This window comes from Candidatus Palauibacter sp. (assembly GCF_965197445.1).
GTDB lineage: Bacteria > Gemmatimonadota > Gemmatimonadetes > Palauibacterales > Palauibacteraceae > Palauibacter.
In genome coordinates this window covers 1,666,557-1,775,781 of record NZ_CBDANE010000005.1, presented here as the reverse complement: position 1 = coordinate 1,775,781, position 109,225 = coordinate 1,666,557, and the positions used below count along the sequence as shown (strand labels likewise).

Genomic DNA, 109,225 nt, shown 5'->3' with positions numbered 1-109,225 from the left:
TCATGTACCAGTCGAACTACGTCAGCGGGCTGCGCGTGCTCGACATCAGCGACCGCGAGAACCCGCGCGAGGTCGGCTTCTTCGACACCGTGCCGTGGGACGAGTCGGTCACGTTCGATGGCTCGTGGTCCAACTACCCCTTCTTCGCGAGCGGGACGATCGTCGTCTCAAGCGGCAAGGAGGGGGTCTTCTTCCTCAAGTACCGCCGGCCGGAACTCGTGCCCTGAGAAACCGTTGGACGGGGGCCTCGGCGAGACCGTCGCTGGCGGCGCGAGATCTCGCCGTTCTGGCGGGCATCGCGGGCATCGTGTGGGGTGGGTGCTCGGACGGCACGGGTCCGGGTCCCTCTCCTGCCCCGCCTCCACCGCCGCCCCCACCCCCCGAGCCCGTTAGCTTCGAGCTCGCGGCGAATACGGTTCTCAGCGGACTCGAGCAGCCGGTCTTCCTCGCCGCCCTCCCCGGTGACGCGCGCCTCTTCCTGGTCGAGAAGACCGGCCGCATCCGCATCGCGGACGCCGGAGGGCAGCTGCTCGGCACGCCCTTCCTCGACCTGACCGGGCGGGTGGGTACGGCGTCGGAGGGCGGTCTCCTGACCATGGTCTTTCACCCTCGGTACGCGGACAACGGCTACGTCTACGTCTACTACACGGATACGGGTGACGACACGGTCGTGGAGCGCTACACGGTGTCGAGCGATCCCGGCCGGCTCGACCCCGGTTCGGCGAAGCAGATCCTCGCGCTCACCCAGCGTCGCACGAACCACAACGGGGGGATGCTCCAGTTCGGGCCCGACGGGATGCTGTACATCTTCCTCGGCGACGAAGGCGGAGGCGGTGATCCGTTCGGGAACGGGCAGAACCCCGAGACGCTGCACGGTTCGATCCTCCGCATCGACGTGGATGGAGGCGATCCGTACGCGATCCCCGATGACAACCCGTTCGCGGGACAGGAGGGCGCGCGCGGCGAGATCTGGGCCATCGGAGTCCGGAATCCGTGGAGATCCACCTTCGACCCCGAGGGAGACGTTCTGTACGTGGCGGACGTCGGCCAGAACGAGATCGAGGAAATCAACGCCGTGCCCGCGGGCGAGGCGGGGGTCAACTACGGTTGGAACACGATGGAGGGCTCGACGTGCTTCCAGAGTTCGGGATGTGATATGTCCGGTCTCACGCTCCCGGTGGTGGAGTACACCCATGCGGGCGGGGCCTGCTCGGTGACCGGAGGCTACGTCTACCGCGGGTCACGACTCCCCGAGATCGTCGGCCACTACTTCTACTCGGACTTCTGCTCGGGCTTCCTGCGCAGCTTCCGGCTCGACGGAGGAGAGGCCGCCGACGAACGAAGCTGGGACGTGCGGAATCTGGGCGCGGTGTCCTCGTTCGGCGTCGACGGCTCCGGGGAACTCTACGTGGTGGACATCGCCGGTTCCGTGGCCCGGCTGGAGCGGCGCACACCCTGACGTCCGTCAGAGACCGACGGCCACCCCCACCTGAAAGAGCATGAAATCGGCATCCGAGTAGATCGGTGTGAACGAGGTGCCGCCGACCCCGTCTTCCACGATGCTGCCGGGTAGGAGGTACTTCGTCCGGCCGTGCCTCCGGTACTGCACCTCTAGCTTCAACGAGAGCGGGGTGTTCGACTGGTTGAGCCGGATCGCGAGGCCGCCGCCGGCCCCGTACGCGAGACGGACATCGTCGAAGTTGACGGTGGTCCCGTAGTCATAGGACTCGAAGGGATCCCATCGGTCGACGGAACTCACGGTGAAGAAGTAGCCGACGCCGACGAAGCCGTTCACATAGGGCTGGATCGGACCGTACGGAAGCCGAATTTCGGGCCCCAGGCCGACGTAGCCGATGTTGTTACGGGTGACGAGATCGGCCACGATCCGGTCCGTGACCGCGAGCACGGGAATGCCGAAGCGCTCCGAGCCGTAGTTCACGTATCCGGCATCGAACCGCAGCCGGAAGGCGCGGGCGTCATCGAATCCGAGCGAGGCGATGAATCCCGCGCCGAAGCCCTCGTCGATGAGCGAGCCGAACTGGCCCTGCGGCGACATGACGGTGAAGACTCCGCCAAGCTCCCAGCGCGCGGCGTTCCCGCGAGGGCTCTGTGCGGCGAACGGTCCGCCGGGTGCCTGTGCCTCTACCGCGGGCGCCAGGGCCGCCAGCGCAATCAGTCCCGCCCCCATGCGGCGTGCGTGCCGCCACGGTGTCCGAGTGTGCATGTTCTCCTCCGCTGCGTCCTGTGCGTACAGGTGCCCGTGAACCAATGTACGACATCCCTTGGACGGCCGACCCGTCCAAGGGGTCACGGCGTTCCGGGCGTCCGCGTTCACAGGCTGATCTCACCGCACAGGTAGAGGGCGGCGCGACCGGCGATCGTCACGCGTTCCCCGAGGTGGCGACAGACAAGCGTCCCGCCGCGGGCGCTGATCTGCCGGGCCTCGAGAGAGGCATCCCCGCGTCCGAGCCGCGCGGCCCAGTAGGGCACGAGCGTGCAGTGCGCCGATCCGGTCACCGGATCCTCCCGCACCCCCACGCTGGGCGCGAAGAACCTCGACACGAAGTCCGCGCTCACCCCCGGAGCGCTCGCGATGATCCCGAGCCGGTCCAGACCGCGCAGGCGCGCGAAATGCGGTTTCAGCTTGCGAACATCGTCTTCGGCCGCAAACAGCACCAGGTAGTCACGGTCCGATGCCAGTACTTCGATGGGCTCGGCGCCCAGGCCCTCGATCAGCGCCCGGGGGGCGGCCCGGGGCACCGCCGGTTTCGCGGGAAAGTCCATCACGAGTCGTCCGTCCTCGCCCTGCCGCACGATCAACTCCCCGCTCCTCGTCGCGAAACGGACATCCTCTCGTTCCGGCCCCATCTGGTTGAGAATCACCCACGCCGAAGCCAGCGTCGCGTGGCCGCACAGATCGACCTCCGAGACCGGCGTGAACCAGCGCAGACCGAACCCCGCGCCTTCGGGCACGAAGAACGCCGTCTCGGAGAGATTGTTCTCGGCGGCAATCTTCTGGAGGGTGGCGTCGTCCAGCCACGCGTCGAGCGGACAGACAGCGGCCGGGTTCCCCTCGAAAGGCCGGTCCGCGAATGCGTCGAGTTGATAGAGCGGGATCTTCATGCTCTCTCCGTAGGCGGTTTCCTTTCGCAGACGCCCGACAGGCTCGCCTTCCAGCGCGCCTCGAAATCGGCGGGCAGCGGGGTCGGGCGTCCGTCCCCGTCAAGCCAAACTAGCACGGCGAGCGCTTCCGCCACGATCTCCCGCTCGGGCAGGCGGAGAATCTCGCTCGCCAGCGAGAAACTGGTCCTGCCGACGCGCGCGAGCGCGGTCGTGACGATCAGCCGATCTCCGTAGAGGGTGGGACTCCGGAAGTCCACCTCGGCCCGGACGATGTTCGTGAGCCAGTCCCGGGCCAGCGAGCGCACGGAGTACCCGCAGCGCTCCATCGCCGACAGCCTCCCCTGTTCCAGCCAGTTCAGGTACACGGCGTTGTTCACGTGACCGAGCATGTCGAGTTCGTAGGTGCGTACCGCGATCTCGATCTCGAAAGCGTCCACTTGGCTCCCCGTTGCGGATTCGTCCATCCGTTCGTCGGCCGGTAGATTCGTCCTATCTGGGCGGCCGGCCCGGGCAACGTCAAGAGACGGGCTGGAGGAGGGCCTGACATGCCGATTGAGATCACGGGGTACTGGCTGGCGAAGACCGAGCCGCATGTGTATTCGATCGACGATCTCGCGCGGGACGGCGAGACCGAATGGGACGGGGTGCGCAACTACCAGGTCCGGAACTTCATGCGCGACCGCATGAACCCCGGCGAGAAGATCCTCATCTATCACTCCAACACCAAGGTGCTCGGCGTCTACGGCGTGGCGGAGGTGGCCGGCCCGGCGCACGCGGACTCGACGCAGTTCGATCCCGACAGCCGGTACTTCGACGCCAGGTCGAGCCGGGACAATCCACGCTGGTGGTGTCCCGATTTCCGGTATGTCGAGACGTTTGCCACGCCGGTGACACGGCAGACGATGAAAGAGACCGGCGGCCTCGAGAGTATCAACGTGATGAAGCGCGGCATGCGACTGTCGGTCATGCCGGTGACGGAGGAGGAGTTCGAGATCATCCTCCGTCTGGGCCGCGGGGAGTAGGCGCGAAGCAGGAGGAAATCATGTTGTGGTTCCTTATCATACTGGGAGTGATCACGTTCGTCGTGATCGGCATGTACAACAGTCTCGTGCGCCTGAGGGTGCGCGCGGACAGCGCCTGGGCCGACATCGACGTCCAGCTCAAGAGGCGCTGGGACCTGATCCCCAACCTCGTGGAGACGGTGAAGGGGTCCGCCGGACACGAGCGGGAGACGCTGGAGGCGGTGGTCGAGGCGCGAAACCGGGCCATGAGCGCGCAGGGACCGGCCGAGGCGGCCGAGGCGGAGGGGGTGCTGGCCGGAGCACTCGGGAAGCTGTTCGCCCTCTCGGAGGCTTATCCGCAGCTCAGGGCCGTGGAGGGGTTCACCGACCTTCAGGGGTCTCTCGATGACCTCGAGGAGGGGGTCCAGAACGCCAGGCGGTATTACAACGCGGTCGTCCGGGACTACAACACGAAGACCCAGCTCTTCCCGACGAACGTTCTGGCCCGGCTGTTCGGCCACACCGGCCGGCAGTTCTTCGCCCTCGACGATGAGCGACAGCGTGAGGGCCCGAGCGTGAACTTCTCATGATGGGCCGAAGCCTGAGGCCCGCCGCGCGGGTGAGGGCCGCGGGAACGATCGCGGCGACGCTGACCGCGTTTCTCGGCGGCTCCTGCGCGTCCCCTGCCCCGGTGGCCGCGCAGGACGGGCGTTCCTGGCGGATCGAGAGCTTCCACGCCGACATCCGGGTGCTCGAGGACCGCACCATCGAGGTAACCGAGACGATCCGGCCCAGGTTCGAGGGACGGTACAACGGGATCTACCGCACCATCCCCGTCGAATACCGGTCCGGAGGCCTCCGGTACCGACTCCGGCTGTCGGTGGAGTCTGTGACGGACGAGGCGGGGAACGGCCTCCGCTACGAGACCGACCGTGAGGGCGACAACCTCGAGATCAAGGTCTGGGTGCCCGGAGCGGTCGACGCCACCCGCACGGTTCGAGTCACCTATGAGGTGACGAATGCCCTTCGGTTCTCGGACGCGGATGAAGGGGAAGACGGGATCGTCGAAGCGTACGACGAACTGTACTGGAACGTGACGGGAACCGAGTGGCCGGTGCCGATCGATGCGGCAAGCGCCACGGTACGCCTCCCGCCCGCGGTGGGGGGCATCCGCGCGCAGGCCTTCACGGGCGGGTACGGTTCGACGGGAGAGGAAGCGACGGTCGAGATCGCGGGCTCGCAGATCGACGTGCGGACCGACCGGCCGCTCGGCTTCCGGGAAGGGCTGACCGTCGGAGTCGCCTGGGACGCCGGCATCGTTCAACGCCCCACGGCCGTCGGGCTCGCCGCCATGTACCTGTTCGCGAACTGGCCGCTCTTCCTCCCCTTCCTGGCCTTCGGCTTCATGTACCGCAGGTGGAACGAGCGGGGACGCGATCCGGAGATCGGGTCCATCGAGCCGCGCTACGAGCCGCCCGCGGATCTGACCCCGGCCGAGGTCGGCGTCATCGTCGACAACCGGGCCGACCTGCGGGACATCACCTCAACGCTGGTGGATCTCGCCGTGCGCGGTCATCTGACGATAGAGGAGGAGGGGAAGGGGGATTACACATTCCGCCGTACCCGGTCCGGCGGCGACACGCTCGCCCCGCACGAGAGCGCGCTGGTGACGGCGGTCTTCGACGGCCGCCGCAGCCGTCGGCTGTCGGAGTTGAAGGACCGGTTCTACCGCCAACTTCCCGGCCTCAAGTCCCAGCTCCTGCGGACGCTCATCGAGCACGGCGTCTACTCGGAGTCTCCCACCCAGGTCGCGGGGAAGTATGTGGGGCTCGGGTTCTTCGTCGGGATCGCGATCTTCTTCGGAGGCCTGGTGGCCCGAGCGGCACTTCCCCTGGCGCCGCTCGCCATCGGACTGGCGGCGATCTTCTCCACCCTCGTCATCGTCGGGTTCGGCTGCTTCATGCCGGCGCGCACGAAACACGGGATCGAGTTGCTCCGCCACGTGAAGGGGTTCGAGGAGTTTCTCACGCGCGTCGAAGCGGACCGCTACAAGCGCGTGATCACGGGGCCGGAGGTGTTCGAGAAGTATCTGCCCTATGCGATGGCGCTCGGGGTCGAGAGCCAGTGGGCGGGTGCGTTCGCCGATATGTACCGCGAGCCGCCGGATTGGTATCGCGGGCATGCGCTGTCCACGTTCAACTCCCACATCCTCGTCAATAGCCTGAGCAGCATGTCGAGCGAGGCGCACAGCACCATGCTGTCCGCCCCGCGAAGCGCCGGCCCGCGCAACGTCGGGGGCTCGAGTTTTGCCGGCGGCGGGTTCTCTGGCGGCGGCTTCGGCGGCGGCGGCGGCGGTGCGTTCTAGCTATGATGAAACCCATGAAGATGTCTGTAGGCGACCGCGTGGAGCCCTTCACGCTCCCGTACGAGGCCGGCCAGACGATCGATCTCGCGGACCACCTGGGACGCGAGCGGATCGTCCTCCTCTTCTTTCCCTTCGCCTTCACCTCGGTCTGTACGGCGGAGTTCTGCCGGATCCGGGACGACTGGAGCGCGTTCGACGCCCTCCACGCCGTCGTACTGGGCATCTCGGTGGACAGTCCGTTCGTGACATCGCGGTTCCGGGCGGCGGAGAACATCCCCTTCCCCATCCTCTCGGACTTCAACCGCACGGTGACGGGCGAGTGGGGCGTGCTGTACGACGACTTCCACGGCTTTCACGGCGTCGCGAAGAGAGCGGCTTTCGTGATCGGCACCGATGGGAAGGTCGCGTACACCTGGGTCACGGAGGACGCGGGCGTCGAGCCGGACTACGCCGAACTTCTGAACGCGGTCGAGAACGCATGCTAGCGCAGCCCGTGGCAAAGAGTTGCGCCGGCCCGAACACGCGGCGATTCTTTCCCGTCTCCCCGCTCGTCTGTCACGTCGCCGGGCCGCAGCCATGAGAGGAACCCATGTCGAACTCGCTCGCTCAGCAGCAGTGCGTCCCCTGCCGGGGCGGCGTCCCGCCCCTGGAAGGAACCGCCCTCGCCGAACTGGCGGAGGAACTCGGGGGTGACTGGAGCGTCGTCGATGGTCATCACCTCGAGAAGGAGTACCGCTTCCCCAATTTCGTCACCGCTCTGGGGTTCGTGAACCGGGTGGGTGAACTGGCGGAGGAGCAGAACCATCACCCGGACATGTTCCTCGCCTGGGGGCGCGTCATCGTTCGCATCTGGACACACAAGATCGACGGTCTCACCGAGAGCGACTTCGTGTTCGCGGCGAAGACGGAAACGCTTCAGCGACCGCAGGCGTGAAGCACACCACGTCCTCGGCCGCCACAGATGAGGGAGCAGACCCCGCGCGGCGGATCGGTTCGGTTCGCGGCGGCGAACCGGGTCCACTCATCCTCTGCATCGCCTCCCTCCACGGGAATGAACCGGCCGGCACGGTGGCGCTGAAACGCGTGCTGGACGAGCTGTCCGGGAGCGGGCTCCCCATGCGCGGCGACCTTGTGGGCCTTCGCGGCAACCTTCCGGCGCTCGAAGCTGGGACGCGCTTCATCGATGAGGACCTGAACCGCATCTGGCAGCGCGAGCGGGTGGCGACCGTTCTGGAGTCGCTGCGCCCCGGGGGGGCGGCTCGGGAGGGCGCCGGACTGCCGATGGTGGGGAGCGCCGAACTGGCGGAACAGCGGGATCTGCTCGCAGCCATCCAGGAAGAGAGCCGGCGAGCCCGCGGGCCGATCTACGTGCTGGACCTCCACACGACATCGTCGGACAGCGCGCCCTTCACGACGCTGGGGGACACGCTTCAGAACCGTGAGCTGGCACTCCTGCTTCCGGTCCCCATGGTCCTCGGACTGGAGGAACAGATCGACGGCGCCATGCACCAGTACTTCGACCGCCTGGGTTGGCGTAGCATCGGGATCGAGGGAGGGCAACACACGGCCGCCTCGTCGATCGAGGCGCACGAGGACGCGGTGTGGATCCTGCTGGAGGCGATTGGACTCATCGAGGCGGGTAGCAGGTCGGGTCCGGAGGATCGGAGGGCTCGCCTGGCCCGCCGCGCGGAGGGTCTCCCGCGCGTCCTGGACGTTCGCTACCGGCATGTCGTATCCGAGGACGACGATTTCCGGATGCGTTCGGGGTTCAGGAACTTCGACCGGGTTCGGGCCGGCGACGAAATCGGCGCGGATCGGAACGGCGCGGTTCGAACGGAACGTGCGGGTCGTGTCTTCCTGCCGCTCTACCAGCGGCAGGGCGACGACGGGTTCTTCATCGTCCGGCGGCGGGCTCCCGCGTGGCTGACCGTCTCCCGGATCCTGCGCGGCGTGGGCGCGGACCGCGTGGCTGTCTGGCTGCCGGGGATCCATCCACACCCGGACCGCGAAGATGCCGTCCTCGTGGGCCGGTGGGCGCGCAACCGGTACGTGATCGGGCTTCTCCACCTCCTCGGGTTCAGGGCCAGGAACGAGAGCGGCGGAGGTGTGATGGTGCGGCGCGTGGAGGAGCCCGGCTAGCCCGATGTCCCGCCCCAGATCCCGCTCCGGAAGCCGCGCGTCGCTCATCGCGCTCGCGGCCGTGGCCGGATGGCTGGGAGCCTGCGGCACCGGGACCACATCGCCGGAGCCCGACCGCAACCGGAGCCCCCTCGTGGTGGACGCCATCCCGGCGACCGATGTGCCCATCGGGCAACTCGCGAACGTGGACGTGACTCCCTACTTCCGCGATCCGGACGGCGACGCGCTGACCTTCACGGCCGTTTCGGGAGATCCCCTCGTGGCCAGGGTGTCGGTGTCGGGGAGCGTCGTAACCCTGGAAGGCAGATCGCGCGGCACGGCAGCGGTGGCGGTCACGGCGAACGACGGGGACGGGCTCTCGGCGACCCAGCGCTTCGAGGTGACGGCGGGTGCGGCACTTACATTCGCGTTGGGAGTGGCCCAGGCGATCGAGGGAGTGGACGCGCGACTCGAGGTGGTACTGGCGGAGGCCGCAACCGCTCCTCTCACGCTGAGCTACACGCTGGGCCTGGACGCCTCCCACCTGACTGATGATGCGGAAGCGGCCGACTACTTCGCGAACGGCTCGGTTGAAGTGCCGGCGGGAGCGAGCGGGACGACGATCGCCATCACCGTCGTTGATGACGACGAGATCGAACCGCCGATCGAAGTCTTCACCGTCTCCCTTGACCGACCCGACAACGAGACGGGCTACGTGCTCGCCTCGCCCTCCAGCGCCGTGGTCGTGATCCGCGAAGGGGTGTGCGACCGGACACCGCAGGTGCGCGATGGGATCGTCGAGAGGCTCCGGGTCGACCTGTGCAGCGATCCCGATCAGCAGGACCTGGCCCGGCTCAAGGCGCTCCCGCTCAAGTGGGACGAAGACGGCGACGGCATCGATTACGACGAGATCATCACCGAGTTGAACGAGGACGACTTCCGTAACCTCCCGGGCCTGGAATGGCTCTCTCTGCAGGGCAACCGTCTGACCGAGCTCCCGGAGAACATATTCTCCGATCTTTCCAGTCTCGAGGTTGTGGATCTCTCGGGCAACGAACTCACCAGGCTTCCGCCGGGCCTGTTTTCCGGCCTCCGGAGACTGGGATGGATCTCGCTGTTCGACAATCGGCTGGCGGAACTGCCCCCCACCCTGTTTCAGGGGCTCACCGCCCTGCGGGAGCTGTATCTCGGAGACAACGAACTGACATCGTTGCCTCCGGGAGTGTTCTCGCGCCTGTTCAGGCTGGAAACGCTGGGTCTGGCGGGGAACCGGGTGGCGTTCGCGTTCCAGGTGCGGCTGGCGCGCGGCGACGGCGAGGATTCCACGGCCCCGGGGTCCGCCGAGCTGGAAGCGCGCATGCTTGAGGGAGCGCCGTTCACCATGATGCTTCCGCTCTCGGCGCGAGGCGGGACCCTCTCGGTCGACTCGATCCTGCTCCGGGCCGGGAGCACGGCGAGCGCACGCGTGCGGCTGACGCCCGACGACGGCTCGGACGCCCCGATTTCCGTGACCATCGGCACGGGGGATGCCCTGTCGGACATCTGCGTGGACCGCTGCGACGGCTTCGACATCGTCGCGGGCGATCCGCTGGTGGTGGCGAACCCCGAATCGGTGGCGCTATCGGTGCCCACCGCCTACGTGACGCAGGCGACGCAGAGTCGGGAGGGCGAGGTTCCCCTCGTCGCGGGCCGGCGTTCACTGCTCCGGGTCTTCGCGACGGCCGACGAAGTCAACAGCTTCAGAGCGTCGGCGAGGGCCACTTTCTTCCGGGGTGAGGTGGAGACGCACCGGGTCGCGCTCGAACCTCCCACCGGAGGGATTCCGCTGGAGGTCGACGAGAGCCGCCTGGGCCGGTCCTTCAACGCGATCATCCCGGGCCACGTCCTCGAACCCGGCCTGAGCTTGGTCGTGGAGATGGATCCTGACGGGACGGTCCCTCTCACCTCCGAGAGCCAGCCGCGCTTCCCTGCCCAGGGCCGTTACGATCTCGGCGTGCGGGACGTGCCCCCGCTTCACATGACGCTCGTCCCCGTGCAGTACCACACGGAGGCCAACCGCGACGTCAATCCGGGCGTAGCGGACTTCGCGGCCGAACTGGTCGCCGCCGCTTCCGGTGCCGGCTCGGCGCTGGCTCGGAGCGTCCTGCGGTATACCCGCACCGTGCTCCCCATCGGCGATCTGAGCCTGGCGCTGCGGGAGCCGTACTTCACGTGGGCGGATACGACGGAGGCGGGCGTCGCCGGCCTCCTGGGAGAGATCGAACTGCTGCGGACCATGGAAGCGAAAGACGACAATGAATATTACAGTGGAATATTCGGGGTGCCGGCGCCACGATCGCGACACCCGGACGCGTTCTGGATCGACGGTTTGGGGCTGCTCCGGGGCCGGACCACTCTGACGGCTTCCCACGGGGCCGATGGCCGGCTCCAGAAGGCCGGGCGTCTCGAGCTGGTCTTCGCGCACGAACTTGGCCACAATCTCGGACGGCCGCATACCCCCTGCGACGATCCCTTGACGGACCCGGGCAGAGTGGACGACGACTATCCCTGGGCGAACGGAACTATAGGGACCTGGGGGCACGACTTTGGCGACGAAGAAGGTTTGGGACTGGGCCATCTGTTCGATCCCGAAGGATACAAGGATTTGATGTCCTATTGTTATCCTCAGTGGATCAGCGACTACAGCTTCACGGAGATGTTCGAGTTCCGCCTCGCCAGGGCCTCGCGCGTCGCGACGGGCGCTGTGCCACCGGCGCGGGCCGCCCGCCCCGAGGCGGTACTGCTTCTGTGGGGAGGAGTGCGGGACGACGGGCTACGGCTCGAACCGACCTTCGTCCACACCGCGCGCCCCAAACTCCCCGAGGCGCCGGGCCCCTACCGGCTGGCGGGCATGGACGCGGAGGGCCGGAACCTGTTCTCACTCGGATTCGCGCCGGATGAGGTCGACGGGCGCGGCCGGACGTTCACGTTCGCCATTCCCTTCGACCCGGCCTGGGTGGCCGCGCTGGATCGCGTCACGCTTTCGGGACCCGAAGGCTTCACCGCCGTGGACCGCAGCCGGGGCGGGCGGGGGGCGCTGATCGTGGACCGCGCGACGGGGCGTGTGCGGAGCGTCGCCCGGGACTGGTCCGGCCGGCTGCCCCCGCCGCTGGCGACGGAGGACGCGGCCCTGGATATCATCCGCGGCCTCCCGCGACACCCGGACTGAGCCATCGGAGAGCCGGCGGCGGCGGCGGCGGGCGCGCCGGGAACCCTCTCTATGCGAAGGTCCTGAGGACCTGCCGGAGAGTTTCGATGTCGCGAGGCTCGTTGTAGACGTTCGGTGAAACGCGCAGGGCGTCGCCGCGGAGAGAGGCGTAGACCCGGGCCGCCGTAAGGCGCGCCTCGAGTTCCGCCAACTCGAAACCTGCCGGAAGGCGGACGCCGAGCATGTGTCCGGCGCGCCAGACATCGTCCTCGATCGCCCAGCCCCAACCCCGAAGTTCCTCCGCGAGTCCGGCGAGCAAGCCCTTGCAGTAGTCGAGGATGTGAGCGGGGTCCCATGAGAGGATCAGGTCGAGCGCCTCGATGAGCATGGGGATCAGGATGAAGTTGGAGGTCTGCCCCACGTCGTATCGCGCGGCCCCCTCCCGGTACTCGTCCGTGTAGTCGACGAGTCCCTGGAAGTCCTCGGCCCCGCGGCGAGAGATCCACGTCTCCTCGAGCGGGACGCCGTCGTCGAAGCGGGGGCCGAAGTAACCGAGCGACATCGAATAGGGGCCCATGATCCACTTGTATCCGACCGTGATGAGCGCGTCGGGCCGGATACGCTGCACGTCGAAGGGGACGGCGCCGATGGACTGGGAAGCGTCGATGACGAGCGCGGCGCCGACTTCGCGGGCCCCCCGGCCGGCGGCTTCAAGGTCGATCCGCGTGCCATCGGTCCAGTGGCAGTGCGGGAGGGCCACGACAGCGGTGTCCGGGCCGATCGCATCGAGCAGCCGTTCGTTCCACAGTGCCGCGGAGGGGGGCGGGCCGGGGCGCTCGACGGTTCTCAGTTCGCAGCCGAGGGCGGCCGCCCGGCGCCGCCACACATAGACGTTGCTCGGGAACTGCTCTCCGAGGACCACGATGTTCTGCCCCGGTTCCAGGGGCAGATTCCGGGCGGCGACCGCGATGCCGTAGGAAGCGGAGGGGAGGAGCGCGATCCGCTCCGGGGCGGCGTTCACGAGGCGCCCGAACCGGTCCCGGGCGCGGTCGCAGTCCGTGAAGAATTCCGAGCTTGCGAACGGGGTCGGCGAGAGCTTGCGCCGGATACCCGCCACGCCGGCCTCGGCGACGGAACGCGGCAGGGGCCCGAGATAGGCGCAGTTGAGGAAGTGGGCGCCTTCGTCGAGCTGAAACCGGCTTTTCTGGCAGGCGAGCGCGACGGCGGCGACGGTGCTCATCGGCCCCCCGCCATTCGAGAGCCGATCATCCGGGAGGCTCGGACACCGCGGGCTTTCTGAACCCCGCCGTGCGGCGCGGGACATCGAGTTCGGCGATCAGATGCTCGATGGCGCCCACCCGCACCTCCAAGCGGTCGAACCGTGCCTCGACTCGTTCGCGGTCTCGTTCGCGGTCCTTCGCGAGCTTCTCGCGCAGCGCAATGATTTCATTTCGAACGTCGGCGAAACCGTGGCGCGCGTCGGCGAAACCGTGGCGGGCGTCGGCGAACTCCTGGCGAAGACCAACAAACTGATGCCGGAGGACGACGAACCCGTCCCCGAGCGCGACGAACCTGTCCCCGAGCGCGACGAACCTCTCGCGCAAGCCGACAAACTCCTCGTGCATGCCGGCGAATCTTGCTTCGAACCTGGCATCCACCGCGTGTACGATGGCGTCGACAAGCTCGGCGTCGCGACCGTTGAGTGTCATCATGGTTAGACCGCTGCTGCCGGGAGATCGGAACGCAAGATCTTCGACATCACCCGCGATTGTCAAAGATCCTTCCTCCGCAGGATGTCGCCCGCTCATCAATCACATCTCAGCCCGGCCATCCGCGATCTCAGGCGAGCGCGGTCCACTTTCCCCGTCGCGGTGCGGGGCAGGCAGTCCACCATTTCCCAGCGGCGGGGCGCTCGCGCGCCCGAGAGGCGTTCGCGGCACCACCTGTCCACACGGGACGCGAGTTGCGGATCGCCCCCGACGATCACGGCGGTAACGATCTGGCCCCACGTCTGGTCGGGCAAGCCGATGACGGCCGCCTCGCGGACTTCGGGGTGGGCGGTGAGGACCGCCTCGACCTCGACCGGGTCGATATTCGCGCCTCCGCTCACGATCCGGTCGCGCAGCCGCCCCGTCACCTCGAGGCGACCGTGCGCGTCGAGGCGCCCGAGATCGCCGGTCGCGAACCAGGCGCCTCGCTGCCGCGGCGGCTCTCCGGCGTACCCGTGGAACAGGGTGGGGCCGCGGACTTCGATCTCGCCGCCCGCCGACTCGCCGCCGGGGGCCTCGTCGCCCTTCGCCTCCGCCACGGGACAGATGCGCACCTGCACCCCGGGCAGGGGGCGGCCGGACGACCGCTCGCCCGCACGGACTTCACGGGGAGTGGCCGTGGCGACCTGCGACCCCGCTTCGGTGAGTCCGTAGGTGAGGGCGACGGGCCAGCCGGCCGAGAGGGCACGATCCACCAGATCCGGCGGGGTCGCCGCGCCGCCCAGCAGGACCGCGCGCAGAGAGCCCGGCGGCCGGGCGCCGACGTCCAGCAGCCCGTGCAGCATGGCCGGTACAAGCGAGACGTGAGTGATGGCCAGGTCGCCGAGCGCCCGGACGACGGCCTCGGCGTCGAACCTCGGAGAGGCCAGCCCGACCGCGGCGCCGGCGGCAGCGGCCCTCAGCGGCACGGCCAGCCCGCCGACGTGCGCCCAGGGCAGGGTCGCGAGCCACCGGTCGCCAGGGCCGAACCCGAGGCGCTCGTTCGCCGCGGCGGCATTCGCGTCCAGCGATCGCCATTCATGGGCGACGAGGCGCGGGACGCCGTCGCTGCCCGAGGTGGCCAGGACGGCGCCGGCCTCAATGCCCGCCCCGAGCCGGGCCCCGAGCCCGGCGGCAGGGGGACCCGGGGAGGTGGGCTCCCGGCGGTGGAGCGTAAGCTCCCCGAACGCGGGCACCTCGAGAGAGCGTGAGCTCCATCCCGAGGCCGGCCACTCGATCCCGCGGCCGGTCAGCGCGGCCACCGGCCGAACCGTGGCGAGGAAAGTGTCGCGTTCGTACTCGGTCCACGCGGCGTGGAGGGGCGCCAGCACTCCCCCGGCCTTCGCGATGGCCCCAAGGGCAACGGCGCCGCCGGGGTCGAGCCGGCACTGGTGCGCGACCACGGCACCTCTTGGCACGCCCTCCGCGGACAGGGCGGCGGCGACCGTGTCGCTGGCAGCGCTGACTTCAGCGGCGGACCAGCTGCCTTCTCGCGACAGAAGGGCGAAGCCGGACGCCACAGACGGCACGCTCCGGCCGCTCACCACAGGCAGCCGGCCGCGAACAGGAGACCGTACGCGCCCGTCGCCCGCGCCGTGGCCGCGAGCGCCGGGTTGAGCACCCGCGGGTCCTCATGGCGCCAGACGGCGCCGAGCGGAGCCGCGGTGAGAAGCACCGCGCCGGAAGCCAGCAACGCCCCGGCCGGCCACAGGCCCGCCAGGAACCCCGCAGGGGGGATCGCGACCGCCACGACCAGCAGGAACGTGTACTGCGCGCACGTCGCGGTGCGGCCGATCCGCACGGCCAGCGTGCGCTTGCCGGCCGCCTCATCCGTCTCGCGGTCGCGCAGGTTGTTCACGACGAGAATCGCCGTCGCGAGCGCCCCGGCGCCGATTCCGGCGAGCAGCGCGGCGGGCGCCCAGCGCCCCAGTTGTACGTAGTAGGTGCCGGCCACGGCGACGGGGCCGAAGAAGACGAGCACGAACAGGTCGCCGAGGCCGTGATAGCCGAACGGCCAGGGCCCGCCCGTATAGCAGATTCCGGCCAGAATCCCGGCCACCCCGATCCACACGATCGGCCAGCCCCCCACGCTCACCAGATAGACGCCTGCCGCAACGGCCAGCGCGAAGGAGACCACCGCTCCGAGCCGGACGGCACGCGGATCGAGCAGGCCGGCCTGCGTCACCCGCGGGGTGCCCAGCCGCTCGGCGGTGTCGGCTCCCCGGACGAAGTCGGAATAGTCGTTCGAGAAGTTCGTGCCGACCTGGATCAGGAGGGCCCCGGCGAGAGCCGCCAGAAACGGGGTGACGGCGAACCCGCCGTCGCTCCAGGCCAGCCCCCCGCCGGCGAGTACGGGTCCCGCCGCCGCCGGCAGCGTGCGAAGCCGGGCTCCGGCGAGCCACGCGCCCGGACTCCCCGGTTTCACGGGCGCCAGGGATACCGCCGGAAGTTCGGGGGCCGTTTCTCGAGGAAAGCGTTCTTCCCTTCCTGTCCTTCCTCTGTCATGTAGAACAGCATCGTGGCGTGGCCCGCCAGTTCCTGAAGTCCGGCCTGTCCGTCGCAATCCGCGTTCATGGCGGCCTTCAGACATCTTATCGCGAGCGGACTCTTGCCCAGGATCTCCTGCGCCCAGTCCACTCCCTCCGCCTCCAGCGAGTCCAGCGGTACCACCTTGTTGACGAGCCCCATCCGCTCGGCTTCGTCCGGCCCATACTGCCGGCAGAGATACCAGATCTCTCTCGCCTTCTTCTGGCCCACCGACCGGGCCAGGTAAGAGGAACCGAATCCGCCGTCGAAGCTTCCCACCTTGGGTCCCGTCTGTCCCAACACCGCGTTGTCCGCAGCGATGGTGAGGTCACACACGACGTGGAGCACATGTCCGCCGCCGATCGCGTACCCGGCGACGAGCGCGATCACAGGCTTCGGCATCGAGCGGATCAGGCGCTGGAGTTCGAGGACGTTGAGACGGGCGACGCCGTCCTTCCCCACATACCCGGCGGTCCCCCGTACGCGCTGATCCCCGCCCGAACAGAAGGCCCACTTGCCATCGGCGGAGGGTCCGTTTCCGGTGAGGAGAACGACGCCGATCTCCTCATCGTCCCGCGCGTCCTGAAACGCTTCGTACATCTCGAACAGGGTGTCGGGGCGGAAGGCGTTCCTCACCTCCGGACGGTTGAACGCGATGCGCGCGATGCCGTCCGACTTGTGGAAGGTGATGTCCTGATACTCTCCAGCCGGCTGCCAGACGACGCCACTCTCGGGTGGCGTGAAGGTCGTTGCCATGGTGGGCTCTCCGTCAGATTCCGCGGGCCTTCAGATCGCGCTGCACGCCGCCTGTCTCGCGCTCTCGATGGCGGCGGTGCGCTGCTCCCAGTTGTGTTCGCGGTCCACCCGCGCTTCGGTGAGGCGCAGGCCCCGGCTCCCCGGTTCCGCGCTCAACTGCTCCCGAAGCTCGGCGACCGACGCGACGGGACGGTGCGGGATTCCGGCGGCGGCGGCAACCGCTTCCAGTTCGATGCCCTGCGGCATGACGACGAAAGGCGTGAACGGCGGATCGTATCCGCGGATCGGGAGCATGTGGAAGATCCCCCCGCCCCGGTTCTGGATGACGACGATGTGGAGTGCCACGTCGGCGGGCGGGTCCGCCACCAGCGCCCCTACATCGTGCAGCAGCGTGAGGTCACCGATCAGGGCGGCCGCGGGCCGTCCCGAAGCGGCGGCGGCCCCCAGTGCCCCGCTCACGTTTCCGTCGATTCCGCTCGCGCCCCGAAAGCCCAGGGTGTGGAGCGGGCGGTCCGACGAGCGGGCGAACGCGTCGACGTCGCGGATGGGCATCGAGTTGCCGATGAACCACGGCGCCCCCTCGGGCAGCGTTTCCGCCACGGCGGCCGCAATGGCGCCCTCGAACCAGCCGTGCGCCAGGGCGGGTTCCACCGCCGCGCAGGCCGCCCGGTCCGCGGCGCGCCAGCGGTCGGCCCAGTCCGTCTCCGCCGGGCTCGAGACGGCTACCGCGGAGTACTCGAGCGTGGCGACGGGATCTCCGGTCAGCGGCTCCGGGGTCGTGGCGAGATGATCCCGCCAGCGGTGCGCCGGATCGAGGACGACCTGGCGTACGTCTCGATGGTGCTCCAGGTAGCGGCAGACGGCCGCTGAAGTCGGAGCCCGTCCCACCCGCACGACGAGGTCGGGGCGTAGCGCTCCGGTGACCTCGGCAGCTCGGAGGAAGAGGTCCGCGCGCCCCATCGTCCAGCGGCGGGCGCCGAGCCCGAAACGGGCGCCGGAGAGCGGATCGGCCAGCACCGGCGCGCGCACCCGGGCCGCCAGCGACAGCGCGGCATCCCCGATGGCGGGGCGATGATTGGGACCGCACACGATCAGGGGACGCCGCGCGCCCCGGAGCAGCGTCACGAGTTCGGCGCCGGCGTGCGGCCGGGGTGGCGCCGTGTCGCCGTCCGGCGCCCCGCGACCCGGAGCGTACGCCTCGAGGTCGGCGGGAACGTCGCCCGGCACCCGCACCGGCTCGAGCGGCTTCTCGAACTGCACATTCAGGTGAACCGGCCCGGAGGGCGGCCCCAGTGCTGCTTGCCACGCCTCCTCCACCGCAGCACCAAGGCGCGCGAGCCCGGTCCGGGTCGGCTCGGGGAGGGCGACATCGATCGACGCGCGTGGATAGCGGCCGAAGAGGTCTACCTGGTCGATCGTCTGGTTCGCGTCCGTCCCCCGGAGGCTCGCGGGCCGGTCCGCGGTCAGAGCGATCAGGGGAATCTCGCTCTGGCTCGCCTCCACGATCGCCGGATAGAGGTTGGCGGCCGCGGTGCCCGAGGTGGTGACCACCACGGCCGGGCGGCCGCTCTCCGCGCCCACGCCGAGGGCGAAGAACGCGGCGCACCGCTCGTCCACGTGCGGGTGAACGAGAAACCGTCCGTCCGCGGCCAGCGCTTCGACAAGCGGGGCCGAGCGGGAGCCCGAACCGATGCAGGCACGGGTGGCTCCTCGCCGGGCCAGTCCGTCGACCAGCGCGTGCGCCCACAGCGTGTTCCGGTTGGGAACGGCGGAGCGTCCCGCGCTCACGGGACCCGCGCCACTCCGAGCGCCGCGAGCATCGTCTGCAGCTTGACCTGAGTCTCGCCCCATTCGGCGGGCGCCCAGGAACCCTTCACGATGCCGGCACCGGCATAGAGTCGGAGCAGCGGTCCGCGCGCCACGCCGCACCGAAGCGCCGGCGCGAACTCCCCGTCGCCGCGGTCATCGAACCATCCGACGGGGCCTGCATACCACCCGCGGCCCAGCGGCTCTCCGGCCCGCAGGAGGCGCAGAGCCTCGGGACGCGGGTGGCCGCACACGGCCGCGGTCGGGTGGAGCGCTTCCACCAGGGAGAGAACGTGCGTGCCGGACGGCGTCTCGGCTTCGAGATCCGTGCGCAGGTGCTGGATACGCGGGAGGCGCAGCAAGGCCGGATCCGGGATCTCCCCGGCATCGACTCCGAGCTCGCGGAGGCGCTCGACGATGTCCTCGACGACGATGAGGTGTTCCTCCCGGTTCTTGCGGCTGTCCAGCAACTGTCGTCCGAGCCAGGTGTCCGATGCCGGATCCGCGCCACGCGGCGTCGACCCGCCTACCGCCATGGTCCGGAAACGTCGGCCCCGCAGCGATCCGATCAGTTCAGGGGCGGCGCCTACGAAGAAGCGGTCGCGCGCGAACTGCATCAGATACAGGTGCGCGAGCGGGTTCGCGGTACGCAGGGCGCAGAGCACACCGGCCGAATCGGGTGGTTCGGCGAACGTGATGTCCAGCGGGCGGGCGAGCGCGGTCTTGCGGACCTGGCCCGCCCGGATCCCCGCGAGGATGCGGTCGACCCCGCGCCGCCAGCGCTCCCGGTCCACGAGTTCCTCGAACGCGGTCGCCTGCGGGACGGGCCCGGGGACCGCCCCCCGGCGCTCCAGTTCGACCAACTGCTCCCTGGTGCGCGTCGCGCGCCTGCGCAGGCGGTCGATCGCCTGGTCCCCGGGGATGTCCGCCGCGAAGCGGCGCGTGACGGTCAGCCAGGCGCCCCGGCCGTCCGCTTCCACCTCGTACGCGGGGAGTACGAAGCGGGCGCCGGGGAAGGCCTCCCAGAACCCGGGTTCACGGTCGGCGCAGGGGCGCGGGTCGAAGGCGAAGCCCCCGTGCAGGCGAGGGCGCCGTGATTCGCCATCGAGGTCGAGAACCCACGGCTCCGCGAACAACCGCTCGGCCCGCTTCCGCACCCAGGCGTTGACGTGGCTCCGCGGCAGCCCCGAGCCGCCCTCGCGGCTGTCGATCTCGGCCGCCGCCCCCGCGTGAGCGATCCAGTGCGGGCCGCTCTGCCAGAAGCCGCGCATGCCGACCGGCGTCGTCACCAGCACCGCCTCGGGCTCGAGGCTCGGCAGGCGCAGCGTCACGCTGGCGAAGTAGCCGCCCGCCCGCTCGGCCTGGGCCGCGTCGGACCTCCGCTCCCCGCGCGAGGGCTCCACGGTCTTCACGCGGCGCTCTCCACTTCGCGCGCCGTCCGGTGCGCGATCGCGTGTAACTCCGCCGTCAGCTCGGGGGTGGCCGCGTACCCGCCCGACAGCAGGAGCGTGAGCGGCAGCCCTTCGCCGCGTACCATGCCGATCACGCTGCGATCCCTCTGCTCGAGCCCCGCGCGCGTGAGTGCGAGGCGTCCGAAACGGTCTGCCTCGAGGACGTCGACCCCTCCCAGGTAGAACACGAGGTCCGGCCGCGCTCGCGACAGCGCTTCGGAAAGATACTTCAGCAGGGCCGCCTCGTAGCCCTCGTCTCCCGTGCCGTCGGGGAGCCCGACATCGAGGTCCGACGGCGTCTCCCGGAAGGGGTAGTTCCCTTCCCCGTGCATCGAGAAGGTGAAGGTGTCGGGGTCGTCGGCGAACACGGCGGCCGTGCCGTTCCCCTGATGGACGTCGAGGTCGATGACGAGCGCCCGCCGGATCCAGCCGCCGCGCCGCAGCAGCCGCACAGCCACGCCGACATCGTTCAGCACGCAGAAGCCCTCTCCGTGATCGGGGAACGCATGGTGCGTACCCCCCGCCAGATTCGCGGCCACTCCGTCCTCGAGCGCCATCCAGGCCGCGTTGACCGTACCGCGCACCGCGAGCCGCGACCGCCGCACCAGAGCCGGCGACCACGGGAGCCCGAGGCGGCGAACCTCCGCGGGTTCCAGCGCGCCGTGCCGGAGCTTGTGCAGGTACGCGGGCGTATGGACGAGAGCCAGATCCTCCCACGCGGCCTCGCCCGGCTCCACCACGTCCTCCGGCGAGATGATCCCGTCTCGTTCCAGGATGTGCCGGAGGGCGGCGAACTTCCCCATGGGGAAAGCATGCCCCTCGGGCAGCGGCACCGTGTACCCCGGGCTGTAGTTGACCCTCATGCGGGCGATCCCCCGTCGCGAAGACCGGTCAAAACAGCCGAAACTGTAGCCGGAGAAGGCGCCCGGGCTGGGGCAGCCCGCACTGATCGAACACCGCCGCGTCCGCCAGATTGTCCAGCGACAGCGAGGTCTGAAGCGTCCGGAACGGTCCTCCGACAGTGAATTCGCGGCTCACGACAAGATCGAGGCGCGTCGTCGGGTCGAGCGAGACATCCGTCTCCAGATCGGGATGGACGCAGAACTGGCGGCCTACCGCTTCCACTGCGGCGCGCACCCTCAGGCCCCCGGGCAGCGGTCCGCCGATGTGGCCCCCGACCGTGAGCTCGGGCTGATACTCGGCACGCGGCCGAAGGGCCGGAAACCGCTCGTCCGTCACGCTCACGTCCTGCCACGTGAGGTCGCCGCCGACCGAGAACTCCCCCCACCGCGCGTCGCCGAGGAGTTCCAGCCCCGCGGCGTCGATCCGACGGCGGTTCTCCCTCCGGAACCGTCCGTCTCCCAACCCCGTGCGCACGATCGCGTTCGAGAAGCTCTGAATGAAAAGGACGCCCTGCACCTCGATTTCGGCGCCCAGCGCATCGATCGTGCCGGTGACGCCGGTCTCCACGGCGCGCAACGCCTCGGGTGCGAGGCGTGGGTTGGGGACGAAGCGGCCGAGCGCGCCCGAGTACAGCTCCCGCAGCGAGGGGAAACGGACGCGGCGGCTCGCCCCCATGTGGAGGCGGACCCGGTCGCCGAGCTGGGCCGAGCCCCCGATTCGCGCACCCCAGTCGTCGATCGCCTCCCGGGGCTCCCGATCTCCGGTTTCCGGGGTGGACCCGCGGTCGAAGCTCGCCCCGAGGCTGATTCTGGCACCGGACCAGAACCCGGCGCCCGGTCGCGCGAGCGGAAACTCGAATTCGCCCCCGAGGCTCATCAGGCGCTGGCGATAGGTGGACTTCCCGCCGGGTACGATCCGTTCCACATGACGCGTCTCGGCCCAGGTCAGCGCGCTCCGCAGGACGCCTTCCCCGACTTCGTGATCCGACAGGGCCCGCAGCGTGAGCGTGCGGTCGTCCGCGAATTCCTGTTCGACGACATCCTCGTAATCCAGCGTCGCGAACTCATCGATCTCAGCGTCGCCCGCATCGACTCCGATGCTGACCTCGAAATCTCCCGTGCCCAGGGGCGTCCGCCCCCACGCGGTCCCCGCGGAGACCGTGCCTACGAGCCGCTTTGTCTCCGGAATCCTCCATCGGCGCGGATCCCTCACGTGGAGTTCCGGAGGGACCCCCTTCGCGGCGCGATACCCGAAGGCCGACATGGACACCCAGGCGCCGGCCTCCGATTCGTACCTGCCCGTGAAGAACCCGCTCGCATGGTCGAGGTCGCTGTTGAGGCGTCGGTCGGGGTCCACCCCCGCAAGCTGATCCACGCCGCCCGGCAGTGGCACCCCATCGCGTGAGCGGTACGCACCCCCGGCCTGGACGGAGAGGCCGCCCTCGCCGGAACTCCAGGTGCGGCCCAGGCGCACACCGCCGACCGCCGCTCCCGTTGCGTCCACGCCGCCCTGGACCCCGTTGAGTCGACGCTCGGGGTCCACACTGCCATGGCCGAGCTGGATCGACACCACGCCGCCGAGGACGTTCGGCCCGTGGAGGACGGACGAGGTGCCGCGGAACAGTTCCACCTCGCGCGCGGCCTCGATCGGGATGAGCGACAGATCCGTGCGCGCGTCCCAGCCCAGCGTCAGCGGCACCCCGTCCACGAGCACCGCAAGCTGGCGGGATTCCGTCCCCCGCAGGGTCAGCTGGGTTTCCCCGCGCGAATTCTCGCGCACATGGACGAAGGGGACTTCGCGCAGCGCCTCCCCCAGCAGCGGTACTGCGGCGACGCGCGGTGACTGGAGACTGAGGCGCACTGCGCTCGCCCCGGAGACGCTTGCGATCGGCCGCGTCGCCTCGATGCGAAGTTCCCTCAACCGGACGACGGTGGTGTCCCGGGCCACCGAGTCCGGCACCTGAGCGGCGACCTCGCCCGCCCCGGGGGCGCACAGGACCCCAATCAGGAGCCACTTCGCGCGCCGCCATCCCATTCCCCGTTCCAGCCTCGGTGTCATCTGCCCTCGTCCGCCGGTCTCACCGGGGTTCTGCCCTTCCAGATGGACGCGCAGAGGGCGAGAATCGCTGCCAGCGCGGACGCGGTCCCCACCACATCTCCGAACCGGACATACGCCGTGAGCCCGTCCGTCGTCGAGACATCCGCCACGAAGGCCGCCGGCTCGAACAGTTCGGTCCGGTGCGACACGCGCCCCCGCGGATCCACGATCAGCGACAGCCCCGTGTTCGCCGACCGGGCCGCCCCCATCCGCGTTTCGATCGAACGCATGACGAGGTGCGCCGGGTGCTGCCACAGCGCGCTCGAACGACTCCACCACGCGTCACGGCCGAACCACGAGTCGTTGGAGATGTTGACGAGAAAATCGGCGCCGTTCCGGCGGTAGTGTCGCGCCAGCGGCGAGAAGATCGACTCATAGCAGATCATCGTCCCGTAGGCGGCGCCACCCTCCTCCGTCGAAATCTCGATCGGCGGCTGCAGTTCGCCAACACCGAAATCCCCCATATAGGGAATCCGTTGGAACCACCGGGGCGGAACGAACGGGACCCTCTCCACCAGCGGCACGAGAAAGCGTTTGTCGTACCGGTTGACGATGCCCTCGCCAGCACGGAAGTGGAACGCCGAGTTGAACAATTGGTAGCGCTCGTCTCCGAGATCGCGCGCCCCGATGCCGCCCACCGCGACCTCCGCGTCGAGCGCGTCGCCGATCCCTTCCACCCAGGCGTGAGCCTCCAGCCAGCCGGCGTAGGGGAAAGAAGGCATTGGATTGAAGATGGTGCCCCGGAACATTGTCTCGGGAAAAAGCGCGAGGTCGATGTTCTCACGACCCGGCCAGGGAGAGATCAGGGTCCCCGTCGCACGGAGGGCGCTGTCCGTCGCGGCGGCGGCATCGGCTTCCCGAAGGTGCTGGGGTACGTTCGGCTGAACCACGCCGACCCGGGCCACAGGCCTCGTCTCGAGCGTCTCCCACCGCACCACCGAGTAGCCGATCGGTCCCGCGAGCGTGATCAGGAGCCCGAGCGCCGGCCCCCGGACGGCCCGCCACCCGCGCGCCCGGAACGCCAGGAACCCAAGCGCGATAAGAGTATTCGCCGCCGCGAGCCAGAAGGAGAGGCCGCGGGAGCCCACGAGATCCGCGGCGCCCACGAGCATGGGATATCCGGAAAGGCTGTCTCCGAACTGCATCCACGGGAAAGAGATATCCAGCAGATTGGCTCGCAGTACCTCGACCACCGTCCAGAAGACGGGAAAGGCCAGGTAGAGCGGCCATCCGAGGCGATGGCGGGCCATGTGTATCCCCGCGGACGCCCACGACAGGATCACCATCATGATGAGGATGGGCGCGAGGAACGCGAGCAGCGCCAGCCAGGTGTAGAAGACGAGCGCGACGAAGAGCCAGTAGAGGACGAGCGTGTAGTAGATCAGCCCGAAGAAGAAGCCGCCGACGCGCGCCTGCCTCCGCCCCTCCGCTCCCGGGGGCAGCCCCTCGAGCCAGACGATGAAGGGGACGAGCGCGACGAACGACGTCACCAGCAGGTGGAAGGGGGGATGCGCGAGCCCCATCAGCGCCCCGCCCGCGAGCAGGAGGCCGGCCCGCTCGGGGACCACCCGGGCCCGCCAGTTCACGTCGCGCCGTCCATCGCCGCGTCCAGCGCCGCGTCCATCGACTCACCTACCACGTCCAGGGTCTCGTTCACGTCCGCATCCGTATGCGCGGTTGAGAGGAAGCCGACTTCGAAGGCCGAAGGGGCGAAGAACACGCCGCGTTCGAAACACGCCCGGTAGTAGCGGGCGAAGAACTCGGCGTCTGCGCGCCGGGCGCCGTCGAAGTCGAACACAGGGCCTTCCGTGAAGAAGACACCCCACATGGAGCCCACGGCCGTCCCGCAGGCCGGGATGCCGCGGGAGCGCGCGGCCGCGAGGATCCCGTCCACGAGAGTCGAGGCCCGTCGCGCGAGGGCGTCGAAGGGGTCGGTCCGGTCGAGTTCCCGGAGTTGAGCCAGACCCGCCGCCATGCCGAGGGGGTTCCCGGACAGGGTTCCGGCCTGGTACATGGGACCCGCCGGGGCGACCCTCCGCATCAGCTCGCCGGGGCCGGCGTACGCCGCGACCGGAAGGCCGGCGCCGACGACCTTGCCGAGCGTCGTGAGATCCGGGATGACGCCGTAGCGCTCCTGCGCGCCGCCACGCGCCACGCGGAACCCGGTCATCACTTCGTCGAAGATGAGGAGCGCTCCCGCGCGGTCGCAGCGGTGGCGCAGGCCTTCCAGAAAACCGTCGCGGGGAGGGATGAGGCCGGCGTTCCCCGCCACGGGCTCGACGATGATGGCGGCGAGCCGGGGGCCATGTTCCGCGACGGCCGCGTCCACCGCCTCGATGTCGTTGTACGGGACCGTCAGCGTGAGTCGCGACGCGGCGGCCGGGACTCCGGGCGAATCGGGGAGTGACAGGGTGGCTACGCCCGATCCGGCCATGACGAGAAACGCGTCCGCGTGTCCGTGATAGCACCCCTGGAACTTGAGGATCAGGTCGCGCCCGGTCGCGGCGCGGGCCAGCCGCACGGCCGACATCGTCGCCTCGGTCCCACTGTTGACGAAGCGCACCATCTCCACGCCGGGCACGCAGTCGGCGAGGCGTTCGGCCAACTCGACCTCGCGCCGGTGGCACGCGCCGAAGCTCATGCCGTCGCGGGCCGCACGCGTCACCGCCTCGACGACGGCCGGGGCCGCGTGGCCCAGGATGAGCGGACCCCAGGAGAGGACGTAATCGAGATAGCCGCGCCCGGCGTCATCGAAGATCCGCGCGCCTGCGCCTCTCGCCGCGAAGAACGGCTCCATGCCGACCGGGCCGAACGCCCGAACGGGCGAACTGACGCCACCCGGCATCACGGCGCGGGCCCGCCGCACCCAGTCGGACGGGCCGGCCGGCTGATGCGGGCCGCGGCTCACCGGCCCCAAGCGCTGTCCAGCCCCAGAACGGGGAGCCCCCGCCCCGGCGTGGCTGCCGGCGACATCGTGGCGGCCAGGGCCGACGCCGGCCGCACCACCTCCCGCACGCTCCCGGCGAGGTCGAAATCGGCGGCGCGCTCGATCTCGACGCGCACCAGCGAGCCGGGCGCGAGGCCCTCCGCGCCGAAGAGTACCGTGGCACCGTCCACATCGTCCGCCTGGCTCTCGATCCGGCCCAACTGCGCGGCGCCCGGCGGCTCGTCATAGAGGAGCCCGAGAACGGGATCCTCCGCGCCGGCCGGGGCATCGACGACGGCGACGCGCTCCCGGCCGATCTCGGCGGCAAGCCGTTCGCCGCTGACCGCGCGCTGTACTTCCATCACTTCCTCGAGACGGTCCTGCGCCACGGCGGCGGGCACGAAGCTGTCCTCCATCCCCGCCGCCCGCGTCCCGTCCTGAGGCGAGAACGCGAACGCCCCCAGCCGGTCGAACGGCACCTCGTCCAGAAAGTCCACCAGTTCGCGGAATTCCTCGTCCGTCTCGCCGGGGAACCCGACGAGGACGGTCGTCCTGAGCGTGAGGTCGGGGATGGCATCCCGCAGCCAGGCCACTTTCGTCCGGAGCGTCGCGGAGCGCTCGGGCCGCCGCATGCGATGGAGCACGGTGTCGCTGGCGTGCTGAATCGGCATGTCGATGTAGGAAAGGAGCCGCGGCTCGGCCGCCATCAATTCCACCAGAGGCTGGCGCAGCCCCGCCGAATAGATGTACAGCAGGCGGAACCAGGGGATCGACGTGTCGCGGAGGAGTGCCTCGAGGAGCGTCGCGATGTCCGTGCCGTCGCGGCGTTCACGTGCCCAGTGGGCGAGGTCCTGGGCGACGAGGTTCACCTCGACCGCTCCCTGAGCCTCCAGGCGCTGGGCCTCGGCGACAATCCGCTCCAACTCGAACGACCGGTGCTTTCCGCGCCACAGGGGAATCGCGCAGAAGGCGCATCCGTGATCGCAGCCCTCGCTCACCTTGAGGTAGCGGACGTGTCGGGCCTCCAGGGGGATCCGCTCCCCCGGGTGGACGCCCCCCGCCGGAGCAGGTCCGGTCAGCAGCCCCCGCGCCTGCAACTCGGGCACGAGCCGGTCGAGATCCCGCAGGCCGAGCATGAGGTCGACCTCGGGCAGTGAATCCGTGAGTTCGTCCCGGTAACGCTCGACCATGCACCCGACCGCCACCACGCTGCGGCACGCCCCGTCACGCTTCATCCGGCCCGCCTCTATGATCGTCTCGATCGACTCTTCCTTGGCGGCGTCGATGAACCCGCAGGTGTTCACGAGGATGACTTCCGCGTCCGCCACCGGGGTGCGTTCGGCCCCGTGCCCGACCAACTCTGCGAGCATTCGCTCGGAGTCGACCGTGTTCTTGTCGCAGCCGAGGCTGATGAGTCCTAGTCGCATCGCACGTCAGTGGGGAAGATCGGCACGCCGGCCGGGGGCGTATACTCGAACACCGCAAGATCGATGGGAACCTGCGGCTCGAGCCTCGTGAGCGTCACCGTACGGACGGTCTCGTTCTCCTCCTTGATCCGGAAACGACGCACATACCGGTCGGAGATCCCGATCCACAGGCGAACCTCGACGTATCTCGCCGGAAGATCTCGCGGCGTCAGCAACACGACGCGCGTCTCCACACCGTCGATCTCCTCGGCCCCTGCGTCGACGGCGGAGTAGCGGGTTCGCGCCTCGGAGAGCAGCCGCCCCAGGATATCGATGGTGCCCAGTTCTACGCCCTCCTCGAGCCGCGACACCATGATCTGGTCGTGGAGCGACGGCTCGTAGAGCCAGAGACAGGATCCGTCGGCGATGTAGATGTCATCGGGCGGATCGTCGAAGTCCATCCGGAACCGGTTGCGTCCAGCCTGGTGCCACGTCCCGGTGCCCTCGCGCGTGCGGCCGAGGAGCGGGTTCTCGATTCGCTGAGAGAACGCGGCCCGTAGCCGTTCCAGGCGGGCGTAGGCCGCGTCGGCCAGTGCGAGCAGTGAGTCGACCTCCACCACGGCGGACCCGGACGGGGGCGATGTCGCCGGGAGACCGGCATCTCCTTCCGAAGAGGACGGATCCTCGCGCACCGCCTCCTCACCCCGCGCGTCTTCGGGCTCGGTCGCACCGGGGGTCGCCGCAGGCGGGTCGGCCGGGGCGCGGCCCTCGGACGGAGCTTCTCGGTCGCCTGGCGCATCCGCGGCGTCCGGGGCCGGCGCCTCATCACGGCGCCCGAACTCGGCCTCCAGCCGGGCCCGTGCCGCCTCCGCCTCGCCCGAGTCGCCATCCGCGCAGGCGAAAAACCCTCCGGCCACGAGCGCCCATGCCGCGAGGAGGCGGGCGGCAGGTGCCACGGCGGGCACGGACCGGGCTGGATGCGAGCGGCGACGCCTCATCCCTCGTCGACCGTTCCTTCGTCCAGGTCCGTCAACGTGGCGAACACCTCGCGGGGTTTGGACCCTTCCGCCGGCCCCACGATGCCCGCCGCGTGCAGCTGATCGATGATCCGGGCAGCCCGTCCGTAGCCGATCCTGAGACGTCGCTGCAGCAGGCTCGTGGAGCCGGCCGAGTGCGAGATCACGATCTCGGCGGCCTGCCGGAACAGCTTGTCACGATCCTCGGCGCCCTCGTCCGACACCCCCGCGCCCCCCTCGTCCTCTTCGAGCTCCTTCAGCATGTCGAGGATGTCGCGCTCGGCGGCCGCCTCTTCCTCGGCGCGCGCCTTCGCCTGGGCCCGGTACCAGTCGAGCATGCGCTCCGTCTCCTCCGAGGAGATGAAGGCGCCCTGAATGCGAACCGGATCCGACTCGCCCGGGGGCAGGAAGAGCATATCCCCGTTTCCCAGCAGGCTGTCCGCCCCGTTCTGGTCGAGGATCGTGCGGCTGTCGATCTTCGACGCGACCCGGAAGGCGATCCGGCTAGGGATGTTGGCCTTGATGAGCCCCGTGAGGACGTTGACCGAGGGGCGCTGGGTCGCGAGCACAAGGTGAATCCCCACCGCGCGGGCCTTCTGGGCCAGCATCGCGAGCGGGGTCTCGACCTCGGACTGTACGGTCATCATGAGGTCCGCCAGTTCGTCGATGACGAGCACCACGTAGGGGAGCGGACCTTCGTCGTAGAGCGCCGGTTCGTCGGTCACGGCGCGCTTCGGGAGAAAGACCTCGCGCCCCCCGGCGATCCGGCCGTTGAACTCCTTGACGTTCCGGCACCCGTTGGAGGAGAGCAGTCCGAAACGCCGCTTCATCTCGTACACCGCCCACTTGAGGACGGACGCGGCTTCGTCGTTGTCGGTGATGACGGGGTGGCGGAGATGCGGAAGGTCTCCGTAGACGGACAGCTCCACCATCTTCGGGTCCACCATCAGGAGGCGCAGTTCGGCCGGCGTGTACCGGCAGACCAGGCTCGTGATGATGGTGTTGATGCACACCGATTTCCCCGATCCCGTCTGGCCGGCGATGAGCAGGTGCGGCATGCGGGTGAGGTCCGCGCAGACCGGCTTTCCGGACAGGTCGCGTCCCAGCGCGAGCGGAAGGGTCTGGCGGCCCCGGCGGTACGCCGGGCTCTCGAGCACTTCGCGCACGAGCACCATCTCCGATGAGGGATTGGGGACCTCGACGCCGACGGCGCCCTTGCCCGGAATCGGCGCCACGATCCGCACGGAGGGCGCCTTGAGCGCCAGCGCGATGTCGTCCGCGCGGGCCGAGATCTGCCCCACCTTCACACCCGGGGCCGGCACGACCTCGAACTGCGTCACGACGGGACCGGTGGTCCAGCCGCCGATCTCACCCGCCACGCGGAAGGTGGCCAGCTTCTCGATCAGGATTTCGCCGAGCCGGTCGAGATCGCGAACACCGAGACCGCTCCCCTGGCCGACCGGCGCATCGAACAGATGGAGCGGCGGGAGCACCAGGGAGTCGGGGTCGCCGGGATCGTCGAGTTCGGGGACGGCAGGTACTTCCTCCTTGGGCTCGCCGGTCGGCTTCGCCGCCTTCCGTTTCGCCGGCTTGCGCGCCCCCTTCTTCGCGGCTCCGCGGCGTGACCCGGTCGCCGCGGACCGCTTCGCCTTCGCCTCGCCGGGCGGATCCGGCCGGACGGGGGGGGCGGGGCGCCGCGACGGGCGCTCCGCACGGACCGGCTTCGCGATGGAGCGGCCGAGCCCGCGGGCACCTCGCACACTCGCGACCCATCCGCGCCGGGCCGCGCGCCCTCCCGCGGCCACGCCGCCGGTCAGCGACCAGCGCATCGTGACGACGAGCGTGAGCACGAGCACGCCCACCGCGATCAGTCCGCCGCCGAGCCGACCGAACACGGATTGGAGGCCCGCCCCCGCCTGGTCTCCCAGCCAACCGACGCCCGACGCCACCTCGGCGCTGGACCCCGCCATGAGCCAGTACAGGGCGGGCAGCACGACGAGCATCGCCACCGGAAGGATGGACCATCGGATCGCCCGACCCCGCCTGCCCCAGCCGAGGAAGTACGCGCCCCAGACGAAGGCGGGGATGGCCAGAAGCGGCGAAAGGGGTCCGACCGCGAAATCGAGTCTGAAGTGGAGCTGTTCGCCGGCCGGTCCGATCCAGTTTCGGTCTCCGGTCAGCACCGGGGACACGAGCGCGAACGCCGCCAGCAGGCCGAGCACGATGAGCCCGACGCCCAGCACCTCGCGCCGTTGCCGTTGATCCACCATCACACGTCCTCCTCCCCACCCTTCACGAGGGCGCCGGCACGCCAGACCGGCACGACCTCGAGATCGTCCAACGCCGCGCAGGCCGAAAGGTCGTCAGCCCGGCCGATGCCGTGTAGCGCCCGTCCGGCCGCGGTACGGGCGAGGGCCGCGGCGGTCGGCGGTCCCAGTTCGGCGGAGAGCGCCTGCGCGGCCCGCGCGCCGTCGGTCAATCCGACCCCCGCGACCGCGTGGACGAGCCGTCCTGCAAGATGGCCCGCGCACCACGCGTCGTCCATGCTCACGCGACCTCGCCGCCCGGCGCACACGATGGCCAGCCCACGCCCGCCCGGGGCCGCATCGGCCGCGACCCTGCGCGCGACCGCCCGGACGTTCCGGAAACAGCCGAGGCGCAGGGGACCCTCTCCGCCCTCTCCACGCGCACGCTCGATCGCGGCGGTCCCGTTCGTGGTCGTGAATACGAGGGTCCGGCCCGCGACGGTCGCAGGGTCGAAGTCACCGGGCGCGTTCCCGAGGTCGAACCCCTCGGGCGGCAGACCCTGACGTTCCCCGCACAGGAGCGATCCCTCCGTGCGCGTGGCGGCTTCTCTCGCCTCGCTGACTGTGAGGGCGGGAATCACGCGGTCGGCTCCGGCCGCGAGCGCGGTCGTGATGCTCGTCGTGGCCCGGATCACGTCGATCACGACCGTCGCGCGTCCGCGGGGAGCGTCGGACTCGATTTCCGCCGGGAGCCAGAGAACATCGATCGCGCTCACGGGCGACCACCGCTCACGAGCGTGTCAGGAACCGCTCGACGAATCCCGTGTCGATGTTCCCCGAGATGAAATCGGGGTGTGCGAGCACCTTGCGGAGGAAAGGCACGGTCGAATGGACGCCTTCCAGGATGAACTCCTCCAGCGCGTGGTACGCGCGCACCCGGGCCTCTTCGCGGGTCTTCCCCCAGACGACGAGCTTTGCGAGCAACGAATCGTAATACGGCGGCACGACGTAGCCGGCGTAGATGTGCGTATCGACCCGCACACCGGGGCCGCCGGGCGCGTGGAATGCCGTGATCGTACCGGGCGAGGGCCGGAACCCGTGCTCGGGGTCCTCGGCGTTGATCCGGCACTCGATCGCGTGGCCGTGGAACTCGACGGGCTGCCGGAGCGACAGCTTCTCTCCCGCCGCGATCCGGATCTGCTCCTGGATGAGGTCGACCGAGGTCACGAGTTCCGTCACCGGGTGCTCGACCTGGATTCGCGTGTTCATCTCCATGAAGTAGAACTGCCCGTCGGGGGCCAGCAGGAACTCCACCGTGCCGGTGCTCTGATACCCGATGGCCTCCGCTCCCAGAATCGCCGCCGCCCCCATGGCCTCGCGGATCTCCGGCGTCACCGCGGGGCTGGGGGCTTCCTCGACGAGCTTCTGGTGGCGGCGCTGACTCGAGCAGTCGCGCTCCCCCAGGTGGACGACCTGCCCGTGCCGATCGCCGACGATCTGGACCTCCACGTGACGCGGGCGCTCGATCAGTTTCTCGAGGTAGACCGTGGGATCTCCGAAGTTGGCTTCCGCCTCGTTCCGGGCCACCCTGAAATGGCGCCGGAACTCCCCCTCCTCGAACGCGGCCCGCATGCCCTTCCCCCCGCCGCCCGCGGCTGCCTTGATCATGACGGGGAAACCGATCCGCCGGGCCTCCTCCAGCGCCTCGGACTCGTCTTCGATGGGTTCCGGAGAGCCCGGCACCACGGGCACGCCCGCGGCCATCATCGTCTTCCGAGCTTCGGCCTTGTCCCCCATGCGCCGGATCTGCTCGGGGGTGGGCCCGATGAACACCAGACCACTGCGCTCGCAGATCTCCGCAAACTCGGCGTTCTCAGCCAGAAAGCCGTAGCCCGGATGGATGGCCTCCGCCCCGGTGATCTCGGCGGCCGCAAGGATCCGGGGCATGTTGAGATAGCTCTCGCGCCCCACCGGAGGTCCGATGCAGATGTCCTCGTCGGAGAAGCGCACGTGGAGCGAATCGTGGTCGGCCTCCGAGTACACGGCGACCGTGCGGATGTCGAGTTCGCGGCACGCGCGCAGGATACGGAGCGCGATCTCGCCCCGGTTGGCGATCAGGATCTTGCGAAACATGGGGCCCGCCGGGGCTAAAGTGTATCGGCGCTCGAATGCAGCCGGGGCTTTGCCACGGGCTGCCTAGTTCGGCTCGATGCGGAAGAGCAACTCGCCGAACTCCACCGGTTCGGCGTTCTCGACCGCGACCTCCCGCACGACGCCGGCGATGTCCGACTGCAGCTCGTTCATGAGCTTCATCGCCTCCAGAATACAGAGCGTCTGGCCGGCTTCAACGCGATCGCCGACGGAGACGAAGGGATCTGCGTCGACGGCGGACGCGCGGTAGAAGGTGCCTACCATGGGGGAGAACACCTCGAACAGCAGTTCGGAGGATGCCGTGTCGGACGCGGCGGGCGCCGACGGGGATGCACCCGCCTGCGGTCCGGGAGCGCTGCCGACGATGGGTGCCGCAACTCCGGCCGCCGCCGTCGCACGCGGGGACTTCCGGATCCTGACTCTGGTGGGATCCCCCAACTCCGAGCCGACCAGCTCGATGTCCAGTGCGTCCACGCCGGACTCCTCGACCAGCTTGATGAGTCCTCTCAGCCAGTCCATATCCATAATCAAGTCACCCGCGTGATGTACTTGCCTTCGGTCCGGTCGACGCGCACGACGTCGCCGACTTCGAGAAAGAGCGGAACCTGCACGACGGCGCCCGTCGCGAGCCGGGCGCGCTTCGCGCCTCCCTGCGCCGTGTCCCCGCGCACTCCGGGTTCCGTTTCCACGATCTCCAGTTCCACGAATTGCGGCAGTTCCACGGAGAGTACGACGCCATCACGGTTCAAGCCCTGGCACTCCATGTTCTCCTGAAGATACTGGAGCTGGTCCTCGCCGATCTGCTCTCCCGAGAGCGGGATCTGCTCGTAGGTCTCCATACTCATGAAGTAGTACAGCTGGCCATCGGTGTAGGTGTACTGGATCGGACGGCGCTCCAGCCGGACCTCCTTCACCTTCTCGCCGGCGCGAAACGTCCTGTCGATGACCCCGCTTTCCATCACGTCCTTGAGCTTGGTGCGCACGAAGGCTCCACCCTTCCCCGGTTTCACGTGCTGGAAGTAGGTGATCGAGTAGAGGGTGCCGTCGAGTTCGATCACCATCCCTCTCCGAAAATCCGAAGTGTCTGCCATGGTCTCCGATCACGTTGTGAAGCTGCCAGGGGCTTGCCGGCGGCCCGTGGCGGAGCTGCACTAGAGCTCGACGAGGGCGCGTGGAAGGTGGGTCAGCGTGCGTGAACCGTCCTCCTCGACCAGCACATCGTCCTCGATGCGCACGCCGCCGCGCCCGGGAAGATACACGCCCGGTTCGACTGTCACCACGTTTCCGGCCAGCAGGATGTCTTCGGATCGCGAGGACAGACTCGGCCCCTCGTGCACGTCGAGTCCGATCCCGTGACCGGTGCTGTGGCCGAAGAAGGTGTCGAGATCGTGTCGGGTCAGAGAATCCCTGGCGGCCGCGTCGACGGCACGGGCCGCGGCCCCGGGGCGGATGGCCTCCCGTGCCCGCTGCCGGGCTCCGAGCACCCGTGCGTGAATGTTCGTCTGCCACGGCTCGGGCGTGCCCCGCACGCAGGTGCGCGTGATGTCGCTGCAGTAGCCGTCCACACGGGCCCCGAAATCGATGAGCAGCAGGTCGCCCGGTTCGACGCGCCGGTCTGAAGGGGTCGCATGGGGCAGCGCGGACCGCTCTCCCGCCGCCACGATGGGATCGAACGGAAGGGGCTCCGAACCGCCCCGGCGCAGCTCGGTTTCCAGCGCCGTCGCGACCTGGCGCTCACTCGGGGCCCCCGCCCAGTCGATCCCGGCCAGCACCCGGTCGAACGCGGACTCGGCCACGGCGACCGCCCGTTCGATGGCGTCGAGCTCCTGTCGATCCTTGACCTGCCTCAACGCCCGGATGAGGTCCCGCCGGGAGACGAACACCATGCCGGGCAGTGTCTCACGGAGCGCATCGTAGTCCGCCACGGTGAGGTCCTCGGCCTCGAAGACCGTGGGGCCCGGCGCGTCGCCGGTGACGTCGGCCACTCCGCGGATCCACCCTTCGCGGCCGATGTGCGTGAGGATGTGGTCGCCCACCTCGAGGCGAACCTGCTCCTCATAGCGGGAGTCGGTGACGAGCGTCGGTGATCCGGCGACCGGGATCCACAGCGCGCCCGCGGATCCGGTGAACCCGCTGAGATAGCGGACGCTGGTCCGGGCGGTGACCAGAACGGAACGGTGCTCCGCGGCCCGTCTGGCCGCTGCGAGCCGGAGCCGACGGGCTCCGCGGGCGCTCACTCCGCTTTGCCGGCCCCCGCTTCTCCACGTCCCTGGAGAACCCGGACAAGAGCCTCGAGGCCGAACAGGTAGCTGGATGCGCGAAACCCCGCGATGACCCCGATGGCCAGGTCGGAGAGGAGCGACGTGTGCCGGAACGGCTCGCGGGCAAAGATGTTCGAGAGGTGCACTTCCACGAACGGCCGGTCCGAGCCGGCCAGGGCGTCGCGCAGTGCCACGCTGGTATGGGTCAGAGCCGCGGCGTTGACGAGCCATCCGTCCACGAGGTCGGCGTTCGCCTGGACCCAGTCGACGATGTCACCCTCGTCGTTGGACTGGAAGAAGGTGAGTTCCGCTGCGCTGGCCTCCGCGCGCTCCACGAGGAGCGCTTCGATCTCGGCCAGTGTCTGCGTCCCGTAGTGGTCGGGCTCGCGGCGGCCCAGAAGGTTGAGGTTCGGTCCGTTCAGGACTCCGATGCGCATGAGACTCATTCGGGGTGGTCCAGACGGGCAAGCCAGGCCCGCCAGGACCCTTCGGCCGGAGAGCCCGCCGGAGCCTCGGCGTCGAGCGTCTGCCGCAGCTGCACCCGAATGGACACCACGTCGCTGGCGGGGACCGCGGGAGCCGGGGCGATGGGTGCCGCACGCGGCGGCGGACCATCTGCATCGCTCGCCCGGCGGCGAGTCTCCGCCAGTGCGCTTGCAAGACGGGTGTTGCCCGGGTCGCGAGCCAGCATCCGCTCATAGACGCCGATCGCCCGGTCGAACAGGCCCTGCTGGGCGTAGAGAGTCGCCAGCGTGGCCGTATCGAGACCGCGCGGACCCTGACCTGCGACACCGCCCGGTGCGGAGGTACCTCGTCGCCCGGCGCGCCATGCTGCGTCCAGCCGCGCCAGCCAGCGCGTCACGGCCACGCGGCGGGCCGGGGCGGAGTCTGCGGGCGGGTCGGCCGGCAGATCGAGCGCGGCACGCGCCGCAGGATTCTGCGCATCGAGCGTCAGGACGTGCTGGTACTCGGTCCGTGCGGCCGAAGCTCGCCCCAGGTCGCGCAGCACCCGGGCGTGGACCAGGCGGGCGGCCAGGTAGTGCGGATGGGACGCCAGCCCGCGCCGGACCACGCTCAAAGCGCGCTCGAGGGCGCCGTCCTCCCGGTAGAGTTCGGCCAGACGCGCGAACGTGTGGGTTCTCGGCTCCACCTCGCCGCGGTGCAGGAGCTGCCGGATTTCCTCGGTGTGATCTTCGGTGTGATCTTCGGTTGCCACAGGCGTCGCCGGGGGAGAAGCGGCTGGGTCGGGCTTTCCGACCCGGGTCTGGAAGCCCGTGGCGATGCCGACCCGAGGTCTTGCTACGGGCTTTCAGAGAACATACCGACCGATTTTTTTCGTTGTCAACGAAGACGCCGGCCCGATCGCGGCGCCGTTGCTGTTCGTTGCCCGAAACGCGGGCCCGGAGTACGTTTTTGCCCGATTGCGGCAGCCGATGGCGGCGGGAGAATGGTCGTTCCGGCTTCCGATTCCGGCGCGTCCCCGTTCGGGCGACTCGATTCAAGACCACAAGCAGGGTTCGGCGTCTCATGTTCATGCGGAAGATGCGCGGCAGCGCAGCCCTTGTGATGGGCATCATGGCCGCGGCCTTCGTCGGCTGGCTGGTGTTCGACGGCATCAACGCCATGCAGGGCGGCAACCTCGGAGGACAGATCAACCCCGTGGTCGGCCAGGTCGGCGGGCGCGACATCCGCTACAACGAGTGGAACATCTTCCTCCAGAATCAGCTCGCGGTGAGCCGCGCGGGTGACCGCGGCATGACCGACGAGGATGTGCGCGTCGTGACCGAGCGGGCCTGGGAGAGCCTGATCAGCGCGACCCTGATCCAGGCGGAACTGGACCGGCTCGGAGTAAGCGTAACCGACGCCGAAGTCCGCCAGGCCTTCTTCACACAGCCTCCGCAGGAAATGCTCGGCTACCCTGCGTTCCAGACGGACGGACAGTTCGATATCGAGAAGTACCGCCGCTTCTTCACGGATCCCGCCACCGACGAGACCCAGCTGCTTCAGATCGAGAGCTACTACCGGTCGATCCTGCCCCGGCGGAAGCTGCAGACGCTGGTGGAGAGCGGCATCTATGTGTCAGACGAGGAGGCGTGGCAGTTCTACCGGGACACGAACGAGCGAGCCAGCGTCCGCTTCGTCCGGGTGAACCCGGCGCAGCTCGTGCCGGACTCCGCTGTCTCGGTTTCCGACGACGAGATCCGCGACGTCTATGACGAGCGGGTGGACGAACTGGTCAGGCCGGCAAGCGCCCGCGTGAACATGGTCAGCGTCTCGCTCCGCCCCTCCCCCGCCGACTCTCTCGAGGCACGGGAGCGGGCGGCGGCTCTCTCTGAACGGGTGCGCGCAGGTGAAGACTTCGCGACCGTTGCGATGGCCGAGTCCGCGGATTCCATCTCGGGCGCCCAAGGTGGATTCATGGGCAAGCGGCCGGCGACCGCCTTCGACCCCAGGCTGGCCGATGCCGCCGCTGCGGTGCCGGATGGTGAGGTCACGGACCCTGTCGAGACGCCGTTCGGCCTCCATGTCCTGCAGGTCGATGAGCGAACCGCCGACTCGCTGGCGCTGCGGCAGATCTACATCCCCTTCGAGGCTTCGGGCGCCACCGAGGACTCGGTGTTCACGCTTCTCGACGCTCTGGAAGACGTCGCGTTACGGACGGATCTGACGACGGCCGCCGATTCGCTGGGGGTGACATTGCGCACCGACGTGCAGTTGCTCGACGGCGTGGACTTCATTCCGGGCGCGGGCCAGCTGGGCATCGCGAGGGAGTGGGCGCTCGGCCCGGAGGCCGAGATCGGCGAGCTCTCCGAGTCGTTCGAGAATCCGACGGGTTTCCATCTCTTCGAACTGCTCGGGCGAAGAGATGAGAGCGTGATTCCGCTCGATGAGGCCGGGATCGGCATCCGCGCCGAACTGATTGTCGAGAAGAAGAAGGAACGGGCGGCCGAGATGGCCGGGAACCTGCTCGACGCGGTGGAGGGCGGCGCCTCCCTGGATGAGGCGGCCGAGGGGCTCGGATGGACGGCTGAGGAAGCCGAGTCGTTCCGGCGCGGGGATTTCGTCCCGGGGCTCGGTCAGGGCACCGAAGCGATCGGGTACGCGTTCGGGGGCGGAGTCGGTGAACTGAGTAGTGTCCTCGACGCCGGTGATGCCGTGGCCGTAGTGGAAGTACTCGAACGTGAGGACGCCACGCGCGAGGGATTCGACGAGGTGAGGGATGCCCTGCTGGCTCAGCTACGCTTCGAGCGGTCCCAGCAGTACGTCCAGAAGTGGCTGGCCTCGCTGCGCGAAGAAGCTGTCGTCGAGGATCACCGCGCCAGACTGCTCGCCCCCGAGAATCCGCTCCTGGCTCCCACCCCCTGATCCCCCGGGCTGCTGACAGCCCCGGGCGAAACGCCGCGTCTTTTCCTCGGGCTTCTAGGCTTCCGTCTTCGAGGGCTGGCGCTGTGCGGTTTCCTGGGTCGCCGACGAAGCCGTCGTGTCCCCGGTGATCTCCGCCCGCACATCCCCCTCCACTTCCTTGATGGAGCCTTTGAACTCGCGGATCCCCCTGCCCAGGGAACTCCCGATCTCGGGTAGTCTCTTGGCACCGAACAGAAGCAGGATCGCGAGGAATATCAGCAGCAATTCCCACGGGCTCAATCCGAACATCTCAGACTCCTTCGTTGTGGCTCGTCTCTCGCGCCCCGATCAGATGAGCGAGCGGGCGAACCAGGCAACCAGAACGACCCCGACGACGCTGAGGAAGTTCACGCGCAGGACGATGGGCCCCACCGTAAGCGCGAGTACCCTCAGATCGAACGCGAGGGGCTCCAGCGAAGCGGCAACAGTCGTGATGAAGAACTGCCTTGCCGCGGACGGAGGCAACGCAACCGCCACGAGTTCCGTGAGGAGTCCTCCGAGAACGAGGCCGCCCGCGATGATGAGCGCCACCCGAACCGGGGACTGACTGTGTCTCCGCCCAATGTTCACCGTCTACCGTACTCTCTCCACAACATAGTCGACCGCAGACCCCAATGAGTCGAGGCATGGACCCGGCGGCAAGCCCTCGAGCTGGTCGCGGGCCCGGCTCGCCCGCGAGCGCGCCTCGTCGCGGGCCGATTCCACGCCGCCGTGAGCCTCCACGAGATCGACGATCTCCCTGACGGCCGCGCTGGAAGGCGCGGCATCCTCGAACAGCGCCGCGACGGCACGCCGTTCGACCCACCCCATCTTGGGCAGCGCGGCGATCAGGGGCAACGTCACCTTGTGCTCCTGCAGGTCCTGCCCGGGAGGCTTGCCCATAATCTCGGTCGACGACGTGTAGTCGAGCAGGTCGTCGACGATCTGGAACGCCATGCCCAGGTGGTGTCCGTACGCGCGCAGCGCGCCCCGGTATTCGGGAGCCCCCTGGAGCGTCCCCAGCTCGCAGGCCGCAGACATGAGAGACGCCGTCTTGTACTCGCAGAGTTTCTCGTAGTCCGCCCGCGAAAAATCGAGGCCGTCGTGGAGCACGAGTTGCCGCATCTCGCCGATCGTCATGCGGTTCGCCGTGTGCGCCAGGATCGAGACAGGCTCGAGCTTGCCGAGCGCGGTGACCTCGATGACGGCGCGGGAATACAGATAGTCCCCGGCGATGATGGCGACTTGATGGGTCCAGCGATGGTTGACGGTAGGCCGGCCCCGGCGCCGGGCGGAGTGGTCGACCGCGTCATCGTGAACGAGCGTCGCCACATGCAGCAACTCGACGATCGCACCCAGTTTCACCGCGTCCGTGGGCGGACGGCCCGCGACCCCATCGGCGAGGAGGAGCAGGGTTGGCCGCAGCAGCTTTCCCGACCTCGCGAAGAGGTACTCGCCCACCTCGTCGAGCGCTCCGAACCCCGACGGGACCATCCCGCGCAGTTCCTGCTCTACGGCATCGAGCCGATCCCTGACGGGAAGGCGGACCTGTTCCAGACCGATGGTGGTGATTGGGAGCATGACCTCCTCGGCGCGCGAGATGCGCGTGAAATGCCCGCTGAATCTCGGGAGCGCCGCGACGAAAGTCAAAATCGCCGGGCGCGAGCGGCCGGCGGCTAGCGGTCCTGTGTCTGCTGGTCGTAGTCGAACTTGAGGTCGGGCGCGTCGCGGAGGTTGACGCTCATCTGGAAGATGAAATTCCCGTTCGGCGAACGGGCGAACATGAACGTGGCCATCCAGCGGTGGAGGGCCCGGTCGAGGGTGATGAGGTGCTCGCCGAACTCCCCCTCGGTGAGGTTGTAGGTCGTCCGCCAGGCCAGCCGCCAGTTCGGCGTGGGGTTCAGCGACAGGACCGCGTTCAGAGACTGGCGATCCCGCGCACTCTCGCTCTCACGGCCCCGCTGCATCGAGTAGGTCAGCGAGAGATTCCAGGGGCCGCCGGCCCGCATTCCGGGGTCCTGCGCGTCCGGATTCTCGTCGAAACTCTGGAGACGATACCGGGAATCGGCTGCGTTCCGAAGTCGGGTCCGAGGGTCCGACTGGCCACCGCCGCCCCCGCCTCCGAGGCCGAGTAGTCCGCCGAGCCCGGAGGCCGAACTGAACGTGAAGCTGCCGGTCAGGCTCGACAGGATGGGCGCGAAGGTCCGCTCCTCCCCGACGCCTTCGAACAGGTCGAGAGACATGTTGAGGGAAAGGCCCCGCAAGAGGTCCGAGTTGACGCGGTGCGACCATCGGTCCGTCGTCAGGGCCGACTCGTTCTCGCGCGAGAAATCGAATGTGAGCGGGCTCGAGTTGATCCCCAGGAGCACCACGTTTCGGCGTGGCTGCGCGCGTTGTGGCGCATCCGGGTCCCCCGTCCCTGCTCCGGTATCGGTGTCCCCGATTCCGGAGCGGGCGGACAGGTCGCCGGCGGGCAGCTCCTCGCCCGCGAGGCCGGCTGGATCCGCCGCCGCAGTGGTTGAATCGGTCGCGGCCGCGAGCGCGTCCGTTCCGGCCGCCAACGAGTCGGCTTCTTCGCCGGGGGTGTCGCTATCGAGCGAACGACCCTCCAGCAGCGCCTGCGCTTCGGCGTCCAGTTCGACCTCCTCGCGCAGCTTGGCCTCGAACGTCTGGTTGAGCGTGATTCTGAGCCGGTTCTCTTCCTTTGAATTGGATATCGGGAAACCGGGAATCGCGAGCAGGGAATCGGACGCTTCTACGGCCGGCGAATAGTCGTAGTGGAAGCGCGGCGAGACCTTGTGGCGAATGCGTTCGAATGGACCCACGCCGGGAAGGAACCCGTACAGGTCGGTGGAAACGGCCGCTCCGAAGCGCAGGCGGGTCGGGGCCGTCACGAACTCTTCCTGGGTATCCCCGGACTGAAACCTGCTCGCGCTCAGGGTGATGGTGGGCCTGAGCGTCGTGCTGCCGATCAGGTCGACCTGGTAGTCGGCCGACGCCCCGTAGTCCAGTTTCGTCACGCTCGCCGGGGGTTCCTCGGGCTCCGAGTCGTCAGTCCCGTCGTCGGACATCGGCGTGAAGGGAAGTCTCGTACTCCGATTGAAGTTCGCGTTCCCGCTCACCCCGAAGGAGCCGATCCGGACCGCACTGTTCGCGGCTGCCCGTTCGGTCCTCGCGCCGTCCCGCTCCTCCTGGGTCCGGTCAAGGCGGGAAGCGGAGAAACCGCCGTTGACGACGACGTTGTTGAACGGTCCGCTGCGGTTGCGGGGAGCCTTGAACAGGGTCACGGGCGAGAAGGTCATCTGCAGCTTGGGCAGGGTAAGGTCGGTTCGCCCTTTCTGGGCCCCCAGATCCTGCCGCCGACTGCCGCTCAGGTTGACGGACGCGAAGGGAAAGCGGTGCTGAATCCCGACGTCCGACGCGATGCGCTGTGTCTGCACCGTGGGATCGAAGGTCTGACGCTCGAAGACTGTGGTATTCGAGATGAAGTTTGCGTTCACGCGAATATCGGTGACCGGCGTCAACTCGTGCCGGTGCCGCATCTGGAACTGCAAAGTTTTTTCGTTCCCGAAGCTGTAGCTCGCGAGAAGATTGCCGCGGAAGAACTTCTTGATCGACCTGTATCGGACGGCTCCGTTGAGGCGCGTGAAGCGCCCGCTGAACCAGTCGGCCGTCGCCTGCGCGTCCATGAAATCGTTCAGCGCGAAGTAGTACCCGAAGTCCGTGACGCTGCGCCGTGTGTTGCTGGACGAAGCGACCACGTCGTTGAATCCGAAGCGCGGCGGAAGGAACCCGCTCCTCCGGTCTTCGCGAATGTCCTGGGCGAAGAAAGGAAGCCAGGCGACGGGAACATCCTGGATGTAGAGCGTCACCGGCCACGCGACGACGATGTCGTTCGACACGACCTTGATCTTGCCGGCCCGGAAGTAGTAGTGGGGCTGCTCGACCTCGCAGGACGTGAAGTTCCCGGTCTCGACGAAAATGGTGCCGGATCCCCGCGGCGTGGTGTTTCCTCGTACGAACCATTCCGCGCCGCGCTCCGCGAAGGAAGACCGCGCGTCCATGATCGTGCCCATCGTCTGGGAAAGATCGTAGTTCAGACAATCATCCGATACCGCGTCCTGTCCCTGCCCGGTAAGGGAAATGGCGCCGCAGGCACGAACGAACTGGAGACCTGCCAGGTAGGTGATCGTGTCCGCGTCTATCACGGCCTGGTCGTAGGTGGCTTGCGCTTCGCGTGCGAGACGCACCCGTTCTTCCTCTACCTCCAGATCGACGCGGCGCCCACGATACTGGATTACCTGGTAGCCCAATGTTCCCAGCAGCTGGCCGAAGATGTCATCGGGCTGGGGGAACGGCGGATCCGGGGGTCCGGCATCCAGCGTATCGGAAACGGCCGAGTCCGCCACCGCGCCCGAGTCTGCCCCGGGCAGATCCAGCGTATCGCGAGCCGTGGAATCCGCCGGCAGCGAGTCTGGCCCCGCGACGGCGACCGAGTCGGTGTCGGCGGGGAACGCGAGCTGCATCGGACGTGGACCCGCGGGGGCGGCACGTGCCGTCTCGGCGGCTCCGAGACCGCCGAACAGGACCGCCAGCCCCAGAAGCGCCCGCAGCCCGTGAGCGGTCAGTCGGGGCTTCCTTCCCCGTCGGCCTGCTCTCTCTCCTGCCGACGACGCCGCAGGACTCGGGTCGCGAACACCGAGATCTCGTACAGCAGCATCATCGGCAGCATCATCGCGAGCATCGTGTAGGGGTCGGCGGGAGTGAGAAAGGCGGCAACCACAGCCATGGCCACGATCGCGTGGCGGCGATACTTCGCCAGTCCCTCCGGGGTCACGATCCCGAGCAGGGACAGGAAGACGAGTACCACCGGGAGCTCGAAGATGAAACCGAACGCCAGGATCAGCTTCGTCGCAAAGTTCAGGTACTCCCGGATCATGATGAGCGGGGTGAGGTCCTCGACGTAAAACGTCAGCAGGATCCTGAGCCCCAGCGGGAGAACCACGAAATACGCCATCGAGATCCCGGCCACGAACAACAGCGTCCCCGCGGCGATCGCCGGAACCGCGAACTTGCGCTCGTTCTCGTACAGCGCGGGCGCGAGGAACTTCCAACCCTGAAGCGCCATGTAGGGCGAGGCGACGAGCAACCCCACGATGAAGCCCAGTTGGAGGGTGATGACGAACGGCGTGGTCGGGCTCGAGAAGTTCAGGTTCTCGCCCGGAAGGAGGCTGGCGATCGGGCGTTCGACGATGCCGAGTACGTCCCACTGGGTCACCGCCACGAGCCCCAGCACGAGACCGACGATCAGCGCCAGAAGCGCGCGGATCAGGCGCGCGCGAAGCTCGTCGAGGTGATCGAGGAAGGGCATCTCGGCCTGACCGAGGCTGCCCGCGATCTGCCGCCGGGGCTCCATTAGCCTAGTACCCTCCCGTTGAGAACAAGTCTGCCTGCCCGGACGCACTGGTTCCCGCGCGCTTAAGCAACTCGCGCACTTCCTCCATGAACTCCGTCGTATCCTGGAAGTTCCGGTAGACGCTGGCGAAGCGCACGTACGCGACCTGATCCCTGGCGCGAAGCCGTTCCATCACGAGCTCGCCGAGCCGCAGGCTGGCCACATCGCGCGGGTCCTCGGCCGCCAGCTGTTCCTCCACTTCATCCACCAGGGATTCGATGTCGGCGTTCGACACGGGTCGCTTGGCGCAGGCGATACGGATCGATGCGAGGAGTTTGCTCCGATCGTAGGTCTCCGAGCCGCCGTCCCGCTTCCTGACGATGAGGGGCTCTTCCTCGACCTGCTCGTAGGTGGTGAATCGCTCGCCACAGGAAAGACACTCGCGCCGACGGCGGATCGCACGGCCGCCGCGACTCGTACGAGAGTCTACGACGCGGTCTTCCGGGTGGTCACACCGAGGGCACTGCACGGCCGTCTGCCGTCACGGATTCGCTAGCCGCCGAGCCTGGCGAGTTCCCGGCGGGCCTCCGGCGCCTCGGGGCTGTTGGGATACCCGTTCTCGATCTGCGTCAACAACCGTCGCGCCAGGGCCGTGTTCCCCCGGTCCGCCTCGATCATGGCACGCTGATAGAGCGCCGCGGGAGCCCGATTCGAATCGGGGTAGAGTTCGGCCACACGGCGGTACTGATCGAGGGCGTTTCCCGGATCACCGGCCTCCTCATACGTCCGGGCCAGCCAGTACTGGGCATCCGGCGCCAGCTCGTGGCTGCCGTACACGGCGAGAAAGTTCCCGAACGCGTCACGAGCGGTTTCGAGGTTGCCCCGATTGAACTGCTCGAGGGCCATGGCGTAGAACTGCGAGCCGGTATCGGTCCCCGGCGAGGTGGCCGGACCCGCGTCGGCGGGCACGGGACCGCCCATCGTGGTGGGGCCGCCCATTGTGGTGGAGCCGCCCATCGCGGGCGGGCCCGTCCGGCGCTGATTCTCGTAGATGTCGGCGAGGAGGTGGTTGTTCTGCGCTGAACTCTCCAGCAACTGCTCAAGGAGGTCCTCCAGCCGCATCGTCCGCCGCTCCAAGTCGCTCTGTCCGGTGGTCTCCCGGCGCAAGCTCGATGTTTCGAGGCTGTCGAGCCCCTCGCCCATCCGGGCGAACATCTGACTCTGTCCCTCCGCGAGGGAGTCGATCTCGGCCCGGAGAGCGTCCCCCATCGTTTCGACATCGGCCCGCGACGCGCAGGCGGCGACCGCAACGCCCAACAGCACGGCGACCGCCGCCTTCTTCACCCTAGATGCCTCCGTCCGTGATCACGAACTCGCCCCGGCGATTCTGCCGCCACGCAGACTCGTTGCTCCCCCTGGCGAGCGGCATCTCTTCCCCGAAAGTCACGACATCGAACCGGCTGGCGTCGACCCCGAGACTGGTCAGGTGCTCGACCGCGGCCTGAGCCCTCCTCATGCCGAGCGCCTGGTTGTACTCGAGCGAACCCCGCTCGTCGCAATGACCTTCAATCCGCAGGCGGACGCCCGAGTGCGCCTGCAGCGCATCCGCTTTGCGCTGAAGGACACCGGCGGCCGCATCGGTGATGGCGGCCTCGTTGTAGTCGAAGTGGATGCGGGCGGTGATCGCCTCGCCCGCCATCGCACGCGCGATCTGGGCGGGCGCGGACTCGGCGCAGGTCGTGCCCGGATAGTCGTTCACGACCTGCTCGAGCAACTCCCGCGCCTGCGTGTAGTCGCGCGCTTCCAGGGCCGCCATCGCACGATCGCAGATGCGCTGCGCGGCCGCTTCGAGACGTTGGCTGTCATCGACGGCCGGCGGCGGAGGCGGCGGCGGAGGCGGCGGAACCGGCTCCGGTTCCGGATTCCCGCTGCAAGCCGTTGCCAGCAGCGCAATGAGAAGAACGGGAGCGAATCGGTGGCTCAGCCGCATCGAGGTCTCCTTTTTAACCGGTCGCAGGACAGGAAAATTGGCGAGGGTATCGAAACACAAGCCTGGAAAAAGGCACGTCCTGATCCTGATTCACCACGGAATTGTAACCTATCGAAGCCCCGCCAAGTCGCAACCCGCAGATCGCCCTTTCGTCACGAGCCCGGCGGGAGCGGCGGCGACCAGTCGGGCAGGCCGTCGCGCTGGCCCGCAGTCAGGATGCGCGCTCGTCCCGTCATCGTGTCGAGGATCCAGATGGTCGACCCCTGCGAGTCCACCGACGAAAAGACGAGATGCCGTCCGTCCGGGGCCCAGCTCGGGTCCTCGCTTTCGCCGCGCCGCGTCAGCAAACGCCGATCCGTGCCGTCCGGGTTCACGGTGAAAATCTGCCACCGGCGGTTGCTGAGAGCCGAATAGGCGATCCGGTCGCCGTTCGGGGACCAGACCGGCCCGGCCGCGTTGGTGTCCTCCCGGCGGTCGTAGATGCTGATCCGGCGAGCGCGTTCGCCCTCGACGCGCCGAACATAGACCTGAGGCTCACCCTGAGGGTCGGCCTCGTACGCAAACCACACGCCGTCCGGAGAAAAGCTGGGGTTCAGTGACGAGCCCCTTCCTTCGACGAGTGGTCCGGTCCCTTCAACGACGATCCGGCTGTTCCCCCCCACTCCTTCGGCGTACGCCAGTCGCCCGTCCGGTGTCCAGGTCGGCGACATGAGCAACCGTCCCGACGCAACGGTGCGTCGGCTGCCGGTGATGAGGTTGGCCTCGACAAGCGAGAAGTGCCCGGATTCGTCCTGCGTGGTATAGGCGAGACGGGAGGCGTCCGGCGAGAACGCGGGCGAGAAAACGTTGCGCGCGCCGGTTGAGAAGCGCTGTCGATTCTGGCCATCGCTGTCGATCAGGAGCAGATGGGACGATCCATCCCCATCCCTCCGTCGAAGGGCGATCCGCGTCGCGGCGATCCCCAGGTCTCCGGTCACCCAGAATACCACTTGATCGGACGCGCGGTGGACGGACATCCGGAAATCGCCCTCGTCCAGCGGCGGCAGGCTGAACGCCTGCACGTTCTCGAGGTTGCCGAACACGACATCGTGCAGACTGACCCTCAGCAGGGGTGTCTGCGTCCCCGGCGCGACCGAGATGTCGGAGGTCAGCAGCCAGACCGCCCCGAGCTGGTCCCAAAGCGCGTAGTTGGGGGAGCCGTCCAGCGTGACGCTGTCCGGAATCGCGAGAATGTCGAAGCGATCCGAGAAGTCGAGATCGGTGCGGAGAATCTCGCCGACCGCCGCCGCGGCCTCCCCGAACCCGTCCGCGTAGGTCACGGGCGCGACCACCATGGCGGGCAGGTAGCCCGGTTCGTAGGTGAGTCCGAGTCGCACGGCTCCGGCTCCCGCCTCCTGCGCGGCGACCGGCACGGCGAGCCCGGCGAGCGCCAGGGTCAATCGCGCCGCGGCGCGCAAAGTTCGGGTCGAAAGGACCGTGCTCACGTCAGCGCCGGCTCGGATCGAAGAAGAACGAGACAGCGAGAGCGTCGGCCGGGAAGTCGTCCGGCAACGGCCCGAAGGCCCCGCTGAGGCCGGCGGATTCCACGGCGCTCATGGCCCTTGTATCGAAGGTCGGGTTTCCGGACCTCGCTACCCAGTCGAACCCGGTCACCCGGCCGTCGCGGTGGATGAGGAAGTAAATTTCCGCCCGGAGGTCGCGAGCGCCGGGGGGCGGGCGCCAGTAGCGCTGGATCTGGCGGATGATGTTCTGTTGATAGTCCGGGAAGGCCGAGGCCTCGCCGGCAATCCGGATGCTGGCGACCTCTTCGCCGACCTCCTCCGCCCGGGCCGGCTCCGGTTCGGGCTCGCGCTCGACGGGAGTCTCGGCCTCTACGGTGGGTGTCTCGACCTGCGGAACCGGATCGGGCGTCGGCTCCGGCGGCGGGGGCCGGTTCTCCTCCTCCGCGACCTCCGGCGGCGTCGGATCGAGCCGGATCGGCGCATCCTCCGGCGCGGCCGCCACCATGTTCACGCGCACGGTCGGCGGCATCTGCGCCGGGCGGATCACGGCGTCGCCGAACACCGCGAGCACGAGGAGGGCGCCGTGCACGCCGAGCGAGGCGTACACCGCCTGCTGCGGGGGCTGTCCCCGGCGGCGCGAGCCCCCGCGTCGCCGCGCTCCCCGACCGCGCACGCTCACGGCCGTCGCCGCTCGGGTACGGTGACCACGCTCAACTCTCCGCCGGCCTCGCCGATCCTCCCCATCACGCGAACGCACACCCGCCACGGAGAATCTCCGTCCGCCTTGAAGAACACGATCCGCGAGTCGGATCCCTCGATCGCCGGCTGGATCGCGGCGTCGAACTCCTCGTACGTCACCGGGGCATCATCGAGGTAGATCTGCCCGTCCCCGTCGATCGAGATGATGAGTGGATCGGAAGCGCTCAGAGGTCCGGAAGCGGCCTCCGGCAGGTCGATCTCGATCCCGCCCTGGAGGATGGGCGCCGTGATCATGAAAATGATGAGGAGAGTGAAAGCGACATCGACGAGGCTCGTGACGTTGATCTCCGCCACGACGCCGATCCCGTCCGCCTGCTCGGTGAACCGCCTTCTCATTTCCTGATCCTCCGACCGCCGGGCTCCCGGCTCACAGGCGGCCTTCGCGCGCCAGCGTCCCTATGAACTCGCTCGCGTATCCCTCCAGTTCTCCTACGAAGAGACGCAGGCGGGACGCGTAGTGGTTGTACGCGATGACCGCGGGAATCGCGACGGCCAGGCCCGTGACCGTGGTCGTCAGCGCCTCCGCGATGCCCGGCGCCACGGCCGCAATGTTCGCGGAACCCTGCGACGTAATACCGATGAAGGAGTTCATCACACCCACGACCGTACCCATGAGACCCAGGAGCGGGCTCACGGATCCGATGATCGCGAGCCAGGGCAACCCGTGTGCGAGCTCATCCTTCTCCTCGGAGAGACTCTTCTCGAGCACCAGCCACAGCGCCTCGAGATGGGTCGGGCTCAAACCTTCTCCCACGTGCGGGTTGACCAGTGCCCCTGGGCGCAGCTCCGAGAAGAAGGCGATTCCTTCCCGAAACACTCTTCTGAACGGGGAGTCCTCGAGTTCGCGCAGCGCGTTGTCCAGATCCGCGAGGCCGTTGGCGCCCGCCACCGCGAACACGAAATCGTCGGCCCGTGCGTTCACTGCACGCAACTCACGGAACTTCCAGATGATCAGGATCCACGACAGGAGCGAGAAGGCGCCGAGCACGGTAAGGATGACCTTCGTCGGGAGCGTGGCGCCCAGCACCATGTCGAGCGGCGACTCGATCACCCGCCCGGGCAGCTGTTGGGCGAACGCCATGACCCCCGACGCGATGTCGGCCGTCGCGGTCACGCTGCCTCCTCGGCGATGAACTCCCAGGTCTCTCGCAGGCCGGCTTCCAGCGAATGGACCGGCGCCCAGCCCAGGGCTCGGGTTTCGCTGCAGTCGAGACAGTTGTGCATGGGGTCTCCGGGGCGCGCGGGTTCACGGACGATCTCGACGGCGCGGCCCGCAATGTCGATCATCGCCGCGGCCAGCGTGTTGATGCTCGTCTGGTCCCCCGAACCCACGTTGAAGGCGACCTCGTCGAGACGCCTCGAGTCGGGCAGGTCGGCGTCCGTCATGAGGAGGTTGGCGGCGGCCACATCTCTCACGAACACGAAGTCGCGCGTCTGCTCCCCGTCACCGAAGACGACGAGGCGGTCACCATCCAGAATCGTGCGGGCGAAGATGGCGACGACGCCGGCTTCGCCGTGCGGGTCCTGACGGGGACCGTACACGTTGGCGTAGCGCAGGGCCACGTACTCGAGGCCGCTCAGCTCGCGGAACGCCCGCAGGTAGTACTCCGAGGCGAGTTTGCTGACGCCATAGGGCGACACGGGTCGCTTCGAGGCGGAACGAGGGATCGGCAGGCCGGCGGATTCCCCGTAGATGGCGCCTCCGGAAGAGACGAAGACGAAACGCTCGAGCCCGAACTCGAGCGCGCACTCGAGCAGGTTCAGGAGACCGTCGATGTTCACCGCCGCGTCGTGACGCGGGCGGGTCACGGAGGCGCGAACGTCCACCTGGGCGGCATGATGGCTGACGACATCGAACCTCCCGTCGCGGAAGACGCGGCGGAGGTTCTCATCGCGGATGTCCATCTCGAGGAAGCGCACGTCCCGAGGGACGTTACCGACCCGTCCGGTGACGAGGTTGTCGAGCGCGGTCACGTCCCAACCCTGCACCAGATAGGCTTCGCAAACGTGAGATCCGACAAAACCGGCGCCGCCCGTCACGAGCACCTTGCCAGGGCTCATCCACTCTCTCCTGACTTCCCCACCCGTTCCACCGCCTCAGCCCCGATCCGGGCCTGGCGGCGCCCGCCGCGCGGCGGGCGCCCGGGCCGTAACGGCGTCTACACTAGCAGCCCGTGGCGGCACATCGCTACCGGCTGCGATCCACGGTCCCAGCGCGCGCAGGCAGGCATCGCCATCGGGCCGCTCGGCGAGCCACCGAATCGCCCGGGTCGGCCCGTGCAGAACCTTGTTGAGCGCCGCCCGGCCAGCCAGCCGCAGCGCTTCGTCCGCGTCCACATCACGGGGCGCCGGCGGCCGCGTGGCCAATGCTTCCGCCACGAGCCGTCGGGTGGTGTCCCGCAGGGCCCGCACCGCCGGATCGGCCCGCCGGCTGCGATACCAGGTCCAGTACCTGCCTACATGCCGCTCGATGATCGCCTCGGCGCGGTCGCGTTCGAATTCGCGTTCCGCGCGCGCGCGATTCACCACGCGGCGCATGTCGTCGATATTGTACAGAAAGACACCCTTCACGTCGGCGACGCGAGGATCGACGTTGCGGGGTACGGCGATGTCGAGAATCAGGAGCGGCGCGGGTCCCGACCCCCGCCTTGTGACGTGTTTCGCCCGAAGGAACGCAGCCTCCGATTCCGTGCACGTCACCACGAGATCCACGCGAGGCAACGCCTCGATCGCCGCGTCGCGCCGCATCGGGAGCGCGCCGAGCGGCCGGCCCACGCGCTCGGCCCGAGCCGGGTTGCGGCTCGCGAGGAAGACGCGGCGCGCTCCTTCGCTTCTCAAACACCTCACGGTGAGCCGCCCCATCTCTCCCGTTCCGAGTACGAGCACGGTACGGTCGTCGAGAGACCCGAAGACCTTGCGGGCGAGGCGCACGGAGGCGCCCGGGATGGAGGTGACGCCGCTCGCGATCGACGTGCTGGCCCGCACGCGCCCTCCGACACCGAGAGCGGACTGGAAGAGTCGATGGAGCACGGGGCCCACGGCCATCGGGTGTCCCTCGCGGTACGCGCTGCGCACCTGCCCCTGGATTTGAGGTTCACCCACGATGAGCGATTCCAGCCCGCTCGTGACGCGGAACAGATGCCGGATCGCGCGATCCCCCCGGAGCGTCCTCAGGTAGGGTGCACCCGCGGCTCCGAGTCCGGCGGCACGGCAGAGTGCGTCGCGCGCGAGGAGATCCAGTTCGTCGCGGCCGCTCCCGGACAGATAGCACTCGGTCCGGTTGCAGGTCGACAGCACCACGCATTCGGAGACGCCCGGCTGGGCGGCGAACCCCTCGATCCACTCCGCGAGCCGCTCGCCCGAGAGTGCAAAGCGCTCCCGGATATCGATCGGCGCCGTCCGGTGGCTCAGGCCGACCACGAGGAGCGCGTCGGAGAGCGCGGAGGGGGGGACCTGCGTCAAAGGAACAACTCCGTCGCGGGACCGAACGTTCGGAAGGCGATGAACCCCAGACCGCTGACCAGCAACGCCGACACGGAGATGCGGGCCTGCCGCGGACCGAATCCGTCCCTGCCGCGGCGGGCGCCCAGCGCGACGGCATACGCGGCCCAGGTAAGGAGGCCGAAGGCCACGTCGGCGTCCCCGAGAGCCAGGCCTCGCTCGAACGTCAGGGAGAGGCTCCACCCCATCAGCAGCCCGACCGCCAGCGCGGAGAGCCCGCCGGCGAGCCCGATTCCGTTCATGCGGTCGAGGCTTTCGAGCGAGGGGAAGAACCGGAACACGTTGCCGAACTCCTTTCGCTTGAGGGCGCGAAACTGGAACAAATACATGACGGCGGCCACCGAGGCGAGCAGGAGGCTGGCGTACCCGCCGAGCACCAGCACCACATGCGTGACCAGCCACGGCCCTTGCAACCGCGGGTCGACCGGCGCCGGCACAGCGCCCACGACGAGGCTCGTCGCAAGTAGCGCGATGACCAGCGGCAGGGCCAGCAGGCCCGCCGACCAGCGCTCGCCCGTACGGCTCGCCAGCAGGACCCCCGCAGCGAGGGCGAACGCGAGAAACGCGGCGGCGGGGCCGAAGCCCGCCAGCGGCGGGGTGCGATGCGTGCGCCAGAAGACGAGGAGCGCCACGAGGTGGAGGCACATCGCGCCCATGGCGAGGACGAGGGAGCGGGGGCGGCCGCTGGCTCGGCCTTCGCGGAATTCCGCGATTTGAAACAGCCAGGCGGCCGCGTAGGACACGAGCGCCGCGGTCAGGAGTACCGGGGTCGACATACGCTCAGAGTGAGAGGGCCCCGCGACTCCCGTCCAATCCGCCTAGAACGGGAGATCGTCCTCACCGGCGACCGACCGGTTCGAGAATTCGGAGAAATCGGACTTGGCCGGTTCGGACTGGGGACTCGAGTAGCTCTCCCGGCCGCCGCCGCTCCCGAGCATGATCATCTCCATGGCACGGATCTCCGTCGTGTACCGGGTCTGGCCGTCCTGCCCTTCCCATTGCCGATACTCGATCCGGCCTTCGACGTAGACACGATCTCCCTTGCTCATATAGCGCTCGCAGATCTCGGCGAGCTTGTCCCAGCAGACCACGCGATGCCACTCCGTCTTCTCCTGCTGGTCACCCGCGCGAGTCGTCCACCGACGGCTCGTGGCGATGGAGAGCGTCGCGACCCGCGTCCCCGAGTTCGTGGACCTTACCTCGGGATCCGCGCCGAGGTTGCCGATGAGTGTGGCCTTATTGAGACTGCGCGCCATCTTCCCGCCTCCCGGATGATCGATCGATTCTGCCGAAGAATAGGTAACTTCCCTGAACATTACGATAGAGGGTCAACGGATCAGCAACCGGCGCATGATGAGCGCGTCCTCGGTCGGGCCCGCGTAGTACCTCGGGCGACGTCCGACGACGTCGAAGCCGTGGCCCCGATAGAGACTCTGCGCGCTCCGGTTCCCTTCGCGCACGTCGAGAATAATCTGGCGCGCGCCACGCAACCTCGCCTCGGAAAGAACCGCTTCCACGAGCCGAGTGCCGATGCCGCGGCGCCGTGCCGCCGACGCGACCGCCAGATCGCCCAGTTCCCCTGCTCTGCCGGCGAACCACACCGCGGCGTATCCGACGACACGCTCGTTTTCGTCCAGCGCCGACAGGAGACAGGCGTTGGGGCGACGGAGGAGGTTCCTGAACGTCTGTTCGGACCACGGCGCCGCGAAGCAGGCCTCTTCGATCGTCGTAACCTCCGGAAGGTCGGCTTTGACTAGCGGCCGGATCCGGAGGGCCGAAGGGGAGCTACCGGGATCCGCCACGCCGCTCGGCCTCACGTTCGGCCCCGGAGCTCCGGACGTAGCGGGGCTCCCAGAGTTCGATGTCGGCGACCCGCCCATCGGGGAGCCGCTCGGCCAGCCAAAGCAGAGCCGCGGCGCGCGGCACGCCGAGGAAGGGCGGGAGAACCGTGCCGCCGCGGGCCTCGATGCGCGCACGCTGCCTCGTCGCTCCCTCGCCGGCGAAGCGCCAGGCCGCCGGGTCATCGAGACCGTCGATCCACGCATCGACGCTGCACGCCCTCGGCCCGACGACCGGATCGTCCAGGCCCCCCGCCGCGTAGGCCGCCCCGTAGACTTCCCCCCGCCGGGCGTCGAACAAGGCACAGACCCGGTCGCCTCCGGCGGAGGCTGCAACGGCCCGAAGGCTGGAGTAGGCGTACAGCGGCAGATCCCGCGCGTGACACCAGCCCTTCGCCAGGGCCCCCGCGATCCGCACGCCGGTGAAGGAGCCGGGACCCGCGCCCACCACGACCCGCTCGATTTCATCAGCATCGATGCGCGCCCGGGACAGCAGCCGTGCGACCTCGTCGAGGACGGTCTCCGAGTGCATGGCGCGAACCGCGAGCGCGCATTCCGCGATCAACTCGTCGCCGCGGCCGAGGGCGACGCTCCCCAGCGGCGTACTCGTCTCCAGCGCGAGGGTCAGCACGATGGCGCCTCCGGAGCCGCGCTGTAGACAGCCGGGTCGGGGATGGGAGGAGCGCAGCCCCGGACACACGCCCTCACGCGCCGCAGGGCACCGCCCCCCGCAAACTCGAATCGGATCTCCCAACGGTCGGGCGGGAGTTCATCACCCGCCCGCTCCGCCCACTCCACGAAGACCGCGCCCGGACGGGCTTCGAGTTCCTCCCAGCCCAGCCCGGGGAGTTCGGACGCGTCGCGAATCCGGTACAGATCCGCGTGCGCGACCGGGCCCCGATCTCCGGTGTACCAGTGCACGAGCGTGTACGTCGGGCTCGTCACCGCTTCGGACACTCCCGCCCCCGCGCACGCCGCCTGCGTAAGCCGTGTCTTCCCGGCCCCCAGCGGGCCGCTGAGCGCGACGAATACCGCCTCGCGGGCGGCCACCTCGCCGAGCGACCGGCCCCAGCGGACGAGCCCGGCCTCGTCGAGGAGCACCGCCGTCACGCCGGATCCGCCGCGGCGGCCGGCTGTCCGGCCGGTCGCGACCGCTTCTTTCCGCCGATCCGGGCGCGGATCTCGAACAACTCGTCTCTGAGACGCGCCGCAGTCTCGAACTCGAGTGCGGCGGCCGCCGCACGCATGTCCTTCTCGATCACCTCGGCCAGTTCCTCCGCCGACAACTCCTGATGAGAGCCCCCCCGCTCGAACACCGCCGGCTGCGCCTCGCGCACATCGGCGACCGCGGTGGAAAACCGGATCTCCCTCACCGACTTGACGATCGAGCGGGGTTCGATTCCGTGCTCGAGGTTGTACGCCGCCTGTACCTCCCGCCGCCGTCCGGTCTCGTCGATCGCCCGGCGCATCGAGTCCGTCACGCGGTCGGCATAGAGGATGGCCTTGCCCGCGACGTTGCGGGCCGCCCGCCCGATCGTCTGCACAAGCGAGCGATCCGACCGCAGGAACCCCTCCTTGTCCGCGTCGAGGATCGCTACGAGCGAGACCTCCGGGAGATCGAGACCTTCCCGCAGCAGATTGATCCCGACCAGGACATCGAAGGTCCCGAGCCTCAGGTCTCGCAGGATCTTCACACGATCGATCACGGCGATGTCGGAATGCATGTAGCGCACCCGCACCCCTCGCATGGCCAGAAACTCCGACAGGTCTTCCGCCATCCGCTTCGTGAGCGTGGTCACGAGTACGCGCTCGCGCCGTTCGGTCCGGCGGCGGATCTCACCCAGCAGGTCGTCCACCTGTCCACGTACCGGTCGCACCTCCACCTCGGGATCGAGCAGACCCGTTGGCCGGATCAGCTGTTCGACCACGACGCCGTCACTCCGCCGAAGCTCGTACTCGCCCGGTGTCGCGCTCACGAAGATCGTGCTGGGGACGAGTTCCTCCCATTCCACAAACGAGAGCGGCCGGTTGTCGAGCGCCGATGGGAGCCGGAAGCCGAAATCGACCAGCGTCAGCTTTCGGCTGCGGTCCCCCTGGTACATCGCACCGATCTGCGGAATCGACACGTGGGATTCGTCCACGACCACGATATAGTCGTCGGGGAAATAGTCGAGAAGACAGAACGGCCGCTCACCCGGCGCCCGGCCGTCCAGATGCCGGCTATAGTTCTCGATGCCGGGACAGAATCCGACCTCGGTCAGCAACTCCAGGTCGAAGCGCGTCCGCTGCTCCAGACGCTGCGCCTCCAGAAGCCTGCCCTCCTGCCGGAGATGTAGCAGTCGCTCCTCCAGTTCCACATAGATGGCGTGACGGGCCTCCTCCAGTCGGTGCCCGAGCGTGGCATAGTGCGTGGCCGGGAAGATCGACGTCTCGGGCAATCGGGTAATCGTGGCGCCGGTCATGGGGTCGATCTTCGAGATGCGCTCGATCACGTCGCCCCACATTTCAATGCGCACGCCCTGTTCCTCGTACGCGGGCAGTATTTCGATCACATCGCCCCGTACGCGGAAGGTGCCCCGTACGAAATCGAGGTCGTTGCGCGAATACTGGACCTGAACGAGCGCCGACAGGATCTCGCGGCGCGTGATCTCCTGCCCTTCGCTCAGGGTGAGCATCAATTCCCGATAGCCCCTCGGATCGCCCAGTCCGTAGATCGCGGAGACGGACGCGACAACAATCACATCGCGTCGCTCCATAAGCGCCGAGGTCGCGCGGAGCCGCAGTCGGTCGATGTCCTCGTTTATGGAGGCATCTTTCTCTATGAATGTGTCAGTCGCGGGGACATAGGCCTCGGGCTGATAATAGTCGTAATATGAGATGAAATATTCGACGGCGTTGCGGGGAAAGAACTGTCGCAACTCCCCATACAGCTGCGCGGCGAGCGTTTTGTTGTGGCTCATGACGAGTGTGGGTCGGTTGACCTCGGCGACCATCGCCGCCAGGGTCACCGTCTTGCCGCTGCCGGTCACGCCGAGCAGCGTCTGCCACTTGTCGCCGCGCCGCACTCCGTCGGCAAGCTCACGGATCGCCGTGGGCTGGTCGCCCATCGGCTTGAACGGGAGATGGAGATCGAAACTGGGCATATCGTCTATTCGAGCGTCAGGCCGCTCTCGCCGAAGGATTCCTTGCGCTCGACCGACAGCACGCCTTTCACCCCCTGCACCTGACGCACGACTTTCTGCAGGTGGCTGAGGTTCTCGACTTCGACGACGAACTGTCCGCGCATCCCGCCTTCGATTCCCTTGATATCCGCCGACTGAATATTTGTGCCGGTATCGCTGACGGCGCGCGCGATGTCCGCGAACAAACCGTGACGGTCCGTGCCTTCCATGACGATCCTCACGAGGAACCGGCGGGTGCCGTGCGTCTGCCACTCGATCTCGACGCGGCGCTCGGGAGCGTTCGACAGGTTGAGGACGTTCGGACAGTCCTGTCTGTGGATCGAAACGCCCCGCCCCCGGGTGATGTACCCGATCACATGGTCACCGGGCACGGGCTGGCAGCACTGCGAGTAGCGGACCATCAGGTTGTCCATCCCCTGGATCCGGATCCCCTTCCCGCCGTCGCCCCAGACCTTGTCCACGAGTTTGTGGAGGGGACTCGGAGTCCTCTCCGGCATCTCGGGTATCACCTCGGGCAGGATGGTCCGCATCACTCGAGTGAGCCCGATGTCCCCGCGTCCGGTGGCCGCGTACAGGGCGTCGGCATTGTCGTAACCGAGCGTCTCGCAGGCGGTACGGAGCGCGGACTCGTCGACTTTGCCCCGGCGGCGGCGCTTCCACTCGCGCTGAACGATTTCCTTGCCCAGCTGGCAGGCGGAATCGTGCTCCTCATCTCGGATCCACTGCCGGATCTCGTGTCGGGCCTTGCTGCTGCGCACGAAACTCAGCCAGTCGCGGCTTGGCGTCTGCGACTCCGAGGTGAGGATCTGAACGGTGTCGCCGTTGCGAAGCGGCCGGCTGAGCGGGGCGATACGCTCGTTCACCTTCGCCCCGCCGCAGCGGAGCCCGACCTCCGTATGGACCGCGAACGCGAAGTCGATCGGTGTCGCGCCCTTCGGCAGCTGCTTTACGTCGCCGGCCGGCGTGAAGACGAAAATCTCGTCCTGGAACAGGTCGATGCGGAGGAACTCCATGAACTCCTCCGGCTCGCGCGTCTCCTGTTGCCATTCCAGTACCTGCCGGAACCACGCGAGTTCGTCATCGACCTCGTCTCCCGACCGGCCCTCCTTGTAGCGCCAGTGGGCGGCGATCCCGTATTCGGACCGGCGGTGCATCTCGTCGGTACGGATCTGGATCTCGTACAGGGCGCCGCCGGGGCCGAAGATCGTCGTGTGCAGACTCTGGTACATGTTCGACTTCGGCGTGGCGATGAAGTCGTGGAAGCGCTCGGTGAGCGGCGTCCACTTGTTGTGCACGATCCCGAGCGCGTGGTAGCAGTCGCGGACGGACTTCACGATCAGGCGCATGGCCAGGGTGTCGTAGACCTCGTCGTACGGCTTGTCGCGCTTGACCATCTTGCCGTAGATGGACCACAGGTGCTTGGGACGGCCCGTCACCTTGCACGCGATGCCGACGGCGTCCAGCTCGGCCCGCAGCGGCTCCTCCATGCGCCGGATAAGCTCCTCGCGCTCCCGCCGGGTGGCGTTGACTTCGCTCACGAGCTGCCGGTACGCCTCGGGCTCCAGGAACTTGAACGCGAGGTCCTCGAGCTCCCACTTCAGCCGCGCGACCCCGAGACGGTGGGCGAGGGGCGCGTAGATCTCGCGCGTCTCCAGGGCGATCCGCTTGCGCGCGCCGGCCGGCATGTGCTCGAGCGTCCGCATGTTGTGGAGGCGGTCCGCGAGTTTGACCATGATCACGCGCGCGTCGCGTGCCATGGAGAGGAGGAGCTTGCGGTAGGTCTCGACCTGCCGCTCGGCCATCGAGCCGAGCGCGAACAGCGAGATCTTGGTGAGACCGTCCACGATCACGGCGATCTCGTCGCCGAATTCTGTCCGGATCTCGTCTACGGTGGTGTCCGTGTCCTCGACGACATCGTGAAGCAGCGAGGCGGCGAGGCTCACGGTGTCGAGCCGGATCTCGATGAGGATCTTGGCGACCTCGACGCAGTGGCGGATGTAGTCCTCGCCGGAGCGGCGCTTCTGCCCCTCGTGTTTCTCGAGACTGTACTGGAACGCGAGCGCGAGGAGGTCGAGGTCGAGCCGCTCCTCGTAGCCCTCGATCGCCTTCATGAAGTCTTTGGGCAACAGCGAGCGCGGACCCGCTCCCGGCGCGGCCCGGCCGGCTGCCTGTTTGACGCTGGTCTCCACGCTGCGCGCTCCGATCGTGCGACATCACCGGCGGTTCAAACCCGGACAACCCCTTAAGGTAGCAGCAGAGAGTCGTTTCGGCGCGGTTGAGCCGCAGCCGCTCAGCAGACGCCGCGTTCGCGCAGGCTGACGTATCCGCGGTCTCCGAGGATGATGTGGTCGCGGACGGGGATGCCCAGCAGTCGTCCGCTCTCGACGAGTTGGCAGGTAACGGCGATGTCTTCGGGCGAGGGCTCGGGGTCGCCGCTCGGGTGGTTGTGCGCGAGGATCACCGAGGCGGAGGCCGCCGCGATCGCCGGCGCGAAGACCTCCCGCGGATGGACGAGGGAGCTGTTCAGAAGCCCCACGGTCAGGCGTCGCTCGAGTAGAACCTGGCTCTGCGTATCAAGGTAGATGACCCAGAACTCCTCCTGCCGGCGGTCACGCAGCAGAGGACCGAGACGACCGAACACGTCGGCCGGGCTGCGGATGCGAGCGCTCGCGCGGGCGGGCTCCGCGGCCAGACGCCGGCCCAGCGCCAGCGAGGCGGCGACCGCGGCTGACCGGGCGGGACCGATCCCCGCGGTCTTCTCCAGTTCGGTCGGCTCCGCCCTTCCCATCTCCCGCAGCGAGCCGGCGAAGGCCGCCAGCAGCCCGCCCGCCACGTCGACCGCCGAGCGCCCGGTGGCGCCGGCCCCGAGCACGACGGCCAGGAGCTCGGTCGTCGAGAGCGCGTCGGCGCTGAAGCGGTGCAGCCGCTCCCGTGGACGTTCGCTGGCCGGGAGTTCCAGAATTTTCGGAGGCATGCGTAAGGTATCCCGACGTGTATGAATGCCGTCTCAATTGATGGGTAACACGAGGCGTATCGCCCGCTCGAGGTGGCATGCCCGTGGTTCGACATGCAGGTTGCGGGCGCCCGACCGCCGACGCCCCGGAGTTCCGTAGTTCTGGAGAAACCGATGAAGTCAGGAATTCGCAGTGCAGCCGCCTTCGCGACGCTCGCCCTCACCGCCGCTCTCCCGCTGAGCGGGCAGGCGACGCTCCTCCGCATCGTCCCGCCCGAGGGCCAGGTATCCCGCTACGCCTTCTCCATGGAGTCGAGGGTGGAGAGCCCGATGATGCCCTCCAGTGATCCCCTATTGACGCTTCGAGCGCATGAGACGCAAACGATCCTGAGCGTAGCGGGCGAAGTGATTCGGATGCGGACGACGATGGACTCCGTCGCGATGACGGCGGCCATGCCGGGGGCCGACATGATGCCGGATCTTTCCGGCACAACCTACACGGCGGAGATGGACACCCGCGGTCGAATGCTGGGTCTCGTCGACGGCGAAGAGTTGCCGGATGATATCGAGATGATGATGGAAGGGATGCTGGAGAACTCGGATTATTTCCTGTTGCCCGAGAACGAAGTCGGCCCGGGCGATTCGTGGACGGGGATCGCGTCGGTGGGTCTGCCCATGGGGGACGCATCGATGGCCGCCGAAACGGAACTCACACATACGTTCGTCAGCCTGGATGGCAACCTCGCGACGATTTCGTTCGAGGGATCGGTGGAGATGAATCTCGACATGGGAGGAATGGCCATGGAGGCGACGGGAGATCTGACGGGTGAAAGCGTCATCGACCTGGCGGAGGGCCGATACGTGAGCCAGGAGACGCGCATGAACCTCGACATGGTCGCAGCCGGGATGGCGATGGCCTCGGAGACGACCACGACCATGGCGCTTGTTCCCGATCCCTAGACGTGCAATCACGAGATGACCGAAAGATCCGGACATGAAGGAGATGCAATGAGAGCGACAACCCGAAGCGCGACCGTGGCCGCCCTCACGCTGGTCTTTGCGGCACCGCTCCTTGGGCAGGCGACCCTGCTTCGCGTGGCGCCGGCCGAAGGTTCGGTCTCGCAGTACGTCATCGAGTCGGAAACGTCCATGGCCGGAGCGGTGATGTCGACAACGCAGATCTACCGGACGGAGACGATCGCGAGCGCTGCCGGCGACGTCATCGAGATCCAGGCGGTGATCGATTCGTCTACGGCGACCGCGGCCATACCCGGGGCGGCGACGCCGGATTTGTCGGGAATGAGTTACACGTTCGGGATGGATGTGCGCGGGCGAGCGAGAGGATTGACGGATGTCGGGACGCTGTCGCCCGAAGCGGAGACCGCGATGAGGGTGATGCTGGCCGCGAGCTTCTTCGAGTTGCCCGAAGGCGAGGCAAGCCCGGGTGACTCCTGGTCGGGGCAGGCGACGACCGAGATGCCGACCGCCATGGGCGGCACGATGACCATGGAAACGGACATCACCTACACACTGGTGGGTCTCGAGGGGGATCTTGCGGAGATATCGCTCGAGGGTACCGTCACGATGTCGGGAAACGCCGGCGGCATGATGATCGACGGGACGGGCGGGGTCAGCGGGACCGCGATCTTCGATCCCGACAGAAGCCGCCTCCAGAGCCACGACAGTGTCATGGACGTGGACATCAACGCGGGCGGCATGGCGACGACGATGCAGACGAGCACCGCTATCCGGCTCTTGAGGGCAGGATGATCCTGGAGGGGTAGGCGGCGCGGCGCTGCACGGTCCACTCAGGGACCGCACCGTCGCGCGGATAGCGCAGGAACGTGTCGGCGTCCGCGCCCGCGAGCGCGACCCGGATCCGATGTCCGGCCCGGATCAGGACCGAAGTCGTCCACAGGTCAAGGCTCAGTTCCGTGACTTCTCCCGGCACCAGTGGAAGGGCCTCGGCACGTGACTCGCTGCGGTGCGGCCCGTACTTGCGGTACAGCGGCCGATCCTCCGTGACCGCGCGCATGACGCCGCGCAGTTGTCCCTCGGTGATGTACCTGACCGTTCCGTCCGGAGCGACGTCCTCGAGATAGACGATGAAAGCGCCATCTGTCTCGGTAGAAGCCAGCTGCAGCGTCACCACAGGGTGCCCGGTGATCTCCAGGTCGGTGGCCAGAGGGGCGCTGGTATAGGTCAACAGCTTCTCGTCCTCGACCCGCCGATCGCCGTACACGACATCGCCGCCTCCGCCGTTCGTGTACCAGCGGTTCCGGGTTCCCGTCGTCGCCGTGAAGTCGACGGCATAGCGGTCGTCTCCCGCTTCCGTGGCGGGTGCTTCGGTCGAGAGGGTGCCTTCCTCGTGGAAGTACCATGTCACGTCGTCAAAGCCCGCGGGAGGCCACTGCTCCGTCCGCGTCCATCTGTCGGCGCCCAGCGTGTAGTAGTGGATCTCGGTGGGCGTCTCGCCCGATCCACCCTCCTTGAGGTGAGCATCGAAGAACGCCACCAGTTCCACGAACTGCGCGTTCTCATCGGGGGCGACGGGGGTATCGTCCGCCTTGAAGGGGTCGGTGTCGTTGCGGGCCCCGTGGTCCCACGGGCCGATGAAGACCTGCTGCGGGTTGGAGATCGTGTTGTAGCGGCCGAGGGTGCCGTTCACCGTCGCAGCGTCCTGCCAGCCAACGCGGATGAACATGGCCACCCCGGAGGCCTCGATCTGGGGAAGGTGGCCGGAGGGGCTGCGGCGGTGGCCGACGTTCGTCTCGCCGTAGCGCCCGAACGGATCGTCCCTGAACTCGTACTCCAGCGCGGCCTCGAAGGGCACCGTATTCGCCTGATGGTCGGCCACCGCGGCCGCTAGCAGCGAACCGTCATGATCGGCGTCGACCGGCTTCACACCGGTGACGCGGCGTGTGACCTCGTCGCAGGCGGGCCCGGTCGCGTCGGAGAGTCCGCAGATGTCGTTGAGGTCCTGCATGCGGGTGCGGTCCGACCAGCTCTCGAGGAAGCCGACCGTGAGCACCCCGCCGGGAAAGATGAGGTGGCCGAAGTTGTCGAAGTCGTTGAAGAGCGGCGCGATGGCCTTCACGGCGGGACTTCCGTTCACGGCCAGCATCTCCGCCGTGTTCCCGGCGTAGGAGACGCCATAGGCGCCCACGCGCCCGTTGGACCACGGCTGTTCGGCGATCCAGTCCGCGACCTCCCCATAGTCCCGCACCTCGTCCTCGGCCAGTTCGAAACGGCGGATCCCGAACGAAGCCCCGCTCCCCCGCCCGTCCACGAGGACGAGCGCGTACCCGGCCCGGTTCCAGCGCTCCGCCTCGGCGAAGTTCGACGTCTCTTCGAGGGGAACACCGACCTCGTCCCGGGCCCGCCAGTAGCGGGTCGCCCGCATCATCGTCGGCAGGCGATCCCCCGGCTGGATGCCGTCCGGCAGCCACACGTCGACGGCGATGCGTACGCCGTCTCGCATCGGGACGTGGAGCGCCTGGTTCCGGGTCGGTTCGCTCACCGGGCGCGCGTTCGACGCGTCATCCCCGGACGCGGGCTCTCCGCTCCCACAGGCCAGGCACGCCAGACCGGTGCCAGCGGCCAGCCACGGCGTCTTGAGGCGGCCCCGCCGACGCTTCACCACGCGATAGCGTGACCGTCGCGGCGCGGGTCCGAGCCGCCGGCGAGGGCACCCGTCTCGGCATCGCGGTACACGCCCTGCACGCCGCCCGGGTTGCCGGGCTCGACCAGGTAGTGGCCGCGATCCGCCAGCTCCCCGTACACCTCGGGCGGGAACCCCGCCTCCAGATACGAGACCGAGTCCTCCGGAATCGGAGTCAGACCCCCGCCCCGGTTGATGCACATGCGCGGCGAGGCGATCGCGAGCTGCATGTCCATCCCGCCGACCGTGAGCTTGGTGATCACCTGCCCCACCGTCTGCGGGATCGTGTAGCCTCCCGCGGCGCCGACGGCTGCGACGAGGTTGCCGTCCTTCATGACGACGCACGGCGTCATCACGCCCTTCGCCTTCTGGCCGCCCTCGAGATGGTTGACGTGGCCTTCCTCGAGTACGAAGCCGAACATGTGGCCGTTGTTCAGGAAGATTCCGGTGTCGCCCGCGACCACGCCGCTGCCGTACACGGCGACCAGCGACTGCGTGAAGGCGACCGCGTTCCCCCAGCGGTCCGCGGAGGAGAGGCTGGTCGTCCCGTAGAACGGGAGCGGGGCCCCGGAGAAGGACGCGACGCGAGTGGGGTCGATCCTCTCCCGCTGCTCGTCCGCGTACGCCTTCGAGATGATCCGGTCGACCGGGATCTCCACATCTTCCTTCCCGGTGTTGTACATGTCGTCGTCCATCAGGGCGAGCTTGTAGGCCTCGAGCCAGAGGTGGGCAAACTCGGACCCGTACAGGTCCATGTTCGGGAGGTCGAAGCCGTCCATGATGTTGAGCGCCTGGAACATCGACATCCCGCACGAGCCCGGCGGCATGGCATAGAGATCGTGCCCCTGGAAGGTCGTTGTAATCGGCTCTCTCCACTCGACTTCGTAGCCTTCGAGATCGGCCTTCGTCATGTGGCCGCCATTCTCGGCCAGGAAAGCGACGGTCCGGTCGGCGATCTCACCCTTGTAAAAGTCGTCCGCGCCCTCGCGTGCGAGGCGGCGCATGCTCGCGGCGAGTTCAGGCTGCTTGATGATCTCGCCCATGCGCGGGGGACGCCCGTTCGGGAACAGGATCCGCGTGCTCGACGGGAAATTGCCGAGCTTGTCCGCGCTCCCGGCGGTGTGGATCTGGTCGAACTTCGAGATGACGAAGCCGTCCTCGGCGAGCTGCATCGCGGGCTCGAATACGTCGCCCAGACTCATCGTGCCGTAGCGCTCGAGGGCTGCGGCCCAGCCCTTGAAGGCTCCCGGTACGATCGGCGCCTTGTAGCCCATGTCGAAGTCGCCGAGCGTCATGTTGTCGGGGGAGGAGGCCGCGGGTGCTCGCCCGAGGGCGTCGAGTCCGACAACGCGGTTCTCCTCGGCCAGATAGATGAGCATGAAGCCGCCGAAGCCACCGATGCCCGACATGTAGGGCTCGGAGACGTTCAGCGTGGCGGCCGCGGCCACGATCGCGTCGATCGCGTTGCCGCCTCGCATCATGATCGTGGTGCCGGCCAGCGATGCGTAGTAGTCCGCGGCGGCGGTCACGCCACGCCCGCCCCACACGGTCCCGTGCGCGGGGCCCAGCAGGCCCGGGACATTCGAGCTTCCGGCAGGCCCCCATTGGCCGATCCCGTCGGGTGGCGCCGCAGCGGTCTCTGGGGCACGGCAGCCGATGAGGCTGGACCCGGCGGCGGCCGCGGCGGAGGTGGCGAGGAAGTCTCGGCGTCTCATGGGACGGCTCCTGAGCAGGGGGGTTCGCAGGACCCTGATCCTAGACCCGGAGTTGCCCGCCGCTCAAGACCCCTGTTTCCGTCTCACCACGCGATGGCGTGACCATCCCGGCGCGGGTCCGATCCCCCGGCGAGCGCGCCTGTCTCCGCGTCGCGGTACACGCCCTGTACGCCGCCCGGGTTGCCGGGCTCGGCCAGATAGTGGCCCCGGTCTGCCAGTTCCTCGTACACCTCGGGCGGGAACCCGGCCTCGAGATAGGTGACGGAATCCTCCGGAATCGGCGTTCGGCCGCCCCCGCGGTTGAGGCACATGCGCGGCGAGGCGATCGCAAGCTGCACGTCCATGCCGCCCACGGTGAGCTTGGTGATCACCTGCCCCACCGTCTGCGGGATCGTGTAGCCGCCCGCCGCGCCGATCGCGGCGACGAGGTTGCCATCCTTCATGACCACGCACGGCGTCATCACGCCCTTCGCCTTCTGGCCGCCCTCGAGATGATTGACGTGGCCCTCCTCGAGCACGAAGCCGAACGTATGGCCGTTGTTGAGGAAGATCCCGGTGTCGCCCGCGATCACGCCGCTGCCGTAGCCGCTCACGAGCGACTGGGTGAACGCGACCGCATTCCCCCAGCGGTCTGCGGAGGAGAGACTGGTCGTCCCGAAGAACGGGAGCGGGGCCCCGGCGAAGGAGGCGATGCGGGTGGGATCGATCTTGGCTCGCTGCTCGTCCGCGTACGCCTTGGAGATGATCATGTCGACCGGGATATCGGCGTCTTCCTTCCCCGTGTTGTACCGGTCGTCGTCGATCAGGGAGAGCCTGTACGCCTCGAGCCACAGGTGGGCGAACTCGGACCCGTACAGGTCCATGTTCGCGAGGTCGAAGCCGTCCATGATGTTGAGCGCCTGGAACATCGACATCCCGCACGAACCCGGCGGCATCGCGTACAGGTCGTGCCCCTGGAAAGTCGTCGTGATCGGTTCCTTCCATGTCACGTCGAACGACTCGAGGTCGGCCTTCGTCATGTGGCCACCGTTTTCCTGCAGGAAGCTGACGACGCGGTCCCCGAGTTCGCCCTTGTAGAAGTCGTCCGCGCCCTGCCGCGCGAGGTGGCGCATGCTCGCGGCCAGGTCGGGCTGCTTGATGATCTCGCCCATGCGCGGGGGACGTCCGTTCGGGAATAACACGCGCGTCGTCGAAGGGAAACGGCCGAGCTTCTCGGCGGCGTCGCCGTTCGTATGGATCTCGTCGAAGCGCGACACGACGAAACCGTCCTCGGCGAGCCGGATCGCGGGCTCGAACACATCCCCCAGGCTCATGGTGCCGTAGCGTTCGAGCGCGGCAGCCCAGCCCTTGAAGGCTCCGGGAACGATGGGAGCCTTGTACCCCGCCGCGAAGTCGTCGAGGGTCATATTGTCGGGCGACGAAGCCGCGGGGGAGCGGCCGAGCGCGTCCAGCCCGACCACGCGGTTCTCCTCGGCCAGATAGATGAGCATGAAGCCGCCGAAGCCGCCGATTCCGGACATGTACGGCTCGGAGACGTTCAGCATGGCCGCTGCGGCCACGATGGCGTCGACCGCGTTGCCCCCCTGCATCATGATCGTCGTGCCCGCGAGGGACGCGTAGTAGTCGGCGGCGGCCGTCACGCCCCGAGCGCCCCACACGGCCCGGTGCGCGGGCCCGAGCAGGCCGGGGACGTTCGAGTCGCCGACGGGCCCCCATTGCCCTCCTGCGGTGGCCGCTCCCACGGTCTCTGGAGGACGGCAGCCGATGAGGCTGGACCCGGCGGCGGCGGCGGCGGAGGTGGCGAAGAAGTCTCGGCGTCTCATGGGGCGGCTCCTGGGCAGGGGGATCGCAGACCTTGATCCTAGACCCGGAGTTGCCCGCCGCTCAAGGCCCGCTACCACGGGCTGCCAGGGAAGCAGAGGCGCGGGACGGTCCGCCGGGGCTATCGGTACACGTCTCTGCGGTGCCCGACCTTCAGAACGATCATGATCAGCGCGGCTTCCGCCACGCTGTAGAGAATCCGATACCTTCCCGCTCGGACGCGGAACACATCTTCATAACCCGTGAGCTTTCTGGTCCCCGTGGGGAACGGGTCGTCCGCCAAGGCGGACATCTTGCGCGCTATGCGTTTCTGATCTGCTCGCGGCAGCTTGCGAAGCTGTTTCTCGGCGGTTCGAGAGATCTCGACGTCATAGCGCGCCATCGAGCTTGAGTTCCCTGAGTACGTCGGCCAGCGGCCGGGTGGGTTCGTGACGGATCTTCTTCAGGTCCTCAATGTCCTCGAGTTCCTCAAGGCGATCCAGGAGCGCTTCCTGAACGAAGTGATTCATGGCCAGACCCCGAGGCCGGCAGAAAGCTTCCACTGCGTTCTTCACCGCAGCATCCACACGGACGTTTATCTGCACTCTTTCCATGACATTTCCTCGGCCCGGGAACGGATGGCCCGGCCGATGCTATCATCTGCTATCATGTGTGGCAATGATACGCCTCTTACCAGGCGATGGCGTGCCCGTCGCGTCGCGGATCGGACCCGCCGGCGAGGGCGCCCGTCTCGGCATCCCGGTACACACCCTGCACGCCGCCCAGGTTGCCGGGCTCGGCCAGATAGTGGCCCCGTTCCGCCAGTTCCTCGTACACCTCGGGCGGGAATCCCGCCTCCAGGTAGGTGACGGAGTCCTCCGGGATCGGCGTCCGGCCGCCGCCCCGGTTGACGCACATGCGCGGCGAGGCGATCGCGAGCTGCATGTCCATGCCCGCCACCGCGAGCTTCGTGATCACCTGCCCCACCGTCTGCGGGATCGTGTAGCCGCCCTGCGCCCCCACCGCCGCGAACAGGTCCCCGTCCTTCATCATGATGCACGGCGTCATCACGCCCTTGGCCCGCTTTCCGCCCTCGAGGTGGTTCACGTGACCCTCCTCCAGCACGAAGCCGAACATGTGGCCGTTGTTGAGGAAGATCCCCGTGTCGCCCGCGATCACGCCGCTCCCGTACCCGTTGACGAGCGACTGCGTGAAGGCGACCGCGTTCCCCCACCGGTCCGCCGTGGAGAGGCTCGTCGTCCCGAAGAACGGGAGCGGGGCTCCGGAGAAGGAGGCGACGCGGGCGGGATCGATCTTCGCCCGCTGCTCGTCCGCGTATTCCCTGGAGATGATCATGTCGACCGGGATCTCCACGTCTTCCTTCCCGGTGTTGTACCGGTCGTCGTCCGCGAGAGCCAGCTTCATCGCCTCGAGCCACAGGTGCACGAACTCCGACCCGTACAGGTCCATGTTCGCGAGGTCGAAGCCGTCCATGATGTTGAGCGCCTGGAACATCGACATCCCGCACGAACCCGGCGGCATCGCGAACAGGTCGTGCCCCTGGAAGGTCGTCGTGATCGGCTCCCTCCACTCGACCTCGTAGCCTTCGAGATCGGCCTTCGTCATGTGGCCGCCGTTCTCGGCCAGGAAAGCGACGATCCGGTCGGCGAGTTCGCCCTTGTAAAGATCGTCCGCGCCCTCCCGGGCGAGGTGGCGCATGCTCGCGGCGAGGTCGGGCTGCTTGATGATCTCGCCCATGCGCGGTGGACGCCCGTTCGGGAAGAACACACGCGTGGTCGACGGGAAGCGGCTCAGTTTGTCCGCGCTCGACTGCGTGTACCTCTCGTCGAACTTCGAGATCACGAAACCGTCCTCGGCGAGCTGGATGGCGGGTTCGAAGACGTCGCCCAGGCTCATCGTGCCGTAGCGCTCGAGCGCGGCGGCCCAGCCCTTGAAGGCTCCGGGCACGATCGGGGCCTTGTAGCCCATCGCGAAGTCGTCCAGCGTCATCGTGGCGGGAGATGACGCCGCGGGGGAGCGGCCGAGCGCGTCCAGCCCGACGACGCGGTTCTCCTCGGCCAGGTAGATGAGCATGTAGCCGCCGAAGCCGCCGATCCCGGACATGTAGGGGTCGGACACGTTGAGGGTGGCGCACGCGGCGACCAGGGCGTCGATGGCGTTCCCGCCCCGCATCATGGTCATCGTGCCGGCGAGGGACGCGTAGTAGTCGGAGCAGGCCGTCACGCCCGTCCGGCCCCATACGGTCCCGTGCGCGGGCCCGGCCAGGCCGGGGACGTGCGCGTAGTCGCCGGAACCCCACTGCCCGGAAGTGACGGGCGGGGCGGCGGACGTCTCGGGGGGACGGCAGGCGATGAGGCTCGAACCGGCGGCGGCCGCGGCGGAGGCGGCGAGGAAGTCTCGGCGTTTCATCGGACGACTCCTGGGCAGGGGGGATCGCAGACCTTGATCCTAGACCCGGAGTCACCCGCCGTTCAAGGCGCTCCTACAGCTGGATGTCGCCGCCCGGATCGCGCCGTCTCAGGCGCGCGAGCACGTCTTCTGCGTTCCTGAGCCGGGCGCGGCGCGCCTCCTCGTCGAGCACGGCCGCCGTCCAGTCGGGTCGGCCATCTCTCTCGGGCACCCGCAGTACGGCTCCTTCACGACTCCCGGCGGGCAGCTCGCCGATGGGCACATCCTCCGCGTGCTCGTCCTCGTCGCGCACCGCCACGGCGACCGACCCCTCCACGCGGTCGACAACCCAGAGGCGTTCCGCCGGGGCGTTCAATAGTTGAAGACGACGACGGCCGCCCCCCCGCTGTCGTAGAGCGTCGCGGTGTCGCCGCCGTTATTCCACACCGCTTGCCTCCGACCCATGTAGTACCGCGTACCGTCCGCCTGTCCAGAGCCGGTGTGGACGACGAGTCGGCCGCCGGCCGCCAGCCGCGCGTCCGGCGGAAACGTGAAGCAGTGGTTCGCCCGGTCGCAGAGCGTCCAGCCGCCGATCACCAAGTCCTCGGACTCGAGATTCTCGATCACCGCGTACTCGCCGTTCGGGTTCCGATGATCGTTTCCGGGCGCATCGGCGTGCACCCGGATCCGGATGCCGACCCCTCCGGGCGCTGCACGCCCCGCTCCCAGCCTCGCGTTGGGGTCGGGCCGTGCGTGCCCTCCACCGGCTGCCGCGGCTGCCGCGCTACCTCGAAGCGCGACCTGTCCACCGTGAAACACCTCGAAGTCTCCGGTCTCGCGGCCCTCCACCAACACATGGCCGTGCTGGTCCGTCCGGAAGACGGTCGCGCCCGACGCGCCATAGGCTTGCAGGGCCGCCGGCCGGGGGTGGCCGTAGGAGTTCCGGCCCACGGAGATCACCACGAGCCGGGGCTTCGCCGCGTCCAGGAATTCCCACGTGAAGCCGTTGTCGCTCCCGTGGTGGGGGGCCTTGAGCAGAGTCGCCTCACTAACGACGCCGCGGCTCACGAGATGCGTGAGCTGCCGCACTTCCGAATCCCCGCTCAGGAACGCCGTGAAGCGCCCGTAGCGCACAACCAGGCTGACCGAGCGGTCATTGTGTTCCGTAGTCCCGCGCGGGAGCAGGGGCAGCACCTCGATCTCCACGTCCCCGAGCGTGAGCGTGCGCGGCGAAGCTTCCAGGTAGGTGATCTCCGGCCTCGAGTCGAGCGCCGCCAGCAGCCGATCATAGGTCGCCGTCGTGTGCGGTTGGCTGTTGTCCATGTAGAAGCGGACCGGAAACGACTGGATCACGCCGACCATGCCGCCGATGTGATCCGCGTGGGGGTGCGTTGCGACGAGCAGGTCGACCTGCGTCACCCCGAACCGGCGGAGCGCCGGAACGATTTCGCCCCGGCCCGCGTCGACGAGCCCGACTTGGCCGCCGGGCGCCTGGATCAAGACGGCGTCGCCCTGCCCCACGTCGAGGAACGTGATCCGAAGCACGGAGTCCGCTCCAGAAGGAAGCAGGGACGGAACCGCAGCCAGGACACCCGTTTCGTCGAGAGCGCCGCCTTCCCGAGCGTCGGCAGGTGTCGGCAAGGCGGTGACGAACACGGTGGCCGCCAGCCACCCAGCCGCCAGTCCGCGCGCCCACCCGCATGGCCGTCGCCGGCGACTCACTCCGTACACCCTGCAAGACTGCGGTAACGGGCCAACGCTCTTTCCCTCATGTCTCCCCGGAGGTGCCTTGAGACGATCCTGAACGCCCCCTCCAGACCTCAGGCACGCTTCACATGCACGATCATCTCTCCCGGCCTGTCAATGGGTCTACGGACCGGATCCTTGAATCCGTTTGATAGTTTCACCAGTTCGCGAAGTCCCGACCGGTCGGAGATCACGACGGGAGCGCAGCACTCGATCGCCCTGCCCATCATGAGCAGCGCCAACCGCGCCGAATCGGTGCGCACCAAAACGCAATGCCAACGCCGTCGCCACCAATACCAACCCTGTCAACACCGTGGCTACCGTCGTATCCGACGCACCAGCAAGGCGCACCAAGCTCTCTACCCTCCCACATAGACGTATCCGCAATCCTGGAGCAGATCGATCCCTGAAGTGACCCCGGCCCATGTAGTATCGCGTGCTGTCCGCTGCCCCGGAGCCGGTGTGGACGACGAGCCGGCCGCCCGCCGCCAGTACCGTTCCCGGTGGAAACGTGAAGCAGTGGTTCGCCCGGTCGCACGGTGTCCAGCCACCCACTGCGGTCGTCGGATGTCAGGCTCTCGATCACGGCGTACTCGCCGTTCGGGTTGCGGTGATCGTTGCCGGGTGCGTCGCGTGGACCCGGAGCCGGATGCCGGCACCCCCGAGACTGGGGAGGAGACGCCGGCTGCTACCGCGGCGGGGACCTCGGCCCCGCGCCGGGGGAGGTAGGAACAAGAGGTGTGTAAGAACCCGGGACTCTGCCCGGAGATCGGACTCCGCAGGGTCGGCGAGTCCGATAATAGGGTTTGATGCGTTCGAGACCAACGCACCGCCCGAACCGGCGTCACCACGAGCCTACCGGCGGCGGGGCGTGATTTCGCCACGGCCGCGACCATCGTTGTACTGGTGGCTGCACCCGCAGGCGGTCTACGCGGTGAGTGATATGGACGATTACGTTACGAAATCGTCCACGACATGGACGTTTTTGTCGCGAAATCGTCCAAGTGCAAGAAAAGAGACGAGGCTGCTCGGTGCGCCGGAGCCGGGCTCCCTATCCGATGGCGTACTTCAGCCCTTGTCGCGGGTGCAGGCGCACGAGGAAGTCCTCGACCGGGAGGCACAGGATGTCCCGCAGAGCAAGCCGATCCGGACCCCTGTACAGGAGCACGCGGCGCGCCTCGGGGTACTCGTCGCCGAATGCCGCCAGGCCTCGCAGGTCCTCGGGCCGTACCCGGCCGGCGTTCTTGACCTCGAACGCCCATATCCCCCCCGTCCCGTAGAGTACGAAGTCGACCTCGGTCCCGGAGCGCGTGCGCCAGTAGTACAGGCTCGCATCGCTTCCCGAATACGCCAGCCACGCTCGAAGGTGCTGCGCGACGAGCCCCTCCAGCGCGGCCCCCCCGATCTCCGCGGGCCGGTCGAGCGGGCCCGCCGGACGCAGGCTCCTGAAGACGCCGCAGTCGAAGTAGAAGAACCTGGGGTGCGCCACGAGGCGGCGCTTGGCGCGCCGCGTGAACACGGGCAGGCGGAAGGCGAGCAGGAGGTCCTCGAGCAACTCCAGGTAGCCGGCGACCGTGGTCCGGCTCGTCTCGCACTCGCGGGCGACGGCGCTGACGTTGAGCGTCGTACCGTGGGAGAAGGCCGCCGCTTCCAGGAAGCGCGAGAAGCTGCCGACGTTGCGGGCCAGGCCCTCGGCGCGCACTTCCTGCTCCACGTAGAGCGCTGCGTAGGCGGCGAGCGCCGACTCCGGATCATCCGAGGAGACCACGGCGGGAACCGTCCCGAGCCTCAGGCATGGTTCGAGATCGAAGCGGCGTCCCGCTGCGCCAGCCGCCCCCCCTGCCATTTCCCCGGCCATGAAGGGATGCATGGAGCGCATCGCAGCGCGGCCCGCGAGAAGGTTGACTCCGCCGCGCCTGAGCTTGCGGGCGCTGGAGCCCGTGAGGACGAACCGGTGCCCTCCCCCGGATTCCATGAGGTCGTGAACGACGTTCAGGAGTTCGGGGACGCGCTGGACTTCGTCGACGACCACATCGCCTCCGGGCGGGGCGCCATGCACCAGTTCGCGCAGGCGTTCCGGGCGGGCGGCCAGCCTGCGGTACTCCTCCGGTTTCAGCAGGTCCACCACCAGTGCATCCGGTAGCGCCGAGGCCAGCCAGGTGGTCTTGCCCGTCCCGCGCGGGCCGAGGAGGAAGAAGCTGCCCCGCGGAAGAGCGAGGAATCGCGGCAATGTCGTCATAATGGGCGTCAAAATGATATCTGTATCGTTATTTTGTCAATCGACCCGCACGACCGAAGGTAGATGATGGCCCGATGATGGAACGTATTACTGCTTGATGGCGAAGTCGGCTTCCAGATGTCGGATCGTTCTCCGGCAGCATACGGAGAGCAGCGGCGGCATCTCTTGATGTGTACTCATACCACGTATAGTTTGGTATGCTCTTCGTCGAGACAACGACGTTTACGCGACACCTGTCGGCGCATCTCGATGACGCGGGCTACGCCGAGCTTCAGGAGTTTCTGAGTGCGCGTCCCGATGCCGGCAAGGTCGTTCGCGGGACCGGCGGCCTTCGGAAGATTCGCTGGCGGTCGAAGGGGAGCGGCAAGCGGGGCGGTATCCGCGTGATCTATTACCGGTGTTTTCGTGAAGACCGGATATACCTGCTCACTTTGTACGCCAAGGGTGTCAGGAACGACCTGACTCTGGCCGAAAAGACGGCTTGGAGGAAGGTGGTGGAGGAGATCGAACATGGCTGAACGGGATATCGCGGCCGAGGTCCTGGAGGGCCTGCGGGAGGTCCGGGATCACCGTGCGGGCAAGCTCACGCTCCGTACGACGCGGGTGCCGCGGCCGCTGCCCCGGCTTTCGCCCGAGACGATCCGGGGGATCCGGGATGAACTCAACGTATCGAGAGGAGTGTTCGCCGGCCTGCTTCGCGTCCCGGTGCGGACGCTTGAGGGCTGGGAGCAAGGCAGGTCCTCCCCCCCTCACGCCGCCGCGGCTCTGATGCTGATGGCGCGCAAGTACCCGGACACCGTCGACCGGCTGGCGACGCTGTAACGTAGGCGGGGGGCGGGGACCCGCCGTTTGCATCCTGCAGGGTGCCTCGGCGACGACGCCCCGGGGCTTGCGGACGGCGGGACCGTCTTGCGCGGCGGGGACGGGGCGGGCCACTGTGCGGATTGTCCCGCTTCTCCGCAGTCGTCCGCCGTCACCCCGGAGGTTCCGATGGCGTTCCAGTCGAAGTTCGAACGGTGCTCCCGCTTCTCCGTCATCCTTCTCGTTCCCCTTTCCCTGGCGCTGGAAGCGCTGTTCCCCGCCGTCGCCGCGGCCCAGACGGCTTCCGAGCGGGCGGCCGACGCGGCCTCGGTGCTCGACTTTCGGGAGCTGGGGCCCGCCATCATGGGCGGCCGCGTTGCGGATCTCGCGGTGGTCGAGAGCGACCCGCGCACCTTCTACGTCGGCCTCGGCGCCGGGGGCGTGTGGAAGACGACGAACGACGGGATGACGTGGGATCCCGTGTTCGACGACCAGCCCACGGCATCGATCGGGGCGGTGAGCGTGGCCCCGTCCAACCCCAACGTGGTGTGGGTGGGGACGGGCGAGCCGGCGAACCGGCAGAGTTCGCCGTGGGGGGTCGGTGTGTTCAAGTCGACGGACGCGGGCGGCACCTGGACGCACGTGGGACTCGAGGACACGCGGCACATCAGCCGCATCAGGATCGACCCGCGCGACCCGGACGTCGTCTACGTCGGGGCGGTCGGCCACCTCTGGGGGTCCAACGAGGAGCGCGGCCTGTTCAAGACGACGGACGGCGGCGAGACGTGGGAGAACGTCCTCTACATCGACGAGCACACCGGAATCATCGACCTCGTGATGGATCACAACGACCCGAACACGCTCTTCGCCGCGACCTACCAGCGGCAGCGCACCGGCTTCGGCTTCGCGGCCGGGGGCGGCGGCTCGGGGATCTGGCGCACGACGGACGGCGGGGACACGTGGATCCGGCTTGAGCAGGGACTGCCGGAGGGCGAACTGGGCCGTGTCGGGCTCGACGTCTACCGGCGGGACGGCAACCTCGTGTACGCGATCGTCGAGGCGCGCGAGGGCCAGGGCGTGTACCGCTCCACCGACCGCGGCGAGACGTGGGAGATGATGAGCGACCGCAACCCGCGTCCGATGTACTTCTCCCTCATCCGGATCGACCCCAACAACCCCGAGCGGATCTACATCGCCGGCGTCCAGGCTTCGGCTTCGGACGACGGCGGTCGGACCTGGTGGCCGGGGAACGCGACGGACCAGATCCACTCCGACCACCACGCGCTGTGGATCAACCCGGACGACTCGAACCACCTGATCGACGGGAACGACGGCGGGCTGTCCTTCTCGCGCGACGGCGCGGTGACGTGGCGCTCGATCCGGAACATGGCGATCGGCCAGTTCTACGAGATCGACGTCGACATGAGCGACCCGTACAACGTGTGCGGGGGGCTGCAGGACAACGGGAACTGGTGCGCGCCGCACCGCACGCAGTCGACGTGGGGCGTGCGGAACCGCGAATGGTGGCACGTATGGTTCGGGGACGGGTTCCACAATCACTCCGACCCGATGGATCCCAACATCATGTTCTCGGAGTCGCAGGGCGGGAACATGGCACGCATCGACGTGGCCTCGCGCGAAGGGCAGTCGATCCGGCCGCTGCCGCGTCCGACGGGAGATGAAGCGGAGGACGACGAGCCGCGCCGCTACCGGTTCAACTGGGACTCCCCGTTCGCGATCTCGCGCCACGACCGCGCGACGATCTATCTGGGCGGGAACCACCTCATGAGGTCGAGGGACCGCGGCACGACGTGGGAGGAGGCGAGCCCGGACCTCACGAAGGCGATCGACCGCGACACGATGGAGATCATGGGCCGGGTGGTGACGGACGAGACGCTGTCCGACAACGACGGCATCTCGTCCTACGGCAACATCACGGCGTTCGCCGAGTCGAAGCATTCGCCGGACGCGCTGTACGTGGGGACGGACGACGGCAACCTGCAGGTGTCGCTCGACGGCGGCGCGAGCTGGACCAACGTGATCGACGAGGTAACCGGGGTACCGGCTCGAACCTACGTGAGCCGCCTCGAGACGTCCTCCGCGGTGGACGGACGGGTGTACGTGACGTTCGACGGGCACCGGAACGACGACTACGCGCCGTACGCCTACGTGAGCGAGGACCACGGCGCGAGCTGGCGGCGGATCACGGCCGGCCTCCCCGACGGGTGGTCGGTGAACGTGATTCGGGAGCACCCGGGCAACCCGAATCTCCTCTTCCTCGGGAACGAGATCGGCGTCTACCTGTCGATCGACCGCGGCGAGTCGTGGGCGAGGATGGTGAACAACCTTCCGACAGTGCCCGTGGACGACATCGCGATCCACCCGCGCGAAAACGACCTCGTCGTGGGGACGCACGGGCGCAGCATCTGGATCCTGGACGACATCACGCCGCTGGAGGAGATGTCCGCCGACGTGTTCGCCTCGGACTTCCGGCTGTTCGGCGCCCGGCGCGGCACGATGTGGTCGATGGGGATGGACTGGCCCTTCCAGCCCGCGACCTTCATCGCCCCCAACCCCGTGGCGGGGATCAGCCTCCGCTACTACCTGGGCGAGGGGGTCGACTCGGACGGGGGCAGCCTCGAGATCCTCGACGGCGCCGACGTCCTCCGCACGATGGACGCTTCCGGGGAGGCGGGGCTGAACGAGGTCGTGTGGGACTTCCGCGTCGATCCCGCTTTCGAGGCGGACGGCGGGGGCGGGGGCGGCTTCCGGCGCGGGCCTCCGCCGGGCGCGGGGCCGCGCGTGCTCCCGGGGACCTACACGGTGCGCCTTACGGTCGGGGACGAGAGCCAGATGGCGGATGTCGGCGTGCGACTCGATCCGCGGCGCGAGGCCAGCCAGGCGGCGCTCGTGGCGCGGCAGGACGCTATGATGCGGGCCCATGCGCTCGCCGCCCCGGTGCGCGACGCGCGGGAGCGGATCGGCGCCATGAACGGTCGGCTGGACGAGATCCGGGCGCTGCTGGACGACGCGGAGGTCGGCGACGCGGATCGCGAGCGGATCGAGGCGATGGCCGAGGAGATCTCCGGCGAACTCGAGGAGATCGGTGACGACCTCGGTGACGCCGCCGGGGGGACCGGGATCTCGCAGATGGAAGGGTGGTCCGGCGAGCCTACGGCGGATCAGATGTACCAGATCGATCGGGCCTGGGAGGCGCTGCCGCCGGTCGCGAACCGCATCAACGGGCTTCTGACCGGAAGCATGCCGGCGCTCGAGGTGCTGCTGGGCGATCTCGGGGTGATGCCGGATCTGGGCGACCCGATTCGGATCCCGCCACGACGCTGACGCCGGACGGGCGGCGAGCCGTTTCGGCAAGCCGCCCGTCGCCGGCGCCGCGCATGGCGCTTGGGGAACCGTGAGCGGACGCGCGCCACAACCGACCGCGGCGAGCGTCGCCGTCATCGGGGCCGGCATCGTCGGCAGTTGCCTGGTCGAACACCTCGCCCGGCGAGGCTGGGACGATCTCGTCCTCATCGACAAGGGCCCGCTGCCCGACCCCGGCGGCTCCACCGGCCACGCATCGAATTTCATCTTCCCCACCGACCACGACCGCGAAGTCGCGATGCTGACGCTGGAGAGCCAGCGGCAGTACGAGGCGCTCGGCGTGCGGACGACGTGCGGCGGTGCCGAGGTCGCCCGCACCGAGGCCCGGATGGAGGAACTGCGCCGCCGCATGACCTCGGCGCGGGCGTGGGGCATTGAAGCCGAGCTGCTCACGCCGGGAGAGGTGGCCGAGCGGATCCCGTTCGTGAACCCCGACGTCATCCTGGGCGGCTTCTGGACGCCGTCCGTGTCCGTGGTCGACGCCGTGCGGGCCGGAACCCTCATGCGGGAGCAGGCCCTGTCCCGCGGCGCGCTCACGGTCCTCGACAACACCGAGGTTACGGGACTCGAGGTCGCGTCCCGGCCCTGCGGCCGCCCCCGTTTGCGAGCCGTCCTCACCGCGCGCGGCCGCATCGAGGTCGAGCACGCGGTCATCGCCTGCGGCGTGTGGAGCCCTATCGTCGCGGGGCTCGCCGGCGCCTCGATTCCGCTCACGCCCGCGGTACACCAGATGGCGGACCTCGGCCCGGTCGATGTCCTCCGCGCCACCGGCAACGAGATCGGCCACCCCATCGTGCGCGACATGGACGCATTCATGTACGAGCGCCAGAGCCACGAAGCGATGGAGGTCGGATCCTACGCGCACCGTCCCATCCTGGTGCGCCCCGAGGACATACCCTCTCGCGAGGCGTCGGAACTCTCCCCCACGGAGATGCCGTTCACGGGGGACGACTTCTCACCCCAGCTCGCTCAGGCGCGCGAGATCATGGGAGAGTTGCTCGAGGGCGCGGAGATCGGATACGCCATCAACGGTCTTCTCTCCCTCACGTCCGACGCGCAGCCGGTACTGGGAGAGACCGCCGAGGTGGCCAACCTGTGGTCGGCGGCGGCCGTGTGGATCAAGGAGGGCCCGGGTGCCGCGCGCCTCATCGCCGAGTGGATCACGCACGGTCATCCCCGTCTGTGCGACCCGCACGGGTCGGACGTCACCCGCTTCCAGCCGCACGAGCGCACCCGACGGCATGTGCGGGCCCGCGCCCGGGAACACTTCAACAAGACGTACGGGATCGTACACCCGCGCGAGCAGTGGGAATCCGGCCGCGGAGTGAACCGTTCGGCGCTCCACGCCCGCACCGAGGCCCTGGGGGCCGCGTACTACGAGGCCCGCGGCTGGGAGCGCCCGCAGTGGTACGAGTCGAACGCCCGGCTGGTCGATCGGTACGGCGTGGCCGACCGGCCGCACGAGTGGGACCGCCGGTGGTGGTCTCCCATCATCGAGGCCGAGCACCTGCACCTGCGCGACAAGGTCGGTGTCGTCGATCTGGGCGCGTTCCAGATCTTCGATGTGTCGGGCCACGGGGCACTCGCCTATCTGGAGGGGATGGCCGCCAACGCGTGCGACCGGCCGCCCGGAACGTCCATCTACACCCCGCTGCTGACTCCGGACGGGGGGTTTCGGGCCGACCTCACCATCCAGAGGCTGGCGCCGGACCATTTCCGCATCGTGACCGGCGCCCTCGACGGCGCGCGGGATGCGGCCTGGTTCCGCAAACACCTCCCGGGCGATGGCTTCGACGAGGGCTCTGTCCACTTCGAGGATCTGTCGGCGGGGATGTGCACGCTGGGCGTGTGGGGCCCCGCCGCGGAGGCGCTGCTGGGGGCGATCTCCGGGGCGAAGCTGTCGCAGGCCGCATTCCCATACGCCTCGGTGCGCGACATCCCGCTGGACGGGATTCCCACCACGATGTGCCGGATCTCGTATGTGGGGGAGAGCGGGTGGGAGATCTACGTGGCGGCGCCGCTCGCGCCGCGGCTGTGGGACGCCGTGTGGGAGGCGGGCCGGGCGTTCGGCCTGCGTCCGGTGGGCGGCGGAGTCTACGGCACCACGGGCCGCATGGAGAAGGGATATGCCCTCATGGGGGCCGAACTCACCTCCGACTACTCGCCGGTCGAGGCGGGCCTGGCGCGGCCCCGCGTGAAGCGGGCGGACTTCATCGGCCGGGCCGCCTACCTCGAGGCCCGGGAGGCGGACCCCGCCGCGGTGCTCCGCACGCTCACCATGGACAGCCACGCCAACGCCTCCGGCCTTGCCCGTTTCCCCACCGGAGGCAACGAGCCGCTGCTGGGGCCGGGCGGGGAGCGCATCGTCGACGCCCGCGGAAGGGAGTCCCGCGTCACGTCGGCGGGGATGGGCCCCTCAGTGGGGAAGTACCTCCTCATGGCCTACCTTCCGCCGGAACTCGCCGTCCCCGGCACACGGCTCCGGGTCCTCTACATGAACGAACCCTTCCCGGTGACCGTGGCCGCCGACACCGCTCTCTTCGACCCGTCGGGCGCCCGTATGAGATCGTGACCCGCTAAAGGGCGGCGTCGCGGCCCCGGGAACGAGCGACCTCGCGGGCGCTCGGGTTCACGGAGGGGCGGAACGGAACCTCGCACACGCGGGCCGGATCGGGCCGGCCCCGCTCGCTCGCGTACTCGTCGGGGAGCCACACCGCGAGTTCCGTGCCGATGGCGGACCTGGCGGGCGGCACGTATCCGAGAGCGATGTTGCAGCCCAGCTCGGGGGCGTACCACGGGGAGGTGATGTAGCCGACCGGGTCGCCGCCGTCCGCGGCGGACACGAGCCAGAAGTCGGGCGCGTAGTCGTCGATCGGCCTGCCGCCCAGCTTCATCCCCACCATGACGAGGGCGAACGGTGAGAGCCCGGCCTCGATCTCGGCCCGCTGGCGCTCGAGCGCGGCCCGCCCGATGTAGTCGCCCGGTTTCTCGCGCGGCACCTGGTAGGCGAGGTTGCACTGGAACGGGCTCGTCTCGTGGTCGATGTCCTGTCCCCACGACAGGATCCCGGCCTGGATGCGGCGCTGGTGCCCGGGGGCCGTGACCATCAGCCCGTGCGCCTCCCCCGCTTCCAGTACCGCTCGCCACACGGTCCCCGCGTGCAGCGTCGCGTCCCGGAGATAGATCTCATACCCCTTCTCCCCCGAGAACCCGGATTGCGAGACCACCACGGAGCAGCCCGCGATCTCCGCCTCCATGAGGCCGTAGTAGGGGATGTCCCGGACGGCACCTCCTACGAGATCGGCCATGAGATCGAGCGATTTCGGCCCCTGTACCTGCAGCGGACAGACATCGATCTCGTCGATCTCCACCCGCATCCCGAGGCCGACATTCACGCCCTGAAGCCAGAACAGGAGGTCGGAGTCGGCCAGCGAGAACCAGAACTCGTCGTCGGAGAGCCGCAGCAGCACCGGGTCGTTGAGGATGCCGCCGCGCTCGTTGCAGAGGATGACGTACCGCGCGCGCATCGGCTCGATCCGAGTCGCGTCGCGCGTGATCACATAGTCGGCGAACGCCTCGGCGTCCGGTCCCCTGACGCGGATCTGCCGCTCCACGGCGACGTTCCACAGCGTGACGCGGTGGGTGAGCGCCTCGTGTTCCGCCGCCGCGCCCCCGTCCTCGGGCCGTGCGTAGCCGCGGGGGTGGTAGATGCGGTTGTAGACGGTGGCCCGCCAGCAGCCCGCCAGGTGCGACAGGTGCCAGTACGGCGACTTCCGGACCCGGGTGGAGATGAGCATTTCGACCGGCGTCCGTCCGCTCTGGCGCAGGTTGATGGGGACGATCCGGTCCGACTGGTCCACGCTCGCGGGCTGGCCCGATCCCGGCGCGCCCGTCATGAATCCGCCCCGCCGCGGCGCCTCCACGCTTCGAGGATCCCGGCGTCGCGCTCGAGGTTCAACTGGAGTTGCTGGCGGCGCTCCTCGGGTTCGCCCAGGAACCAGTCGAGCGTCTCGCGCGCCGTGACCGCGAGCGGGCGGAACTTGAGGCCTGCCTCGACACCCCGGTGCGACCGGACGCGCGCCAGCGCTCTCGCGGGGCCGTTCTGCGAGTACCAGAGGGGGTAGCGCGCGGGCGGTTCACGGTTCGCGAGAAAGTCCTCGTCCACCCATGTGAAGGACACGCGAGAAGTCGTGACCGCACGGATGCCATACAGGAACTCGTCCATGCGGGTCTCGTCGAGCGTCGGCCCGGCCACGTTGAAGATCCCGCCGGTGTCCTGTTCCAGCAGGTGCATGTTGAACTCGGCCAGGTCCCGCACGTCGATGAACTGGACCGGGTTGTCCATGTCACCCGGCGCGATCACCTCGTCGCCGTGATGGATCCGGACCGGCCAGTAGGTGAACCGATCGGTGGGATCCCCCGGGCCAGCGACGACGTGGAGGCGCGCGATCGTGCCGCGGTCGCCGAAGATCTCCTGCACCGCCTCCTCGCACATCACCTTGAGCGGCCCGTAGTACCGCCCCACATCCTCGCTATCCGGGTCGGTCACCTCGAGGAGCCTGGCGTCTTCCGGCAGTTCGTCCTGGTCGAAGTCGTACACGGAACCGGTGGAGGTGAACAGATAGCGGCCGACGGAATCGCGCAGGAGGTTGGCCGAGTCGCGCACCAGGCGCGGGACGTAGCCGCTGTTGTCGATGACGTAGTCCCATTCACTCCCGCGCAGCGTGTCGAGAGCCCCGTCGCGGTCCCCGATCAGCGTCTCGACTCCGGGGAAGAGACCTGGATTCGTGCGCCCGCGGTTGAAGAGGGTGACCTCGTGCCCCCGCTCGAGCGCGTGGCGCACCATGTGGGGGCCGATGAAGCCGGTGCCTCCCAGGATCAGCAGCCGCCCCGCACGGACAGGTGAGGGTCGGCCTGTAGGGGTCAGCGCCGCCGCACCCGGGACCGGGAGCGCCGCCCCACCCGCCGCCGCGAGTGAAGTTCCCGCGAACTGCCGTCGCGTCATGGTCATCGAACCTCCTCCGGCGTAGTCAGGTAGCCGGGATGCGGAGCCAGGCGATCTCGTTCACATACTCGAAGTGTCCGTCGGCCGAGACGAGATCGGCCCCCGTTTCCATCGCGTGCGCTGCAATCCAGACGTCGTTCGAGGGAATGGGACGACCTTTCGCGCGCAACGAGATTGCGATTCGGGAGTACCGCTCCGCCGTGACCGGCCCCACCGGCACCAGGGAGACATACGGGTTGTCCAGAAAAGCGCGCATCTCGGCGATATTGGCTTCTGTGCGCGATCCTCCCCTGAATCCGTACAGTAGCTCCCCCAGCACGACCGTGGACATGAGGATCTCACCCGCGTTGCGTGCGATCGCGGCGACCTCGGGTCGGCCCCGCATAAGCAGCGAGTAGGCGTTGGAGTCGAGTAGGATCCTCACTCACCAAGCCGTCTCGTCGACGGTATCGAAGTGGCGCAACGCGGTATCGATCTCATTCGCGTGCCCCGCACTCCAGCTTCCGATCAGATGGTCCAGCGACAAACCAACTCTGTCGGCGCCGGCGTGGCGGCCGGTCAAACCAGCCCCTCGACGGAGCAGTTTGAGGGCCGCCTGATTCAAGGAGGTCCCGTCACGGCTGGCGTGCCGTCGGATACTTCTCGCCAACTCATCATCGAACCCTCGTACCGTGAGCTGCTTCACAAGGCGTCCTCCTCTCGATGAGTCGTAATACGAGTCAATAAGAGTCATGATATGAGTCATCCGTAATCTCATCAAGACAGTATGACGCGACGGCGAGATCTCGCCGCTGGAGCGGGGTCGCGTCGGATTTGCTCAGGATCGCATCTCGCGCAGCGCGTCGCCAAGGAGATCGATGTCCGCTTCGAATGACTCCGGTGCGAGAGGTCCGAAGGAAAAGCGGAAGAAGCTCGCCAGCGGCGAGGCATCCCCGAGACGCGCCATGTCGCAGTCGGTGCCCTTGAGGATCGCGGCTCCCCGCTTGAAGAGATGTTCGTTGAGCTGCTGGGCGGTAAGCCCATCGGGGAGGCGGCACCAGTGGTAGAACCCGCCGTCGCCCGAGAAGAGTTCCAGTCCCAGCTCCTCGAACGCCTCGCCGTACCGGGCCCGCTGGCTCGCGTAGAAGGCCGGTACCGCTCTGCGGACCCGGGGCACGCGAATCGGGTGCAGCAACTCCACCGCGTAGCACTGGGACGGGTGCGACACGCCGCCCATCCCAAAGGACGAGAAGTTCCCGAGCACGTCGATGTGCCGCTTCGCCGACACGACCCAGCCGATGCGGATGCCGGGCGCCTGCAGGCCCTTTGTGGCCGCACCGACGACGAACAGGTTCCCGTCCTCGATATGGTCCACATGCGCCAGGGCGCTGACCGGTTCGTCGTGCAGCAGTTCGTAGGCCTCGTCGATGAGGAGTCCCATTCCGTCGTTCCGCGAGGCCTCGACCAGCACGCGGAGTTCATCACCCGTCCTCGTCACTCCGGTCGGGTTGCAGGGGTTGCTGATCAGCATCAGCGTCCGACCGTCGCCCGGCGCGGTGTACGCGTCGACCGGTGGGCGGAACCGGTTCCCCGCTCCGCTGTGCACCAGGTGGTAGGATCGCCGAAGTCGCTCGAGGATGTCGTAGTAGGGTGTGTATTCCGTGGACGCGACCCGCACCTCGATATCGGGCTCGAGGAAGAGGAGCAGCGCGACGATCGCGGGACGCCCTCCCGCGAACACCATCACGTTGTCGGCCGAGACCTCGACGCCGTACGAGGCGCGGTAGTAGGCGGCGATCGCTTCGCGCAACGCGGGCAGCCCCCAGGCCTTGGGGTATTTCCGGTGGTCCGCGGTCACCCTGACCGTGGACGGCAAGTGGGGGCCGTCGGGAAGCGGCACGGTCCTCGGGAAACCCTGGCTCCAGGGATGCGTGCCGCGCTCGCCCATGTAGGTGCCGAACGCACCCAGGAACGCGTAGAGCGTTTCGTAGATCCCCATCGGGGGCACGTACCGGAGGAATGAGGTCATCGGTCGGCACGCGCTTCGACGGTGAGTGTCATATACATGCCCCGAGTGTCGTGGCCGGCGATGTCGCAGACCACCCAGTAGGTGCCGGGCGCAAAGACGATCTCTTCGAGTCGCGTCTCGCCCGTGTTCACGTCGGTCTCGGTCTCCCAGAGGACGTCACCACTCTCGGGGTCGACCAGCTTGAGGTTGTGCATCTCGAAGCCCTGGTTGCTGAGACGCAGGACCGTGGGGCCGGCCGGAAGCCGGGTCGGCATTCCGATCGCGTACTCGAGAAGGGCCACATCGACGGCGTCCGCCGCGTAAATGGTGTCCAGGTTGGCCGAGAGTGCGGCGTCCGCGGCGGGCACCGGGTCGGCGGCCCGGTCCGGGGGCTCGGCGTCTCCGGAGCAGCCGATCGCGGCCCAGAGCACGACGAGTGCGGCGGCGAGCGGCCCGCTGCGGTGGATCACGACGACCTCAGCCGGGCCGGCCGTGGCACTTCTTGTATTTCTTGCCGCTCCCGCACGGGCACGGCTCGTTGCGACCCGGCACCTTGGCGGCGGTCGCCGGCGTGCTCGGCCGTCGGGGCTGGCCGGCGCGAAGAGCCGCCCGGGCCCCCGTGTCGTCCAGGGCGAGATCCTGCACCGCGGCGGAGGCCGCCACGCCCGTGGCCGAGAATGCCGGCTCGCGGGCGGGCGGATCGCCGGGGCCGCCACCCGGTCCAGCCGGCCGGCTCGCCGCCTCCGGACCGGTCAGCCGCCCGGCGCCCGGCTCAATCGGCCCGCTCATCCCGGTAATCCGCGGCGCCCGCGGCCGGATCGGTTGCCGCACCTCGATCCGCGCCCGGAAGAAGCGATTCGCCACCGTCTGCCGGATGTCCGTGATGAGGCTCACGAACATCTCGTACGCTTCCTTCTTGTACTCGACGAGCGGGTCCTTCTGCCCCCACGACCGGAACTGGATCGAAGAGCGGAGGTGATCAAGGTCGTACAGGTGGTCCTTCCACTTCTCGTCCAGCACCGAGAGCACGACGAAGCGCAGTACCTGCTCCCAGATCTCGCCGAAGCTCTCGAGCTTGGCGCGGAACTGCTCGTGCGCGTTCGAGAGCACCGCATCGTGGACCTGATCCGCCGACGCCCAGTTGTCGGCGCTCGCCTCCTTGCCCGCGTCTCCGTCCGTGTCTCCGTCCGCCTCTCCCACCCGCGGGAGAAAATCGTTGTGAAGGAAATACTCGATCAGGAGGTGTTCCCTCAGCCCCGGCAGGTTCCACTCGTCGTGCGTGCTCTCCGACGGGACGTAGGCGTCCATCTCCTCGCGGATCGCCTCCTCGATCATCTCCCACGTCTCGCCCTTGAGATCCTCCCCGCCCTCCAGGGCGTAGAGACGCAGGTCATAGATGACCTCGCGCTGCTGGTTCATCACGTCGTCGTAGTCCAGCAGCCGCTTGCGGGCGTCGAAGTTCTGCGTCTCGACTCGCTTCTGCGCTCGTTCGACCGACTTGGTGATCCATGGATGGCTGATCACCTCGCCCTCTTCCACGCCGAGGCGGTCCATGACTCGGGCCACCCGGTCGTGCATGAAGAGCCGCATCAGGTCGTCTTCGAGCGAGAGGAAGAACAGGCTGGCCCCCGGGTCGCCCTGACGTCCGGATCGTCCGCGCAGCTGGCGGTCGATGCGGCGCGACTGGTGGCGCTCGGTGCCGAGGATCTGGAGCCCGCAGGGCGGCTCTTCCTCGCAGCCGCGCTCCTTGATCTCGGCGCGCGACAGATCCGGCTCCTCATCGGCCTGACCGAACGCCGGCGTCTCGGACCGGATCCCGCATACGTCGCACTGCACGCAGGGAGAGGCAAGTTTGATGTCCGTACCGCGGCCGGCCATGTTCGTCGCGATCGTGATCGCGCCCGGCTGGCCCGCGTTCTGCACGATGATGGCTTCGCGCTCGTGCTGCTTCGCGTTCAGGACCTCGTGGGCGAGTCCGCGCCGCTTGAGTATCCGCGAGATGATCTCCGACACCTCGACGCTCGTCGTTCCCACGAGGATCGGGAGGCCCTCCTCGTTGATGCGCTCGATCTCCTCGATGAGGGCGGCGTACTTCTCTTGCCTGGTCTGGAAGATCACATCGTCATGATCGACGCGTCGGACCGGCCGGTTGGTCGGGATGACCACGACCTCGAGACCGTAGATCTGGTGGAACTCGCCCTCCTCCGTCTCGGCGGTCCCCGTCATCCCGGACAACTTGTCGTACATCCGGAAGTAGTTCTGGATCGTGATGGTGGCGAGCGTCTGGGTCTCGCCCCGCACCTTCACGTTCTCCTTGGCCTCGACCGCCTGGTGAAGCCCGTCCGACCAGCGCCGTCCATGCATCTTCCGGCCGGTGTGCTCGTCGACGATGACGACATCGCCGTTCTCGACCACGTATTCCACGTCCTTCTCGTACAGGGAGTACGCCTTCACGAGCTGGTGGATGACGTGGATCTTCTCCGACTTCTCGGCGTACTCGCGCTCGATCCGCTCGATCTCCTCGCGCTTCTGATCGGTGGTCAGCGTCTCGTCGTCCTCGACGTGCTGCACGTCCTCGGAGATGTCCGGGACGACAAACGTCTCGGGGTCGTCGGGCGAGAGCACATCGAGGCCCTGCTCGGAGATCTGGATCGTGTGCCCCTTCTCGTCCATCGAGTAGAGCAACATCTCGTCGATCTCGGGCAGCCGCTTTTCGCGCATGAGGTCGGCCTCGGTGCGCTGAATGAGCTGCTTGACGCCGGACCGCGTACGCAGTTTCAGGAGTCGTTTGTTCCGGGGCGCGCCGCGCTGCGCCGCGAGGAGCTTGAGACCCGCTTCCCAGCGCAGGTCCGCATCCTCCCGGGCCTCGGCTTCGCCGAGCATCTTCGTGCCCTCGGCCACGAGCCGGTTGACGATCCGGGTCTGCTTGCGGGCAATGGCCGACACCTGCTGGTTGTGCTGCTGGTACACGTCGCGCTCGTCGCGACCCGCGGGGCCGGAGATGATCAGGGGGGTCCGCGCCTCGTCGACGAGGACCGAGTCCACCTCGTCGATGATCGCGTACGCGTGCTGTCGCTGGACCCGCTGCCGGAGTTCGATCACCATGTTGTCGCGCAGGTAGTCGAACCCGAACTCGTTGTTGGTCCCGTACGTGAGGTCGGCCTGATAGGCGGCGCGACGTTCCTCGCTTCCGGGCTCCGTGTCTTCAAGGACGCCGACCGTGAGGCCGAGGTAGCCGAAGACGTTGCCCATCCACTGGGCATCCCGCCGCGCGAGGTAGTCGTTGACCGTGACGAGGTGGACGCCGCGGCCGGGGAGCGCGTTGAGGTACAGCGGCATCGTGGCCACGAGGGTCTTGCCTTCGCCGGTGGCCATCTCGGCGATCTTGCCCTGATGGAGCACGATCCCGCCGATGAGCTGCACGTCGTAGGGGATCATGTCCCAGGTCATCTGGCTCCCCGTAACCTGGATCTCCGTGCCGAGCAGCCGCCGGCACGCTTCCCGCACCGTCGCGAACGCCTCCGGAAGGATCTCGTCGAGCACGGCCTGAAGGGCCTCGTTGAGTTCGCCCTCCGTCGCCGCAATGCGCTCGGTGAGGTCGGCCCGCCGGGCGGGGTTCTCCGTGTGGCGGCGCTTCTCGCGCAGCGCTTCGACCGCCTCCTCGAACTGCGATGTCCGCTCTTCTATCGTCGCGCGGAACTTCGCGGTCTGGGCCTTAAGGGCTTCTTCGGGAAGATCCGCGAGTCGCGACTCGTGATCCCTGATCTGCTCTATGATCGGCCGCATGCGCTTCATCTCGCGCGAGAAGGGCGTTCCGAAGACCTGCGTGACGACGTTCTTCAACATCCCGGACTCACTGGGTTACGGGGCGGGCCCGACAGGTCGGCCAGGCGCGCTCGACATCTTGTCTGATCGACTCGGGAACGAGGAAGTGGACCGAGCGCCCCTCGTCGAGGCGTTGCCGGATCCGGCTCGCCGAAACATCGATTCGTGTGACGTTGGCGACAAGATACTCGATCCGCTCCATTCCCGTTGGGGTCGCGGGTTTCCGCCCCCCCCGCGGCATCACCGCGATGCGGGCCAGCTCCGGGAGCCGCCGGCTGCTCTTCCAGCGGCCCAGGCCGGCGAACTGGTCTTCCCCCACGACGAGGACCAGCCGGTCCGATGGGAACCGTCGTTTGAGCTCGACCAGCGTGTCGACTGTATAGGAGGGGCCGGGCCGCTCGATCTCCACGGTGCTCACCTCGATGCCGGGGACGCCCGCGAACAGCCGGCGCGCGAGGTCCAGGCGGACGGCAGCCGCAAGCACGACTTCTCGATGGGGCGGGTCACCGGCCGGCACCACGAGCAGCCGGTCGAGATGCAGCGCCTCGATCAGGTCCCCGGCGACGATGGCGTGCCCGATATGAGGAGGGTCGAAGCTTCCCCCGAGGATACCGGTCCGGCGGCCGCGCGCCGTGCCTTCAGAGCGAGGCGCCGACATTCCCCGCCGGATCTTCCTCCGCGGCCAGCTTTCCCGCTTCCTCCGAGTCGGGGAACTCCGACAACAGCCGATCCCGCATGCTGCCGGCTTCCGTTTCGTACCCCACCTGCCGGTACGTCTGATAGAGTCGCCACAGGAGATCCGGGAGGAAGTCCTCCGCCGGCTGCTCGGAGAGCGAGATCTCGTAGTAGACGATCGCGGATTCCGGCAGCCTGCGGTTGTCCTGATAGTACTTGCCGATCTCGTAGCTCTTCTGCGACAGCTTTGCCTGGGCCTCTGCGATCAGGCGTTCAGCCTCCGCGCGGAAGGGAGTCGTCGGGAAGAACTGCAGCAGCCGGCCGCATTCCTCGATCGCCCGCCGGGTGAACTCCTGCGAGAGGGAGACTCTGGGCGAGGCGGAAAGATACGCACGACACAGTCCCAGTTGTGCGTCGTCCGCCAGGGGACTGTTGGGCCGCCCCGTGGCCATCCGTCTGAACTCTTCGATGGCGTCGAGTTCATCGCCAGCCCGCAGCCGCCCCTCGGCCGCGAGGTACTGGGCGCTGTCCACCAGCGGACTCATGGGTTCGCGAAGCATGTAGGCGAAGAAACCCTCGGCGGCCTTCCGGTATTCCCCCGCATCGAACTGATCGTGCGCCCATTGGAACAGATCCGGGGGCGTCAGATCGCGGGGAGGACCCGAACTCGAGCACGCCGCCAGGGAGAGAGCGACGGCGCCGAGGACCACCAGAGCTGTCGACCTCATTCGAACCCGAAGCGGATCTGGCGGATCCGCTCCTCCGCGCGCCGGACCAGCGCGTGCGTGCGCGTCGGATTCAGTTCGAGCACCATCGCGTAGCTCGCCAGGGCTTCGTCCAACTCCCCGAGCGCCAGCCGCAGTTCGCCGCGCTGGAAGTGGGCGTCGACCATGCGCGGTCGAGGCACGCCGAGTTCCACCATCTCATCGAGTTTTTCGAGCGCGGCCCCCGGACGACCCTCCGCCCGGTCTTCGTCCGCGGACTCGAACAGACATTCCCCGTATTGGAACCCGGCCGCGTCCCGGTTCGGATCCGAATCCTCCGCCGTCTCGAGGAACTCGCGAAAAAACGGCAGCGCCCGTGTGCACGCGCCGAGTTGCTCGTAGGCCAGCCCGATTTCGTACAGCACCGCCGGATCAGGGTCGCCCTCCTCGGCCAGCAGGGCGAGACGCAGGGACAGGGCGCGCGCATCGTCGCCCTCGTCCGCATACCGTGCGGCGAGCGAGCGCTGGAGGTCGGCGGGGAGGTAGCCGAGCCCCCAGCCGAGCAGCGGCTGAAGCGCGCGGGACATGTTCTCTCCCGCTCCCCTCTCGCGCGCCGCCCACGCCAGGCCGGCGAGCGAGGCTGCCGCCTGGTGCCGCAGGCCGGGATCGCGGTCCGTGAGCGTCTGATAGACGGCGATCACTTCGTCGACATCACCGCGCGCCGCATACGCGTGCCCGAGCCTCAGCAGGAGGTCGTCGCTGTCCCCGCGTACCCGCTGGGCGAGCAGGTATTCGGCGATCGCCATGTCCGTGTCCCCCACGGCCAGGTATCGATCCCCGCGAACCATGGACCGGTCCACCGGATCCTCGCAGCCCGCGAGCGCGAACGCGATGAGGACCCCTGCGATTGCTTGAACAGTTCGGTTCATTTCCCCTCAGCTTCGACGGAGGCGGCATCCCTGAGGGTTGCCTCGCCGGGGCCCTCGCCACGGCCCTTGCCCGTCCAGCGCCGGACCAATCCGTACAGCAAGATACAGCGCAACGCAGAAAGGCCATCGCGCCAGTTGATCTTCTTCCCCTCCTCGTAGGTCCGCCCGGCGTACGAGATCCCCACTTCATAGACACGCCAGCCGCCCTGCGCGATTTTTGCCGTGAGTTCCGGCTCGACGCCAAAGGCCCGCTCCTCGATCGTGAGGCGTTCGATCACCTCCCGGCGGAAGCATTTGTAGCACGTCTCCATGTCGGTCAGGTTGAGGTTCGTCACCATATTCGACAGGCGCGTGAGCCACTGGTTCCCCAGATAGTGCCAATAGTAGAGCACGCGGTGGGGTTGTCCCCCCATGAAGCGCGATCCGTAGACCACATCCGCCCTTCCGGCGAGGATCGGCTCGAGCAGGCGCGGATATTCGGCTGGATCGTATTCGAGATCCGCGTCCTGGACGATCACGATGTCGCCGCGGGCCGCCCTGAACCCGGTCGAGAGAGCGGCGCCCTTCCCCTGGTTGTTCTCGTGGACGAGCGCCTGTTCAACCAGTCCCTCCACCCGCAGCCGGCGCAGAATCTCGCCCGATCCATCGCTCGATCCGTCATCGACGGCAACGATTTCGACGTCCGGGGCAACATCCTTCACACGCCGCACGATGGTCTCGAGGGTCGCTTCCTCGTTGTAGACGGGCATGACCACGGAAACCTGAACCCGACCCGACTCCCCCATTCCTCCTCCCCGGCCGATCACCCCGGAGTCGTCTCCAGCCGGCCAAGCGAGTGTAGCTCCCGAAAGTAAGCTACGGTCCGCGCCAGGCCGACCTTCAGCGGAATTCGCGGCGCCCAACGCAGCACCGACAAGGCGAGCGAGATATCCGGACACCGCACCTTCGGGTCGTCGGCGGGAAGCGGACGGACCTCAAGGGCGGACGCGGAACCGGCGGTCGCGAGGACGAGGTCGGACAGCTCCCGGATTGTGTACTCCCCCGGGTTGCCCAGGTTCACCGGGTCGTGAATGTCGGCGTTGAACAGACGCCAGATCCCCTCCACCAGATCGGACACGTAACAGAAGCTGCGAGACTGCGAGCCGTCGCCGTACAGGGTGAGTGGCTCCCCGCGCAACGCCTGTACGATGAAGTTCGACACGACGCGACCGTCGTCCGGGCGCATGCGAGGACCGTACGTGTTGAAGATCCGCACGATCCGCGAGTCCACCCCGTGCGAGCGGTGATAGGCCATGGTCAGCGCCTCGGCAAAGCGCTTCGCCTCATCGTACACGGCGCGCGGACCGACCGGGTTCACGTTACCCCAGTACGACTCGGGCTGGGGATGGACGAGGGGATCGCCGTAGACCTCCGAGGTGGAGGCCAGCAGGAGCCGGGCGCCCCGCGCCCTCGCCAACCCCAGGGCGTGGTGCGTGCCGAGGGCTCCCGCCTTCAGTGTCTGGATCGGAAAACGGAGGTAGTCCACCGGGCTCGCCGGCGAGGCGAAGTGAAAGATGCCGTCGACATCCCCCTCGATCTCCAGCTGCTGCGAGACGTCACGCTCCAGCAGCTCGAAGCGGGGCTCGTCCTCGAGGTGCGAGAGGTTTTCCCGCCTCCCGGTGATCAGATTGTCCACGCCAAGCACCGCGTGCCCCTCGGCGAGCAGCCGGTCGGTCAGGTGTGAGCCGAGGAAGCCCGCGGCCCCGGTGACCACGAGTCTCATGCGGCCGCCTGCGGACCGACATGGCTCCGGCCGATCGGGTAGTGCTCGAATCCCAGCGACGCCATGTGCTCCGGATCGAACACGTTGCGCCCGTCGAACACGATGGGACGGGCCAGGCGGTCCGCGACCGCGGTCCAGTCGGGCCGGCGGTACTGGAGCCATTCCGTCGCGACGATGAGTGCGTCGGCGCCGTTGAGGGTCTCGTATTCGTCCGCACCGTATTCGATCTCGTCACCGAGGTAGAACTCGCGCGCGTGGTCCATCGCGACGGGGTCGTGCGCCACGACCGAAGCCCCGCGCTCCCGCAGCGCTTCGACGATCGCACGCGAAGGCGCCGCCCGCATATCATCGGTCCGAGGCTTGAAGGCGAGCCCCCAGAGCGCGAACCGCAGCCCTGAGAGATCGTCACCGAACCGCTGCCGGATCTTGCGCACGAGCACCGTTTTCTGCCGGTCGTTGGCATCGTTCACCGCCCCGAGGACGGTGAGGTCGACATCGTATTCGGCAGCCGACCGGATGATCGCCTGTACGTCCTTCGGGAGGCAGCTTCCGCCGTACCCGGTACCGGCGTAGAGGAATGCAGGCCCGATGCGGGGGTCCGTGCCGATCCCCCGCCGGACGTGCTCAATGTCGGCGCCGGTCCGCTCGCACAATTCTGCGAACTGGTTCATGAGACTGATCCGCACGGCGAGCATCGCGTTCGCCGCGTACTTCGTGAGTTCGGCCGAGGCGATGTCCATGAAGATCAGCGGGTTCCCCGAGCGAATGAACGGCCCGTACAACTCCTCCATGCGGCTGCGGGCATAGTCCGTATCGACGCCGCACACCACCCGATCGGGATACATGAAGTCGCCGACCGCGTCACCTTCCTTCAGAAACTCGGGGTTCGAGCACATGTGGAACGGAGCCTCGGTGCGGCGCGCGATCTCGGCGCGGACGATCTCGCTCGTCCCCACGGGTACAGTACTCTTCATGACGACGACCGCATGCGGCCGCAGATGTTCCCCGATCATTCCCGCGGCGGCGCGCACGAAGTCGAGGTCGGCGTACCCGTCCTCGCCGGGCGGCGTGCCGACCGCGACGAATATGGCCTCTGCCGTCCGGATCCCCTCCACGGGGTCGGTCGTGAATCGCAGCCGACCCGCCGCGAGATTCTCCGAGATCAGGGGCTCTATCCCCGGTTCGTAGATCGGGACGTCGCCCGAGTTGAGCTTCCGGACAATCTCCCTGTCGACATCGGCGCAGGTCACGCGGTTTCCGGCTCCGGCCAGACACGAGCCCACCACGAGCCCCACATACCCGGTGCCGATTACCGTGACTTCCATCGCCGTCTCCGTTCCTTCTTGTTCAGTTTTTTCGTTCAGTTGATGAAAAGCGGCGACCACCGTCGTCAGGCGACGGCGGATGTCCCGATCCAGTCCAGCGTGTCCCGCGCGCAGGCCCGCAGGTCGCGCTCCGCGCGCCACCCGGTCGCCCGCCGCAGACGGCGCGGGTCGCCGATCGCGGCGTCCGGCTCGCCTCGCCGCACGAGGGTCGAATCGGGAATGATCTCGGGTTCGATCTCCGCCGACTCGATGACCCACTCCAGGAGGCGCCGAATCGTCGTGCCGGTCCCGGAACACACGTTGTACGCCCTGTGCGCCGGACCGTCCAGAGAGGCCAGCGCCCTCAGCGCCCCGACGCCGTCGCGCACGTCGGTGAAATCCCGCACCACATCCAGATTGCCGACGGCGAGCCGGGCATGGGCGGCCCCGCGACGGATGGCCAGTGCGCGGCGGCAAAAGCTCGGGAGGACGAACACGGGTCTCTGGCCCGGGCCGATGAGCGGGAACAGCCGTGCCACGACGACCTCTACGCCCAGTGCGGTGCCGGCCCCCCGGGCGATGACGTCCTGCGCGGCCTTCGTGGCACCGTACACGCTCACCGGCCGCAGCGGCGTGCGCTCGGAGATCGGACCGTCGGCGCCGCGGCCGTAGGCGTCCGCGGAGCCGGCCACGACAACGCCCTGCACTTCCGCCGGGGCCCGGGCCGCAGCTTCAACGACGTTGAGTGTGCCCGCGCCGTTCACCTCGAGCGCGTCGGCGGGCCGCACCCCGGCCTCGGCGCTCGAAGAATACCCGGCCAGGTGGAAGATCCGGTGCGGGCGGGCGGCCGCGACCACCGCAGCCACCGTCGCGGCGTCGCGCACATCCAGCCGCTGCCAGTCGGCCGCGGCGCGCTCGGCCGGCGACAGGGTCCCGGCCGCGGGCCTTCCGTCGAGCGAAGTGGCCGTGACCTCGCAGCCCCGCGCCAGCAGGTGCGCAACCAGGTGCTGTCCGACGAAGCCATCCGCCCCCGTGACCAGCATCCTCACCGGACCTTCCCCGCCGGCTAGAGGGTACGCGCGAGCTGTCGCGCGGCATAGGTGACGATCAGGTCCGCTCCGGCGCGTCGGATCGCGTACGCCGCCTCGAGCCGCGCGGCCCCGGCATCCAGCCAGCCCCGGGCGCCCGCCGCTTCGATCATCGCGTACTCGCCGCTCACCTGGTAGGCGGCCGTCGGCATCCGGAATTCGTCTTTGATGCGCCGGACGATATCGAGGTTCGGCAGCGCGGGCTTTACCATCACGATGTCCGCACCCTCCGCGACATCGAGAGCGACTTCGCGGATGGCCTCATCGGAGTTCCGAACGTCCATCTGATACCCGCGCCGATCCCCGAATGCGGGAGCCGAGTCGGCCGCATCGCGGAACGGCCCGTAGAAGACGCTCGCGTACTTGGCCGCATAGGACAGGATCGCCACATCCTCGAGGCCCGCTTCGTCCAGCGCAGCCCGGATGGCGCCGACGCGGCCGTCCATCATGTCGGACGGCGCGACGACATCGGCTCCCGCCGCCCCGTGACTTACGGCTTGTGCCGCCAGTCGCTCGAGCGTCGCGTCATTGGCGACGGTTTCCCCGTCGAGCACCCCGCAATGACCGTGATCGGTATACTCGCACAGGCAGACGTCAGTGATCAGCACCAGGTCCGGTAGCGCGTCGCGCAGCGCCCGGAGGGCCCGCTGGACCACCCCCTCCGCATGATCCGCGCGCGAACCTCGGGCATCCTTGCTCGCGGGAAGACCGAACAGGAGGACGGCCCGGATGCCTTCGTCGAAGGCCGCACGCGCCTCCTCGACGACAGCCTCGACGCTGAGCCGGTCGACTCCCGGCATCGAAGCGACCGGCGTGCGAGGCGGTCCCCGGTCATCCACGAACATCGGGTAGATGAGATCGGACGCTTCAAGCCGTGTTTCCCGAACCAGTTCTCGCATGGCCGCCGTGCGGCGCAGGCGACGCGACCGGACGTTCGGAAAGGACGCGTCAGGCATGACGTTGTACCTCCGCGGCGCGGCCCGGCCGCTCCGCCGCTCCGACCAGGGCGTCCACGAGGCCGGCCATCGTGTGCGTCTCCGCGACCAAATGCACGGGTAATCCCAGATCGGCCAGCGTCGCCCCCGTCACGGGGCTGATCGCGGCCACCAGCGCCCCCCCGGTCTGCGGGCCCACGAGTTGCACGAACGCCCGGGCGGCGGACGAGGCCGTGAAGGTCAGCCAGTCCCCGCGGCCAAGCTCGATGAACTCCAGCAGGAGGTCTCGGACGGTCCAGTTCACGTCGACCGCGTAGGCAGGGGCGACGTCGACCTGCGCTCCGGCCGCGAGCAGCCGATCCCGCAGAACGGGCCGCGCGCCCTCGGCCTGGACGAGGAGCACCCGCGTCCCTGCGCGCAGTGGCGGCGGGATTTCGGCAACGATGCTGTCGGCGAGCGCCTCGCCACGGTAGACCCGCGGTACGAGGCACTCCACACCCCAGGCAACTCTGGCTGCGTCTGAAGTCGACGGTCCCACGGCGGCCAGCCGGCATCGGGAGAGAGCGTCGGCGCAGCCCGCGTTCCGGGCAGCAACCGCGAGACGCTCGACCGCATTGACGCTCGTGACCGCGACCCAGTCGTACTCCGGGAGGTGCGCCGCCCGTCGCTGGAACGTCCCCGGATCGGAGGGTCCGACCAGACGGATCGTGGGCGCCGTGGTGACGGTCGCTCCAGCCGTCTCGAGCCGGGCGCGCAAAGGAGCCGCCTGTCCGGGCGGGCGCGTGACGAGCACATGCTGGCCCGCGAGGGGGACGGCGGTCATCGCGAGATGTGGGCGGTCCGCGTCCTCAGGACGCCTTGACGACTTTTCCCGCCTTGATGCACCGCGTGCACACGCGCACACGAAGACGCCCCGAATCCTCCACGATCCTCACGCGCTGAAGGTTCGGCATGAACCGCCGTTTGCGCTTGTTGTTCGCGTTGCTGACATGGTTCCCGACGCCGGGCCCCTTGCCGCATACGTAACAGAAATTCGCCATGACCCGCTCAGTGTACCAGCACGGAATCGGCCAGGAGGAAGGTGGGGGAGATGGGGATCCTCTCACCCATTCCCTCCTGCACCGCCCCCGAGGTGACCCACGCCACGCCGATTGAATCGTTATACGTGAAGATCTGCCCCGATACGAACACGCTGTCGCCGCCGTAGATGGTGATGTTGGCCATCCTCAGGCGCTGGATCGGGTCGGACTCCATCAGGACCGGATAGGCGACGCTGTCACTCAGAGCCAGCGCGAAGGCGCCCTGCCCGAGGCCCGTCGCCACGCGGATACCCTGGATCACGACCCGACGCCCCAGCGCCGCCCGCGGATCCGCCATGAGGTCACCGGCGTTCAGATCCCGTTCCGCGTCCAGGGCGGCTTCCTCGGCCTCGACGCGTGCCATCTCGATCTCGCGAGATTGGAGGTTGAGCCAGTACATGAACGTGCCCATGGCCGCCAGCGCCACGATGCTGAGGATCACGCCAAGCCCGCCTTCACCTCTGTTGGACATGTGTCTTCTCCTGGTTCCTCACGCCTCGCGATCAGTGAACTCGATGAGCGCCAACTCCGCTCCGTCGCCCTTCCGCGCCCCCAGCTTCAGAATCCGGGTGTATCCGCCCGGTCGCTGTGCAAAGCGGGGACCGACATGCTCGAAGAGCTTTCGCAACGCCGCCCGATCCGCGATCTGCCGGCCAGCGAGCTGGCGGCTGTGCAGATCGCCTCTCTTTGCCAAAGTGATGAGCTTTTCCGCGAACGGCCGCAACTCCCTGGCCTTCGCCTCGGTCGTCCGGATCCGTTCGTGCATGATGAGGCTCGTGGCCATATTTCGCAGCATCGCCTTCCGATGGCTGCGGGTCCGGCCGAGCTCCCGCCCCTTCTTTCTATGTCTCATCGTCGCTCCGGGCCCCGTTCTCCGCCAGATCATCCAGCCGATACAGGTTGCCGTCGTCATCCCGTGCGAAAGACATCCCGAACCGGAGGCCGTGCTGCCCAAGCACCTCGGCGATCTCCTCGAGAGACTTCTCTCCGAAGTTCTCCAGACGCAGGATCTCGTCACGAGAGCGCGCGACAACATCACCCAGCGTACTGATGTTCTGCCGCTCGAGCGTGTTCCTCGAACGCGCGGAAATCTCGCTGAACTCGTCGAGCGGACGGTCGAGCAGTTCCGCCAAGTCCGAATCGACGGGTTCTCCGCCGTTCTCATCCGCGGCCGGCTCGGCCTCGTCTCCGAGCGTGGGTACGCTCCCCACCTGGCTGAAGTACGACAGGTGCAGGCGCGCAATCTCCGCCGCCTGCGACACCGCTTCGGCCGGGTTCAACGCCCCGTTCGTCTCGACATCGACTTCGAGCCGATCGAAGTCGGTGCGCTGACCGACGCGAGTCTCCCTTACAGAGAAATTGGCCCGCGTCACGGGGTTGTAAACGGAATCGATCCGTATCGTCCCGACGGGAAAGTCACGCCTCTCGTCGGACTCATCCGGGTGCTCGTGCTGCTCGGCCATCACGAAGCCGCGGCCGCGATTCACCCACAGCTCGAGCGTGAGAGGCCGATTCTCAGGCAGATCTTCCTGCAGGGTGAACAGGAGCAGATCCGGGTTGACCACGCGGATGGAGGCGTGCTGCCGAATCCGGCCCGCCGTCACCGGACCGGCCTTGTGCGCCGACAGCGAGAGCTTCGCCTCATCCTCGCCTTCATCCATGACCAGGACGAGACGTTTCAGGTTCTGGATGATCTGATGAACGTCCTCCGCGACCCCGTCGACCGTCTGGTGCTCGTGCTGAACCCCGTCGGCCCGGAACGCCCACACCGCCGCGCCGGGTAAAGAGGACAGCATGATCCGTCGGATCGAGTTGCCGATCGTGTGTCCGAACCCGCGCTCCAGAGGCTGGAGGAGGAAAGATGCATGCGCACCCTCCTCAGACCGCTTCTGTTCCTCCATCGCTTCCGGAAGCACGAGGCCGGCAAGGTTTACCGACACCGTCATATGCACTCCACTCCTGTTTCACTCAGCCAAGGTCTCGGCGGCCGGACGTGCAAGACGCCGGCCGGGGCGGGTCTACTTGCTGTAGAGTTCCACGATCAATTGTTCTTCGACTGCCAAAGGAATGTCGGATCTCGACGGCCGCTCGAGCATGCGTCCGGTCGCCGTGTCGTAGTCGACCCCCAGCCACGAAAGCTGATCGCGCGACCGGCGATCCTCGATCGCTTCAATCACGACCGGCAGCCGCCGCGCCCGAGGCGCGACAGACACCTCCGCGCCCGGCGCCACGGAGAAGCTGGGCACGTCGACCGTCGCCCCCTCGACCCGCACGTGGCGATGTCGAATGAGCTGGCGCGCCGCCTTGCGCGAAGGGGCGAACCCGAGGCGATAGACGATATTGTCCAGCCGGCTCTCGAGCGTGACGAGCAGGTTTTCACCCGTGACGCCCGGGACGCGCGAAGCCTTCTCGAACAGCGACCGGAACTGCCTCTCCGCCAGGCCGTAGATCCGCTTCACCTTCTGCTTCTCCCGCAACTGCACGGCGTATTCCGACTGCCGACGACGACGACGACCTCCGCCGTGCTCGCCCGGAGGGAAGGCGCGGCGCTCGATGGCGCATTTCTCCGTGAAGCAGCGTTTGCCCTTGAGGAAGAGCTTCTCTCCCTCGCGGCGGCAGAGCCGGCACACGGGGCCCGTATAGCGAGACATCTAGACCCTCCGCTTCTTCGGCGGACGACACCCGTTGTGCGGGATCGGCGTCACGTCCTTGATGGACCGGATGGCGAGCCCGGCGGCCTGTAGCGCCTGGATCGCCGATTCGCGGCCCGAACCCGGCCCCTGCACCTCGACATGCACACGCCTCATGCCCATGCCCGTGGCCTCCCGCCCCACGGTCTCGGCCGCGATCGTCGCGGCGAAGGGCGTGGACTTCTTGGAGCCCTTGAACCCCGCCTTTCCGGCGCTGGCCCAGGCGACCGTGTCCCCGGTCAGGGTCGTGATCGTGATGATCGTATTGTTGAACGTCGCCTTGATGTGGGCGACGCCCTCGGCGTCGACCTGACGCTTCTTTTTTCGTACCGGCTTCGCCATTCCCTACGCGTTCTCCGGTTGTAGAGACGTTGTGGCCGCGCTTACTTGCGGGGCGCTTTTTTCTTCCCGGCCACGGCGCGCCGCGGCCCCTTCCTGGTCCGGGCGTTCGTATGCGTTCGCTGGCCGCGCACGGGCAGGCCCCGCCGATGCCGGATCCCGCGATAACATCCGATGTCCATCAGACGCTTCACGTTCATCGAGGTCTCCGTACGGAGTGAACCCTCGACCTTGTAGTGGTTTTCGATGACCCGGCGTAGCCGGTTGACATCATCATCGGACAGCTGATAGACCCGCACGTCCCCGTCCACGCCCGTTTCGGCGAGTATATTGCGTGCCGTCGAGTGGCCGATTCCGTAGATGTAGGTGAGGCCCACCTCGATCCGCTTGTTCCGCGGAAGATCGACTCCGGCTATGCGTGCCATTTATCCCTGCCGCTGTTTATGCTTGGGATCGCGACTGCAGATCACCCGCACGATACCGCGCCTGCGGATGACTTTGCAGTGCTCACAAATGCGCCTGACGCTCGAACGAACCTTCATCTGCCGTCCTCTTGGTGGCGGTTCGATGGCAACCCTTTAGAATATCAGCCCGAACCGATCCGAACAATGTAATCCCCCGACTCACTTGTATCGGTAGGTGATCCGCCCTTTCGTCAGATCGTAGGGCGACAGCTCGACCGCCACTCTGTCCCCGGGCAGGATTCTTATGTAGTTCATTCGAATCTTGCCGGAGACGTGGCACACGATCTGATGCCCGTTCTCAAGTTCCACTCGGAACATCGCGTTGGGAAGCGCCTCGGCGACTTCCCCCGTCATCTGGATCGGCTCTTCCTTCGCCAAGTCAGCTCTCCCCCGCTCGCGCCGGACTCGCTACGCGCGTCAGAACCTGCGGCCCCTCCACCGTAACGGCCACCGTATGCTCGAAATGGGCCGACAGGCGTCCGTCCGCGGTCACGACCGTCCACTCATCGTCCAGCGTACGGATCTCGGGCCGGCCCGCGTTCACCATCGGTTCGATGGCGATGACCAGCCCCGCCTTCATCCGGAACCCGCGGCCGCGCACCCCGTAGTTGGGGACCTGCGGCTCCTCGTGAGGCGCCTCTCCCACGCCGTGACCCACGAGTTCGCGGATCACGCTGAAGCCGGCGGCTTCGATGTGAGTCTGGATCGCGCAACCCAGGTCGCCGAGCTGCGTCCCCGGCCGCGCGGCGTCGACGCCCACCTCCAGCGCCGATCGCGTGACGTCGAGCAGGCGTTCCGTGGCCGGCGCCACCTCGCCGACGGGGATCGTCACCGCCGCGTCCGCAAAAAGCCCGCCCTGCTTGACCCCCACGTCGACGCTCAGGATGTCGCCGGCCTCAAGCCGCCGCCGAGACGACGGTATCCCGTGCACCACCTCTTCGTTGACGCTCGTGCAGAGCGTGGCCGGAAACCCGTACAGCCCCTTGAAGGCGGGGATCGCACCCGGGTGATCGCGGATCATGGCCTCGGCCATCTCGTTGAGCTCGCCGGTGCTCCGCCCCGGCATCGCCTGCTCCGTAGCCATCTCCAGCACTTCCGCCACGATCGCGCCAGCCTCGGCGATCGCCTCGATCTGGGCAGGCGACTTCAGCCGAATCAACCCACCGCCTCCGCGCAGCGCAGCGTCTCGAGCAGGCGATCCCGGACGGCTTCCGGGCTTCCCAGACCATCCACGGCGGTCAACCCCGTCTCGGAACTCGCATAGTACGCGAGCAGAGGCTCGGTCTGCTCGCGGTACACCGAGAGCCGGTTCCGGACGGTCTCCGCGCGATCATCGGATCGCTGAATGAGGGAGGCTCCGCAGGCCGGACACGGCGAGGCGTCACCCACGAGCCTCACGTGGGTCACAAGGCCGCACGCTTCGCAGACTCGCCTCCCGGAGATCCGTTCGACGAGTTCCTGCTCGGGAGCTTCGAGCGAGAGTACGGCGTCGAGCCCGATCCCGCGTGCGGTGAGCAGCTCGGCGAGTCCGTCCGCCTGCGCCACCGTCCGGGGAAAGCCGTCGAGAAGGAATCCGCAGGCCGCCTCCGGGCCGTCGAATGCTTCGGAAATGAGGCCCAGCACAACCTCATCCGGCACCAGGTCGCCGGCCTCGTAGTAGACGCGAACCCTATCGCCGAGCCGGGTGCCGGCCTTCAGCGCCGCCCGAATCATGTCACCGGTCGAGAGTCGCGGGATGCCGAATCGCTCCGCCAGGAGCTCACCCTGCGTGCCCTTCCCGACCCCCGGGGGGCCCATGATGATCAGTCGCACACCCATCACAGGTATCGTTGTCTGCCTCGATACTTGACCCTCCCCTTCTTCATGAACCCCTCGTACTGACGCAGCAGAAGATGTTGCTGCAGTTGCTGCATCGTATCGAGAGCGACACCTACCACGATCAGCAGGGAGGTGCCGCCGAAGAAGAAGGTCTGAAGGTCGAAGATCGAGAAGATCACGTAGGGCAGCACCGCGATGAGCGCGAGATATGCATGGCTCCGGGCAGCGTGATCCGTGTCAGCACGTGATCGATATAGTCGGCCGTCTTCGCACCGGGCTTGACGCCCGGGATGAACCCGCCCTGGCGCTTGAGGTTCTCCGCCAGGTCTGACGGGTTGAAGATGATCGAGGTGTAGAAATACGTGAAGTAGACGATGAGAACGATATACAGACCGTAGTACCATGACGTCCCCACCTGGAGCGCCTGGCTCATCTCGTAGATGAATCGGCGCGCTCCGGAGCTGCCGGGCCCCGGGTTGCCCATGAACGCTGCGAGCGTCCCCGGAATGATGATGATCGACTGCGCGAAGATGATCGGCATGACGCCGGCGGAGTTGATCCGGAGCGGAATGAACGACCGCTGGCCCTCCCGGATCCGGCCCCTCCCAACGACTTTTCTCGGGATCTGGACGGGGATCTTGCGCTGGGCCATGGTCAGCGCGACGACCGCCGCCATTACGGCGACGAGCGTGGCGGCAAGCAGGATCAGCTTCATCAGCGAGATGCCGCCCGCCTGATAGAGCTCGAACGTATTGATCACCGCGCCGGGGAAGCCCTGCAGGATCGAGAAGAAGATCAGGAGCGACATGCCGTTGCCGACGCCGCGCTCGGTGATCTGTTCGCCCAGCCACATCACGAATACGCCCCCGGTGGTCAGCATCAGGACCGTGAGGAGGCGGAAGCCGAGCCCGGGATCGAGCACCGCCCCGGGTTGCGACTCCAGGAACAGCGCATAGGTGTACGCCTGCCCGATGCACAGCAGGACCGTCGTATACCGCGTCCACTGGGTGAGTTTGCGCCTACCCTCCTCACCCTCCTTCTGCAACTTCTCGATCGCGGGCATGACGGCGGAGAGCAGCTGAAACAGAATGCTGGCCGAAATATACGGCATGATACCGAGCGCGAAGACGGTCGCGCGCTGCAGGCCGCCGCCCACGAACAGGTCGTAGATGCCGAACAGCGTGCCCTGGAACTGTCCGGCCAGCTGCTGCAGGGCCACCACGTCCACGCCCGGTGTCGTAATGTGCGAACCCAGCCGATAGAGGCCCAGGCAGAGCAGGGTGAAGAGGATCTTCGCCTTGAGCTCCGGCACCTTGAAGATGTTCGCGGCCGCCGCCGCCGCGTTTCGAGCGTTCGCCATGTCTTACTCGATCACCCGGGCGGTGCCCCCGGCGGCTTCGATCTTCTCGCGTGCCGAGGCGCTGAAGGCGTGAGCCTGAACGTCGATGGCCCGGCTCACGTCACCGCGTCCGAGGATCTTGACCGGCCCACCGGTGCTGCGGATGACCCCGCTCGCGCGGAGGGTCTCCGGATCGATCCCGCTGCCTTCGACCCGTTCCAGGTCGGACAGGTTCACGATGTGCCACTCCGTGCGTTGGTGCGGCTTGAACCCCCGCTTGGGTGTACGCCGATAGAGCGGCATCTGTCCGCCCTCGAACCAGGCCGGTATGGAAGCGCCGCTACGCGACTTCTGGCCCTTGTGACCGCGGCCCGATGTCTTGCCCAGTCCCGACCCGCGGCCTCGGCCCCGCCGCTTCGCGGACGACTTCGAGCCCCGGGCCGGCGAGAGATTGTCGAGCCCGATCCGCTCTCGTTCACCCATGGCTCTTCACCTCCTCGACTTCGACGAGATGCGCCACGGCGTGGATCATCCCGCGGATCGCGGCGTTGTCCGGCTGTACGACCTGGTCCTGGTGATGCCGGAGTCCGAGGGCCCGGAGGGTGTCGCGCTGCTTTCGCTGCGCGCCCAGGCCGCTCTTCACTTGTCGAATCTTCAACTGCTCACCCACGCATGGCCTCCCGAATCGTGGCCAGATCCACTCCACGCTCGACCGCGACCTGTTCCGGCGTGACGAGGTCCTGGAGGCCGCTCATCGTCGCACGGACGATGTTGAGCGGATTGTTCGTGCCGAGGCTCTTGGTGAGGATGTCCTGTACTCCTGCGCATTCCAGCACGGCCCGAACGGGTCCGCCGGCGATCACGCCGGTTCCCGGGCCGGCGGGCTTGAGCAGCACCCTGCCGGCCCCGTGCCGCCCGAGGATCTCGTGCGGGATGGTCCCGTTCACGATCGGCACCTGGACCATGGCCTGGCGGGCCTGCTCGAATCCCTTGCGGATCGCCTCTGCGACTTCGTTCGCCTTGCCCAGAGCCATACCCACGCGGCCCTGCCCGTCGCCAACGGCGACGAGGGCAGTGAACGAAAAGCGTCGACCCCCCTTGACGACTTTCGAAACGCGATTGATGAAGATGACGTTCTCCTTGAAGTTGTCACCGTCGGCGCGCCGTTTCCCACCTCTAGCCATGAAAACCTCTCGTCAGAATCGGAGACCGCCGTCACGAGCGCCTTCCGCAAACGCTCGCACCCGGCCGTGATAGGGATAGCCCCCACGGTCGAACACGATCTCGTCCACCTCGGCGCCGACCGCCGTCTCCGCCAGCTTCTTGCCCGCCAGATACGCCTCGGCAGTCTTGCCGGAGCGCTCGCCCGCATCGCCGTCCGTCCCGGAGCGCGTCGAAACGCCAAGCAGCGTGACGCCCAGGTCATCGTCGACCAGCTGACCCTCCACATTTCGCAGGCTCCGGAACACGACGAGGCGCGGCCGTTCCGCCGTCCCGCGGATCTTCTTCTTGATCCGGGCGTGACGCCGCGTTCGGAGTCTATGCCTTTGTTTCGTCCGGCCCCTGATGTCCATCGTCTTCCTGCTCTCTCGTAGTCTCGGCGGGATCAGCTGGCCGCGGTCGCCTTGCCGGCCTTTCGGCGCACGTGCTCGCCCACGTAGCGAATCCCCTTGCCCTTGTAGGGTTCGGGCGGACGAATGGCGCGAATCTCCGCCGCCATCTGCCCCACCTTCTCCTTGTCGATCCCCATCACTTTCACGAGCGTCGGCGACTCCAGACCGAACGCGACGCCGGACGGAGGCTCCATCGCGACCGTGTGGCTGTACCCGACGCTGAACACGAGGGTTTCGCCCTTCTGTTCCGCCTTGTACCCGACGCCGTGGATCTCCAGCCGCTTCTCATATCCCTCCGACACGCCCGTAACCATGTTCGCGATCAGCGACCGTGTGAGCCCGTGCAATGCACGCTGCCGGGCCTCATCGGAGGACCGCGCCACCGACACCAGGCCGTCGGACAACGTGATCGTCATGTCGGGGTCGAACGAGCGCGCGAGTTCGCCCCGCGGACCCTCCACCCTCACGTGCTGGCCGTCGATCCTGACGTCGACGCCGTCCGGCACGGGGATCGGCAGCTTTCCGATTCTCGACACTTATCTGCTCCCTCGGGTTCGCGCGCCGGCGCAACTGTCCGGCGGCCCCGCGACCCGCTCAGTAGACTCTGGCGACGACTTCGCCCCCGACGCGTTGTCGGCGGGCTTCACGGTCGGTCATCAGTCCGTTCGACGTCGACAGGATCGCGATTCCCATGCCGGCACGGACCTTGGGGATCGAAGTCGCGTCCACGTATTTCCTCAGTCCGGGTTTCGAAACGCGCTCAAGCAGCCGGATGACGGGACGGTCGTCGGGCGTGTACTTCAGGTACACGCGCAGGCGACCATGACGATTGTCATCCAGCACCTTGTAGCCGCGCACGAAGTGGTTCTCCGCCAGGATCCGCGCGATCTCGATCTTGATCTTCGAGAGCGGGATGTCGACCCGACGGTGTCCCGCCCGGCCGGCATTGCGGATTCGCGTCAGCATGTCCGCGATCGGATCGGTCATGCTCATATCACCAGCTCGCTTTCCGGACTCCGGGGATCTCTCCGCGTAGCGCCTGCTGCCTGAAGCAGATCCGGCACAGGCCGAACTTCCGCATGTACGCGCGGGGACGGCCGCACCGGTTGCAACGCCGGACGGTCCGGGAACTGAACTTCGGTTTCCGGTTCGCCTTCTGGATCAAAGCCGTTTTTGCCATACGGTCTTTCCTGAGTTGAGCCGTCCAGCGGCCCGGGCGGAGCGACGTTCCGCCAACGGAACGCTAGATGACGACCGGGACCTCGTCGCGAAACGGCATCCCCATCTCGCGGAGCAAAACGAGCGCTTCGTCGTCGCGAGTGGTCGTCGTGACAAACGTAATGTTGAGACCGTGGATCTTGACGATCTCGTCGTAGTCGACTTCGGCGAAGACCATCTGCTCCTTGATCCCCACCGTGTAGTTGCCGCGACCGTCGAACGCCCGGCTGCGGAATCCTCGAAAGTCCCGAATACGCGGCACGGCCGTACTGATGAAACGGTCGAGAAACTCGTACATGCGCGTACTGCGAAGCGTTACCATGGTCCCGATCGGCATTCCCTCGCGCAGACCAAAGTTCGAAATGGCGATGCGCGCCCGCGTGATGACGGGCCGCTGCCCGCTGATCACCGCGATTTCGTTCGCGGCGGACTCCAGCAGCCGGGGATTGTCTTTCCCGTCGCCGAGTCCGGCGTTGATCACGATCTTCTCGAGCCTGGGGATCTGGTGCGGATTTTCGAAACCGAAAGTTGCCGCGAGCTTCGCCCGGACCGTTTCGTCGTAGTGTTGCCGCAGACGCGGCTTTCCGTTTTCCGAACTCATCGTTCCCTGTCGCCCCTCAACCAGGAGTCGGGATCGGGTTGTCGCAACGCTTGCAAATCCGCTCGATCGTGCCGTCCGCGTCGTGCCGTCGCCGAGTCCGCACCGGTTCGTCGCAGTGAGGACACACAAGCATCACGTTCGAGACGCGGATCGGCTCTTCGTGCGTGACGATTCCGCCTTCCGTGATCCCGCCCTTTGCGTTGGCCGAGGGCCGCTTGTGATGCTTCCGCATGTTGACATCCTGCACCACGACGAGCCCCTGCGATGGGATCGTGCGCAGCACCTGCCCCTGGCGCCCGATATCGTTGCCGGCGATCACCTGGACGGTGTCCCCGGTTCTCATATTCAGCTTCTTCTGCGTCATAATCGGCTCGAATCCTCGCTCGGCTCTCAGATCACTTCGGGCGCAAGCGATACGATCTTCATGAACTTCTTCTCGCGCAGTTCGCGCGCCACCGGCCCGAAGATGCGGGTCGCGGTGGGCTCTCCGGCGTCGTTGACGATCACCGCAGCGTTCTCGTCGAAGCGGATGTAGCTGCCATCGCGCCGGCGGCTCTCCTTGGCGGTCCGTACGACGACCGCGCGAACCACCTGGCCCTTCTTTACGTTCCCGTGCGGCGTCGCGTCCTTGATGGTCGCCACGATCACGTCCCCTACTCGAGCGTACCGGCGACGCGACCCTCCGAGCACCCGAATGCACAGGGCTCGGCGAGCTCCGGAGTTGTCCGCAATTTGGACCATCGACTCCTGCTGAATCATTTCGTGTCCCTCGCTAATCCGGCCGCTGGACCAGTTCGAGAACGCGCCAGCGCTTGAGCCGGGACAGCGGCCGGGTCTCTTCGATCCGGACCACGTCGCCAACTCGGTATTCGTTCGTCTCGTCGTGCGCCTGGTATCGCTTGCGCCGGCTCACCTGCTTGCCATACAGCGGGTGCGGAAGCCTTCGTTCAACGGACACCACGACGGTCTTGTCCATTCGGTCGCTCACGATCGTACCGAGCCGGACCTTGCGTCGACCTTTCGCCGCAGATTGGTCAGCCAACCTGGTTCTCCTCGCTACGTGCCCGATCGACCTGCACGGTCTTCATTCGGGCGATGTCTCGGCGCAGCGTTCGAAGCAGCAGAGGGTTCTCCAGCTCCTCGAACGCCGACCTGTATCGCAGGCGCGCCACCTCGTTCGTGGCGCGCGCGAGTTCCTCCGCGAGTTCCTCGTCGGTGAGTTCGCGAATCTCCGTCGCGTCCAGCGGCACCCTAGTCCTCCCGCTCCAGGAAACGTGTCTTGATCGGAAGCTTCGCGGCCGCCAGTTGCATTGCCCGCTTCGCGAGCTCGACGTCGACGCCCTCGAGTTCAAACATCACCCGCCCCGGCTTGACCGGCGCAACCCAGTACTCGGGGTTTCCCTTCCCCTTCCCCATCCGGGTTTCCGCCGGCTTCTGCGTCAGCGGCTTGTCGGGGAAGATCCTGATCCAGACTTTCCCGCCACGTTTGATGTGACGCGTCATTGCCACACGGGCGGCCTCGATCTGCCGGTTCGTGATCCAGCCCGGCTCGAGCGCCTGCAGCGCGTAGTCACCGAAGGAAACCTTGTTGCCGCGGTGCGCGCTGCCACGCAGGCGACCCTTCTGCTGTTTTCGGTATTTGATCCGCTTCGGTTGCAGCATGTCTCTCTATCCTCGCCCGCGACCCGCGCGGCGACGTCCGCCGGCAGTGTAGGTCTGACCCCGGCGGTCCTCCACGATCTCGCCGTGGAAGATCCACACCTTCACACCGATCGTCCCGAACGTGGTCCTGGCCTGCCGCTCCGCGTAGTCGATGTCGGCTCGCAGCGTGTGCAGCGGAACTCGCCCCTCGTGATAGCCTTCCGAGCGCGCGATTTCCGCCCCGCCGAGCCGACCGCCGCACTGGATCCGGATACCGCCCGCGCCGGCACGCATGGCCGCCTGCACGGCCCGCTTCATGGCTCGACGGAAGCTGATCCTCTGCGTCAGCTGGTGGGCGACGTTATCGGCCACCAGTTGGGCCTCGGTCTCCGGGCGGCGGATCTCCTCGACGTTGACGGAGACTTCCGCGTCCGTGAGCAGCGAAAGTTCATCGCGCAGCTTGTCGACTTCGGCGCCACGCTTGCCGATCACGACACCAGGCCGGCCGGTGTGCACCGTGACGACGATCTTCGACGGCTTTCGCTCGATCTCCACCTGAGCGATCGCCGCGTGGCCGAGCCGCGCGTGCAGGTATTTCCGCAGTTTCTCGTCTTCCGCGAGCAGCTTGGGGAACTCCCTGCCTTGCGCGTACCAGCGTGACCGCCAGGGTTTGACGGAGCCGAGCCGGAATCCGTACGGATGTGTCTTCTGACCCATTAGCCTCTCGTGTCCACGACGACTGTCACGTGACTGCTTCGCTTGAGCACGGAGGTCGCTCTCCCGTAGGCCCGCGCGCGCCAGCGCTTAAGGGTTCTGCCTTCATCTACGTAGGCTTCGTGCACGTACAACTCGTCCACATCGAG

General features: G+C 68.0%; 114 protein-coding genes and 1 pseudogene (1 of these 115 running past the window's edge). 16 read left to right on the top strand and 99 right to left on the bottom strand.

Translation table 11 applies throughout. The annotated features are described in order from the left end of the window. Together ACN9M6_RS15180 and ACN9M6_RS15175 are read left to right on the top strand one after the other, a co-directional pair. Positions 1-227: pseudogene (locus ACN9M6_RS15180) on the top strand (hypothetical protein); the annotation flags it as partial. Between the two features lie 80 nt (positions 228-307). Continuing rightward, on the top strand, positions 308-1,459 hold the full coding sequence (locus ACN9M6_RS15175) for a PQQ-dependent sugar dehydrogenase (RefSeq protein ID WP_419163720.1): 1,152 nt from the start codon (positions 308-310) through the stop codon (positions 1,457-1,459). 6 nt (positions 1,460-1,465) lie between these two features. On the opposite strand, the gene ACN9M6_RS15170 is transcribed toward ACN9M6_RS15175, so the two are convergent. The 3 genes from ACN9M6_RS15170 to ACN9M6_RS15160 form a co-directional block, all read right to left on the bottom strand. Continuing rightward, the gene (locus tag ACN9M6_RS15170; RefSeq protein WP_419163719.1) at positions 1,466-2,224 is read right to left on the bottom strand and encodes a hypothetical protein; all 759 of its coding nucleotides are present in this window, start codon (positions 2,222-2,224) and stop codon (positions 1,466-1,468) included. 107 nt (positions 2,225-2,331) lie between these two features. Beyond that, on the bottom strand, positions 2,332-3,123 hold the full coding sequence (locus tag ACN9M6_RS15165; RefSeq protein ID WP_419163718.1) for a PhzF family phenazine biosynthesis protein: 792 nt from the start codon (positions 3,121-3,123) through the stop codon (positions 2,332-2,334). Then, positions 3,120-3,587, bottom strand: coding sequence for an acyl-CoA thioesterase (locus ACN9M6_RS15160; RefSeq protein ID WP_419163717.1), 468 nt, complete (start codon positions 3,585-3,587; stop codon positions 3,120-3,122). The genes ACN9M6_RS15165 and ACN9M6_RS15160 overlap by 4 nt, the downstream gene beginning before the upstream one ends. A gap of 81 nt (positions 3,588-3,668) precedes the next feature. Between ACN9M6_RS15160 and ACN9M6_RS15155 the strand changes: the two genes are divergently transcribed. From ACN9M6_RS15155 to ACN9M6_RS15125, 7 genes are all read left to right on the top strand, one after another. Next, complete coding sequence (locus tag ACN9M6_RS15155; RefSeq protein ID WP_419163716.1) at positions 3,669-4,145, top strand: EVE domain-containing protein; 477 nt, start codon at positions 3,669-3,671, stop codon at positions 4,143-4,145. A 20-nt stretch (positions 4,146-4,165) separates the two neighbouring features. After that, positions 4,166-4,714, top strand: a complete 549-nt coding sequence (locus tag ACN9M6_RS15150; protein ID WP_419163715.1) for a LemA family protein — start codon at positions 4,166-4,168, stop codon at positions 4,712-4,714. After that, the gene (locus ACN9M6_RS15145) at positions 4,711-6,489 is read left to right on the top strand and encodes a DUF2207 domain-containing protein (protein ID WP_419163714.1); all 1,779 of its coding nucleotides are present in this window, start codon (positions 4,711-4,713) and stop codon (positions 6,487-6,489) included. Before ACN9M6_RS15150 ends, ACN9M6_RS15145 begins: the two co-directional genes overlap by 4 nt. A 14-nt stretch (positions 6,490-6,503) precedes the next feature. Beyond that, positions 6,504-6,974, top strand: coding sequence for a redoxin domain-containing protein (locus ACN9M6_RS15140; RefSeq protein ID WP_419163713.1), 471 nt, complete (start codon positions 6,504-6,506; stop codon positions 6,972-6,974). Between the two features lie 104 nt (positions 6,975-7,078). Then, positions 7,079-7,423, top strand: coding sequence for a 4a-hydroxytetrahydrobiopterin dehydratase (locus ACN9M6_RS15135; protein ID WP_419163712.1), 345 nt, complete (start codon positions 7,079-7,081; stop codon positions 7,421-7,423). Beyond that, a complete protein-coding gene (locus tag ACN9M6_RS15130; RefSeq protein ID WP_419163711.1) occupies positions 7,420-8,628 on the top strand; it encodes a succinylglutamate desuccinylase/aspartoacylase family protein in 1,209 nt (402 codons plus the stop codon). The genes ACN9M6_RS15135 and ACN9M6_RS15130 overlap by 4 nt, the downstream gene beginning before the upstream one ends. Positions 8,629-8,632: 4 nt before the next feature. Continuing rightward, positions 8,633-11,815: an Ig-like domain-containing protein gene (locus ACN9M6_RS15125; RefSeq protein WP_419163710.1), complete on the top strand. Its 3,183-nt coding sequence runs from the start codon at positions 8,633-8,635 to the stop codon at positions 11,813-11,815. A gap of 49 nt (positions 11,816-11,864) precedes the next feature. On the opposite strand, the gene ACN9M6_RS15120 is transcribed toward ACN9M6_RS15125, so the two are convergent. The 21 genes from ACN9M6_RS15120 to ACN9M6_RS15020 all read right to left on the bottom strand — a co-directional run bounded on the left by ACN9M6_RS15120 (position 11,865) and on the right by ACN9M6_RS15020 (position 36,303). Continuing rightward, positions 11,865-13,034 carry an aminotransferase class V-fold PLP-dependent enzyme gene (locus tag ACN9M6_RS15120; protein WP_419163709.1) on the bottom strand — a complete coding sequence of 390 codons (1,170 nt, stop codon included), beginning with the start codon at positions 13,032-13,034 and terminating at the stop codon, positions 11,865-11,867. Positions 13,035-13,059: 25 nt separating this feature from the next. Further along, a complete protein-coding gene (locus tag ACN9M6_RS15115; RefSeq protein ID WP_419163708.1) occupies positions 13,060-13,506 on the bottom strand; it encodes a hypothetical protein in 447 nt (148 codons plus the stop codon). Between the two features lie 95 nt (positions 13,507-13,601). Beyond that, on the bottom strand, positions 13,602-15,062 hold the full coding sequence (locus ACN9M6_RS15110; RefSeq protein ID WP_419163707.1) for a class I adenylate-forming enzyme family protein: 1,461 nt from the start codon (positions 15,060-15,062) through the stop codon (positions 13,602-13,604). Positions 15,063-15,082: 20 nt separating this feature from the next. Beyond that, on the bottom strand, positions 15,083-15,967 hold the full coding sequence (locus ACN9M6_RS15105; RefSeq protein ID WP_419163706.1) for a 1,4-dihydroxy-2-naphthoate polyprenyltransferase: 885 nt from the start codon (positions 15,965-15,967) through the stop codon (positions 15,083-15,085). Continuing rightward, the gene (menB, locus tag ACN9M6_RS15100) at positions 15,964-16,824 is read right to left on the bottom strand and encodes a 1,4-dihydroxy-2-naphthoyl-CoA synthase (RefSeq protein ID WP_419163705.1); all 861 of its coding nucleotides are present in this window, start codon (positions 16,822-16,824) and stop codon (positions 15,964-15,966) included. The genes ACN9M6_RS15105 and menB overlap by 4 nt, the downstream gene beginning before the upstream one ends. 30 nt (positions 16,825-16,854) lie before the next feature. After that, the gene (gene menD, locus ACN9M6_RS15095) at positions 16,855-18,612 is read right to left on the bottom strand and encodes a 2-succinyl-5-enolpyruvyl-6-hydroxy-3-cyclohexene-1-carboxylic-acid synthase (RefSeq protein WP_419163704.1); all 1,758 of its coding nucleotides are present in this window, start codon (positions 18,610-18,612) and stop codon (positions 16,855-16,857) included. Beyond that, complete coding sequence (locus ACN9M6_RS15090) at positions 18,609-20,042, bottom strand: isochorismate synthase (RefSeq protein ID WP_419163703.1); 1,434 nt, start codon at positions 20,040-20,042, stop codon at positions 18,609-18,611. The genes menD and ACN9M6_RS15090 overlap by 4 nt, the downstream gene beginning before the upstream one ends. Further along, positions 20,039-20,944 (bottom strand): histone deacetylase, encoded by a 906-nt coding sequence (locus ACN9M6_RS15085; protein WP_419163702.1) that lies wholly within the window; start codon positions 20,942-20,944, stop codon positions 20,039-20,041. Before ACN9M6_RS15085 ends, ACN9M6_RS15090 begins: the two co-directional genes overlap by 4 nt. A gap of 28 nt (positions 20,945-20,972) precedes the next feature. Continuing rightward, entirely contained in the window at positions 20,973-23,042 is a 2,070-nt protein-coding gene (locus ACN9M6_RS15080; RefSeq protein ID WP_419163701.1) for a TonB-dependent receptor, read from the bottom strand. Continuing rightward, complete coding sequence (lnt, locus tag ACN9M6_RS15075; protein WP_419163700.1) at positions 23,039-24,667, bottom strand: apolipoprotein N-acyltransferase; 1,629 nt, start codon at positions 24,665-24,667, stop codon at positions 23,039-23,041. The genes ACN9M6_RS15080 and lnt overlap by 4 nt, the downstream gene beginning before the upstream one ends. After that, positions 24,664-25,989 carry a glutamate-1-semialdehyde 2,1-aminomutase gene (hemL, locus tag ACN9M6_RS15070; protein ID WP_419163699.1) on the bottom strand — a complete coding sequence of 442 codons (1,326 nt, stop codon included), beginning with the start codon at positions 25,987-25,989 and terminating at the stop codon, positions 24,664-24,666. Before hemL ends, lnt begins: the two co-directional genes overlap by 4 nt. Then, positions 25,986-27,434, bottom strand: coding sequence for a 30S ribosomal protein S12 methylthiotransferase RimO (rimO, locus tag ACN9M6_RS15065; RefSeq protein WP_419163698.1), 1,449 nt, complete (start codon positions 27,432-27,434; stop codon positions 25,986-25,988). The genes hemL and rimO overlap by 4 nt, the downstream gene beginning before the upstream one ends. Continuing rightward, positions 27,425-28,369: a LolA family protein gene (locus tag ACN9M6_RS15060; RefSeq protein WP_419163697.1), complete on the bottom strand. Its 945-nt coding sequence runs from the start codon at positions 28,367-28,369 to the stop codon at positions 27,425-27,427. Before ACN9M6_RS15060 ends, rimO begins: the two co-directional genes overlap by 10 nt. Positions 28,370-28,407: 38 nt before the next feature. Beyond that, positions 28,408-30,699, bottom strand: coding sequence for a DNA translocase FtsK (locus ACN9M6_RS15055; RefSeq protein WP_419163696.1), 2,292 nt, complete (start codon positions 30,697-30,699; stop codon positions 28,408-28,410). Continuing rightward, positions 30,699-31,451: a 2-phosphosulfolactate phosphatase gene (locus ACN9M6_RS15050; RefSeq protein WP_419163695.1), complete on the bottom strand. Its 753-nt coding sequence runs from the start codon at positions 31,449-31,451 to the stop codon at positions 30,699-30,701. The genes ACN9M6_RS15055 and ACN9M6_RS15050 overlap by 1 nt, the downstream gene beginning before the upstream one ends. 13 nt (positions 31,452-31,464) lie before the next feature. Beyond that, positions 31,465-32,808: an acetyl-CoA carboxylase biotin carboxylase subunit gene (accC, locus tag ACN9M6_RS15045; protein WP_419163694.1), complete on the bottom strand. Its 1,344-nt coding sequence runs from the start codon at positions 32,806-32,808 to the stop codon at positions 31,465-31,467. Between the two features lie 63 nt (positions 32,809-32,871). Continuing rightward, a complete protein-coding gene (gene accB / locus ACN9M6_RS15040; RefSeq protein WP_419163693.1) occupies positions 32,872-33,351 on the bottom strand; it encodes an acetyl-CoA carboxylase biotin carboxyl carrier protein in 480 nt (159 codons plus the stop codon). Between the two features lie 2 nt (positions 33,352-33,353). Next, complete coding sequence (efp, locus tag ACN9M6_RS15035; RefSeq protein WP_419163692.1) at positions 33,354-33,917, bottom strand: elongation factor P; 564 nt, start codon at positions 33,915-33,917, stop codon at positions 33,354-33,356. A 60-nt stretch (positions 33,918-33,977) separates the two neighbouring features. Further along, on the bottom strand, positions 33,978-35,063 hold the full coding sequence (locus tag ACN9M6_RS15030; protein ID WP_419163691.1) for a M24 family metallopeptidase: 1,086 nt from the start codon (positions 35,061-35,063) through the stop codon (positions 33,978-33,980). Continuing rightward, positions 35,060-35,524: a type II 3-dehydroquinate dehydratase gene (gene aroQ / locus ACN9M6_RS15025; protein ID WP_419163773.1), complete on the bottom strand. Its 465-nt coding sequence runs from the start codon at positions 35,522-35,524 to the stop codon at positions 35,060-35,062. The genes ACN9M6_RS15030 and aroQ overlap by 4 nt, the downstream gene beginning before the upstream one ends. 5 nt (positions 35,525-35,529) lie before the next feature. Then, a complete protein-coding gene (locus tag ACN9M6_RS15020) occupies positions 35,530-36,303 on the bottom strand; it encodes a tetratricopeptide repeat protein (RefSeq protein WP_419163690.1) in 774 nt (257 codons plus the stop codon). 311 nt (positions 36,304-36,614) lie between these two features. Between ACN9M6_RS15020 and ACN9M6_RS15015 the strand changes: the two genes are divergently transcribed. Beyond that, complete coding sequence (locus ACN9M6_RS15015) at positions 36,615-38,453, top strand: peptidylprolyl isomerase (RefSeq protein WP_419163689.1); 1,839 nt, start codon at positions 36,615-36,617, stop codon at positions 38,451-38,453. A gap of 54 nt (positions 38,454-38,507) precedes the next feature. On the opposite strand, the gene ACN9M6_RS15010 is transcribed toward ACN9M6_RS15015, so the two are convergent. The 22 genes from ACN9M6_RS15010 to radC form a co-directional block, all read right to left on the bottom strand. Then, on the bottom strand, positions 38,508-38,741 hold the full coding sequence (locus tag ACN9M6_RS15010; RefSeq protein ID WP_419163688.1) for a Sec-independent protein translocase subunit TatA/TatB: 234 nt from the start codon (positions 38,739-38,741) through the stop codon (positions 38,508-38,510). A gap of 39 nt (positions 38,742-38,780) precedes the next feature. Continuing rightward, positions 38,781-39,062: a hypothetical protein gene (locus ACN9M6_RS15005; protein WP_419163687.1), complete on the bottom strand. Its 282-nt coding sequence runs from the start codon at positions 39,060-39,062 to the stop codon at positions 38,781-38,783. A 3-nt stretch (positions 39,063-39,065) separates the two neighbouring features. Continuing rightward, positions 39,066-40,052 carry a polyprenyl synthetase family protein gene (locus ACN9M6_RS15000; protein ID WP_419163686.1) on the bottom strand — a complete coding sequence of 329 codons (987 nt, stop codon included), beginning with the start codon at positions 40,050-40,052 and terminating at the stop codon, positions 39,066-39,068. A gap of 95 nt (positions 40,053-40,147) precedes the next feature. Then, positions 40,148-42,997, bottom strand: coding sequence for a putative LPS assembly protein LptD (locus ACN9M6_RS14995; protein ID WP_419163685.1), 2,850 nt, complete (start codon positions 42,995-42,997; stop codon positions 40,148-40,150). 98 nt (positions 42,998-43,095) lie between these two features. Further along, a complete protein-coding gene (tatC, locus tag ACN9M6_RS14990) occupies positions 43,096-43,887 on the bottom strand; it encodes a twin-arginine translocase subunit TatC (protein ID WP_419163684.1) in 792 nt (263 codons plus the stop codon). 4 nt (positions 43,888-43,891) lie between these two features. After that, positions 43,892-44,395, bottom strand: coding sequence for a transcriptional regulator NrdR (gene nrdR / locus ACN9M6_RS14985; RefSeq protein ID WP_419163683.1), 504 nt, complete (start codon positions 44,393-44,395; stop codon positions 43,892-43,894). A gap of 23 nt (positions 44,396-44,418) precedes the next feature. Then, on the bottom strand, positions 44,419-45,210 hold the full coding sequence (ybgF, locus tag ACN9M6_RS14980) for a tol-pal system protein YbgF (RefSeq protein WP_419163682.1): 792 nt from the start codon (positions 45,208-45,210) through the stop codon (positions 44,419-44,421). A gap of 1 nt (position 45,211) precedes the next feature. Then, positions 45,212-45,856, bottom strand: a complete 645-nt coding sequence (locus ACN9M6_RS14975; protein ID WP_419163681.1) for an OmpA family protein — start codon at positions 45,854-45,856, stop codon at positions 45,212-45,214. Positions 45,857-46,008: 152 nt separating this feature from the next. Further along, complete coding sequence (locus tag ACN9M6_RS14970; protein ID WP_419163680.1) at positions 46,009-47,340, bottom strand: hypothetical protein; 1,332 nt, start codon at positions 47,338-47,340, stop codon at positions 46,009-46,011. A gap of 1 nt (position 47,341) precedes the next feature. After that, positions 47,342-48,037: a TonB C-terminal domain-containing protein gene (locus tag ACN9M6_RS14965; RefSeq protein WP_419163679.1), complete on the bottom strand. Its 696-nt coding sequence runs from the start codon at positions 48,035-48,037 to the stop codon at positions 47,342-47,344. Continuing rightward, entirely contained in the window at positions 48,034-48,453 is a 420-nt protein-coding gene (locus tag ACN9M6_RS14960) for an ExbD/TolR family protein (protein ID WP_419163678.1), read from the bottom strand. Before ACN9M6_RS14960 ends, ACN9M6_RS14965 begins: the two co-directional genes overlap by 4 nt. A gap of 31 nt (positions 48,454-48,484) precedes the next feature. After that, positions 48,485-49,231 (bottom strand): MotA/TolQ/ExbB proton channel family protein, encoded by a 747-nt coding sequence (locus tag ACN9M6_RS14955; RefSeq protein ID WP_419163677.1) that lies wholly within the window; start codon positions 49,229-49,231, stop codon positions 48,485-48,487. Then, positions 49,228-50,178, bottom strand: a complete 951-nt coding sequence (locus tag ACN9M6_RS14950; protein ID WP_419163676.1) for an NAD-dependent epimerase/dehydratase family protein — start codon at positions 50,176-50,178, stop codon at positions 49,228-49,230. The genes ACN9M6_RS14955 and ACN9M6_RS14950 overlap by 4 nt, the downstream gene beginning before the upstream one ends. Before the next feature lie 36 nt (positions 50,179-50,214). Then, on the bottom strand, positions 50,215-51,579 hold the full coding sequence (gene hemA / locus ACN9M6_RS14945) for a glutamyl-tRNA reductase (RefSeq protein WP_419163675.1): 1,365 nt from the start codon (positions 51,577-51,579) through the stop codon (positions 50,215-50,217). Then, the gene (ccsA, locus tag ACN9M6_RS14940) at positions 51,576-52,394 is read right to left on the bottom strand and encodes a cytochrome c biogenesis protein CcsA (RefSeq protein WP_419163674.1); all 819 of its coding nucleotides are present in this window, start codon (positions 52,392-52,394) and stop codon (positions 51,576-51,578) included. The genes hemA and ccsA overlap by 4 nt, the downstream gene beginning before the upstream one ends. Before the next feature lie 42 nt (positions 52,395-52,436). Then, complete coding sequence (locus ACN9M6_RS14935) at positions 52,437-52,874, bottom strand: single-stranded DNA-binding protein (protein WP_419163673.1); 438 nt, start codon at positions 52,872-52,874, stop codon at positions 52,437-52,439. Positions 52,875-52,946: 72 nt separating this feature from the next. After that, entirely contained in the window at positions 52,947-53,420 is a 474-nt protein-coding gene (gene rimI / locus ACN9M6_RS14930; RefSeq protein WP_419163672.1) for a ribosomal protein S18-alanine N-acetyltransferase, read from the bottom strand. Further along, a complete protein-coding gene (gene tsaB / locus ACN9M6_RS14925; protein WP_419163671.1) occupies positions 53,404-54,087 on the bottom strand; it encodes a tRNA (adenosine(37)-N6)-threonylcarbamoyltransferase complex dimerization subunit type 1 TsaB in 684 nt (227 codons plus the stop codon). The genes rimI and tsaB overlap by 17 nt, the downstream gene beginning before the upstream one ends. Beyond that, positions 54,081-54,566: a tRNA (adenosine(37)-N6)-threonylcarbamoyltransferase complex ATPase subunit type 1 TsaE gene (gene tsaE, locus ACN9M6_RS14920; protein ID WP_419163670.1), complete on the bottom strand. Its 486-nt coding sequence runs from the start codon at positions 54,564-54,566 to the stop codon at positions 54,081-54,083. The genes tsaB and tsaE overlap by 7 nt, the downstream gene beginning before the upstream one ends. Then, positions 54,563-56,599, bottom strand: a complete 2,037-nt coding sequence (gene uvrB / locus ACN9M6_RS14915) for an excinuclease ABC subunit UvrB (RefSeq protein ID WP_419163669.1) — start codon at positions 56,597-56,599, stop codon at positions 54,563-54,565. Before uvrB ends, tsaE begins: the two co-directional genes overlap by 4 nt. 5 nt (positions 56,600-56,604) lie before the next feature. Then, positions 56,605-58,827, bottom strand: coding sequence for a RelA/SpoT family protein (locus tag ACN9M6_RS14910; protein ID WP_419163668.1), 2,223 nt, complete (start codon positions 58,825-58,827; stop codon positions 56,605-56,607). A 101-nt stretch (positions 58,828-58,928) separates the two neighbouring features. Further along, positions 58,929-59,612: a RadC family protein gene (radC, locus tag ACN9M6_RS14905; protein ID WP_419163667.1), complete on the bottom strand. Its 684-nt coding sequence runs from the start codon at positions 59,610-59,612 to the stop codon at positions 58,929-58,931. Between the two features lie 153 nt (positions 59,613-59,765). Here radC and ACN9M6_RS14900 point away from each other — a divergent pair, with 153 nt between their 5' ends. Together ACN9M6_RS14900 and ACN9M6_RS14895 are read left to right on the top strand one after the other, a co-directional pair. Then, complete coding sequence (locus ACN9M6_RS14900; RefSeq protein WP_419163666.1) at positions 59,766-60,551, top strand: DUF6263 family protein; 786 nt, start codon at positions 59,766-59,768, stop codon at positions 60,549-60,551. Positions 60,552-60,599: 48 nt separating this feature from the next. Further along, positions 60,600-61,361 (top strand): DUF6263 family protein, encoded by a 762-nt coding sequence (locus ACN9M6_RS14895; RefSeq protein ID WP_419163665.1) that lies wholly within the window; start codon positions 60,600-60,602, stop codon positions 61,359-61,361. Here ACN9M6_RS14895 and ACN9M6_RS14890 read toward each other — a convergent pair. The 9 genes from ACN9M6_RS14890 to ACN9M6_RS14850 form a co-directional block, all read right to left on the bottom strand. Then, a complete protein-coding gene (locus ACN9M6_RS14890) occupies positions 61,336-63,234 on the bottom strand; it encodes a CocE/NonD family hydrolase (RefSeq protein WP_419163664.1) in 1,899 nt (632 codons plus the stop codon). The genes ACN9M6_RS14895 and ACN9M6_RS14890 overlap by 26 nt on opposite strands. Beyond that, positions 63,228-64,967: a gamma-glutamyltransferase gene (ggt, locus tag ACN9M6_RS14885; RefSeq protein WP_419163663.1), complete on the bottom strand. Its 1,740-nt coding sequence runs from the start codon at positions 64,965-64,967 to the stop codon at positions 63,228-63,230. The genes ACN9M6_RS14890 and ggt (ACN9M6_RS14885) overlap by 7 nt, the downstream gene beginning before the upstream one ends. Positions 64,968-65,050: 83 nt before the next feature. Then, entirely contained in the window at positions 65,051-66,790 is a 1,740-nt protein-coding gene (gene ggt / locus ACN9M6_RS14880) for a gamma-glutamyltransferase (protein WP_419163662.1), read from the bottom strand. Positions 66,791-66,909: 119 nt separating this feature from the next. Further along, positions 66,910-67,170: a type II toxin-antitoxin system RelE family toxin gene (locus tag ACN9M6_RS14875; protein ID WP_419163661.1), complete on the bottom strand. Its 261-nt coding sequence runs from the start codon at positions 67,168-67,170 to the stop codon at positions 66,910-66,912. Further along, positions 67,157-67,381, bottom strand: coding sequence for a hypothetical protein (locus tag ACN9M6_RS14870; protein ID WP_419163660.1), 225 nt, complete (start codon positions 67,379-67,381; stop codon positions 67,157-67,159). Before ACN9M6_RS14870 ends, ACN9M6_RS14875 begins: the two co-directional genes overlap by 14 nt. Before the next feature lie 76 nt (positions 67,382-67,457). Further along, positions 67,458-69,197 (bottom strand): gamma-glutamyltransferase, encoded by a 1,740-nt coding sequence (gene ggt / locus ACN9M6_RS14865; protein ID WP_419163659.1) that lies wholly within the window; start codon positions 69,195-69,197, stop codon positions 67,458-67,460. 73 nt (positions 69,198-69,270) lie between these two features. Continuing rightward, entirely contained in the window at positions 69,271-69,552 is a 282-nt protein-coding gene (locus ACN9M6_RS14860) for a DUF3006 domain-containing protein (RefSeq protein ID WP_419163658.1), read from the bottom strand. After that, on the bottom strand, positions 69,549-70,721 hold the full coding sequence (locus ACN9M6_RS14855) for a lamin tail domain-containing protein (protein ID WP_419163657.1): 1,173 nt from the start codon (positions 70,719-70,721) through the stop codon (positions 69,549-69,551). Before ACN9M6_RS14855 ends, ACN9M6_RS14860 begins: the two co-directional genes overlap by 4 nt. Positions 70,722-71,973: 1,252 nt before the next feature. After that, complete coding sequence (locus ACN9M6_RS14850) at positions 71,974-73,161, bottom strand: ATP-binding protein (RefSeq protein ID WP_419163656.1); 1,188 nt, start codon at positions 73,159-73,161, stop codon at positions 71,974-71,976. Positions 73,162-73,358: 197 nt separating this feature from the next. Between ACN9M6_RS14850 and ACN9M6_RS14845 the strand changes: the two genes are divergently transcribed. The 4 genes from ACN9M6_RS14845 to ACN9M6_RS14830 all read left to right on the top strand — a co-directional run bounded on the left by ACN9M6_RS14845 (position 73,359) and on the right by ACN9M6_RS14830 (position 79,918). Continuing rightward, entirely contained in the window at positions 73,359-73,679 is a 321-nt protein-coding gene (locus tag ACN9M6_RS14845; protein WP_419163655.1) for a type II toxin-antitoxin system RelE/ParE family toxin, read from the top strand. Further along, positions 73,672-73,983: a helix-turn-helix domain-containing protein gene (locus ACN9M6_RS14840; RefSeq protein ID WP_419163654.1), complete on the top strand. Its 312-nt coding sequence runs from the start codon at positions 73,672-73,674 to the stop codon at positions 73,981-73,983. The genes ACN9M6_RS14845 and ACN9M6_RS14840 overlap by 8 nt, the downstream gene beginning before the upstream one ends. A 168-nt stretch (positions 73,984-74,151) precedes the next feature. Further along, on the top strand, positions 74,152-77,307 hold the full coding sequence (locus ACN9M6_RS14835; RefSeq protein ID WP_419163653.1) for a glycosyl hydrolase: 3,156 nt from the start codon (positions 74,152-74,154) through the stop codon (positions 77,305-77,307). Positions 77,308-77,377: 70 nt separating this feature from the next. Further along, positions 77,378-79,918 (top strand): GcvT family protein, encoded by a 2,541-nt coding sequence (locus ACN9M6_RS14830; RefSeq protein WP_419163652.1) that lies wholly within the window; start codon positions 77,378-77,380, stop codon positions 79,916-79,918. A gap of 4 nt (positions 79,919-79,922) precedes the next feature. Here the strand turns inward: ACN9M6_RS14830 and ACN9M6_RS14825 are convergent, their stop codons facing one another. The 44 genes from ACN9M6_RS14825 to rplV form a co-directional block, all read right to left on the bottom strand. Further along, positions 79,923-81,242 (bottom strand): glycine cleavage T C-terminal barrel domain-containing protein, encoded by a 1,320-nt coding sequence (locus ACN9M6_RS14825; protein ID WP_419163651.1) that lies wholly within the window; start codon positions 81,240-81,242, stop codon positions 79,923-79,925. Beyond that, on the bottom strand, positions 81,239-82,357 hold the full coding sequence (locus tag ACN9M6_RS14820; protein ID WP_419163650.1) for an NAD-dependent epimerase/dehydratase family protein: 1,119 nt from the start codon (positions 82,355-82,357) through the stop codon (positions 81,239-81,241). The genes ACN9M6_RS14825 and ACN9M6_RS14820 overlap by 4 nt, the downstream gene beginning before the upstream one ends. Positions 82,358-82,376: 19 nt before the next feature. Beyond that, a complete protein-coding gene (locus tag ACN9M6_RS14815; RefSeq protein ID WP_419163649.1) occupies positions 82,377-82,775 on the bottom strand; it encodes a type II toxin-antitoxin system VapC family toxin in 399 nt (132 codons plus the stop codon). After that, a complete protein-coding gene (locus ACN9M6_RS14810) occupies positions 82,776-83,036 on the bottom strand; it encodes a FitA-like ribbon-helix-helix domain-containing protein (RefSeq protein ID WP_419163648.1) in 261 nt (86 codons plus the stop codon). Between the two features lie 132 nt (positions 83,037-83,168). Next, entirely contained in the window at positions 83,169-84,359 is a 1,191-nt protein-coding gene (locus tag ACN9M6_RS14805; RefSeq protein WP_419163647.1) for a pyridoxal phosphate-dependent aminotransferase, read from the bottom strand. Next, the gene (locus ACN9M6_RS14800; protein ID WP_419163646.1) at positions 84,356-84,808 is read right to left on the bottom strand and encodes a sulfocyanin-like copper-binding protein; all 453 of its coding nucleotides are present in this window, start codon (positions 84,806-84,808) and stop codon (positions 84,356-84,358) included. Before ACN9M6_RS14800 ends, ACN9M6_RS14805 begins: the two co-directional genes overlap by 4 nt. 7 nt (positions 84,809-84,815) lie before the next feature. Then, on the bottom strand, positions 84,816-88,184 hold the full coding sequence (gene secA, locus ACN9M6_RS14795) for a preprotein translocase subunit SecA (protein WP_419163645.1): 3,369 nt from the start codon (positions 88,182-88,184) through the stop codon (positions 84,816-84,818). Positions 88,185-88,191: 7 nt separating this feature from the next. After that, a complete protein-coding gene (nadD, locus tag ACN9M6_RS14790; RefSeq protein ID WP_419163644.1) occupies positions 88,192-88,821 on the bottom strand; it encodes a nicotinate (nicotinamide) nucleotide adenylyltransferase in 630 nt (209 codons plus the stop codon). Next, a complete protein-coding gene (locus ACN9M6_RS14785; protein ID WP_419163643.1) occupies positions 88,802-89,566 on the bottom strand; it encodes an outer membrane protein assembly factor BamD in 765 nt (254 codons plus the stop codon). The genes nadD and ACN9M6_RS14785 overlap by 20 nt, the downstream gene beginning before the upstream one ends. Next, the gene (locus ACN9M6_RS14780) at positions 89,563-90,471 is read right to left on the bottom strand and encodes a tetratricopeptide repeat protein (protein WP_419163642.1); all 909 of its coding nucleotides are present in this window, start codon (positions 90,469-90,471) and stop codon (positions 89,563-89,565) included. Before ACN9M6_RS14780 ends, ACN9M6_RS14785 begins: the two co-directional genes overlap by 4 nt. After that, positions 90,468-91,256: a glycosyltransferase family 2 protein gene (locus tag ACN9M6_RS14775; protein WP_419163641.1), complete on the bottom strand. Its 789-nt coding sequence runs from the start codon at positions 91,254-91,256 to the stop codon at positions 90,468-90,470. Before ACN9M6_RS14775 ends, ACN9M6_RS14780 begins: the two co-directional genes overlap by 4 nt. A 17-nt stretch (positions 91,257-91,273) precedes the next feature. Continuing rightward, entirely contained in the window at positions 91,274-92,233 is a 960-nt protein-coding gene (locus ACN9M6_RS14770; RefSeq protein WP_419163640.1) for a UDP-glucuronic acid decarboxylase family protein, read from the bottom strand. Beyond that, positions 92,230-93,558, bottom strand: coding sequence for a UDP-glucose dehydrogenase family protein (locus tag ACN9M6_RS14765; RefSeq protein ID WP_419163639.1), 1,329 nt, complete (start codon positions 93,556-93,558; stop codon positions 92,230-92,232). The genes ACN9M6_RS14770 and ACN9M6_RS14765 overlap by 4 nt, the downstream gene beginning before the upstream one ends. Before the next feature lie 65 nt (positions 93,559-93,623). Continuing rightward, positions 93,624-94,580, bottom strand: a complete 957-nt coding sequence (locus ACN9M6_RS14760) for a GDP-mannose 4,6-dehydratase (protein WP_419163772.1) — start codon at positions 94,578-94,580, stop codon at positions 93,624-93,626. 23 nt (positions 94,581-94,603) lie between these two features. Further along, the gene (gene hemB, locus ACN9M6_RS14755) at positions 94,604-95,581 is read right to left on the bottom strand and encodes a porphobilinogen synthase (RefSeq protein WP_419163638.1); all 978 of its coding nucleotides are present in this window, start codon (positions 95,579-95,581) and stop codon (positions 94,604-94,606) included. Next, positions 95,574-96,383, bottom strand: coding sequence for a uroporphyrinogen-III synthase (locus ACN9M6_RS14750; RefSeq protein ID WP_419163637.1), 810 nt, complete (start codon positions 96,381-96,383; stop codon positions 95,574-95,576). Before ACN9M6_RS14750 ends, hemB begins: the two co-directional genes overlap by 8 nt. 25 nt (positions 96,384-96,408) lie before the next feature. Continuing rightward, positions 96,409-96,600 carry a 50S ribosomal protein L28 gene (gene rpmB, locus ACN9M6_RS14745; RefSeq protein ID WP_419163636.1) on the bottom strand — a complete coding sequence of 64 codons (192 nt, stop codon included), beginning with the start codon at positions 96,598-96,600 and terminating at the stop codon, positions 96,409-96,411. 7 nt (positions 96,601-96,607) lie between these two features. Then, complete coding sequence (locus ACN9M6_RS14740; protein ID WP_419163635.1) at positions 96,608-97,111, bottom strand: hypothetical protein; 504 nt, start codon at positions 97,109-97,111, stop codon at positions 96,608-96,610. Positions 97,112-97,129: 18 nt separating this feature from the next. After that, entirely contained in the window at positions 97,130-97,492 is a 363-nt protein-coding gene (rplQ, locus tag ACN9M6_RS14735; RefSeq protein ID WP_419163634.1) for a 50S ribosomal protein L17, read from the bottom strand. Beyond that, positions 97,482-98,585 (bottom strand): DNA-directed RNA polymerase subunit alpha, encoded by a 1,104-nt coding sequence (locus ACN9M6_RS14730; protein WP_419163633.1) that lies wholly within the window; start codon positions 98,583-98,585, stop codon positions 97,482-97,484. The genes rplQ and ACN9M6_RS14730 overlap by 11 nt, the downstream gene beginning before the upstream one ends. Positions 98,586-98,657: 72 nt before the next feature. Beyond that, positions 98,658-99,290: a 30S ribosomal protein S4 gene (rpsD, locus tag ACN9M6_RS14725; protein ID WP_419163632.1), complete on the bottom strand. Its 633-nt coding sequence runs from the start codon at positions 99,288-99,290 to the stop codon at positions 98,658-98,660. Further along, entirely contained in the window at positions 99,291-99,671 is a 381-nt protein-coding gene (gene rpsK, locus ACN9M6_RS14720; protein WP_419163631.1) for a 30S ribosomal protein S11, read from the bottom strand. 41 nt (positions 99,672-99,712) lie between these two features. Then, complete coding sequence (rpsM, locus tag ACN9M6_RS14715) at positions 99,713-100,093, bottom strand: 30S ribosomal protein S13 (protein WP_419163630.1); 381 nt, start codon at positions 100,091-100,093, stop codon at positions 99,713-99,715. Continuing rightward, positions 100,094-100,210: a 50S ribosomal protein L36 gene (gene rpmJ, locus ACN9M6_RS14710; RefSeq protein ID WP_419163629.1), complete on the bottom strand. Its 117-nt coding sequence runs from the start codon at positions 100,208-100,210 to the stop codon at positions 100,094-100,096. Positions 100,211-100,291: 81 nt separating this feature from the next. Further along, complete coding sequence (gene infA, locus ACN9M6_RS14705; RefSeq protein ID WP_419163628.1) at positions 100,292-100,510, bottom strand: translation initiation factor IF-1; 219 nt, start codon at positions 100,508-100,510, stop codon at positions 100,292-100,294. A 1-nt stretch (position 100,511) separates the two neighbouring features. Beyond that, positions 100,512-101,291: a type I methionyl aminopeptidase gene (map, locus tag ACN9M6_RS14700; protein ID WP_419163627.1), complete on the bottom strand. Its 780-nt coding sequence runs from the start codon at positions 101,289-101,291 to the stop codon at positions 100,512-100,514. Then, positions 101,288-101,950, bottom strand: a complete 663-nt coding sequence (locus tag ACN9M6_RS14695; RefSeq protein ID WP_419163626.1) for an adenylate kinase — start codon at positions 101,948-101,950, stop codon at positions 101,288-101,290. Before ACN9M6_RS14695 ends, map begins: the two co-directional genes overlap by 4 nt. Beyond that, positions 101,950-102,129: a hypothetical protein gene (locus ACN9M6_RS14690; protein ID WP_419163625.1), complete on the bottom strand. Its 180-nt coding sequence runs from the start codon at positions 102,127-102,129 to the stop codon at positions 101,950-101,952. The genes ACN9M6_RS14695 and ACN9M6_RS14690 overlap by 1 nt, the downstream gene beginning before the upstream one ends. Then, positions 102,126-103,310: a preprotein translocase subunit SecY gene (gene secY / locus ACN9M6_RS14685; RefSeq protein WP_419163624.1), complete on the bottom strand. Its 1,185-nt coding sequence runs from the start codon at positions 103,308-103,310 to the stop codon at positions 102,126-102,128. Before secY ends, ACN9M6_RS14690 begins: the two co-directional genes overlap by 4 nt. 3 nt (positions 103,311-103,313) lie before the next feature. Beyond that, positions 103,314-103,754: a 50S ribosomal protein L15 gene (rplO, locus tag ACN9M6_RS14680; protein ID WP_419163771.1), complete on the bottom strand. Its 441-nt coding sequence runs from the start codon at positions 103,752-103,754 to the stop codon at positions 103,314-103,316. A 10-nt stretch (positions 103,755-103,764) separates the two neighbouring features. Continuing rightward, complete coding sequence (rpmD, locus tag ACN9M6_RS14675; RefSeq protein ID WP_419163623.1) at positions 103,765-103,947, bottom strand: 50S ribosomal protein L30; 183 nt, start codon at positions 103,945-103,947, stop codon at positions 103,765-103,767. Between the two features lie 4 nt (positions 103,948-103,951). Then, on the bottom strand, positions 103,952-104,473 hold the full coding sequence (gene rpsE / locus ACN9M6_RS14670) for a 30S ribosomal protein S5 (RefSeq protein WP_419163622.1): 522 nt from the start codon (positions 104,471-104,473) through the stop codon (positions 103,952-103,954). 12 nt (positions 104,474-104,485) lie between these two features. Continuing rightward, positions 104,486-104,863, bottom strand: a complete 378-nt coding sequence (gene rplR / locus ACN9M6_RS14665) for a 50S ribosomal protein L18 (RefSeq protein WP_419163621.1) — start codon at positions 104,861-104,863, stop codon at positions 104,486-104,488. Between the two features lie 32 nt (positions 104,864-104,895). Next, on the bottom strand, positions 104,896-105,438 hold the full coding sequence (gene rplF, locus ACN9M6_RS14660; protein WP_419163620.1) for a 50S ribosomal protein L6: 543 nt from the start codon (positions 105,436-105,438) through the stop codon (positions 104,896-104,898). Between the two features lie 58 nt (positions 105,439-105,496). Further along, positions 105,497-105,895 carry a 30S ribosomal protein S8 gene (gene rpsH, locus ACN9M6_RS14655; protein ID WP_419163619.1) on the bottom strand — a complete coding sequence of 133 codons (399 nt, stop codon included), beginning with the start codon at positions 105,893-105,895 and terminating at the stop codon, positions 105,497-105,499. A gap of 1 nt (position 105,896) precedes the next feature. Continuing rightward, the gene (locus ACN9M6_RS14650; RefSeq protein ID WP_419163618.1) at positions 105,897-106,082 is read right to left on the bottom strand and encodes a type Z 30S ribosomal protein S14; all 186 of its coding nucleotides are present in this window, start codon (positions 106,080-106,082) and stop codon (positions 105,897-105,899) included. Between the two features lie 63 nt (positions 106,083-106,145). Next, positions 106,146-106,721: a 50S ribosomal protein L5 gene (gene rplE / locus ACN9M6_RS14645; protein ID WP_419163617.1), complete on the bottom strand. Its 576-nt coding sequence runs from the start codon at positions 106,719-106,721 to the stop codon at positions 106,146-106,148. Positions 106,722-106,737: 16 nt separating this feature from the next. Continuing rightward, a complete protein-coding gene (rplX, locus tag ACN9M6_RS14640) occupies positions 106,738-107,085 on the bottom strand; it encodes a 50S ribosomal protein L24 (protein ID WP_419163616.1) in 348 nt (115 codons plus the stop codon). Between the two features lie 26 nt (positions 107,086-107,111). Beyond that, on the bottom strand, positions 107,112-107,480 hold the full coding sequence (gene rplN, locus ACN9M6_RS14635; RefSeq protein WP_419163615.1) for a 50S ribosomal protein L14: 369 nt from the start codon (positions 107,478-107,480) through the stop codon (positions 107,112-107,114). Between the two features lie 13 nt (positions 107,481-107,493). Then, positions 107,494-107,763: a 30S ribosomal protein S17 gene (rpsQ, locus tag ACN9M6_RS14630; RefSeq protein WP_419163614.1), complete on the bottom strand. Its 270-nt coding sequence runs from the start codon at positions 107,761-107,763 to the stop codon at positions 107,494-107,496. Then, the gene (gene rpmC, locus ACN9M6_RS14625; RefSeq protein WP_419163613.1) at positions 107,756-107,971 is read right to left on the bottom strand and encodes a 50S ribosomal protein L29; all 216 of its coding nucleotides are present in this window, start codon (positions 107,969-107,971) and stop codon (positions 107,756-107,758) included. Before rpmC ends, rpsQ begins: the two co-directional genes overlap by 8 nt. 1 nt (position 107,972) lies before the next feature. Beyond that, positions 107,973-108,383: a 50S ribosomal protein L16 gene (rplP, locus tag ACN9M6_RS14620; protein ID WP_419163612.1), complete on the bottom strand. Its 411-nt coding sequence runs from the start codon at positions 108,381-108,383 to the stop codon at positions 107,973-107,975. 6 nt (positions 108,384-108,389) lie between these two features. After that, positions 108,390-109,079: a 30S ribosomal protein S3 gene (gene rpsC, locus ACN9M6_RS14615; RefSeq protein WP_419163611.1), complete on the bottom strand. Its 690-nt coding sequence runs from the start codon at positions 109,077-109,079 to the stop codon at positions 108,390-108,392. Beyond that, positions 109,079-109,225, bottom strand: partial view of a 50S ribosomal protein L22 gene (gene rplV, locus ACN9M6_RS14610; protein WP_419163610.1) — the 3' portion only. It continues 204 nt past the right edge of the window; only the last 147 of its 351 coding nucleotides appear in the window; the start codon falls outside the window, past its right edge; the stop codon is at positions 109,079-109,081. The genes rpsC and rplV overlap by 1 nt, the downstream gene beginning before the upstream one ends.

Excerpts from the sequence above, each read along its gene's own strand:
- rplP (WP_419163612.1), bottom strand. The coding sequence starts at position 108,383 with ATGCTGCAACCGAAGCGGATCAAATACCGAAAACAGCAGAAGGGTCGC.
- ACN9M6_RS15120 (WP_419163709.1), bottom strand. The coding sequence starts at position 13,034 with ATGAGCACCGTCGCCGCCGTCGCGCTCGCCTGCCAGAAAAGCCGGTTT.
- rpmB (WP_419163636.1), bottom strand. The coding sequence starts at position 96,600 with ATGGCGAATTTCTGTTACGTATGCGGCAAGGGGCCCGGCGTCGGGAAC.
- hemB (WP_419163638.1), bottom strand. The coding sequence starts at position 95,581 with ATGCCTGACGCGTCCTTTCCGAACGTCCGGTCGCGTCGCCTGCGCCGC.
- rpsH (WP_419163619.1), bottom strand. The coding sequence starts at position 105,895 with ATGAGCATGACCGATCCGATCGCGGACATGCTGACGCGAATCCGCAAT.
- ACN9M6_RS14785 (WP_419163643.1), bottom strand. The coding sequence starts at position 89,566 with ATGAGGTCGACAGCTCTGGTGGTCCTCGGCGCCGTCGCTCTCTCCCTG.
- radC (WP_419163667.1), bottom strand. The coding sequence starts at position 59,612 with ATGCCTCCGAAAATTCTGGAACTCCCGGCCAGCGAACGTCCACGGGAG.
- ACN9M6_RS14935 (WP_419163673.1), bottom strand. The coding sequence starts at position 52,874 with ATGGCGCGCAGTCTCAATAAGGCCACACTCATCGGCAACCTCGGCGCG.
- ACN9M6_RS14820 (WP_419163650.1), bottom strand. The coding sequence starts at position 82,357 with ATGACCATGACGCGACGGCAGTTCGCGGGAACTTCACTCGCGGCGGCG.
- ACN9M6_RS15145 (WP_419163714.1), top strand. The coding sequence starts at position 4,711 with ATGATGGGCCGAAGCCTGAGGCCCGCCGCGCGGGTGAGGGCCGCGGGA.
- ACN9M6_RS15155 (WP_419163716.1), top strand. The coding sequence starts at position 3,669 with ATGCCGATTGAGATCACGGGGTACTGGCTGGCGAAGACCGAGCCGCAT.
- efp (WP_419163692.1), bottom strand. The coding sequence starts at position 33,917 with ATGGCAGACACTTCGGATTTTCGGAGAGGGATGGTGATCGAACTCGAC.
- ggt (WP_419163662.1), bottom strand. The coding sequence starts at position 66,790 with ATGAGACGCCGAGACTTCTTCGCCACCTCCGCCGCCGCCGCCGCCGGG.
- accC (WP_419163694.1), bottom strand. The coding sequence starts at position 32,808 with ATGTTTCGCAAGATCCTGATCGCCAACCGGGGCGAGATCGCGCTCCGT.
- ACN9M6_RS15150 (WP_419163715.1), top strand. The coding sequence starts at position 4,166 with ATGTTGTGGTTCCTTATCATACTGGGAGTGATCACGTTCGTCGTGATC.
- ACN9M6_RS14765 (WP_419163639.1), bottom strand. The coding sequence starts at position 93,558 with ATGGAAGTCACGGTAATCGGCACCGGGTATGTGGGGCTCGTGGTGGGC.
- rplE (WP_419163617.1), bottom strand. The coding sequence starts at position 106,721 with ATGAGTTCGGAAAACGGAAAGCCGCGTCTGCGGCAACACTACGACGAA.
- ACN9M6_RS14895 (WP_419163665.1), top strand. The coding sequence starts at position 60,600 with ATGAGAGCGACAACCCGAAGCGCGACCGTGGCCGCCCTCACGCTGGTC.
- aroQ (WP_419163773.1), bottom strand. The coding sequence starts at position 35,524 with ATGCGCATCGGAGTCCTGAACGGACCGAACCTCAACCTTCTGGGCCGC.
- ACN9M6_RS15080 (WP_419163701.1), bottom strand. The coding sequence starts at position 23,042 with ATGACACCGAGGCTGGAACGGGGAATGGGATGGCGGCGCGCGAAGTGG.
- ccsA (WP_419163674.1), bottom strand. The coding sequence starts at position 52,394 with ATGTCGACCCCGGTACTCCTGACCGCGGCGCTCGTGTCCTACGCGGCC.
- ACN9M6_RS14900 (WP_419163666.1), top strand. The coding sequence starts at position 59,766 with ATGAAGTCAGGAATTCGCAGTGCAGCCGCCTTCGCGACGCTCGCCCTC.
- ACN9M6_RS14775 (WP_419163641.1), bottom strand. The coding sequence starts at position 91,256 with ATGGGGGAGTCGGGTCGGGTTCAGGTTTCCGTGGTCATGCCCGTCTAC.
- rplR (WP_419163621.1), bottom strand. The coding sequence starts at position 104,863 with ATGGACATCAGGGGCCGGACGAAACAAAGGCATAGACTCCGAACGCGG.
- rplX (WP_419163616.1), bottom strand. The coding sequence starts at position 107,085 with ATGACGCAGAAGAAGCTGAATATGAGAACCGGGGACACCGTCCAGGTG.
- ACN9M6_RS14740 (WP_419163635.1), bottom strand. The coding sequence starts at position 97,111 with ATGTCCAACAGAGGTGAAGGCGGGCTTGGCGTGATCCTCAGCATCGTG.
- rpsC (WP_419163611.1), bottom strand. The coding sequence starts at position 109,079 with ATGGGTCAGAAGACACATCCGTACGGATTCCGGCTCGGCTCCGTCAAA.
- rplN (WP_419163615.1), bottom strand. The coding sequence starts at position 107,480 with ATGATTCAGCAGGAGTCGATGGTCCAAATTGCGGACAACTCCGGAGCT.
- ACN9M6_RS15135 (WP_419163712.1), top strand. The coding sequence starts at position 7,079 with ATGTCGAACTCGCTCGCTCAGCAGCAGTGCGTCCCCTGCCGGGGCGGC.
- ACN9M6_RS14835 (WP_419163653.1), top strand. The coding sequence starts at position 74,152 with ATGGCGTTCCAGTCGAAGTTCGAACGGTGCTCCCGCTTCTCCGTCATC.
- ACN9M6_RS14825 (WP_419163651.1), bottom strand. The coding sequence starts at position 81,242 with ATGACGGGCGCGCCGGGATCGGGCCAGCCCGCGAGCGTGGACCAGTCG.
- secY (WP_419163624.1), bottom strand. The coding sequence starts at position 103,310 with ATGGCGAACGCTCGAAACGCGGCGGCGGCGGCCGCGAACATCTTCAAG.
- ACN9M6_RS14845 (WP_419163655.1), top strand. The coding sequence starts at position 73,359 with ATGCTCTTCGTCGAGACAACGACGTTTACGCGACACCTGTCGGCGCAT.
- accB (WP_419163693.1), bottom strand. The coding sequence starts at position 33,351 with ATGGATATGGACTGGCTGAGAGGACTCATCAAGCTGGTCGAGGAGTCC.
- ACN9M6_RS14760 (WP_419163772.1), bottom strand. The coding sequence starts at position 94,580 with ATGCTGGTCACGGGGGCGGATGGCTTCGTCGGACAGCACCTGGTTGCG.
- menB (WP_419163705.1), bottom strand. The coding sequence starts at position 16,824 with ATGGCAACGACCTTCACGCCACCCGAGAGTGGCGTCGTCTGGCAGCCG.
- ACN9M6_RS14695 (WP_419163626.1), bottom strand. The coding sequence starts at position 101,950 with ATGGGTGTGCGACTGATCATCATGGGCCCCCCGGGGGTCGGGAAGGGC.
- nadD (WP_419163644.1), bottom strand. The coding sequence starts at position 88,821 with ATGTCGGCGCCTCGCTCTGAAGGCACGGCGCGCGGCCGCCGGACCGGT.
- rpsM (WP_419163630.1), bottom strand. The coding sequence starts at position 100,093 with ATGGCACGCATAGCCGGAGTCGATCTTCCGCGGAACAAGCGGATCGAG.
- ACN9M6_RS15085 (WP_419163702.1), bottom strand. The coding sequence starts at position 20,944 with ATGAGGGTCAACTACAGCCCGGGGTACACGGTGCCGCTGCCCGAGGGG.
- rimO (WP_419163698.1), bottom strand. The coding sequence starts at position 27,434 with ATGCGACTAGGACTCATCAGCCTCGGCTGCGACAAGAACACGGTCGAC.
- ACN9M6_RS14780 (WP_419163642.1), bottom strand. The coding sequence starts at position 90,471 with ATGAACCGAACTGTTCAAGCAATCGCAGGGGTCCTCATCGCGTTCGCG.
- ggt (WP_419163663.1), bottom strand. The coding sequence starts at position 64,967 with ATGAGACGCCGAGACTTCCTCGCCACCTCCGCCGCGGCCGCCGCCGGG.
- ACN9M6_RS14650 (WP_419163618.1), bottom strand. The coding sequence starts at position 106,082 with ATGGCAAAAACGGCTTTGATCCAGAAGGCGAACCGGAAACCGAAGTTC.
- ACN9M6_RS15165 (WP_419163718.1), bottom strand. The coding sequence starts at position 3,123 with ATGAAGATCCCGCTCTATCAACTCGACGCATTCGCGGACCGGCCTTTC.
- ACN9M6_RS15010 (WP_419163688.1), bottom strand. The coding sequence starts at position 38,741 with ATGTTCGGATTGAGCCCGTGGGAATTGCTGCTGATATTCCTCGCGATC.
- ACN9M6_RS14950 (WP_419163676.1), bottom strand. The coding sequence starts at position 50,178 with ATGAGCCCTGGCAAGGTGCTCGTGACGGGCGGCGCCGGTTTTGTCGGA.
- ACN9M6_RS14805 (WP_419163647.1), bottom strand. The coding sequence starts at position 84,359 with ATGACCTCATTCCTCCGGTACGTGCCCCCGATGGGGATCTACGAAACG.
- uvrB (WP_419163669.1), bottom strand. The coding sequence starts at position 56,599 with ATGCCCAGTTTCGATCTCCATCTCCCGTTCAAGCCGATGGGCGACCAG.
- rpsE (WP_419163622.1), bottom strand. The coding sequence starts at position 104,473 with ATGGCTAGAGGTGGGAAACGGCGCGCCGACGGTGACAACTTCAAGGAG.
- ACN9M6_RS14870 (WP_419163660.1), bottom strand. The coding sequence starts at position 67,381 with ATGGAAAGAGTGCAGATAAACGTCCGTGTGGATGCTGCGGTGAAGAAC.
- ACN9M6_RS15015 (WP_419163689.1), top strand. The coding sequence starts at position 36,615 with ATGTTCATGCGGAAGATGCGCGGCAGCGCAGCCCTTGTGATGGGCATC.
- rplQ (WP_419163634.1), bottom strand. The coding sequence starts at position 97,492 with ATGAGACATAGAAAGAAGGGGCGGGAGCTCGGCCGGACCCGCAGCCAT.
- ACN9M6_RS15115 (WP_419163708.1), bottom strand. The coding sequence starts at position 13,506 with ATGATGACACTCAACGGTCGCGACGCCGAGCTTGTCGACGCCATCGTA.
- secA (WP_419163645.1), bottom strand. The coding sequence starts at position 88,184 with ATGTTGAAGAACGTCGTCACGCAGGTCTTCGGAACGCCCTTCTCGCGC.
- ACN9M6_RS14975 (WP_419163681.1), bottom strand. The coding sequence starts at position 45,856 with ATGCGGCTGAGCCACCGATTCGCTCCCGTTCTTCTCATTGCGCTGCTG.
- ACN9M6_RS14770 (WP_419163640.1), bottom strand. The coding sequence starts at position 92,233 with ATGAGACTCGTGGTCACCGGGGCCGCGGGCTTCCTCGGCTCACACCTG.
- ACN9M6_RS14875 (WP_419163661.1), bottom strand. The coding sequence starts at position 67,170 with ATGGCGCGCTATGACGTCGAGATCTCTCGAACCGCCGAGAAACAGCTT.
- ACN9M6_RS15055 (WP_419163696.1), bottom strand. The coding sequence starts at position 30,699 with ATGGTGGATCAACGGCAACGGCGCGAGGTGCTGGGCGTCGGGCTCATC.
- ACN9M6_RS14750 (WP_419163637.1), bottom strand. The coding sequence starts at position 96,383 with ATGACCGCCGTCCCCCTCGCGGGCCAGCATGTGCTCGTCACGCGCCCG.
- ACN9M6_RS14995 (WP_419163685.1), bottom strand. The coding sequence starts at position 42,997 with ATGCAGCTCGCGTTCCCCGCCGACACCGACTCGGTCGCCGTCGCGGGG.
- ACN9M6_RS14850 (WP_419163656.1), bottom strand. The coding sequence starts at position 73,161 with ATGACGACATTGCCGCGATTCCTCGCTCTTCCGCGGGGCAGCTTCTTC.
- ACN9M6_RS15000 (WP_419163686.1), bottom strand. The coding sequence starts at position 40,052 with ATGCTCCCAATCACCACCATCGGTCTGGAACAGGTCCGCCTTCCCGTC.
- rpmJ (WP_419163629.1), bottom strand. The coding sequence starts at position 100,210 with ATGAAGGTTCGTTCGAGCGTCAGGCGCATTTGTGAGCACTGCAAAGTC.
- ACN9M6_RS14730 (WP_419163633.1), bottom strand. The coding sequence starts at position 98,585 with ATGACGGTGTCGGTAAACCTTGCCGGCCTCGTGCTTCCGGAAGCGATG.
- ACN9M6_RS15140 (WP_419163713.1), top strand. The coding sequence starts at position 6,504 with ATGAAGATGTCTGTAGGCGACCGCGTGGAGCCCTTCACGCTCCCGTAC.
- ACN9M6_RS14840 (WP_419163654.1), top strand. The coding sequence starts at position 73,672 with ATGGCTGAACGGGATATCGCGGCCGAGGTCCTGGAGGGCCTGCGGGAG.
- rpsK (WP_419163631.1), bottom strand. The coding sequence starts at position 99,671 with ATGGCGAAGCCGGTACGAAAAAAGAAGCGTCAGGTCGACGCCGAGGGC.
- ggt (WP_419163659.1), bottom strand. The coding sequence starts at position 69,197 with ATGAAACGCCGAGACTTCCTCGCCGCCTCCGCCGCGGCCGCCGCCGGT.
- ACN9M6_RS14960 (WP_419163678.1), bottom strand. The coding sequence starts at position 48,453 with ATGAGAAGGCGGTTCACCGAGCAGGCGGACGGGATCGGCGTCGTGGCG.
- rpsD (WP_419163632.1), bottom strand. The coding sequence starts at position 99,290 with ATGTCTCGCTATACGGGCCCCGTGTGCCGGCTCTGCCGCCGCGAGGGA.
- ACN9M6_RS15160 (WP_419163717.1), bottom strand. The coding sequence starts at position 3,587 with ATGGACGAATCCGCAACGGGGAGCCAAGTGGACGCTTTCGAGATCGAG.
- ACN9M6_RS15125 (WP_419163710.1), top strand. The coding sequence starts at position 8,633 with ATGTCCCGCCCCAGATCCCGCTCCGGAAGCCGCGCGTCGCTCATCGCG.
- tatC (WP_419163684.1), bottom strand. The coding sequence starts at position 43,887 with ATGGAGCCCCGGCGGCAGATCGCGGGCAGCCTCGGTCAGGCCGAGATG.
- ACN9M6_RS15170 (WP_419163719.1), bottom strand. The coding sequence starts at position 2,224 with ATGCACACTCGGACACCGTGGCGGCACGCACGCCGCATGGGGGCGGGA.